Here is a 114,139-nt window from a genome sequence, read left to right on the forward strand (position 1 = left end):
TTATATGCTCGACAACCACACTCCTTGATACGGGGATGTTTGGGCCGGGGCGTGGACAGGTGATAACGAACGCCTGCAGTCGCTCTGCATGCCGCGCATAAAACAAAAAACCGCGCCAGAACGGCGCGGTTTTTTGTTGACAGCACAGGCTTAGCGAACTTCCAGCTTTTTGGCCCCGGTTCCGCTCTTTTTCTTGGGCAGAACCAGTTCCAATACTCCGTTTTCGCATTTAGCGCTGGCTCGCGCCTCGTCAATATCCTGCGCCAGACTGAAGCGACGGGTCTGCACCCCATAGTAGCGCTCACTGCGCAACACCGTATCACCCTCTTTCTCTTCATGGGTGCGCCGGCTCTCTACCTTGATAGAGACAATATTGCCATCAACGCTGACATGCACATCTTCTTTATTGATGCCAGGCACTTCAGCGCTAACCTGATAGGCTTCCTCGTTCTCACTGACATCCAGACGGATGGCGGGTGGCGTATTCCCGGCCAGGGAACCAACGACGGGGACGCGCCGGAACATATCTTCGATATCCCGCCACGAATCCAGACCAGCCAGATCCCCAAACGGATTAAAACGTGTCAAATTGCTTGCCATGCTTGACCTCCATTTTTCCTTTGCTGAGCCCTGTGCAAGGGAAGGCGTGGGCTCGGGCGCCTACATCAACAGAAATGGGGGGCTTGTTCACTTTTTCAAGTATCTGCGTAAAAAAACCGCCCTGCTCGTTAGAGAGACAAGGCGGCCAAAGGTACGACCGTGTAGACGTTGAGCAAATATTGCCAAGAGGGACTGCTCAGCCTTACGTACTGCTCAGGCTTGGCTTGGCGTGTGGCAGGACGGGCTCATGGGCCAGTGGATGATCGTCATCAATGACCGGAATCTCCTTGCCGTCTTTGTCCATCACCTTGCCATTAATCACGTGATCACCTTCATTCAATTTGGCCAGATCCGAGACACGCAGATAGCGGCCTCCCCCAGCTGCAAATACGGAAGGATGCTCGGAATTGCCCAGGGTGAAGTGGTTGAACAGCAGATTCAGTACGATGGCGACCAGAGCGGCCGAGCTGATACCGGAATGGAAAATCGTTGCAAACCAGACCGGGAAGTGCTCGTAGAACTTGGGTGCCACAATGGGAATCATGCCTGCGCCAATTGAGGTGGCCACAATAATCAGGTTCATATTGTTGTCATAGTTCACTTTGGCCAAGGTACGGATGCCGCTGGCTGCGACCGTGCCAAACAGCACCATGCCCGCACCGCCCAGAACGGCCGGCGGCACAGCAGCGACCAGGCGTCCCATTATCGGCAACAAGCCCAGAGCAATCAGGATCAGGCCGCCAAAGGCGACAACATAGCGACTTTTCACGCCGGTTACCGCTACCAGGCCTACATTCTGGGCAAAGGCGCTTTGCGTGAAGGAACCAAAAACGGGAGCAAGCAGGCTGGAGAGCATATCGGCACGCAAACCATCACCGAGACGGCGGGCGTCCACTTTGGTCTCGATGATATCGCCCACTGCCAGAATATCCGCCGAGGTCTCGACCAAGGTCACGATGATCACAATGAACATGGAGATGATCGCGGCCGTCTGAAAGGTGGGCATGCCGAAATGGAACAGGCTGGGCAAGGCAAATACCTCCCCTTCGCTGACCGCTGAGAAATCCGCATGTCCCATGGCAACAGCAATGACAGTGCCAATAATAATAGCCAGCAAGATGGACAGGCGAGAAATAGTGGCACTTCCCAGCTTGCTGAGCAGCAGCACGATCAGCAAGGTCAGGGCAGCCAGGGAAATATTGCCGACACTGCCAAAGTCAGGCGCCTGTGGATTGCCGCCCATCGCCCAGAAGGCCGCCACCGGCATCAGGGTCAGCCCAATCGTGGTGATTACACAACCGGTGACCAGAGGCGGAAAAAAACGGATGACTCGAGAAAAGATGGGGGTAATCAGCAACCCTATGAAGGAGGCCGCAATCACTGCGCCAAACACCGCGGGCAAGCCGCCGCCCGTGCCCAAAATGGCGATCATGGTGGCAACGCCCGAAAAGGACACCCCTTGTACCAGGGGCAGCCGGCAGCCGAAGAAAGGAACGCCCAGGGTCTGCAGCAAGGTGGCCAGCCCGCCCATGAACAGGCAGGCGGTAATCAACAGCCCTGTTTCGTTGGCAGGCAGGCCCGCAGCCTCACCAATAATCAGCGGGACGGCAATAATGCCGCCATACATGGTTAATACGTGCTGAAAGCCATAGGCCAGATTGGCCCCCAGGCCCAGATTCTCGTCTTCAGGACGCGGCGCCGTTGCCGCAGCCCTTGCCTGTGCAGGTCTTGTCATAACTGTCTCCGAGGAATAATGAGGCAGGGCTCTGTCGGCCCTGTCGCTACTGAACTTAAGCCGTCACTGCGCCGGACAGTGCCTTGTCACGCAAACGACGTGCGGCGCCTTGATGACGCTGCATCAAATCGTGTTGATCAATCCCGCAGACCTGGCCGTCAATGACACGCCACTGACCTGCGACCATCACGCGGTCAGCGCGGTCCGCACCGCACAGCAATAAGGCAGCCAGGGGGTTTTCCGCACCCGAAAAACGCAATTCATCAAGAGTGAACAGGGCCAGATCTGCTTGCTGTCCAACGTTCAGACCGCCAATATCGTCCCGGCCCAAACAACGGGCCGAACCCTGGGTGGCCCAACGAATGACGGCTTGATGGGTGACCTGCCCTGGCTGGTAACGCAGCCGGCCTAACAACAGGGCCTGCCGCATTTCCTGAGCCAGATTGGAGTGATCGTTGGAAGCCGAACCATCAACCGCCAGACCAACCGGTGCGCCTGCCGCTTCCAGCTCAATGGTGCGGCACAGGCCACTTCCCAACACCATATTGGAGGAGGGGCAATGGGCGATGCCGGTCCCTGCCCGACCCAGGCGTTGAATTTCTTCGTCATTGAAATGAATGCCATGCGCCAGCCAGGTACGATTGCTCAACCATCCCTGCTGATCCAGGTAATCAAGTGGACGCATGCCAAAGAGGCGTTCACAGTAGGCGGTTTCATCGTCGGTTTCGGCCAGATGGGTATGCAAACGCACGTCTTCGCGCTCGGCCAGTTGGGCACTTTCACGCATGAGCTCACGGCTGACAGAAAAAGGCGAACAGGGAGCCAGCGCCAGGGTAATCATGGCGCCGTCCTCGCGCTGGTGATACTGACGAATCAGGCGCAGACTGTCATCCAGAATGGTTTGCTCGTCCTGCACTACGATTTGCGGCGGTAAGCCGCCCTGCTCGCGGCCCACACTCATGGAGCCTCGCGTCAATGCCGCACGAACGCCCAGACGCTGGGCCGTTTCAGCCTGACAGTCAATTGCATGCTGCAAGGCGCCCGAAAACACATAATGGTGGTCAGCCACCGTAGTGCAGCCCGATTGCAGCAGCTCCACCATCGCCAGCTCACTGGCCACCTGCATCTGCTCATCATCCAAGCCTGCCCATACGTCATACAGGGTGGTCAGCCAGGGAAACAACGGTTTGTTCAAGGCGGGGGTATAGGCCCGGGTCAAGGTCTGATAAAAATGATGATGAGTATTGACCAGACCGGGCAGCAATACATGACGTGAGGCGTCCCAGGTTTGGTCATAGGCCTGTCGCGGTTGCTGACCAGACGCTACTTTTTCGATAATGCGGCTGTCTTGAATCAGCACGCCACCGGCGGCATCCGCGTCAGAACAAGCCAGTGGATGTCGAATCCACAGGATGGGGGAACAGCTAGTCACAAGGGTGTCTCCTGCGTTTTATTTGCTTTTATTGTTGTCAGTTCAACTTGCTGTCTTATTGCGCGTTGGTGATAAGGGTTATTCGGAGCCTTACGAACCAAGCCCCCTTTTCCGTGTCTGACCTTGAATCTGCTTGGGCCATTAAGAAACTCGTATGTCTTCTATACGAATTAGCGTATGTCCATACCCCTTTTTATTAACGGTACGCGCCGACATAAAAAACCTGCGCCAGATCAGGATTTATCCTCTAGACAAAAAGCGCGGTTTATTGTTTTTTAATCGCTTAATGTCTAAATCATTGACTCACTTAAGAATTTATTTACCGGAAAAAAAATGCATATAAAACCGTTGCTTGGCTGATTTTGACCATGCTTGTCCAGTCGTGTTAATGGTGTGGTCAAGCGCCTGAAAAAGCGCCTTGGTGCGAACCTCGCACACATACTTCGGAGAACACATGCAGCATATAAAAATCAAACCCGGCGCACCCCTGGCCGAACAAGCTGAAATAGGGCACAACCGATGGCATCCTGATATTCCCGATCTGACCAGCGTCAAGCCGGGTGAAGAAATGATTCTGGAATGCCTGGATTTTCTGGATGCCCAGATTAAAAACACCGATAGCGCCAACGACGTGCGCGACGTTGACCTGACCCGCGCTCACCCCCTGACCGGCCCGATCCACGTGGAAGGCGCCGAGCCCGGCGACATTCTGGTGGTGGACCTGCTGGATATTCGCTGTATTACCCCGGTGGGTTTCTCGGGCATTTTTGCCAAAGAGAACGGCGGTGGTTTTTTGGCCGAGCATTTCCCCGAAGCCGACAAGGCCATCTGGGACCTGCATGGTGTGTATGCCACCTCGCGGCATATCCCTGGTGTACGCATCGCCGCCATGATGCATCCCGGCCTGATCGGCACCCTGCCCTCGCATGAGTTGCTGCGTGAGTGGAATCGTCGGGAAGCCTTGCTCGTACCCAAGGGCCACGCCAATCCACCCGACGCCAAGACAGCGGTGCTGCGCGGTGTCAAGGGCGCGGAATTTGACCGTATGGCTGCCGAAGCCGCCCGTACCGTGCCCCCGCGTGAGCACGGCGGCAACCTGGACATCAAGAATCTGACCATCGGTTCGCGGATTTACTTCCCCGTGTACGTCAAAGGGGCTGGCCTGTCCATGGGTGACTTGCACTTCTCCCAGGGCGATGGCGAAATCTCCTTTTGTGGCGCCATTGAGATGGACGGCGCTGCCCACCTTGGCTTTGACCTGATCAAAGGGGGCATGGCCAAATATAATCTGACCGCGCCTATCTACGTGCCGGGCCGCCACGATCCCAAGTACGATCAGTGGATGCACTTTACCGGGATCAGTGTGGAAGAAGGCGTGAACTACTATCTGGACTCCACGGTCGCGTACCGTCAGGCTTGCCTGGCGGCGATTGATTACATCAGCCGCACCACGGACTTGTCGCGCGCGCAAGCGTACATGCTCCTGACGGCCGCTCCCGTTGAGGGTCGTTATGGTGGCGTGGTGGACCTGCCCAACAGCTCCGCCTCCCTGGCCTTGCCTACCGGTATTTTTGATACCGATATTCTGCCTAAGGGTGCCTTGAATGATGCCGCTCGTTTTGGCCGTCCAGGCACACGCTGTAAGCTGAGCTAATCGGTCTATGGCCCTGGTCTTTCATTGAGACCAGGGCCCGTTTCACTTGGATTTGCCATGCCTTTGTACGACTATCTTTGCAATCATTGCTTGCAACGCAGCAGCCATTTGCGCAGCATGGCTGCCCGCAACGACCCTCAAGTTTGCCCTGCTTGTGAAAAAGGCAGTCTTTTGCTGCAGCTGAGTGCTCCTCGGCGTCTGTTCAGCAAATCCAGCCCCGCGCGGGGCCTGACCCCTCAACAAGCCCTGGCCGGCAATAATGTGACTGGCCCCGGCACGCGCTCCAGTACGCGCAACTCGGTTATCCATACTTGCATGGGCCCTGGCTGCAGTGTCTGCGCTTGAGCGCATTCACCCTGTCTACCACGCACGCTGCCCATCTTGACAAGGGCTTTGTCTTGACCGGCAGCGGCTGGGTGTCGGGCTGAATGCGCCGATCCCTTTGTATCGGCCATACGAAATTATCACTTTGTAACACCGCTCACCTTGTTTATAATCACGAATCAATCTCATTATTACTAGGTGTTAATCATGTCGGTGTCCTCCTCTTTCGCCGCTACGCGCCGTAGGCCTGGCGGTGTCCCCTTTATGTCCCTAAGCAGTCTGGCTGTAGCGATGAGCTTGGCCTTCCCTGTTCAGACGCGAGCGCAAGAGGTCGAGGAACTGGAGCGCATCGTGGTCAAGGCCGAACAAGAGCTCAAGCAAACCTTGGGGTCGTCTGTCATCACCGCCGACGACATCCAGAAATCCCCACCCGCCAACGACATCTCCGAAGTGCTGCGCACCATGCCGGGGGTCAACCTGACGGGTAATTCAGCCAGCGGGCAGCGTGGCAATAATCGGCAAATTGATATCCGCGGCATGGGCCCGGAAAACACGCTGATTCTGATTGATGGCAAACCGGTCAGTTCACGCTCTGCCGTGCGATTTGGTTGGCGGGGCGAACGCGATTCCCGCGGCGATACCAACTGGGTTCCTGCCGAGCAGATCGAACGAGTAGAAGTGCTGCGCGGCCCAGCCGCAGCTCGTTACGGTAACGGAGCAGCCGGAGGAGTGGTCAATATCATCACCAAGCCCACCACCGACACGTTCCAGGGCTCCTATTCTCTTTATGGGAATGTGCCCGAACACAGCGATGAAGGGGCGACACGCCGCATGAATTTTGGCCTGAGCGGCCCCATCAGCGAATCCCTGTCCTTTCGCCTATACGGAAACCTGAACAAGACCGATGCGGACGACCCGGAGATCAATAAAGGCCACCAGACCGAACGCGGGGGGGCCAACGCCAACAGTCTGCCTGCCGGGCGTGAGGGGGTGCGCAACAAGGACATCAATGGTCTGCTGTCCTGGCGTCCCGACAGCCGCCACACGGTGGACCTGGAGGTTTTCTACGGCCGCCAGGGCAATATTTACACCGGCGATACCCAAAACACCAATACCAATGATGAGGTCAAACGCCAGTTGGGCGACGAAACGAACAAAATATATCGCCAAAGCTATTCCCTGACCCATCGGGGTGATTGGAATGACAAAACCAACACGCTGGCGTATGTGCAGTACGAGAAAACACGCAACTACCGTCTGCTGGAGGGCTTGGCGGGCGGGACCGAGGGGGCATTTAATGACCCGTCCCGTGTGAACGATGGGGGATTTGGTACGGCTGACCTGAGCACCCTGACCGCCCATGCCGAGGCCAGTCATCAATTCAAGGCCGGCAGTATTGAGCAATACGCAACGGTCGGTATGGAATGGGTTGGCCAGGAACTCAACGACACGTCCTCGGACTTGGCGCAACGCAACCCTACCCGCATCCCTGGCGTACCGACGGCCTACAAGCCCAAATCGCGAGCCAGTATTTATTCGGTGTTTGCTGAAAACAATATTTACGCTACCGACCAGACGACCGTTACACCCGGGCTGCGCTTTGACTACCACGACAAGCATGGCAGCAACTGGAGCCCGTCACTCAATCTCACGCATGCGGTAACTGACAACTGGTTGTTCAAAGCCGGTATCGCCCGCGCCTACAAGGCTCCCAACCTGTATCAAAGCAATGATGGCTACACCTTGTACAGTCTCGGTAACGGTTGCTGGGGTAATACGTCATCGAGCACGACAGGTTGCTTCCTGCAGGGTAACTCGGACCTGAAGGCAGAAACCAGCATCAACAAGGAGCTGGGAATTGAGTATGTCGGTGACGGCGGCCTGGGTGCAAGCCTGACCTACTTTCATAACGACTACCGCAATAAAGTGGAAGCAGGACGTTTTGCAGTAGATAGCTTTACCGCCCTGAACAAGCAGCAATTGATTCTGCAGTGGGAAAACATTCCCAAAGCCGTGGTTTCAGGCCTGGAAGGCAACCTGACCTGGCCGGTTGCCCCGAACTGGCTATGGTCAACCAACTTCACCTACATGATTGAGTCCAAAAACAAGACCACTGGCGAAGCGCTGTCCACGATTCCCAAATACACCATCAACACTACCTTGGACTGGACGGTAAACGCCGACTGGTCCTTGCGGGCCAAAGCGACGTTCTACTGCGAACAAAAGCCACCCAAATACGACTACTACGGGCAGACTCTGACAGGCTCTGCAACCGACAAGGTCTCCCCGTACGCCTTATTTGGTCTGAGCACCCAGTACAAAATCAACAAGCGGATGCATATCACCGCGGGTGTCGACAATCTGTTTGACAAACGCCTGTTCCGGCGCGGAAATGCAATCGGCGTGAACCTGGGGACGCCCAACTACATCTATGGCGCTGGCGCTCATACGTTCAACCAGCCTGGCCGTACTTTCTTCCTGAGTCTGGGCGGGACTTTTTAAGTATTTTTCTTTTTAAATCAGTCCTATACAGCCCCTTCTGAACGAAGGGGTTTTTTTTGTGCCCATTATCACTGCATATCAACATTTCAACCTTTAAATGTTCTTTTTGACTTTCATCAAGATTGTAACTTCGTATTCTTAATATGCTTATAACTGTAAATAATTTAAATGGGTTAAACCCAGGCAAAAAAAGGAAAACACATGATTCCAACCGCCGAGCCCAAACCGGGCAAGCGACGTTTTCTTAAGGAATTACTGGGCCTGAGCGCCGGTGCCACCATTATTCCTATCCAGCCTGTCCAAGCGGCCATGAACAGTCAGCCTCCCCGCCGCAGCGGTGGGAAAGAGGGGGCCCGCTACGGCATGGTGGTGGATCTACGAAAATGTATTGGTTGTCAGGCCTGTACGGTCAGTTGCTCGATCGAAAACGCCCCGCCTATCGGGCAGTTCCGAACCACGGTTCTGCAATACGAGGTGCTCGACGAGCAGCAGCAGGCGGCCATGCTGAGCCTGCCGCGCCTTTGCAATCACTGCGATAACCCACCCTGTGTACCTGTCTGTCCGGTACAGGCGACATTTCAGCGTGAAGACGGGGTGGTGTTGGTGGATAACGAGCGCTGTGTCGGCTGCGCATATTGTGTTCAGGCCTGTCCTTACGACGCCCGCTTCATTAACCATGAAACCCAAACTGCCGACAAATGCACGTTCTGTGAACATCGCCTGGAAGTGGGCTTGCTGCCGGCCTGTGTAGAAAGCTGTGTGGGTGGAGCGCGTGTCATTGGTGACATGAACGATGAAAACAGCACGATTTCCCAACTGCTCAACGAGCACAAAGAGGAAATCCGCGTTCTCAAACCCGGCATGAATACCAGCCCCCATGTGTTTTACATCGGCTTGCCAGACGAGTTTGTCGATGGTGTGGATGGTCAGGCCAGCGTGCGTCTGACCAATCAGTTCTAAAGGGCCGATATGTCTATTATTGAAATTCTGACCCCCGCCTATGAAGTCGCCTGGCTACCTTGGGCGGTCCAATACTTTTTTCTGGTAGGCATGGCCGCCACCAGCACGGTCTGGGTATGGCGTTGCGCCTGGTCTCGCGATCCCGCGTTGCGTCGTTTGGAACCCGCGCTGATGATTGTGCTGCTGTGCAGCAGCATCGCCGCGCCCGTGTCCTTGCTGGCCGACTTGCACCAACCTGGCCGTTTCTGGCATTTCTATGCCCACTTCACACCTTGGTCCTGGATGTCATTGGGCGCCATTCTGTTGCCTGTGTTCGTCGGATTGTCGGTGGCGAACGTACTGGCCTGGTGGCTGGACAAACGCGCTTTGTGGCGCGGCCTGAGCCTGGCCCTGCTGGTCTCGGCCGTGTCGATTCTGGTTTACAGCGGCTTTGAAGTGATGGTGCTGCGTTCACGTCCTTTGTGGAACACCGCGTTTTTGCCGGTAAATTTTGCGTTGACAGCAGCCCTGGCCAGTTTGGGCGCACTATTACTGGTTGCCCGCTTTCTGCCCGGTGGCGTGGCCGGTCTGCCGATGAACTATATCCGCCGCTGGTCGTTGGGTGTGGTGCTGTCCCTGATCCTGGTGGCCCTGCTGTGGCTTGGCTCCGGTTTGATGGGTGAGAGTCGCTCTTTTGCTGCCGCTCAGGAGCTGTTCCAGACCTACCCGGTATGGCGTTTGGGCTTTCTGGGCTCTTGCGCTTTGGGTCTGCTGCTGCTTTATATGCTCAGCCGTCCGGCCGAGACGTTGCAAGGCACGTGGTATAGCTTGCTGTGTGCCGCCTTCATGCTTGGCTCTGCCTGGGTGTTTCGCTGGATTATTTTCATGGCGGTGCAGGGTGTACCGAAATATGGTGCTGGTTTGTACCTCTACACCATGCCTTTGGGCAGTGATGGACTGCTGGGCATGCTGGGTGTGCTCGGCCTGTGCATTGCCTTGATTGCCGCCAGCACCACCCTGCTCTCTCTGTTCCCGGCCCGGCATGCGCCGTTGACGGCCCAGGCCGCACAGACCCACTAGATTTCAGGTACTTATCGTCATGAGCAAGAAAAACGAAACCCCCGATCTGTCGCGTCGACAGGTCCTGACCCGCGGCGGCGTTGCTGTGGGTGGTCTGGCTGCTTTTGCGGCCGGTTACAGCGACACCGTGGTCAAGGCGGTACAAGGTCTGGGTCAAGGCACAGCCGGAGCGCCAACCGCCCATGCTACCCGCGGCAACTCTCTGCAAGCTGAATTCCGGATCGATCCGGTTACCGGCTTGCTCGACACGCCGCCTGGCCAGATTGTCAGCCCTTCCAGTTGCCTGGGCTGCTGGACCCAATGTGGGGTGCGTGTGCGCATTGATACGGAGAACAATAAGATTCTGCGTATTGCCGGCAACCCCTACCATCCCTTGGCCACCACCCAGTCTGCCCCCATGGAGCAGCCGGTACGCGAGGTTTACGCCATGCTCGGTGGTGAAAATGGACTGGAAGGCCGTGCCAGCGCCTGCGCGCGTGGTGCATCCATGCTAGAGCAGCACAGCAGTCCTTATCGTGTTCTCTCCCCCCTTAAGCGTGTTGGCCCGCGCGGCTCAGGGCAATGGCAACGCATCAGCTTTGAGCAACTGATCGAAGAGGTTTGCGAAGGCGGCAACTTGTTTAACGAAGGCCACGTCGACGGATTGCGGGCCATTTGGGACCATGAAACCCTGATAGATCCGCAAAACCCCGAGTTTGGCCCACTTGCCAATCAATTGTTGTTCACCGATGCGGCCAACGAAGGTCGTACGCCGCTGGTCAAACGCTTTGCCGAACAAGCGTTTGGCACGATCAACGTCAGCAACCACGGCTCTTATTGCGGTCAGAGCTTCCGCGTAGGCACTGGCGCTGCCATGGGCGATATCAAAGGCATGCCGCATGGCAAGCCAGATTGGAAAAACGCCCGTTTTGGACTGTTTATTGGCGCGGCACCCGCTCAATCCGGCAACCCCTTCCAGCGCCAAGGTCGCGAGCTGGCGGAAGCCCGTTCGCGCCCTGAAAACACCTTTAAATACGTGGTTGTTTCCCCGATCCTGCCAACCTCGTCCAGCCTCGCCTCGGGCAGCGGCAACCGCTGGCAGCCTGTCCTGCCCGGCACCGACTTGTCGTTGGTCATGGGCATGTTGCGCTGGATTCTGGAACAAGAGCGCTTTGATGTGGAGCATTTGTCCCTGCCCCACGCCCCGGCCGAACAGGACGAAAACACGGCTTCCTGGACTAACGCCAGCCATTTACTGATTGCTGATCCTGAGCACCCTGGTTTTGGCCGCTACTTGCGCGGTACCGACCTGGGTTGGGAAGTGACCGAAGGAGCTGAATCACCCTTTATCGTTCAGGACGAACAAGGTGAGCTGCGCGCCCATACCGATCTGGATCGCGCGACGCTGTTTGTCGACCGTCTTGTTGATCTGGACGGCAAGGATGTACGCGTCTGTACCGCCTTGCATATGCTGCGCGAGCGCAGTCAGGAGAAAACCATTGCCCAGTACGCCCAAGGCTGTGGCATGGAAGAAGAAGCCCTGATCGAGCTGGCGCGAGAGTTCACCAGCTATGGCCGGCAGGCAGTGGCCGATGCGCATGGTGGCACCATGAACGGGTCGGGTTTCTACACGGCTTATGCCATTGCCATGTTGAATACCCTGGTGGGCAACCTGAACCTGAAAGGGGGCCTGGTGCTGGATGCGGGCCCATTCGGGCCTTTTGGACCGGGACCACGCTACAACTTTGCACAGTTTCCTGGAAAAGTGACGGCCAAAGGCGTGTCCTTGTCGCGCCATCGTTTCGCCTATGAGAAATCCAGCGAGTACAAACGCCGCCTGGCAAAAGGTGAAGCCTTATACCCGGCTCCTGCTCCCTGGTACCCCGCGGTGGGCGCCTTGAGCAGCGAAATGATTGCCTCCGGGCTGAATGGCTATCCCTACTCGGCCAAGGTCTGGATCAATCACATGAGTAATCCGGTCTACGCGATCGCGGGCTTTAAAAATGCGCTGCTGCACAAGTTGAAAGATCCGGCCGCCCTCCCGCTGTCGATTTCGGTCAATCCATTCATCAACGAGACCAATGCTTATGCAGACTACATCGTGCCGGACACGGTCACCTATGAAAGCTGGGGGGTGTCTGCGCCTTGGGCCGACGTAATCGCCAAGTCCTCGACCTTGCGCTGGCCGGTTGTTCAGCCCCGCGTGGAGCGCACGGCGGATGGTCAGCCGATCAACTTGGAAAGTTTCCTGTTTGCGGTCGCGCTACGTCTGGAACTGCCCGGTTTTGGCAAGGGTGTCCTGAAAGACAAGGCGGGCAATACCCATGATTTGTTGTGCGCCGAGGATTTCTACCTGCGGGGCATGGCCAACATCGCGTTTGGTGCAGGTCGTCCGGTGGGCGATGCCTCCGATGACGATATGCGCATCACGGGTGTCGACCGCCTCTTTCCAGAGCTGCAATCGCGCTTGCATCCCGAAGAGCAGCGTAAAGTGGCCATGTTGCTGACCCGCGGTGGACGCTTCGATCGAATTGAAAACGCCTGGAAAGGCAATCAGCTGAAAAATCGCTACGACAACGCTTTACAGATCTGGAACGAAGATCTGGCCAAGATGCGTCACACCATGACGGGCGAACGACTCAGTGGGTGCCCCACCTGGTACCCTACCCGTCTGGCCGATGGCAGCCCGATGCGCGAACATTTCTCTGAACAGGAGTGGCCGCTGCTGATGAGCTCCTACAAATCCAACTTGATGAGCTCCATGTCGATTGGCATGTCCCGTTTGCGCCAGGTGCATCCGCATAACCCGATCTCATTGAACCTGGAGGATGCGAAGAAGATGGGTATCCGTAACGGAGATCGTATCCGGGTCAGTACGCCAGGCGGAGCCGTCGAAGGCGTGGCGTTGGTACGCGGCGGTATCATGCGCGGGGCCATCGCGATCGAACATGGGTTTGGTCATACCGAGCTGGGCGCCCGCTCTCATCACATCGACGGTGAGGCCACCCCCCATCTGGCGGATCTTGCGGCTGGCGTGAACCTGAACGAGCTGGGTTTTGCGGACCCAACCCGTGGCGACGGTCAGGACAACGTGTGGATTGATTGGGTTTCAGGAGCTGCCGTGCGTCAAGGTTTGCCAGCCCGCGTGGAGAAGTTGTCGGCTTAGAAAAGACGACCCGGGTCTCCTAAGGCCGTGAAAGGCAAAGAACGCCGACTCTACGTTGAAGAGTCTGGCGTTCTTTTTTGCCTCGTCAAACCGGCACGATCTGGCGCTTGCCCGCCCCAGCGCGTAGCGATTGCGTAGTGCGGGCCTGTTCAGGCGACGTAACAGACAGGGTCGGCCGCCCATGCCCAGACAGACCAGTTCTAGGACGCCAACAGGCCGTACTTGCGGATCTTGTCGTGCAGCGTACTTTTGGCTATGCCCAATTCCTGCCCGGCGCGAGTCAAGTTATGGTGATGTCGTTTCAAGGCTTCAGCGATTAAGGCGCGCTCGACCGCTTCAACGGTGTGGACCAATGAGGTCGGCACGGTTCCTGGAGCGGCTTGCTGACCGGGCAAGGCGCTGTTGACCCCCAGCACGCAGCGATCGGCGAAATTGCGTAGCTCGCGCACATTGCCCGGCCAATGCCAGCCCAGCATAGCCTGCAAGCGCTCGGAGTCTGGCTCCAGCGCCGGACGATCATGCCGAGCCGCCGCCAACAAGGCAAAATGCTCAAACAAAAGGCCAATATCCTCACGGCGTTCGCGTAAGGGCGGCAAGGGCAAGGTCGCCATATTCAAGCGGTAATACAAGTCGTGACGAAACAGGCCTTGATCGGCCAGGGCCAGTAAATCAACTTTCGTCGCCGCAATGACGCGGCAATTGATGGCGATGGATTGATTAGAACCCAGACGCTCCAGCGTGCGCTCCTGTAAAACGCGCAATAGCTTGACCTGCATGGCCATCGGCATGCTTTCTATTTCGTCCAGAAACAAGGTGCCCTGGTGCGCATGTTCGATTTTGCCGATCACCCGCTTGCCTGCACCCGTAAAGGCCCCCGCCTCATGACCAAACATCTGACTGTCGAACAGACTGTCGGACAGGGCGCCGCAATTGACTGCCACAAAATTACCGTCCCTGTTGGGCCCTAGATCGTGCAGACAGCGCGCCACCAGCTCTTTGCCGGTGCCGGTTTCGCCAAAAATGAGTACATCGGCGGCACTATTGCCCAGATTGCAGATCAGTTCGCGCACCTTGGACATGGGACAGGAGTTGCCCAACACGCGAGCCTCAATGGACTGCTTGTCTTGTAATCGACCCTGCAGTGCTTTGATCTCAAAGCTCATTTGACGTCTGTCCAAGGCGCGCGATACCACCTGCACAAAATGTTCGGGCGAAAACGGCTTCTCAATAAAATCGTAAGCCCCCATTTTCATCGCCTGAACAGCCATCGACACATCGCCATGACCAGTAATCAGCACCACAGGCAAGTCGCTGTCCAGCTGTTGCAGTTGCTGCAGCAAGCTCATGCCATCGGCACCCGGCAAACGTACATCGGACACGACAATGCCTGGCCAGCCATTGTGCAGGAGGCGCAAGGCCTGTTCTGCGCTCTCGGCCTCCTCCACCCGAATGCCTTCAAGCTGCAAGGTTTGGCTACAACCCAGACGCACATTGACATCGTCTTCAACGATGAGAACGGTTAGCCCTTCGTACATTTTTCTGCTCCAGGAAAGGGAAGCACAATGGTGAACACGGCGCCACCACCTGGCAAGTTATCGGCTGTCAGACTGCCGTCGCAATGTTGAATAATACTCATCGAAATAGCCAAACCCAGCCCCAGCCCTGTACCACTTTCTTTAGTGGTGAAAAATGGCTCGAATAGATGCAGCCGAGCATCCTCGCTTAATCCTGGGCCATTGTCCTGAACCCGTATCGCCACCTGCTGACCTTGCCGCTGGCTGCTGAGCTGAACAACAGGGTGCGTGTTTCGTGAGGCGCCGGCATCAATCGCATTACTCAGTAAATTAACGATGACCTGTTCAAGACGGTTGGGATTGCACTGCACTACCCCTGCATCGTCTGCCAATTGAATCTGGATTGTTGCACGATGCTGGCGAATCGCGGGTTCGAGAATCAACAGCGCCTGATCGATAATCGCGCTCAAATCTGTCAGTTCTGAATGGCCTGGCGACTTGCGGGCAAATTGCTTGAGCTGAGAGGTCAGCGCGCCCATGCTGTCGACCAGATCATTGATGCGCTTCAAGTTGGCACGCACGGTATCCAGATCACCGCGCTCCATGAAGCGGATGGTATTTCCTGACAAGGTACGCAAGGCAGTCAGGGGCTGGTTCAGTTCGTGGGCCAGGCCAGTAGACAATTGCCCGATGACCGCCAGTTTGCCAGCGTGAATCAGGCCCGCCTGGGTTTCTTCCAGCGAACGCGTACGTTCTTCTACTTTGCGTTCAAGCTGAGCATGTGCGCGCTCCAGCTGAACGCGAGCCAAGGCACGGTCACGCTGTTGCTGCCGGCGCAAATACCAGCTGACCAGCATCACAAACAGGCATACAAGCCCCAAAGCGGCCAACACGGCGTACAGACGCGCCATGGAATAGACCAGATCGGTGGGTAAAAACAGGGTCAAGGTCCAGCCGTTCGCACCAAACGGAATCGTCTGGGCCAGCAGGAGTCCGCGGGTGTCATCCTCGGCTCCCGACGCCCTGCCATCAGAAGGCAAGGACACCAGCTGCGCATCCTGGCTCAACACGCTCTGGGTCAGTAAATTCAGGGGAACAATGGGCAAACCATTGTACTGGCGGGTCTGGTGCAGATGCAGTTGTACATCTTCGCTGAGGGGCTGACTGGCAGTAAATTTCCAGGCGGGCACCGAAGACAGAATCGCCACACCATAGTGATCGGACACTATCACCGGCGCTTGAGCGTGGGTCCATGAATCCTGCAGGCGATCCAGATCCACCTTGATGACGGCCACGCCGATCACCTGCCCTGCCTGGGTGATGGGGGAGGAAATGTAATAGCCGGCCTCACCCCGTGTGGTTCCAACTCCAAAAAAGAATCCGGGCCGTCCTTCACGCGCTTCGGTGAAATAATGGCGGTAGGAAAGATCTTCCCCCAGATAGCTATCGGCCTCTTGCCAGTTGCTGGTCGCCAGAACCTGACCCTGACGGCCGAGGATATAAATCACGCGGGTCTGGGCGCGCTCGTTCAAGCGCTCCAGATGACGGCTGACCTCGCGCGAGGACCGGGTGCCCCGCTCCAACAGCCCCACCACTTCTTGATCCAGCTCCAGCATCTTGGGCAGATACTCATACTTCTCGACTTCGTGGCGTAGTGTCAGCGCATACAAATCCAGACGCTGCCGCCCCGACTCCTGCAAGTTGGACAGTCCGAATGATTCACCAGCTCGGTAAGCCATCACGCCCGCCAAGGCTGACAGTGACGCAATCAATATCAGCAACAACAGGACTTTATGAAGACGAATAAATCGGGGCAGATGCATAAAACGTAGCGGCCACTTACGTAGAATATTTAGTAAACAGCCGCTATATCGACACGGAAGACGTCAGGCGACAGCGGGTGCTGAGTCCGGGCCTGCCTGCTCGGGCTGGGGCTGTGGTGAGCCTGCCGCCTTGCTGTCCGCCTGGTCAGGCGCATCGATGGCACCTTCCCATTTAGCGACAACGGCTGTGGCAATGCCGTTACCCAATACATTTGTCGCAGTGCGGCCCATGTCCAGAAAGTGATCAATGCCCATGATCAATAATACACCAGCCTCAGGCAGCCCAAACATAGGCAAAACTGCTGCCACGACGACCAGCGCAGAGCGTGGTACGCCGGCAATACCTTTACTGGAAATCATCAACACCAACAGCATGATAATTTGCTGTTGCATGGTGAGCGGCACGTCATATGCCTGAGAGATGAACAGCGCCGCAAAAGCGGTATAGATCATGGAGCCGTCCAGGTTAAAGGAATAACCCAGCGGGAGGACAAAACCGATAACACGCTTGCGTACACCGAACACTTCCAGCTTTTCCATCAAACGAGGATAGGCGGCTTCGCTGGAGGCCGTCGAAAAGCCCAGCAACATCGGTTGACGGATTTCTTTGAACAGGGTGAATACCCGGCCCTTGAGCACCAGAAATCCCGCGGCAAGCAAAATCGCCCACAGCACCACCAAGGTGGCATAAAAGCTGCCCAGAAACTTGCCATAGACGGCCAAAATACCCAGCCCTTCGGTCGTGATGATATTGGCAACAGCGGCAAACACGCCCAGTGGTGCAAAGTACATGACGTAGTTGGTGACGGTCAGCATCACTGGCACTGCGCCCTCAATCGTTTGCGCCAGGATGTTGGCCTGAGGGTTACCACGCACTTTGCCCAAGGCCAGTCCAAAAAATACCGAGAACACCAGGATCTGCAAAATCTCGTTCTTGGACATGGATTCAAAAAAGTTACGTGGCACAACATGCGTCAGAAACGTTTTCAGATTCAGCGCCGAGGTATCCACCCCCAAATGAGCCGATTCGGCCGGCAAGGGAATGCCAACATTCGCACCAGGCTGGAAGATATTGGCAAAAATCAACCCTACCGTCAGCGATACCAGCGAGGCCAGCAAAAACCAGCCCACAGCACGGCCCCCGATACGACCAACAGTTGCCGCATCATCCATGCTGGCCATACCGGCAACCAGCGTGGCGAAAATCAACGGAGCAATGATCATCTTGATCAAGCGCAGGAACATATCCGTCACCATGCCAAAGTAGCTGGCAATGGCATGCGCCTGTTCAGGGGTGTCGGCCATCTTGTGGCAGATATAACCCACTACCACGCCCAGTACCATGGCAATCAGAATCCATGTGGTTTGCTTATTCAGCTTCATGCGTTCATCTCCCGTATCGGCCCGTGCGCGGGCCTGTCGATTTTTAATTAAAGAGTTTGTTCCGTGGTTTTGGAGGCGCGCGGCGCGATCAGTTGCTCAGGCTGTAAGGCCTGAGCCAGTTCGTCCGCGCTTAACAAACCTTGCTCCAGAATCAGCTCAGCCACCCCTTTACCGGTTTCATGCGCCTGCTTGGCAATAGCGGTGGCCGCGGTATAGCCGATCAACGGATTAAGCGCCGTGACCAAGCCGATGGAGTTGCTGACGCTGTCTGCCAGACGCTGGGGATTGGCGGTAATCGCGTCCACGCAGTAGTCGGCCAAAATCATGCATCCACGCTGCAGATGACGCAGGCTCTTGTAAAGACTGTGGGCGATAATGGGCTCAAACGCGTTAAGTTGAAGCTGACCGGCTTCGGCTGCAAAGGAGACGGTCACATCATTACCAAAGACTTCAAAGGCAATCTGACTGACGGCTTCTGGGATAACGGGATTGACTTTGCCGGGCATGATGGAAGAGCCCGCCTGGCGAGGAGGCAAATTGATCTCACCAATGCCTGCACGTGGACCACTTGAGAGCAAACGCAAGTCGTTGCAAGTCTTGGACAAGGTGACGGCAATGCGTTTTAAGGCACCGGACAGCTGTACGAACGCGCTGCAGTCCTGCGTGGCCAGAATCAGATCCGATGCGCTACGCAGACTGATACCCGTGTTCGAGGACAGCAGGCGCGTAACCAGTTCGGCATAGCGTGGCTCCGTATTGATCCCCGTCCCGATCGCCGTCGCGCCTAGATTGATTTCACACAGCTCTTGCATGGCCTCGGTCAGGCACAGGCGATCTTTGGCAATCATGCCGGCGTAAACCGCAAATTCTTGCCCGAGTGTCATGGGGACTGCTTCCTGCAACTGCGTGCGCCCCATTTTCAACAGATCTTTGAAAGCGTGAGCTTTGCGATCAAAGGCTTGCTGCAAATACTCCAAGGCAGTCAGTAAACGGGCCGCACCCTGATAGGCAGCCAGTTTCAAGGCGGTGGGGTACACATCATTGGTAGATTGCCCCAGGTTTACATCCTCATTAGGGTGAAGGAACCCGTACTGCCCGCGTTGGTGACCCAGAATTTCCAGAGCACGGTTAGCGATCACTTCATTCGCATTCATATTGGTAGAAGTTCCTGCCCCCCCCTGAATCACATCCACCACAAAATGGTCGTGATGCTGGCCAGCCTCAATTTCCCGGCACGCCTGCACAATCGCTTCTTTCTTGGCGGCATCCAATGCCCCCAGTGCATGGTTGGCCTGTGCGGCGGACGCTTTAATCTGTGCCAGGGCTCGGATCAAATCGGGGTAGTTGGCGATAGTTGTCGCCGTAATCCTGAAGTTTTCGACGGCTCGCAAGGTGTGTACGCCAAAATACACCGAGTCAGGTACGGGGCGCGTACCCAGCAGGTCTTTCTCCAGACGAGTGTTAACCGTTGCGGCGCAATCAGTCATGTCATCTCTCCGTTTTTTTTAAGGGCCCCCAATACTGGGGTTCTTGTACGGAGTTAAAAGCAAAAACTGTGCCAAGTCTCTTTGCTGACATTAGCCTATTGAAAAATAAGTCATTTTTTGTGTGCTGATTGTATTAGCACCAACAATACGCCCCCTTTCTGTTCGGATTTCCGAACAGAACAAACGTTAAAAAGACGGAAATCCGAACAGAATGCATCTGACCATACACGTGTGCCCATGCGTTGATCGGTAGCCAGCCGTGTCACTCTGCCGCTTCTTCACCAAGACCGCCCTCTTTTTGTTGTAGACATTCTTTTTCAATGCTTATATTTCTTTTCCGTTAATTGCATTTTATTATTTATGAAAGATGCCTACTTACCAGCGTGTTAGGAAGTTATGTACTCAAGGCCAGGCATTTCACCATTTCCCGTCCCAGCCTTAAAATAAGGCCACTTCCCTCCTTCCCTCCTTCCCTCCTTCCCTCCTTCCCTCCTTCCCTCCTTCCCTCCTTCCCTCCGGTCTTAGTTTCGGGGCGCGGCGCATCGTAGCCAAGGCTTTAGCCTCTGTCGATCTGGATTTCTTTATGTCTACATTTGTCCTCATTTCCGGCTGCTCCGGCGGCGGTAAATCCACTCTGTTATCCGAGCTACAAAATCGTGGCTATACGGTTATCCAGGAGCCTGGACGGCGTATCGTGCAGGAGCAGTGGGTCAATGGTGGCTCTGCCCTCCCCTGGCAGGATATGGAGGCCTTCCTGAAAGAAGCGATACAGGTCGCGCAGACTGACTACTCAACCGCGCCCAAAGATGGCCCTTGGGTATTTTTTGATCGAGGATTGATTGACGCCGCAGCTGCTTTAGAAGAGTTAACAGGTACTCCACTGCTGGACGAACTCAACAAGACTCACCCTTATCATTCACAGGTGTTCTTTACGCCCCCCTGGCCTGAAATATACGAAGTTGATCCAGAGCGCCGTCACGACATGAACGCGGCTTTGCATGAGTATGAACGTCTGGAGCGTGTCTATCCCCTGCTGGGATACCAAGTGCGCCTGCTGCCCAAAACAAGCGTAGAAAACCGCGCTGATTTTGTCTTGGAAACACTGAATCAATAGCGGAGCAAGCTTTGGTGCGCAGCGCATCAGGCCATTGGAAAATGGCTGATCGTCACTAGAGTGGCTATGTTCTCTAGCACCTGTACTGCATTTCATTCCGAGCTTTGTGAGTGCTTAAAAAGCACAGACACACAAAAAGGGCCGCCAGTTTTAGAACTAGCGGCCCTTTGCACTTAACTCATGCGTGACTCAGTCTTTAAAACCAGGCATCACGCGCGCCATCGTGCCTGCCACCGTACGCTCCAGCACGTCAACCAGAACAACCGTCTGTTGATCCACTTCGATATTGAGTCTATCGCCTGCCTTGTAACGAGAAAATGTTGTCTGGCGCAATGTTTCGGGAATCAGATTGATGGTCACAACGCCATCCTCCACGTCCGCCACGGTCAGGCTGCAGCCATTAACACCCAGAAAACCACGCGGGAACACGTATTTCGCCCAATCTTCCGGCATCTGAAAACGCAGACGGTTGCCGGCCTCGGTAATGCTCAGTTCCAGCACTTCAGCAGTCGTTGCGATATGGCCAGCCATCACATGACCACCAATTTCCTCGTTCAGCTTGGCCGATCGTTCGATATTGACCAGATCACCTGTCTTGAGCGTGCCCAGGTTCGTCCGCTCCAGCGTGACGGGAATCGCATCAAAAGTAACTTTGTGGCCAGAAATACTGGTCACGCTCAGGCATGTGCCTTCCACGCTGACACTGGCGCCCAGTTGCAGATCCACCAGCAATTCGTCGGTGAAATCAATTTCAAACTCGGTACGGCCCAGCTCGGCCTTGACCGCGGTAAGAGGACGAACCGCTTTAACAATTCCGGTATACATCAGCACGCTCCTTCGCAAAATTCATGCAAAAGACCAACGGCTAATGCAGGGGAGATTTTCAGATTTTTCATTTGAACGCATCCTTGATTAAACAATGCGTCCTCCGGGCAACAATAAAACACGTCGCTGCCTTGTGATCAAGGCAGCGATGCTTCATCTTCTTTCATCCGGACTCTCACCGTCGGCCCAGGTTTCTCACCTGATCTGCTGACCTTTCTCTGGCGGAAAGCGCTCGCGGGCTGGGGAATGGCTCCCTTACCGCCGGTGGGGAATTTCACCCCGCCCTGAAGACGTTTGCAGTGTAAGACCGGAGCCCAAGTCTAATCAAGCCAGACCAGGGCCGGTCGCCAAGCTTAAGCCTTGCGATGCACGCTCAAGCCTGCAAAGCTTTGCGCCACCGGCATCAACTCGATGTAGTTGACATTCATATGGGCAGGCGCGTTCATGATCCAGGCAATGGTGTTGGCGATGTCCTCGGGCGTCAGCGCATCCACGTTCTGGTACAGCGCAGCAGCTTTATCTTTATCGCCCAGACGAACGGTAGAGAAATCCGTACCGGAACAGAGGCCAGGAGCCACGGTAGACACACGAACTGCCGTACCCGACAGGTCGGCACGCAGGTTCAGGCCCAGTTGATGCACAAAAGCCTTGGTGGCGCCGTACACATTGCCACCTGCGTAGGCATATTCGCCCGCCGTCGAGCCCAGATTGATGATGTGGCCCTTGTTCTGCTTGACCATACCTGGCAGCAAAGCGTGCGTAATGTGCAGCAACGCGCTGATATTGGTGGCCACCATGGTGTCCCATTGCTCCAGCTTGGCATCCTGAGCCTTGTCCACGCCCAGCGCCAGACCCGCATTATTGATCAGCACATCGATATTGGGGAACCGGGCCATTAGGTCGCCGAGCACCGCATCTGCACGCGCACGATCCGTCAGATCCACGCTGACCGGAACAAAACGCTCGCCCAGCTCGGCAGCAAGGGCGTCCAGCTTGTCCTGACGACGCGCCAGGCCCAGCACGGTATGCCCTTCAGCGACCAGTTTACGGGCCAGAGCAGCCCCAAACCCTGAGGAGGCCCCGGTGACAACGGCGGTTTTCATAGTGCGATCCCTATACAGCTCGCTGCTCGTTAAGCAGGCGACAATTAAAGCATTAAGGATAGCAAACTTCAGGAACTTCGTAGCCCCTTCCCCCTAGGGAAAAAGCGGACAAATCCGTCCATGGCAATGCCCGCTTTTTTCTGCTCCGGGCATCAGGCCGCTGGACGCTCCAGCCCCAGATGCCCCCGCAAGCTGGTGTGCTCGTATTCCTGACGGAACAGACCGCGCTTTTGTAAAACGGGGATGACCTGCTCCACAAAGTCACCAATGCCATTGGGCAAGGACGGAGGCATCAAGTTAAAGCCGTCGGCGCCCTCATTACGCCACCAATGTTCAATCTGATCGGCAATGGACTCGGGCGTACCGACCATGGTGCAGTGACCACCACCGGCAGCAATCCGCCCCAACAATTGCCGGACTGTCGGTTTTTCCGTTTCAATGATGCGCAGCATGGTGGCATAACGCCCCTTGGGGCCCTTGAAACTTTCCAGCGCAGGCAATGGCGGAACCGGTGCATCAAGCTCCCAGTTCATGCAGTCCTGCCCGACAAACATGCCCAGTTGCCGCAAGGAGGTCTGGGTAGGCAGCAATGCATCCAGCTCCTCTTGCTTGCGGCGCGCCTCTTGCATGGTGGAGCCCACATAGGTCACCAGCCCCGGCATGACAGGCACATCCACACCACGACCCGCTTCACGCACGCGTCGTTTGATGTCACGGTAATAGGCTTGAGCCGAGGGCAAGTCATACGCCACGGCGTAAATGGCTTCGGCCTTGCGCGCTGCCAGATCCCGTCCCTGTTCAGACGCACCGGCCTGAAACAGCACCGGCTGTCCTTGAGGCGAGCGCGGCAAGGTCAGGGGGCCATCCACCAGGAAATGATCACCTTTATGCAGGATCTGACGCACCTGATCCACCTTGGCGTAATCACCCTGCCTGTCCATCACCAAGGCACTGTCGCTCCAGGAGTCGAACAGCTTCAGTGCGGTATCTACGAATTCTTCGGCTCGGGCGTAGCGCCAGGCATGGTCAGGCATGGCTTCATAGCCATGGTTACGTGCTTCGGCATCAAACATCGAGGTCACCACGTTCCAGCCCATCCGCCCTTGGGACAGATGGTCCAGGGAACACAACATGCGCGCCGCTACAAAGGGGGTGTAAAAGGTGCTCGAGACGGTGCTGATCAGACCAATACGCTCAGTGGCTCGCGCCAGCGCGGCCATCATGGTCAAGGGCTCCAGAAACCAGCGCGGTCCATCTGCCACATTATCGCTGGACTGACCATCGGCAAAGAAAATCGCATCCAGTTTGCCGCGCTCGGCAATCTGCGCCAGCTCTTCATAAAAGCGGATATCGCCCAAGCGCTCAACCTGGGATTCGGGATGGCGCCAGGCGGCCTTGTGATGTCCGCAGCCCATAATGAACAGATTGAAATGCAGTTGTCTCATCCGTTTTTCACCAATCCGCCGTCAACCACCAAATTTTGTCCTGTTACGGCACGAGCCCACGGACCGGCAAAGAACAAGGCCGCATCGGCAAATTCTTCGGGCGTGGTCACGCGACGCAGCGGTGTACTGGCCGCAATCAGATCAAACACCGCCTCGGGGGTAGCCGCGGACGCATCCGTTGTGCGCAACAAACCGCCGGAAATCATGTTCACGGTAATCTGATCCGGTCCCAGATCGTGCGACAAGGTGCGCGTCATGGACAACAAGGCGGCCTTGGCCGCTGTGTAGTCGTGGTAAGGCACCACAGGATTCTGGAACAGGTTTGTCCCGATATTGATAATGCGGCCAAAACCGGCCTGCTTCATGCCGGGCAAGGCAGCCTGCGTGGTGTTCAGGGCCCCACCCACAATCCCTTCCAGTTGCTGGTTCAATTGCGACCAGGTCAAGGTATCCGCATGAGGGCGGGCATCGCCGTTGAAGGAAAACTCGGGCAAGGCGTTATTGACGACGGTGGTGATGGGCTGACCAAAGTGTGCCTGCGCCTGGGCAAACAAGGCTTGTACAGCAGTCGCATCCCTCACATCCGCTTGCACCGCCAGACAGTGCTGCGGAAACTCGTCCGCCAGCGCCTGGGCAGCGGCTGCACTTTTCAGGTAATTGATGACAACTTTGGCGCCCTGACGTGCAAACGCACGCACCAGACAAGCCCCCAGGCCGCGTGCGCCGCCAGTGACCAGAACCAGTTGTTGGGAGAGTTCCGAGACGTGTTCCACAGACATGACATTCCTTGCAAAAATTCGGCGAGGATGTCGGCCCGGTTCGGACGCAGGGCTAGAGCTTCGGACATCCCTTCGCCAGTATGAGCTGGATCAGGTTCGACGGGTTTTATCTCAGCCCTTTTCAAGAAGGACACCCCGTGCCGCAGGGCAGACCATAGCACAAAACACCGCCAACCGTATGATTGACAATTGAAAGAAGCTCTCCTACTCTTTGAGCCTGTTCCTGGGGGAGTCCTTGACGGGCTGAGATTCCGCATTGCAGCGGTAACCCTTAGAACCTGATCCGGATCATGCCGGCGAAGGGAAAGGAAACGCGGCCTGGCAGCCTGCCCGCTCTTGTCTGTGCGGCGCATTGGCAAGCGCACACGCCCCATTTCAATCCCTCCATTTTTCTGCGCCCCGTCCCCGGCATCGTGCCGGCCGGGCCGGTTTGTGCCCGTTCATACGGGTTTTTGGGGAGATCTCATGCTGGACCAAACCGCCACCCTTTTGTGGCTGATTGTTTTTTCTGCCGCCTTTGCTTTGGCCGGGGTGCTGTATGCCCGCCACTACAACAGCTCTTTGGAAGACTTTGTGGTAGCGCGCAACAGTCAAAGCTCGCTGGCCACAATTCTGACCTTATTGGCCTCTTCGCTGGGCGCCTGGATTCTATTCTCACCGGCGCAGGCGGCCAGTTGGGGAGGCTTGAGCGCCGTGATCGGGTATGCCATTGGCTCCATGTCGCCACGACTGGCCATGATTCCGCTTGGCAAACGCATGCGCGAACTGCTGCCACGCGGTCACAGCCTGAGCGAGTTTGTGATTGCCCGCTATGGCCGTCCCATGTATGCCCTGACCCTGCTGATCATGCTGTTTTACATGTTCATCTCCATGACGGCCGAAATTACCGCCATGTCCAAGATGATTACCTTGATTGCCCCCATTCCTTTATGGGTTACCGCCAGTATTGTGCTGCTGGCCACCCTGATCTACACCTCTTACGGCGGGCTGCGAGCCTCCATCTTTACCGACAAAGTACAGATGCTGGTCATCCTGCCCATGCTATTTCTGATTGTGATGTTCGGCTGGCAAGCCGTGGGAGGACCGGTGAATTTGTTTGACAGCGTCAAGCTGCAAGCCCCGCGTCTGATCGAACTGAGCGACCCCGTGGGAATGAAGGCCGGCCTGACCTTCTTTGTCGCCATTTTGCTGACCGGCCTGTTTCACCAGGGCAACTGGCAGCGCATTTATGCTGCCAAAGACACGCAATCCATGCGGCGTGGCTTTTTGCTGGGCGGCTTGTTTGTCGCCCCCTTCATCTTCCTGATGGGTCTGTTTGGCTTGGCCTTTGTCGGCCTGGGTTCACACGGTGACAGCTCCGTGGCACTGTTCAATGTGATTTTGCCGCATGTTCCTGTCTGGTTTCTGGTGCTGCTGATTCCCCTGGGGCTGTCCCTGGTGATGAGCAGCGCCGATACGGCCATCAGCGCAGTGTCCAGCCTGATTGCGGTGGACCTGGGCCGTATCATGCCTCACCGCAATACCGCTCAAATGATGAGTCTGGCTCGTTCCCTGATCTGGGTGTGCTCCATCCCTGTGCTGTACGCTTCCTCGCAAGGTTTCAGCGTGCTGTACCTGTTCCTGCTGGCAGACTTGCTGTGCTCGGCGGCAGCATTTCCCGTGTTCTTTGGACTGTACAGCCGCCGCTACGATGGTTTTACCGCCACGGTCAGTACCCTGGGCGGTCTAGTTGCCGGCCTGGCTGTGTTTCCACGTCCCAATGGCCCTATGGATTACTTGCTGGAATCCTTCTTGCTGGCTGCGATTGTGCCGGTGGTGATCAGCGTCCTGATCATGCCCTTGCGCCGTCATCTGCCCAATTTCGATCTCAGCTCCCTGGCTTCCTCCACGCGCGTACTGGACTAAATCCGAACGCCCTGAGACCAAGGCTCAGGATAAAAAAACCCCGGTTTGCGACATGCAAACCGGGGTTTTGTTTTAACGATTTATTGGGCTGGGCTTTCAGTCTGTGTTTGAGGGATCTGCACAATGATTTCAACCCTTCGATTCGTTGCACGCCCTTGCTGTGTGGCATTGTCACCCAAGGGACGCGTATCCGCGTAGCCGACCGCACTCAGACGCTGACTGCCTATGCCATTGGCCTCCATATAGCGCACCACACTGCCGGCACGCGCACCGGACAGCTCCCAATTGGACGGGTAGCGGTAACTGCGAATGGGCACCGAGTCGGTATGCCCTTCGATCACAATAGGATGCGCCGATTTTTGCAGGACGGTAGCCAGTTGGCGCAGGACGGTCAACCCTTCCAGCCCCAAATCAGCGCCACCCGAGTGAAACAGAATCTCACTGTTGATACGGAAACTAACCGACTGATCATTCATGACCACATCAATGTTATCTCCCAGACCATCCAGGTCCAAACCATGATTGCTTTTGTCCGGTCCGGCACCGAGCGCCGATTCAGGAAACAGCCCTGCTGAAGCCGGCAACAGCCCCGCCCCTTCTTTACCTGCCTGGGCCATCACTGTTGCTGCCCCCTGCCCTTGCCCCTGAGCCGCAGTCTGAGCCCGCTTGCCGGCAAAAGAAAGCATCACGATCATCAAGACCAGCAGCAAGGTCATCATATCCAGGTAAGTGGTCAGCCACGCCTCTTCCTCCTCGGGGACTGCCAGGCCGGGATCGTTCCAGGGGCGACTGCGACGCCGACTGCCCAGATTGCTCGCCAGCTGCTGCTCAATCTTGGCTCCCCGGGCCTGCTCCAACTCCTTTTGCAAGGCTTTCTGGCGATCCGCCAACTCACCTAACGTCAGGTCTTGCTCCATGTTTCCCATGGGATCAACCTCGCTGCGCAGCCGGGTCGGCATCGTCATCGCGGCCGCCCCGGTCATTGATCTCGTCCTGATACTGCGCCATGAACGAGTTCAGCGTCTCACGCATCAGCGCGGGGCCACGGCGCTGGCTCATCATGGACACGCCCTGCATGATCATGTTCATCAAGACCACCCGCTGTTCCGTGCGACGCTCCAGCTTGACGGCCACCGGCTTAAATACCAGATTGGAAAGCAGCACCCCATAAAAGGTGGTCATCAGGGCCAGCGCCATCTGTTGACCAATCGAGGTGATATCGCCATCACCGAGCAGAAACATCAAATTGACCAGACCAATCAACGTGCCGACCATACCAAAAGCGGGCGCGAAGCTGGCCATCAGGCGAAACAGTTGCGCTTCGGCATGTTCGCGAGCGCGCAGACGGCTGATACGCCATTGCAAAAGATCTTCAATGTCTTCTTGTGGGGCACGATCAATCACTAACTGAACGCCGGTTTTCAAAAACGGGTTCGCGACTTTTTCCAGCGCTTCTTCCACGGCCCGGATATCTCCCATCATCCACAGGCGGGAGATATTGATCAGCTCATCCATATCCTGCTGGGTGTACAGCCGCTCGTTACGCAGCACTGTCCCAATCAGTCCAAAGATGCGAACCACTTCACTTAACGGGTAGCTGATAAAGGTCGCTGCCAAGGTGCCCACCAGCACCACGGCCAGACTGGGCAAATCCACAAACAAGGCGGGATTTTCTGCCGTAAAAAACAAGATCACGGCAAACAGCAGCACGCTGGCCACGATGCCGATCAAAGTTGAGGGGTTCATGCACAAGTCCTGGTTATGGGCCCGAGGGGCATCAGGACTACATATCGGCAGCAGAACGAGTTTCTTTAGGCCTGGACCTTGCGTTGCATCAAAGACAGACAACAATTATGCACATCGCGGCCAGTCACACTAAGGCTGGTAATTGACTCGGATCGAAGCCTGGACGCGCACCGGTTCGGTGCTACCCGCCCAACTCCACACCTCGTGCATCAACACAAAACCAAGACGCGCATCCTGGCCCGCAAAGGCTCTGGTGCTGAGTACCGACCCGTTCATATCCACGCACTTTCCTCCTTGCAGGCACAAACGGCTTTTCAAAATGGCGCGCCCATTATGGTGGTAGCTGACCTCCACCTTGCCAATCGATGAGGCCTGCGCCTGTACCGCTTGCGCTGGCATGAAGAACTGCTGGCTGCTGGGCGAAGCGGGCGTGATGGCACTGCTGAGCTGCTCGCCATCCCAACTTAATGAGGCGGCGTGTGCGAGCGGCAGTACCAAAGCCAGCGATATTGATGTCCACAAACGATTCAAAAAACTGTTTATAAAAACAGGTTTTTTATTGTTTTTAAATTTCACCAAAGACATAGACTGTGTTTTTATACAGATAAAAATAAGTTTCTTAATGATACCGCAAAGACATCTTAATTTTTTTTTAACTTTGAGCCGTAAGATACTAATATAAAGAGGATTTTTTCTGGTAGCATAAGCGCATAAATTCTCTCCGCCCTTCTGTTTCTCGCCCTCCGGGAACTGAAAAATGCCTCAGACCAGAACAAATAAATTAATACGCCGTGCGCTATGTGTTTTATTTCTAGCGCCTTTTTCGCTTTCGTCGCTGGCCGAGCCCTCCGTCCAGGAGAAAGCCACCGCCGCCATCAGCTACAACGTGCCTCACCTGGTTTTCGAAAAAAACCTGCAGCCTATCAGCTATAACGAAAACGATAGTCGCCGTGCGCTGAATGCCCTCAAACATGACGCCCTGATTCAGAATGCGGCCTTGCGTTCGGAAATTGCATTTGTGCAGGATCTGGAGTCGTCAACGGTGCTGTACCAGAAAAACAGCGATGCCGTGCGTCCCATTGCATCCATCTCCAAGCTGATGACCGCTCTGGTCGTTGCCGAGTCGGGCTTGCCTATGGATGAAATGCTGGAGATCATCGACGAAGACGTGGATCGCGTCAAACATTCCAGCTCACGTCTGAGCGTCGGCTCGCGTTTGAGCCGTGCCGACATGATGCATCTGGCCCTGATGTCGTCAGAAAACCGGGCCGCCCATGCCTTGGGCCGTAATTATCCCGGCGGACTGCCTGCCTTTGTGCGCGCCATGAATGACAAGGCGCGCGCCTTGGGCATGCGCAATACGCGCTTTGTCGAACCCACCGGCCTGTCCAGCGACAATGTGGCCAGCCCGCGCGATCTGGTCAAACTGCTGACCGCCACCAGCCAGCATGCCCGCATTCAGCAATACACGACCAACGACCAGTACTCCGTCCAGCCCATGCGAGGCCGCCAACTGGTCTTTAATAACACCAATCGTCTGGTCAAAAACGCCAACTGGGATATCCAGGTCTCCAAAACCGGCTTCATCAACGAAGCGGGTGAATGTCTGGTAATGTTGACCAAAATCGAGGATCGGGAGGTGGCTATTGTGCTGCTGAATTCCTCAGGCCGTTATTCTCGTATCGGTGATGCCGTGCGCATCCGTGATCTGGTCGAAAAATCCAACGGTCTGGCCATGCTCTGATCTCCCTGCGTGTCTGAACCGTGACAGACACACGGTCTGCCCGATGCCCCAACATCATGGCCTTTGAGCCGATTTTGGGGCATTTTTACGACCTGCTGCTCGGCTACCTCTTTCGATGGGTCAGCAGCCGGTATCAATAGGCCTGCATTCTTTTAAGGAGCGTGCTTGTCGTGCCTCAGCTCAAACTGCTTGAAGATTTCCTTACCCTGGCACGCGAAGGCAGCTTTGTCCGGGCAGCAGAACAACGCCACGTCACACACCCCGCATTTGGACGCCGTATCCGGGCCTTGGAAGCCTGGGTCGGAACCCCTCTGGTGGAACGTGGTAGCCTGCCCATCACGCTCACGGCCCAGGGACAGGTGTTCTACAACACCGCCCATCAAGTACTGGAGCAACTCAACCGGGTACGTCGGCAATTGCAGGCCTCGGAGCAGACAGGGCAAGGCCATTTGCGCATCGCCACTGGCCGCAGTCTGGCGCGCACCTTGGTCACCGATTGGGTCAGCCGCCTTCAGAAAGGCAGCCAGGCCCCCTTGTCCGCCCACATACCGATCGATATCAGCACCGGCATGATGGCCGATATGGCCAAGCTGCTTGCCCAAGGCAAAACAGACTTTCTGTGCTGCTATGAGCACCCCGCCCTGTCAATTGAGCTTCTGGCCGAACAGGTTACCTACATGACCATCGCTACCGACAAACTGGTGCCGACCTGTCAACGGCGCAAGAATGGCCACCCTTTGTATGAGCTCAACGCCGATAGCGGGCGCAGCATACCCTTGATTTCATATTCGGGCGGTCTGGCCATGGCCCGGATTCTGGGCGACAAGCTGCATCACTTTCCCTACCCTCTGGTCAGTACGGTACGGTGCGATTCGCTGGACACGGCCATGGGCTCAGTATTAAAAGGCATGGGCGTGGCCTGGCTGCCCTTGTCCATGATTGCCAATGAATGTCGTCGCGGAACGCTGGTGCAGCTAGGTGGCAAGGGCGATGAGATTGCCTTTGAGGTCCGTCTGTATCGCTCGCGCGCCCCCCTTTCGGATCTGGCCGAATCTGTCTGGGCCTTTACCCAGCAAGCTCGTTAACAGGTCTGCCAGCTGAAAAAGCACGGCCATGTGCCGTAACAGCACATCAGCATCAGTTGCAGCGGACACAATACCCCTTCATAACTAAGGATAAACAAGCCCGACGCGCCCACCCGGGCTGCGGGCCGGAGCCCTATCCATCGAACGGGGAGCACATCATGTCTTTTTCTTTCTCCAAACGCAGTCTGGTACTGAGCCTGGCAGGCGCCTGTAGCCTCTTGCCCATTTCGATCAGCCATGCCGACACCTATCCCTCACGCAGCCTGACGTTGGTCGTAGGCTATCCGGCCGGAGGCAGCGTCGACCTGACTGCACGCCTGCTGGCGGAAGATCTCAGCAACCGTCTGGGCCAAACGGTGGTGGTCGAAAATGCGGGCGGCGCAGGCGGGACGATTGGAGCTCAACGTGTCCAGCGTGCCGCTGCTGACGGCTATACCCTGCTGCTGGGTTCCACCAACGAGATGATTATCGCAGGCATGATCAACAAGGCCGTGCGCTATGACGGACAGAAAGACTTTACGCCCATTGGCATGATTGCTTCTCAGCCCCTGCTGCTGGCCGCCTCCAAAAAATCGGGCATCCGCTCGGCGGCGGACTATGCGCAAAAACTGCGGGCTGCCCAACCCGAAGCCTTCAGCTTTGGCTCCTCGGGCGTGGGGACCACCCTGCACCTGGCCGGTGAAATGGTCAATGCCTCCACCGGCACCACTGCCATGCATGTGCCCTATCGCGGCGTGCCTCCTCTGGCCTCGGACCTGATGAGTGGGCAATTGGACACCGCTTATCTGGTCCTGTCCTCGGGCCTGTCACAAGCACGGGCAGGTGCCATCGTCCCCTTGGGCATTACCGAAACCCGTGCGTCTGCGGCTGCACCGGAAATTCCGCCGCTGGCCGATACGCCCGGTTTTGAAAAAGTCGACATCAATGTCTGGTTCGGCTTGTATGGCCCCAAGGACTTGCCTGAATCCGTCACCCAGACCTTACGCCAGCCTTTGGATAACAGCCTGGAATCGTCCAGCCTGCAAGAGAAAATGCGGTCGAATGGCGCTACGCTTTACGCCCCCGGCATGAACGCAGCCGAATTTCAGGCCAGAGAAGTCGATAAATACGCCCGCCTGGTTGAGCTGGCCAAACTGCAAGCCGAATAAAAAAACAGGCCCCCGGCCGCAGGTCGGGGTGCTGGAGCCCCTAGCATGTCCTTTTCTCTTTCGTACCCCGACATTCAAACAGAGCGCCAGGGCAATACCGGTGTTCCCGGCCTGTGGTGCCTGGACTCCGGTAAAGCGGGCCGAACCGTGATGATCAGCGCGCTAATACACGGTAATGAGCTTTGCGGAGCCTGGGCCTTGAAAGCCTTGCTCGCTCGTGGCGTGCAACCCCGTCGCGGCAAGCTGATCCTGGCTTTTTGCAATCTGGACGCTTTTGATCGCTTTGACCCGGCGCATCACGATGCCAGCCGTTATGTGGATGAAGACATGAATCGGGTCTGGAGTGCGCAAAAACTGTCTCAAACACAGACTCAGGAACAACGTCGCGCACGCGCCATCTTGCCCTGGCTGGAACAGGCCGACTGGTTGCTGGATCTGCACTCCATGCACGAGCCCTGTGCGCCCTTGCTATTGACCGGAACCTTGGAGCGCAACATCGAGCTGGCCAAGACACTGGGCGCCCCCGAACACGTCATTGTGGATTCCGGCCATCAGGACTGCGTACGCATGCGCGATTACGGCCGATTCTCTGAGCCCGAGGCTGAAGAAACCCGCTCCCTGTTGCTGGAATGCGGCTTTCACGGAGACCCGCAGACACCGGCTGTGGCGCTGGACCTGATTGCCCGCTTTCTCATCGCCTCCGAGATTGTGGACATCCAAGATATCCCGTCAGACTGGCGTCGGGCCTCTCCCAAACAGCAACGAATCGTGCAGGTCACCCATGCGGTGGTGGCGCCCTCCCGGCAAGTGAGTTTCAGCCAGGCCTGGCAAGGCCTGGAAACCCTGAGCCAGGCAGGCACATGCATCGGCCAGGCCGATGGGCAGCCCTTGCTGACGCCTTACGACCACTGCACCTTGATCATGCCTTCTTTACGTCAGCTGCGTCCCGGCGTCACGGTTGTACGCCTGGCCCGGGACTACATGGCGCCTTAAGGGCCCGGCGGCAAATACACGGCCCGCACCTGCGTTCCAATGCCGGGAAAAAATACGGAACTTGGCACTTCTTCGGCTACCAAAGCCTGCATAGCCATCCTACAATCGGCACATGTGCATCGCTTATATCGCCATCGGAGTCAATGCGGATTGGCCGCTGATTATTGCCGCCAATCGCGATGAATATCATGCTCGTCCCAGCCAGCCGGCACAGCCCTGGCAAGACGAGCCCGACATTCTTGCCGGTCGTGACCTGCAGGCCGGAGGCACGTGGCTGGGCCTGACACAAAGCCGGGGACGACTGGCCCTGCTTACCAACTACCGCGAAATTCCCGGCAATAAAAGCGGCGCTCAACGTTCGCGGGGAGAACTGATCCCCCAATTCCTGCGCGATGAGCGCAGCCCTCTGGATTATCTGGCCCAGTTAGCCCGTCAAGGGGCCGAGTACGCCGGTTTTAATCTTTTTGTGCTGCAATGGCCCACCGACACGCAAGCCTTGCAACTGGCTTATTACAGTAATCGTCACCCCAGCGGCCAGCCGCAACGACTCGATCCGGGCGTCCATATTCTGAGCAATGCCTGGCTGAACACCCCGTGGCCCAAAAGCCTGTTCTTGAAGGAAACCCTGCAAGCGCAACATTTTGACGGCTCGGCCCCGGCCGTAGAGAGCTTGTTTCAAGGTTTGCGCAATCAGGACCTGGCCGCCGATGCAGACTTGCCTCAGACCGGCTTGAGCCTGGAGCGCGAACGCCTGTTAAGCAGCCCGTTTATTGTCAGCCCCGACTATGGCACGCGTTGCACCACCGTCATTACGCTGGATCAGCATGGGCAAGGTACGCTGCGTGAACGCAGCTTCACCCCGGCGGCCCAGCCCGAGCGGCAACATGACTGGCCCTTGTCATGGCCCAGCTTTCATCCGCACGGCCTGCCCCCTTCCACTCATAACAGCAACAGGGCCATGCATGGCCCGCTTAGCCACCTCACCTCAAGCAAGGAAATCTCATGAGTCCTCGTCTTTCTTTGATCGGCATTGCCATGTCGCTGGCCTTGTTGAGCAGTCCGATTGCGCACGCTCAGGAACTGCCCCCCAGCCAGTATTACGGCTCCACCGAATACGTCAGCGGCGGCATAGGCAGTGATGAAGCCCAGCTTTTCCGCATGGTGCGCAGCACCTTTCCCTTGTCCGTCAACTTTTCAGCCCAGCAGGGCGAGCGCATCGCCTACATCTCTGATGTCCAGCTGGTGATCCGTAACAGCGCCGATCAGACCGTGCTCAACAGCCTGATTGATGGCCCTTATTGCCTGATCCGCCTCGGTCCGGGCAACTACAAAGTGTTTGCCACGTACGAAGGCCAAACCCAGGAGCGCCAGACCACACTGGTCGAGGGTAAGCCGCAGGAACTGAACTTCATCTGGAAGTAGGATAATTGCGCTCATAGGTATCCAGGCCCATGGCCTGGATCTGCTCCTCGATCAAATGCTCAAATGGCCGTAGCAAGGCGCTGAAATCGCGCTCCGGCTCCATAAGCTGCATCAACCGTACAATCGCCTCCAACGTGGAAACGGCCTGAGGATCTGGCGCTTTGCGCAACCGGTAGCGCGACACATCCCCTTGCGGCAGCACCCAATGCGGCAAACGCTGCAAGATCGGATTGCGATGCAAAATCAAGCGGGCCTTGCGCCAGGTGCCATCGGGCACCACTATCAGATCAGGCCTGTGCTGGGGCGCCAAGGCCCGGGCCACCTGGGCCTGAGGTCCCGGAAACAGCAGTACAGGACGCTGGGCCTGCGCTAAACGCGCCTCCAGATCTTCAAACTGCTCCCCCACCCACAGCTGCGCCCCTTGCACACCCAAATAAGCCAGACGCCCGGTATTGAGCGCATGCCGCGCCTCGGAATGATGCTGCAGAATCAAAAGAGGGCACGTTGCTTGCAGAGAAGGAATCAGCGAACACAAGCATCGGGCCACAGGCCGCTGACACCGTGCGCAACGGCCTGGACGAGAGAAAGAGGAAGCGTTCATGCAAGGGGACCCAACAGAAGGCCACAGTATATAAAAGTTCTGCTTTGAAGCCGATGGCCGGTTTGCCGAGTTGCATTTTTACTGTATATTTATACAGCATTCAGGAGCATTCTATGGCAAGCGCACTTCGTTCCCTTTTAGATATTCACCCCTCCCTGTGGACGGGCAAGCATTATGCGCATGCCGCCGGCACGTGCCTGTCCAGTGGCTTTGACAGCCTGAATGCCCAACTGCCTGGAGGCGGCTGGCCAGTGGGCAACCTGATCGAGCTGCTGGCCCACCCGGACAGCAGTACCATGTCCTTGCTATTGCCCGCCTTAAATGCCATGCCGGCAGAACGCTTGCGTGTGCTGGTCGCCCCTCCCTATCAGCCCATGCAGCAATCGTGGCATGGCACCTGTGCAATGTCCCGGCCAACCCACCCTGCGCCACGCACGCTACCCGCCCGCCTGCTCTGGATACGCAGCCAGCACCTGAACGACACCTTATGGGCCAGCGCCCAAGCCCTGCGGCACGGCCACTGTGCCGCCGTACTGAGCTGGTTGCCCGCCCATGTCCCTTTAGCCGCCTTACGCCAGTTGCAACTGTTGGCCAGCCATAGCGACAGCCTGTTTTTTTGCTTACGTCCCCTGCACAGCCAAGCCAATAGCCCGGCCCTGTTGCGCCTGGCGCTTTACCCCCGACAAGATCAACAAGGCCAGGCCTGGCTGGATGTGCAGATTCTTAAGCGCTGCGGTCCGCCCTGCTCGCAAGCCATTGCCTTAGCCCTTCACCCAACCGGGATGCCGCCAGCGGCCCTGCCAAACCATGTACCTGTGCCTGCGACTGCCCCAGAACCTGCTCACGCCTGAGGCCGGTTCAGAGCAGCAAGACAGGCTGCAGGCGGTCTTGCTACACTACAGCCCGCAACTGGCTCACATTCAGGCGAATCTATGGGTACTGAATATCAGCGCCAGCCTACGGCTGTTTGGTGGCCTGCGTCGTCTATACCAACACGTTCGGGCAGACTTGCAAGCCCTGATTCCCGATCCCTGTCTGGCCCTGGCTCCCAGCGCGCGGGCGGCCTGTTTGCTGGCCCTGTCCACACGCAAGCAACGTCGTTGCATCCGGCGGCTGCACGCTTGTCTGAACCCGCTTCCCATCCAGTTGCTGGGCGCACCTGCCGATCAGTTGCACTGGTTGCACAGCCTGGGCTGTCATACCTTGGGCCAGTTGCGTCAATTGCCACGCGACGGTCTGGCCCAGCGCGGGCTGCGTACCCTGCTCCTGCAACTGGATCAGGCCTACGGCTTGCAGAGCTGGACCCTGGAATGGGTCCAGTCTGCCCCACAATTTATATACCGACTGGAGCTGGACACCCCTTCCAATAACAAAGCCTTGGTATTACGGGCCTTGACCCGTCTGCTAAACCAGCTGGAAGGCGGGCTGAACCAGCACCAACTCGCTTGTACGGGCCTGGAGCTGACCCTGCATACGGAGCGCTATAAAGATTACCCACGCAGCACTCATCTGGAACTGCACATGGCCCGCTCTAGCTGGCGCAGCCAGGACTTTCTGCCTGTCTGGCAAGAACAGTTCCAGCCCCTGCAATTACCTGCCGCCGTCCAAAGCCTGATGCTGCGGGCCCGCCAACTTCATCCACGCCAAACCCACGCCAGCAGTCTGTTTCCGGATGCACACCATTGGCAGGAACAAGACCAGCAACTTCTGGAACGCTTGCAGGCCAGACTCGGGACCGGGCAGATCCTCACCCCCGCCCCCCAGGCCAGCCATTTGCCCGAGCAAGCCAATCAATGGCAGCCCGCATCAACGGTGGCCGCCCGCCCAGCCGCAGGCCCGGTACGGCAGCGTCCCTGCTGGCTGCTGGAGCCGGCCCGGCCCCTGCCACACGACCAACAATCCCCGCTCCTGGACCATCAACGTTTGCGCCTGATTCAAGGCCCAGAGCGAATACAAACCGGCTGGTGGAACGGTGGCGGCCACCAGCAGCGAGACTATTTTGTAGCCTTGTGCCCCCAAGGGCGTTTGTATTGGGTTTACCGGGATTTAAGCCAGGAACACGCTTGGTATTTACACGGAGTCTTTGGATGAGTATCCCTTCAGAACTGCTCTACTCCGAACTAGACTGCCTGTCCAACTACAGTTTTTTGACGGGTGCCTCCCATCCCGAGGAGCTGATCAGTCGAGCCGCCGAGCTGGGTTACAAGGCACTGGCCTTATGCGACTACGCCTCCATGGCCGGGGTAGTCCGCGCCTACGCACAGGCCCGACTGCATCCACAGATCCGTTTGCTGGTTGGCAGCCGATTCCGCTTTAGCGGCCAATGGGACTCTTCCTCCTGCCCTGGCACGCATTGTGAGACCGCTTCACCCAACGACACGCAGGCCCACGAACTCTTGATTCTGCCCCGCAACAAAGAAGGCTATGGAAATCTTTGTCAGTTCATCTCTGAGCTGCACCAGTCTTTGGACTTGAAGCAGGAGGCGCCCATTGACTGGTCCTTTTTGCAGCAAGCCCGCTACGGTGCGCAGCACACGGTATTAGCCGACTGTCTGGTCATTTACAAACCGGCTTATGGCCTGTCTGGCGAACACATCTATCAGCAAGCGCAAGACTTGAAAAGCCTGTTTGCCGACCGTTTGTTTTTAGGCCTCAGCTTACATAGGCGGGATCAGGATCAGCAGCATTTACGCACGGTTCGGCTGGCAGCCCAACAGTGTGGCCTGTCTTGTGCCGCCTTGGGCGGCGTCCACATGCATGTGCGTTCTCGCCAGCCCTTGCACGACACCTTGACCGCCATACGCCTGAAAACACCCATACAGGAATGTGGCTGGTCTCTGGCCAGCAATGCGGAACACCACTTGCGCAGTCGTTTCCAACTGGCCAACCTCTACCCGGCCGACTTGCGCAAGACCAGCGATCACATTCAAGAGCTGTGCCAGTTTTGTTTAAGCGAAATCAAGTACGAGTACCCGGTCGAGATTGTTCCGCCCGGCCTCAGTGGCAGTGAGTATCTGCGACAGGAAACCGAGCGTGGCGCGCACAGGCGCTATCCGAAAGGAATCAGTGACCGTTTGCGCACGCGCCTGGACGAAGAGCTGAGCCTGATTGAAGACCTGGGCTACGAGTCCTACTTTCTGACCTTGTACGACATCGTCAGCTACGCCCGCAGCCGGGGAATTCTGTGCCAGGGTCGCGGCTCGGCCGCCAATTCAGCGGTATGCTATTGCCTGGGTATTACGGAAGTGGACCCCGCCAGCAGTCATACGCTGTTTGCCCGCTTTATCAGTCGGGCACGGGCCGAACCGCCCGATATCGATGTGGACTTCGAGCACCAGCGTCGCGAAGAAGTCATTCAATACATTTATCGCAAATATGGTCGTGAACGGGCTGCATTAACGGCGGTAATCACGAGCTACCGCCGTCGCAGCGCCTTGCGTGATACCGGCAAGGCACTTAGCATTCCTCACGCCTTGATCGAGGCCTTGATCCAATGTGACCGCGCCTGGCTCAAAGATACCCGTATTCAGGATGAGGTCCTGGCACGCTTTCCCGAATGCCCGCCTGAACAAGCCCATCAATGGCTGTCTTTGACCCGTCAGCTCATGGGTTTCCCGCGTCACCTGTCTCAGCATCCCGGTGGTTTTGTGATTTCACAAACGCCTTTGCACAGGCTGGTGCCGATTCAAAACGCCGCCATGCCGGGGCGCAGCGTCGTGCAATGGGACAAGGATGATCTGGATGTGCTGGGGCTGCTGAAAGTCGACATCCTGGCTTTGGGCATGTTGAGCGCCCTGCGTCGATGCCTGGACAGCATCAGTCAGCAAACAGGCAAGCCGTTCCGCTTGCAGGACATTCCTTTGCACAGCGCCAAAACCTTTCGCATGATCCGGCGCGCCGACACCATAGGCGTATTCCAGATCGAATCCCGCGCCCAGATGAGCATGTTGCCGCGGCTACGTCCCAAGTGCTTTTATGACCTGGTGGTGCAAGTGGCGATTGTGAGGCCCGGCCCCATTCAAGGTGGCATGGTGCACCCGTATCTGGAACGCCGTCGCGACCCCAGCAAAGTCGATTACCCCGCTCCCGAAATCCGCCCTGTGCTGGAACGCACCTTGGGCGTGCCTATTTTTCAGGAGCAGGCGATGGAACTGGCCATGGAGGCGGCAGGTTTTTCGGCCGACAAAGCAGATGCCCTGCGACGAGCCATGGCTGCCTGGCGTCGCCGTGGTGGTTTGGGACCTTTTGAACAGGAGTTGCTAGATGGTATGGCCGCTAAACAGTATCCCCCTGAGTTCGCCAAGCGCCTGTTTGATCAGATCAGCGGTTTTGGGGAATACGGTTTTCCCGAAAGCCATTCGGCCAGCTTCGCCAAACTGGCCTGGTTCAGTGCCTATCTGAAAGCGCGTTATCCCGATCATTTTCTGGCCGCTTTGCTGAACTCTCAGCCCATGGGCTTTTATGGCCCCAGCCAATTGGTCCAGGATGCACGCCGCCACGGCGTACAAGTGCTGCCTGTTGATGTGCAATACAGCCTGTTTGACAGCCATGTATGTTCAGCACCGGGCAGCCCGCGCCAGGTCCGTCTGGGCCTGCACATGGTTAAAGGCTTAAGTGAGCAAGGCGCACACGCTATTGTTCACTACCGGCAAAACCACCCCGAACGGACATTGAACCTGGCCTGCTTGCGCCAGGAGCTGGCTCTGTCCGCTCATGATCAACAAGCCCTGGCGCAAGCCCATGCCTTGCGCAGCGCTTATAGCCAGCGTCGACATGGCGTATGGGATGCTCGCCGTCCCAGCCAGGCCGGTTTGCTCAGCCATGCAGAAAACCCGGACACGACGCCAGAGCTACCTCGTGCCAGCGTAGGGATAGAGGTATTGAGCGACTATCAGGCAGTCGGATTAAGTCTGCACCGTCACCCCCTGTCCTTGCTGCGACAGCAGTTAATTCCTTTGCGATTCTCAACGGCAGCACAACTGAGTCTGAACTACCCGGACCGCCGGCTGGCACGGGCCTGTGGCCTGGTCACGACCCGCCAACGTCCCGGCACCGCCAAGGGCACGGTCTTTGTGACGCTGGAAGACGAAACAGGCAGTGTGAATGTCATCGTGCGCGAGGAGCTGGCTCAGGAGCAATCCCAGGCACTGCTCCAGTCACGTCTGCTTGGCGTCTATGGCATCTGGCAGCGCGACGGTGCTGTCTGCCATTTGATTGCCCGACGCCTGGTTTGCCTGAATCACCTGATCGGTGATCTGGTGACGCGCAGTCGGGATTTTCAATAATCGGATTTTCCCCATCCCGCCCTGCGTTAAACTAAGGCTTTGCCCGTTCAATCAGGAACCACCATGAGTCAAACACTCAAAACCCGTTTAGCTGACGATATCAAAACGGCGATGCGCGCTCGCGATAGCGCGCGCCTGGAGACCTTGCGCTTTTTGCAAGCCGCGATCAAACAACGTGAAGTGGATGAGCGTACGGAGCTGGGCGATGCCGAAGTCACAAGCATCATTGAAAAACAGGTCAAGCAGCGCCGCGAATCCATTCAGGCTTTTGAATCGGCCGGTCGCACTGAAAGCGCCGAGAAAGAAGCAGCAGAATTGCAGATTCTGCAAGAATATCTGCCCCAACAGGCCGATAAGGCAGAAATTGATGCTGCAATTGCCGATGCAATTACCCAAGCCCAATCGGAAGGCGCTCAAGGTCCCGCACTGATGGGCAAGGTCATGGGTTTGGTTAAAGCCAAACTGGCCGGTCGTGCCGATATGTCTCAAGTTTCCGCTCAAGTGAAGCAGAAGCTGAATCCATGAAGCATTTGCAGGCCGAACTGGCGCAGCCCAAACAGGATTTCTTCGGCACTCATATCCCTTTGATGCAGCACCTGGGCCTGCAAACCGTCAGCAGCACCGAGCAGGAAGTGATCACTTTTCTGCCCTGGCAAGCCTGGAATGCCAACTCCCGTGCGGATGTACATGGAGGCACCTTGATGGCTATTCTGGACTTCACGCTCAGCGCTGCCGCGCGAGCACAGCGCCCTGGTTCAGGGATGGCCACCATCGACATGAACACCCAGTTCCTGCTCCCAGCCCGTGGCGATGTCTGGTTCAAAGCCCGGTGTCTCTATCTGGAAGGCGACACCGCCTATTGCGAAGGAGGCGGATACGACGAGAAGGAGCGCTTGCTGGTTAAAGCGGCAGCCACTTTTCGGGTTGTGCGCGGTAGCTGAACGCCACGCGCCAAGGGATTGCCTAAACGGGCACCGTCAAACCAGCGTTGACACCAGTAAATCAGCCATCCGCACACAATCATTCAAAAACGGCACCTTGTTTCAATCCACTACCGAATCACCACAAGGTCCATTAAAAAAGCCCGCATCAAACGGGCTTTTTTATTTTCAAGCGACTTAACCAGAGCGCCGAATTAATGCGTCTGCAAATCCTCACCCACCGACTGCTCACAGTCTGCCTGGGTTTTCAGAAATGGATAATCCGTATAGCCTTTGGGGCCCTGGGTGTAAAACGAATCCCGGTCCCAGCTATTGAGGGGAGCGCGTAACTGCAAACGCAATGGCAAATCCGGATTGGATAAAAAAGCCTTACCGAACGACACGGCATCGGCCATGCCTTTGGATAAAGTGGTCTGTGCGGTGGGCAAATCAAAATGCTCATTGGCAATAATGGCGCCACCAAACTGACATTTGATCATGGGCAACAAGCTGTCCGAGGCCGGACTTTCGCGCAAGAACAAAAAGGCAATATCGCGGCGATCCAGCTCACAGGCCACGTAAGAGAACAAGCGGGCCGGATCGGAATCCTTCATGCCATGCAAACCACCCCGTGGAGACAAATGCACACCCACCCGGCCGGCACCCCAAATGGCCACACAGGCATCCACAATTTCCAACAGGAAACGCGCCCGATTTTCAATCGTTCCGCCGTACGCATCGGTACGCGTGTTGGACCCATCGTGCAAGAACTGGTCAATCAGATAGCCATTGGCACCGTGTATCTCTACCCCATCAAAGCCCGCACTGAGTGCGTTTTGGGCCGCTACAGCAAAATCGTCCACGATGTCGGCAATTTCTTCTGTGCGCAAGGCGCGAGGCACCACGAAAGGACGCTCGGGACTTAAATGGCTGACCATGCCGTCACAGGCAATTGCACTAGGCGCTACCGGCATCTGGCCATTGAGAAACTCCGGGTCAGACACCCGCCCCACATGCCACAATTGCAGAACGATCCGCCCCCCCTTGGCATGCACGGCTTCGGTAATCGTGCGCCAGGCATCTACCTGCGCGCTGCTCCAGATGCCCGGCGTGTGGGCATAGCCCACGCCTTGCGGCGATACCGAGGTCGCTTCGGCTACAATCAGCCCCGCACTGGCCCGCTGACAATAGTACATACGCATCAAATCGTTGGGCATACGACCCTCCGAGGCGCGCGCGCGTGTCATGGGCGCCATGATGATGCGGTTCATGAGCTCAATATCACCCAGTTTGATTGGATCAAACAAACTAACCATTGTTTTACACTGTCCACTATTGATGTTTCCGCCAGGGCTTGAACGACACGCGCCCAAGGGAATACCCGATAAGGGTTTTTACCAGATATCTCTTTATACCATCAACGCTTAATTTGGCTTGAAATTGTTTCAAGCATCAAACGGAACAAATAAGCTATGGCACAGTTCGCCGTCATAGGGCTAGGCCGCTTTGGCTCAGCCTGCGCTCTGGAACTCATGAAAATGGGACACTCCGTGCTGGGAGTGGACACCAATCCAAAACTGGTCAACAAATACGCCGACCAATTAAACCGTGCCGTCATCGCCGATGTCACTGACCGTCAGGCTCTGGAGGAGCTGGGGCTGGACAATTATGACGTCGTTTTGGTTGCCATTGGGGCGGATATTGAATCAAGCCTGGTGTGCGTGGTGCATTTGAAAAGTTTTGGCGTCCCCACCATCTGGGCCAAAGCCATTTCCCATACCCAGCATCTGATTCTGGCCAAGATTGGGGTCAACCGGATTATCCACCCCGAAGAAGAAATGGGTATACGCGTTGCCCAAATGTTGAGCTACCCCATGGTCAACGACTACATCACCCTGGGAAATGGGGATTACATTGTGGAGGTGACCGCCAGCGACAATATGAATGGCCAGACCATACGGGATATACTGCGCGAGCAATTGACCGATGTCCAAGTCTTGCTGGTCAAGCGCCGCGGCCAGACCACCATTCAGCCCGGCCCTGATTTCTCCCTGCATGCCAAGGATCTGCTCATTTTGTTTGGGCAATTGCAAGCACTTCGTACTGCCGCCCCCAAACTGGTCTGATGTATGCGCAACTGGCTGCCCAATAGCTTTACCCGCCGTCTTGAGGTCCATCCTCATGCTCGCACCTTGAGCGCCAGCCCGCCGCTGGTGCTGGCCTTGGGCTTTATGGCCTTGATTATCCTGGGCACCCTTTTGCTCAGCCTGCCACAAGCCGCTGAACACCGTCTGGGGGTTTTCCAGGCCCTGTTCATGGCCACCTCGGCGGTCACCGTCACCGGGCTGGCGGTCATTGACCCGGCCACGGACCTGACCCACTTCGGACAAATTGTCCTGGCGCTACTGGTGCAGATTGGTGGCATGGGATTTGTGACCTTCGCCGTGATTGCGGCGATCACCATGCACAAGCGCATCAGTGTCAGCCAACAAGCGCTGGCTTTGGAAGCCTTTAATCAGACCAGCGTGTCCCGTATCCGCAGCACGGCCTTCCAGGTTTTCAAGATTGCTGCCCTGATTGAACTGATCGCAGCCGCCATCCTGTTCTTGCGCTGGTCCATCGATTTTCCCTGGACAACGGCCCTGTATCGCGCCCTGTTCCACTCGGTGACGGCTTTTAACAACGCCGGCTTCTCACTGTTTCATGACTCGCTGATCCCCATTTCCGGCGATATTATTTCAGTCATGACGCTGTCCGGTCTGATTATTCTGGGCGGAATCGGTTTTACAGTCCTTGCCGATGTCGGCCAGAAAAAACGCTGGCAAACCCTCCTGCCCTACACCAAGCTCATCCTGATCGGAACGCTGGTACTGAATCTGATCGGTTTTTTCAGCCTGTGGGCACTGGAATTCAACAACCCGCACACCCTGGGCATGTTGGGCACCGGCGACCAGGCACTGGCCGCCTGGATGCAGAACGCCGCGACCCGCACTGCCGGCTTCACCACCATGGATATTGCCAATCTGCGCGACAGCACCCAGTTAACCTTGATTGTGCTAATGCTGATTGGTGGCGGCTCACTCAGTACGGCCAGTGGCATCAAGATCGGCACCTTGATTGTGCTGCTGGCAGCCGTGCGCTCCTATATCCGTCAACGCGAAGAAGTCGTTCTGATGGAACGCAGCGTACCGCCTGAGACCGTCCAGAAAGCCCTGGCCCTGTTCCTGATCACCGGCGCCCTGTATTTCATCAGTGTTTTGCTGCTGACGCTGTTTGAAGACATGCCCATTACCAGCCTGCTCTTTGAAGCGGCCTCCGCGCTCAGCACCACCGGCATGAGCCACGGCATCACCCACAAACTATCCCTGCCCGGCCAGATCCTGATCATGATCCTGATGTTTGCGGGTCGACTCGGGCCTCTGACCCTGGTGTACACGCTGGCCACCCGCAAACGCAGCCGGGTTCGTTATCCGGAGGGAAACTTTCAGGTGGGCTAAGGCAATTGCCAAGCCACCGATATACAAGAAGTTTTAAGAAAAATGACTATTGTCATCGAATTTTGGTATGGTTAACGGATGTAAACATCGAACAACTACGGATCAGGACGCAGGCTTATGGATCACAGGAAGATGGCAACCTTAACCAAGCGCGCTGGAACCGGTCTTAGCGCGCTTTGTCGGGAACTGACCAGTCGTGGTATCAGTTACCACCCCTTGGTAGAGATGTACCAAAGTCAAATGGCCGTCATTGGTTTACTCAGTGACGAAGTCGTCGCTCTGCGCAAAGAGCTGGATGATCTGAAAAAAGTAGTGAAGAAAAACGGCCCATGAGCCGTTTATTTTTTTCCGGCCTGCCATATGGGTCGCCGTGACCCGCCCTGTAACCGATGAAGCCTCTTGTTCGCCTCGCCCCATGATTGCTCCCCGTTCCCGTTTTTGGCTGTGTGTCACTTTGGCCCTGTGGCCTGCCGTCGCTTACAGTCAAAACGACCGGATTCTATCCACCCGTACGCAGCCTGCTGCGCCCCCTCCCATCGCGCCCATCCCACCTGCGGCTTCCGTGCTGAACTACGGAGCCACCCTGCTCTCCCCTCAGTATCAGGGAGTGCGCCTGCATATCGAGCTGATCGGGTGGAACACCCAAAATGAGCCGAATGAAGGCGAGATGGGCACACCCGCCCGCCAGAATAATCTATTTATCATTTTGCATTACCGCTACACCAACACCTCAGGCCGTCCTCTGAACCCGCAGGTACACCGGCCCCGCCTCTTCCTGGCGGATGCCGCCGGTCAGAAGTTCGCCCCGAACCGACGGGCAAGCCAGGACTACCGTTACGCGCATGATCTGGACACCGTGGGGCCCGACAAGATCAATCCTGGCGTCAGCGTTTCCGATGTGGCGGTATTTGAAGTCAGCCCTGCGCTGTTTCAAGCTGATCGCTGGAGCATTGTGGTTCAAGAAGGGCAGGTGATTCGTATTCCTCTGAGCGTCATCCCAAAAAAACCGCGGTTCCTGCCGAATAAGTGCCTGGTCGACCCCGTCGTCTGACTTAAATGAGTAAACTCTGCGCACAGGCAAACCCATCACGAAAGCAAGCGTGAAATAATACGGGGCCTGAAAAGCACAACCCACAAATCGATGAAACGCTGACTTATACCAAAGCCAGCGACAAGGAACCCAGATTGCGTCATACCCCCGTCCGGATCAGTGCAACTCTCATCGTTGCCAGCGTATTGCTCTTACTGGTGTTGAGATCACTGCCCTCCAGCCCCGAACCCGGTCCCGAACTGATACAAGTAGAAGGCGGCTCCTTCATGGCCGGCAATTTTCAGGTCCCCATGCGAACCCCTGACGGCGCACAAAGCGTGCAATGGGTAGCCCAGCCTGACCAAGGCGCCCTGGAGCCCTACCCCGTCGAAGTCAATGCATTTTCCATCATGAAGAAAGAGGCCAGCAACGCTCTGTATGACCGCTTTTTAAAACAGACCCAGCGCCCTGCCCGCTGGCAAGCGGTCAAAGGCGACGAACAACAAGCCGCCAATATGCCTTATGACGAAGCGGAGGCATTTTGTGCCTGGTTAGGTCAAAACAGTGGTCTGGATATGCGCCTGCCTACCGAGGCTGAATGGGAGTATGCTGCCCGCAGCCGCGGTCAGGCTTTTCCCTGGGCCACCGACAATGGCCAATGGCAAGAAGGGCGCAACCTGCCCGATCAGGAGCAACGAACACAGCACTACGATATAGGCTCTTTCCCGGCTAACCCACTCGGTATCCAGGATATGGCGAACGGTCTGCATGAATGGGTCATCTCAGACCCCACGCGCGACCCGCCTCATGTCAGGGTCGTCAAGGGCGGCGGCGACGATGCCAGCACCTCACGCAATACCATCCCCACACGCGGCATCGTCTTTCCCCTATCCGAAAGCAGCATCCAAGCCAAGCCGGAACTGGCCCGTTTACGCCATTACCCGGCCGGCACCGCCTACTTCCAACACGCTACGGCTCGCTGTGTGGCCCCCTTGAAAAGCAACGGAGCTCCTGCTCCCACCCGCGTTCCCAGCAGCGATGCCCCCGCTGTGTTTGATGAGGCAACTGACAAGCCCTAGCCCTGTCTGACAGCCCTTGGCAAGCAGACCGGCCAGCAGGGGCTTACGCTCATGCGCACACATCCCGCTGACATGTACCTGCCCCCCAAGCTTGTGAAACCAAGCCCATCTTGGGGGCTACTTAGCCCGTAGGGGCTGATCAAGGATTGGCGGCGACCACCGCCTCAGCAGGCTGAGTCGGATCAACCAGCAGGTCGGCTTCCTTCATGGGCCGACCTTCCTTGTTGTTTGTGCGATCAAATGTCAGCACTTTGCCAAACACCAACTCCACCCAATCGGGGTAGTTATAGGCGGTGCCGCGATTATGATCGATGATGGCGCCAATCCCGCCACCAAAAATAATATTGCCAAACATGCCAGCGCCTGCTCGTGAGATCAAGGTGCCCGTGGCTTCGTCTGTTCTGTCAGCAGCCGTACAGCTCACACTCAGGTTCTTGCTGGATTTGCTCACTCTCGCATGCTTGCCAGCCTCTGATACAAACTCACCTTTGTCATTCGTTAAAGTGCAGCGCGCCGCTTCTACCTTCTCTCCTGACTCATCCACCGCATCCACACGCACCAACTGATTGGACTCGGAGGTAATGGACGCGCAACCCGTCAACATGAACGCAGCCAGAAAGACAGTCTTCCTCATTCTTAACCCTTTACTTTTTTTACTATAAGAAACGGCATTGTAACTAACAATTATTAAATAAGCAGAATAATCATATTCAGGTACGTATGCGCGAAATCTTAATAGCAGCCAAAAGCAAACGAGAAAAGAAAATCGGCGGTAAAAAAAGGGCCGGAAAAACTTTAATCCCTTATCCCTCGGCCAGAAACCTCAAGCCATCCCTGGCGGCAAACCGCTGGTACAGACCGCCACCACCTTGGCATCTTCCTGACTGGTCGATAAATAAATATGCCCAATACCGCTGTCAAAATATGCAGATTCGTGTTTATCCAGAAACAAGGTTTCACCGGTTTCAAATTGAATGGCAATAGAGCCAGACAACACGACCACAAACTCCTGCCCCGCATGACGAATATAATCGTCAAACTCACTGGCATCGCGTGAATCGATCACGGCCAAAATGGGGTTCATGTGCTTGCCGCTTAGTTCCCCAAACAACAAACCGTATTCGTAATTACGGGTCGCATAACCGGGGGTCGCAGTGGATTTGTGGCTGGAAATACCCACTGCGCTCACCGGCAAAGCCTGTGCGCTTTCCTGATCGGGCACGGCAAACAAAGAGCCGACTTCGATATTCAGGGCACGGGCCAACACCACGAATTTTTCATAACTTAAGGTGACTTGCCCCAATTCCGCTTTGGAAATGGTGGAAAGCGCCAAGCCGGTTTTTTCAGCCAACTGCTTGAGTGTCTGTTTTTGATTATGTCGGGCCTGGCGCAGGCGAGCTCCTACCTGTTCCTTGCTGAGCAGTTCATTACGTAGCATTCCTGGATTGTAAGCGGCGCAAACGGAACCAGGCAATCAGAATCCAGGCCATCAAAACAAAGCCCAGATAGCCGAAAAATGGATAAACCGTGCCCACCAGATTAATAAAACCAACCTTGGCGCCCACCAATCCCAGCACGCCGGCAATCGCGGTGCCTATATTGAATCTACGCGTATTGGGAGGCAGAATGCGAGCCGAAAAAGCGTAGAGCACTCCCACGGAGGTTGTCAGAATCATGGCGAAAATCACCACAGACATAACCGTCCCCAAGAACTTGGACTGCTCGGTCGCCAGCATCAGCATCGGTAAGGCAGCCGAGCCAATCGAGTCGATGCGACCGAACACACCGGCACTGATCAATACAATGAGCACACCCAATAACAGCCCCCCAAGCAGCCCTCCCAGCAACGCATTGCGCCGCGACGTGGCTTGCGAGCCTGCAATCATCAGAAAAGGCGCCCCCACCACCATGTTGTAGGACACGTACAGCAAGGCGGCGACCAGCCAATGCCCCGCGCCCTGGGGTTTGGTATGGGCGATGACATTGAGCTCATCCAGCGGGAGGTCACGGGTATTCCAGCTATACACCGCCAAAAAAATCACCATCAACACCAGAACGGGCGTGATGCTGCCGATAAACGCCATCACGCGGTCCACGCGCAAAAACACAATCAGCACCGTAATCAGCATGACCGCCACGCTGCCATACTCTGCCGGAACCCCCCACTGCTGCTCCATCAGCGAACCGCCACCGGCAAACATCACCACAGCGATGGCATACATAAAGAAGGTAATCATGACATCGACCACCATCCCCAGTCGTGGCCCGCAAATCAGATACAAGCCTTCCTTGAACGAATGTGAGACGGAGACCTGGCTCAGTTCCCCCACCGCCATGCCCAATATCGTGAAACACAAGCCACTGACCACCCCTCCCAACAGCCCCCAGTAGCCAAAGCTGCTGAAAAACTGCAATATTTCCTGTCCTGAAGCAAAGCCTGCGCCCACCACCACGCCAACAAAGGCCATCGCAATGCCCAGGATATTTTTTATATTTGACATGCCTTCCCCTCCGGGAGATCAAAGTGCTGCTTGTTTTTTTAGGTTCGGAAACGAGCCGGTGACACCACAGCCGGATCAATGTTCAAGGCTTTCAACGATTCAGGCAGTTCCTGCTGTTGCAACAGGCTGGCTGCCAGCAAGGACGCCCCTGCCGCCGTTTGAATTCCATAGCCACCTTGCCCCGCCAGCCAGAAAAAACCAGGACATTGCGCATCCTGACCAATCACCAACTCTCCATCTGGGGCGAAACTGCGCAGCCCAGCCCAGGTATGGCTAGGGCGACGGATACGCAATCGGGTGCGCTCTTCAATGCGATAAATTCCGGTGGCCACATCCAGTTCTTCAGCCACCACATCATGCGCCTGCACATCATCCGCATTGGCGGGCGACCCGAGCAACATGCCTGCGTCCGGTTTAAAATAGAACTCTTCGCCGATATCAATCACGGCTGGCCATTGGCGATGATCGACCCCCTCTGGCGGGGAGAACAAAAAAGCCGAGCGACGCTTGGGCTGAATGCCCAATGCCTGCACGCCACAGCGTTGGGCCAGCGTATCCGCCCAGGCACCTGCCGCGTTAACCAGCACACGGGTGCGCAGGCGGGTCGCTTCACCCTCGAGCTGGACGTCCCAGCATTCGCCATCCCACTGCGCCGATACCACCTCGGCATCCAGACGCAAGCTCACTCCTTTCGCCTGTGCGCCCTTCAAAAAACCTTGATGCAAGGCATGGACGTCCATGTCCTGGCCCTGTCCGTCATACAAGGCGCCGGCCAGCGTTTCCGGGTCCAGACAGGGCACCAAGGCCAAAGCCTGCTCAGCACTCAGGCGGCTGACATCCAGGCCCTGCTCCAGCCAGTCCTGATATTGGCTGTCCAGCAAATCCTGCTGCTCGGCCGTTCCCACGTACAGCACGCCTCGAGGCAACAGGATGGGCTGATCCGTAAAACCCTCAGGGGGATGACTGAAAAAGTCATTGCCAGCCACTGTCAAGGCACGAATCGTCTCGGTGCCGTAGGTTTCCACAAACATGGCAGCCGAACGCCCGGTGGAGTGATAGGCGGCATGAGACTCTCTTTCCAGAATCAGGACTTGGGCATCACGGGGCAAACGGTAAGCCAAAGACACGCCAGCCATGCCGGCGCCCACGATCAGGTAGTCGTACACCATAAAATTCTCATATCCGATAATCGAGGACTAATAGTAGGCCTTTCCTGGGAAAACGGCCAAGAGGGTTTTTACTAGGCGGACACTTTAAGGGCTGACCTTACGCTGACAACCCCGCCAGAGAGCTAAAGACAACACTACCTACGTCCCAAAAATACGGGCCACCCAGAAGGCCAGATCATGAGTTAGTCTGCGTATGGTCATGCCACACTCGATAAAGCCCAGGCCAGGCTATATACAGGCCCATTTAGGCGATCCGCATTCCTCCTGCAGGCAGGAAATAAGTGGGCTCAAACTCAACAGCACGCCCCACCCTATAGCCATGAGTCCAACAACCGGAAAGACAGCTCATTAATGTTTCTGAATGCAATCTTCCGGCAATACCCAGCCCTCATGATGAAAGGTCCTCCAACAACATTTCTTAATGGACTATGAATCCTGCCTTCCTGCCCCCTCTCGAACTCGTGCGGCGCCCCTTATGGCGCACTCTGGGTATTGCCCTGTTGCCTCTGGCTCTGGCAGCCTGCGACAGTGGATCGAGCACCGGCGGCAACGCCCTCGTCGATCCTCCCGTCGTCACTCCCCCTGCCAGCGAAGAGCCAGCGCCGCCACCACGTAATACTGCCTATCTAGACCGCAAAGCAGGTGATGTGATCAAAGTTCGTATCGAAGAACTGCATCCCACTCAGGCCGCCATTGGCTACGATCAGGTTTATTACAAGCTGGGACGCTGGCAGGGCGACCTGGATCGCCCCACGTGGGCACACGATCCCCAACAACAGCTGGACTATCTGAATCGCACCATCGGCAAGAAATTTGATGACTACTGCGAGGACATGGGCGGCACGGAACGTGCCCAGAAATTCCTGTCCCTGGCCGAAGTACAAGCGGCGCGTCTGGATCAACCAACGACATATCTCTGTAAAGACCCGTTGGGCTCGCAGACCGAAAATCTTAAAACTGTGGTGGTCGGCTGGGACGGCAATCTCTACCTGACCGATGGTCACCACACATTTTCCTCTCTGCGTGAGATCCCTGATGGCGGTCCGAAATTGCCCGTCTGGGTCAAAGTCAGCGCCAACTACAGCGATTTGCATGATGCACCTGCTTTCTGGGATCGCATGAGCGAGGAGAAACAAGTTTGGCTGCGAGATGGCCAGAATCAGCCCATCACCGTGGAACAACTGCCTACGCGTCTTGGTTTGGCCAACGACCAAGAGGCAGGAGGCATGCAGGAAGACCGCTATCGTTCTCTGGTGTACTTCACGCGCGATATTGCCTACAAAAACGGGAATTTGCCCGAGTACGCGGAGTTTCTGTGGGGCGACTGGCTGCGCCGTCAGGCAGCAGCAGGCCAACTCCCCGGACTGGACGCCTACCTGATGGCCCCGCCCGCTACACCAGAGCAGATTCTGGCAGCCAGCACCCTGAACAAGGCCCTGCAAACCGGCGGCTCAGATGCCAGCTATGCGGCAGCCGTGCGCGATGCCTCTCTGAAAATGTCGGCCTTGCAAGACACGGATCTGGTCTTTGAAGATCGTGACGCTGCCGCTCTGGGTCGTATCACCCTGGAGGCTGATGCGGCCAGTGGATCGGTCACCAAGGCGGCTCGCGATACCTTGGAAGAGCTGCCACGCAACGACGTCAAATCCGACGGCAGCCCGCGTGGCGCCGGCAAACTCTGGTTTGCGGTGAACTACCGCCATTGCGGCAAGCCAGCATCGGGGACTTGCTGGGGTTGGTAAAGCGGGATCGTGGGAATCAAGCCAACAAAAAGCCTGCATTCGGGATTTTTTGTTGGCCCCACGCTTCTTGTCTTGAGGCATGAGCGCCCTTTACGTTAATAAGGGCGCCATCCCGCTCATGAGCCATGACGCTGCTCGCGAGAATGGGTGGCGTCGATCGATTTCGCCCCCGATAAACCCCAATTCCCGGACGAAGCCAAATAAAATGTGCTGCCCCTGGCGTAGCACTACCAGGAGTCTTGAACGCCCTAGCATGCCAAACTTAAAACATGCCGGCATCCAGACTGTCAACGCACACAAGGCAGCAGCGTGAAACCAAGACGTTCAAATTCAATACAAGAGCGCTTTGCGCGGGAGAGGACACAATGAGAAAAATAGTATGGGCTGCTTGTCTGTTAGTAAGCACGACAACCGCAAACGCCCAGGGAATCGGACACGGTTTGGGAGCCCACCACCCATGCAAGAGCATGGCCGAGGCGCTGGACATGCGGGCACACGACGCAATGTGGAAAGATCCTTCGGATGGCGAGCTTTTTGCCACGATGAGTCTGGCTTATATGTCCTGGGTGCAAGGCTTTATATCCGCAACCAATCTTCACAGACCGCAAAACGGACAAATCCGCCTGACTCCAGCGCAGATTGCACAACGGATGCGTAACTACTGCACTGAGCATCCCAATGAACCCATTTATATGGGCGCAAAGAACATTGTAGAAACGCAGCCCCCTGGATATAACTGATTACTGCAATAGAAAAAGAGCCCGCCATAGAGCGGGCTTTTTTGTACTCAAAAATAACAGAAGCAACGCCCCACAGACTGAAGCGACACAGCCTGAGCGGACAAATGACTATTTTCATCGCTTGAAATGCGCTTGCAACCGCTGAATGCGAGTCTTAATTTCTGCTTTATCAAATGCACTTTTGACAGCTTGGCTATTCAACAAACGCTGCTGTTCGCTGGCAGGCAAATCATCCCACAAACTCAATAGAGACGCCCCTAAAAAACCAAGTATCAACCGATCGTCTTCATCTAACTGATCAACGGCTCTTGCTATTGCCAGGGCTTTTAATTGAGATCCACCATCATCATCCCATTGCCCACCTCCTGATGACACTTCTGTATGCATAACTCCCTCTCCTGCCGACAGTTAAATGAGAGGTCAGTATAGTCCCCCCAGCCTTTCAGGCGTGCTTCCAGCAATGCGCAGAGACCCGGCTTTCCCTTAAAATACAATGATTTACAAATTATCATGGTGGGGACGTACAGGATCAGCCTAGTATGAGAGTAGACCTTCTCGACATCAACTTGAAGGCGCTACTGGCGCGGCTCCTCAGATCCTCTGAAAGGCATCACGTCAGTCCTGGCAGGAGTGTCTATGACACACTATCTCCGCTCCGTTGGAAGACAAGCTGACTTGCTTCGCTTCCCCCTTCGCTCGGCCGCAGACCCGGACGAGCCCACTCTCCCAGATCCACGCGACAAACGTCCTGTCGAAATCGAAAGGATTCGCGAAGACGATCTAACTCCGCCTGCAACCGATGAGCCAATCGGCGACAAAAAACCTCGCCTGCCTCCTCCAGTACAAAACGATCAATCCGTTTTTAACTAGCCACCCGTGCATCACAGTGCAACTTAACGCACTCAACATCCCGAGGCTTGCAACAGGGCTTGATGCTATTGCAAGGTATGTTGCACGATTTTCAACGGTGACGCGCTGCGGAAAACAGCTTATGAAAAAAGGCCTGCAAGAGTGTCATTGCAGGCCTTTTCTCTAACAGGATAGATGGGTGACTCAAGCCTCAAGGGGTTTATCTACCCCGTGCCGCACCTCTTCCCATATGTCTGTGATCATGAGCAGCACTGGCGCGCTTGATCCCATCATTAGGAGCCTGAGTCGGCCATGCTGCGTGCGGCGGCGCAATCTCAGACTTGCGTGTACTGGGCTTCTTAGGCCGTTTGACTCTCTTGTCCATTGTGACCTCCGTTGGTCAATGGCAGCCCCAACAAATGTCAGGGCAGTTGTACAGGATAGGCCATAAACCAATAAATAGCTTGTTTATCTTCCGTCTATCAAACAAACGCACAAAACCAAGGCACCACCCGTATCATGCTTTAACCACTGCGTGGGCAATAGGGAAAACTGCAATCCCACGACTATTCCACCGCAATTAAAAAAGGCCTACAGCAAAAATGCTGTAGGCCTTTTCAAATTTGGTCGGAACGGAAGGATTTGAACCTTCGACCCCTTGCACCCCATGCAAGTGCGCTACCAGGCTGCGCTACGCCCCGAAAGAATTAAACTATAACCCTGTTTTTTCTGTTGTGCAAGCTTTTTTTGAAAAAGGTTTTGCTTAGGCCGAGTGGCTTACTACAAAAAACCAGATGGTTTACATCAAAAGGCCAATTACTGCCAGAGACCCAGACTCCTAGGATACCCCTCAAGACCCTTCTGACCGCTCAATAACGAACAGTGGGCCGAAGTATATACAAATAACAAGGGGAAGAGAAGTGTCCAGGCGTTCACTAAAAAGACGTGCTCTGCAAAACGTCGGCCTCTTTCCAGCCAAAACTTCGTTTTTGCGCCGGTGTGGGCTGGATTCCTTAACCCTGCTCGTCCTGACCGCGTGTAACAATAGCCTGCATGCCGCCTCCTATGAGGACTGGATCAAACAGGCACGCCAAGGCCAATATCAATCTGCCATCGTCGGCTTGCAGCAGTACCAGCAACAACATCCGCAAGAGATGCGTGCCCAGCTTGATCTGATGCGCATTCATGCCTGGGCAGGTCAGCCGCAAGAGGTCATCCGTCTGTACGAAAACTGGCCGACCAAGCAGCTTTTGCCGGCCGATGTCCTGCTGTTGGTCGCGCGCGCCCACAAAGATACGCGCCAATGGGCTCCCGCCCAAACCCTGTATCGGGAAGGAGTGCGGCGCTTTCCACAGCAAACGGCCTTCACCATGGGCCTGTGTATGAGCCTGGCCGATGCCGGCCTGACTGCCCAGGCCTTGAGCTGCACCCAGCAACTGAGGCCGGCCACACGTGAAAATACCAATTACCTGCTGACCCGCAGCTACATCTACCGCGCTGCCGGCCAGAACTACGACGCCCTGCGCGTCAGCCAGGATGCCCTGGCTGTCCAGCCCGACAAAATCGATGTCATCCGGGATTATGACCAGTCCCTGCATGCCGCCGGCCTACATCGTCAGGCGATGGAATGGCAAACACAGCATCCCGGCATCTTCTCGAACGCAGACATGGCTGACAGTCAGGCCGACTATGCTGCTGAATTGACCCGGCTATCGCCCCAGCCCACACGCACACTGACCGAACGCTTTGTGATTGCCAACCGAGCCATCGCGTTGCAAGACAGGCTGGCTGACAGCGGCAGCTTTCTGGGCAATCCCGCTTTCGCACGCCGCATTCGTGGCGACCGCCTGATTGCTGTGGACGCACGCGAAGACGCCCCCTCGACAGTGGACATTGCCCCCGAACGGGCGGCCCAATATCCGAGCTATGCTTACGCCTCGCTAGGAGCTCTGCAACTGCGCGCCCGCCACCCCGAACAAGCTGTGTCCAGCTACGAACGGGCGTTGGCCGAACCCTCGCTTGACGAAAAAACACGCACACGCTATCAAACCGGATTAGCCTTTTCCTTGCTGGAATCTGGCCGCGAAGACCAGGCACTGGCACTGGCCGAGCGCATGGAAAAAGACATGCCCGCCACTCGCTGGTTACGCGGCAATCCCATCGCCCAGCCCAATCCGGGCTATACCGACACCTTGATTTTAAAAAACTCGCTCTATACCTATACGGGTTTGCTCAAGGACGCACGCGAAAATCTGGCCCAGGCCAGTGCGAAGGCACCGAGTAACGTCAACCTGCGCGTGCCGCTAGCCGACGTTCAGCGCATATCGAACATGCCAAGGGCGGCGGAACGCAATCTGAAGATCGCCGAAACCTACGCTCCGCGTCAAGAAGACGTCATCATCAGCCAGGCCCAGACCGCCATGGACCTGCACGAATACCGCCAGGCCGAAGAACTATTAGCGTATGCAAAAGCGCACTACCCCACCAATATGCGGGTCACCGAACTGGACAAAGACTGGCAAACCTACCGCAAGAACGAACTGATTTTGCGCAGCGGTTTTGAAAAGAGCAACGGGGGCGATGTCTCGGGCAATGACGGCATACGCACTGAGGCGCAATGGTACAGCGCCCCCATCGACTACAACTGGCGCGTCACCGCCCTGGCCGGGCATCTGGATACCAACGACGAGCTTGGCCACAACGTGTTCTGGCAGGGAGCCGGTCTGGAGTACCGCGGCCGCGACTGGCAGTCGCAATTAATGATCAACAACCAGAACGCGGGCCAGGGCAACAAAATGGGGGCCAGCCTGCAGGTCGATCACGAGCTGAATGATCACTGGAGCATCGGCGGCACCCTGGATTACCGTACCCTGGATATTCCGAATCGCGCTCTGGACGCAGGCATCACGGCCAACCAGGGACAAGTACGGCTGCGCTGGCAAAACGGCCCCGAACAGTGGGTGCAAGCCGCCTACACCGGGACTAAATTCTCTGACGACAACGTACGTCAGAGCCTGCAGATCACCGGTAACCAACGCATCTACACCCGCCCGCGCCTCAAGGCCGACGCCCAGCTGGAACTATGGGCTTCCGCCAACAAAGACGAAGACAGACCCTACTACAGCCCACGGCGCGAATATATGGCTGTGCCTGCCCTACGTCTGGAGCACCTGATTTACCAACACTACGACGAGCGCCTGACCCAGGCCCTGACACTGGGTGTGGGCCTACATCACCAAAGCGGCTATGGCAGTGGCGCCGTAGGTTCCGTCGCCTACGAACTGAACTACCAGCGCGACCGCGATCTGGAAGTCGGCCTGCGCCTGCAGGCCCTGTCCCGCCCCTATGACGGCCAGCGGGAACAGCAGTACAGCGGCATGGTTGAACTCAAGATCAAATTCTAAGCGGCCACGACAATGAGCACACGAATCCTGCCCCTTCTGATAGTAGCCTTCAGCGCCCTTTTATCCGCCTGCAGCACTAGCCCGCCTGCCCTGTATGTGCCGCCCGAGCAGCGTCGCCTTGAACAACAGGAACAGCCCTGGCGCAACGATGAACTGCTCATCATCGCCTATCACGATGTAGAAGACCGCGACCCCAATCAGGCTTATCTAAGCGTGAGCACCGAGCACCTTCGACAGCAGTTTTCCTGGTTACAGGAGAACGACTATGTGCCGGTCAGCGTGGAGCAAATTATGCGCGCTCGCCTCGGTGTGGAGCCTCTTCCTGAAAAGGCGGTGCTGCTGTCGTTTGACGACGGTTACCAAAGCTTCTATACCCGCGTGTTCCCGCTGCTCAAAGCCTATCACTGGCCTGCGCTGCTGGCCCCGGTCGGCAAATGGTTGGACACCCCCGACAACGAAAAAGTGGACTTCGGCGGACTTTCCACCGAACGCTCGCGCTTTTTGCACTGGGCGCAGGTCAACGAAATGGCCAACTCCGGTTTAGTAGAAATCGGCGCGCACACCCAAAACATGCATTACGGTGCCATCGCCAACCCACAAGGCAATGTTCAGCCGGTGGCTGCCGCGCATCGCTATCTGACCGATCAGAAACGCTACGAGACCGATGCCGAGTACACCGCCCGCTTTCGCGAGGACGTGCGGGCTATCAGCGCCCGGGTCAAACAGCACGCTGGCAAGACGCCGCGCGTCTGGGTCTGGCCCTACGGCCGGATCAGTGGTCTGGGCCTGCAAATTCTGGAGCAAGAAGGCTATCAGATGGCCCTGACGCTGACCGACGGCGTGGCCAACGTCCACGACCTGATGAATATGCCGCGCTATCTAGTGGATAACGACCCGGACATCAGCACCTTTGCAGGCTTTATCACTGCCCGTGAAGACCGTCAGGCCGAACGCGTCGTCCATGTGGATCTGGATTATGTGTATGACCCCGATCCGGCGCAGATGGAACGCAACTTGAGCGCCCTGGTGCAACGTATAGCAGACCTGAAACCACGCAGTGTCTATCTGCAAGCCTTCGCCGACCCCACAGGCGATGGCCTGGTGCGCGCGGTTTACTTCCCCAACCGCCACCTGCCCATGCGCGCCGACCTGTTCAACCGTGCGGCCTGGCAATTAAGTTCGCGCGCCCATGTCAATGTCTTTGCATGGATGCCCGTGCTGGCCATCGAGACGGTCGAGCCGGCGCAACACGTACTGCAATGGCGTGCCGACGGCAGCCCGCCTTCCCTGCCCGCACAAGGCTACCGCCGCCTGTCCCCCTTTGACCCGCGCACTCACCAGATCATGGGCGATCTGTATGAAGACCTGGGACGCAGCGCTATCTTCTTTGGCGTCGTATTCCATGACGATGCCACACTGACCGACTTTGAAGATGCCTCACCCGTCGCCCTGGACGCCTACGAAAAAGCTGGTTTTGGCAGGGACATAGGAGTGATACGCGCCAATCCCGAGCAGTTTGAGCGCTGGACGCGCTTTAAATCCCAAACCCTGATCGACCTGACCCAGGAACTGGCTGATCGGGTGCGCAAACAGCGCGGCCCACAGATCAGTACGGCCCGCAATATGTACGCCCTGCCGGTTCTGCAACCTCACAGCGAACAGTGGTTCGCACAGAACCTGAACGATTTTCTGCAAGCCTACGACTGGACTGCCGTGATGGCCATGCCCCGCATGGAAGGCATCCACGATCAGCATGCCGTGTCCTGGCTAAACGAGCTGGTCGATCAGGTAGCCAGCCACCCAGAGGGCTTGCGCCGCACCGTGTTTGAAGTGCAATCCGTAGATTGGCCCGGCCAAGATCAGCCACCCCGTCCTCTGGACTCCCGCCTGGTGGCCGGCTGGCTCAATGCACTGACAGCAAGAGGGGCGCGACATGTCGGCTATTACCCAGACGACTTTGTCAACAATCAGCCCAAGATGAACGTGATTCGTCCGGAAATCACGATTGACTGGTATCCAACAAAAAATGATTGAACGACTGATCGCCCTATTGGCCCTGTGCCTGATCGTCGGTATCCCTCTGGGAATCACCGTCGCCCTGACGAGCCACCTGCTGCTCTACTTCATCTTCATGTACCCGCTGTTCATGTCGGGCATATGGATAGGCGGTGGCTTGATCTTCTGGTTCCAGCACGAACGCCGCTGGACCTATAAACCACACGCCCCACCCGCACTGGAAGGTATGCCGCTGATTAGCATCCTGATCCCCTGCTTTAACGAACAGGCCAACGCCCGCCATACCATTCTGTCCGCGCTGAACCAGGTCTATCCCAACATCGAAGTCATCGCCATCAACGACGGCTCTAGCGACCAGACCGCCCAAGTGCTCAACGCACTGAGCGAGGAGCACGACAAGCTACGCGTTGTTCACCTGGCCCAGAACCAAGGCAAGGCCCTGGCCCTGCGCATGGGCGCCATGAGCGCCAGCGGCGATTACTTCGTATGTATAGATGGGGATGCCTACCTGGACCCGGAAGGCGTCAATTACCTGGTCGCCCCCATGCTGCGCCACCCGCAGGTCGGTGCCACTACCGGCAATCCGCGCATCCGCACGCGCTCTACCCTGATTGGCCGCATCCAGGTAGGCGAATTCTCCTCGATCATCGGGCTGATCAAACGCACGCAGCGCGTTTACGGAAAGATCTTCACGATTTCTGGGGTGATCGCAGGCTTTCGTCGCCAGGCCCTGGAGGAAGTGGACTACTGGAGTCTGGACATGATCACCGAAGACATCGATGTGACCTGGAAGTTGCAGTTGGCCGGCTGGCAGGTGTTCTATGAGCCACGCGCACTGTGCTGGGTACTGATGCCCGAAACACTGAAGGGCCTGTTCAAGCAACGTTTGCGCTGGGCTCAGGGCGGTGCGGAAACTTTCCTGAAATACACCCCGCAGGTGCTGCGCTGGGAAAATCGCGGCATGTGGCCGCTCAGTCTGGAATACCTGTGCTCGACTTTATGGAGTTTCGCCCTGGGCGTGGCGATGCTGGTCTGGTTGCTTGGGCTCATGCTCCCCTTGCCCGCTGCAACCCAGATCGACGGCCTTTTCCCGCCCTCGTTCACGGGTATGGTACTGGCCGGCATGTGCCTGCTGCAATTTGCCATCAGCATCTGGATCGACCGCCGTTACGAGCCCGATCTGCCCCTGACCATGTTCTGGATCATCTGGTACCCATTTGTGTACTGGCTGATCAATTTCTTAACCACACTGTGGAGTTTTCCCATGGTCATGCTACGCCTGCGTCGCAAACGCGCCCGCTGGAGCAGCCCTGACCGGGGCATCAAGGAGCTGTCATGATCATTACGACCCAACGCCATCCCATCACTCGCTGGATAGACCGTCTGCTGACCATCGCCGGCTGGTTCGCCTTCAGTTACCTGATCGCCAAAGGCTTGCTCCTATTGATCAATCACTCCATGGACAAAGCCGGCTACAAACAGCTGGACCCGATCTTCCCGACCCTGGCCACCTTTCTATTCTACGGGGCGGTTTTACTGACCAACGGTTTGCTGCTGCTGGCCTGGTCACGCTGGCGGCGGCATCAGCGCCAGCAGCGCCGCCTTCGTCAGGCCCTGTACCGTCACCGCAGCCGCTCGCATCGCGCCAAGCAGCCTCCCTTGCCGCACTTTGACCCCGAGCAGATCGATACCGTGCGCCACAGCCGCATCGTCGTCCTCTACAACGCCCAGGACGGCGCGGTACAGCATGTGGAGGCAGCCCATCCGCTGCCCATGCAGCAGGCCACCGGCACCCGCGACGAAAAACCGCTGGCACCGCTGATCTTTCATCCTCGCGCTTACTCCAAACAGCCTACGCCGAATCAGTAGTACCGATGCCAGACAACCCTGCGCAAGGGTAAACAGCCTAGGGAATGCGGCTCATGTAAATGCAGGTGACCATCTCTACCATAGTCAGTAACGCCGATGTATCAAGCCGTAAGGCGAGGGAACAAGAGGTGCTGCAATGACAAAACCATACCAACAAGGGGCCGTGCTGCTGGCAATGCTGTGTGTTATGGGCAGCAGCGAAGCACAACCCGGCAAAGGCACCGGCAAGCCCAAACCGGCCAACTTCATGGAAGCCATCCAGCAGGCTGAAGTGGTACGCAAGAACCTGTTTGACGATCCGCTCTCGGGCATCGTCATCAACCGCACCGTAACGGTGCAAGGGCACGACTTTTACCGCTACTTCAGCAATCGCTGGCGCGAGCTCAGCGGTGCCAGTCCTTTCACCCTGACGGTGGTGGAACGACCGTCGGCCCGCTGGGGTAGCGAAATCTGGGTCGAATACCGCCGCCAGCGCATGTATCACGCTTTTCTCGCACCGGCGCGCTCCGGCACAAAAAAGACCAGTGAGCGAGCCGTAGATCTGGTTCTGGAAAACGTCAATAAAAGCGAAATCGAACGCGTACTGACCAACAACCCGGACCTTGCACCGGACGAACTTTAATAAGAGAGACATAACGTGAAGACTTTCCTGCCCCTTGCCTCCGCTCTGCTGGCCGGTTCGCTATTTGCCCCCGTCCATGCGACCGAACTGATCTATACCCCTGTCAATCCGAATTTCGGCGGCAGCCCGCTCAATGGGCAGTGGCTACTGAACTCGGCCCAGGTCACCAACAAGCACACGGACCCAGCAGCCGAAGACCTGAGTTCGACCTTTGAGCAGCGCACCCCCTTCCAGGACTTCAACGATCAGTTGGAGCGCTCGGTACTCAGCCGTCTGGCCTCGGCCGCATCCTCACAGTTTGTGGACAGCAATGGAAAATTTGTACCGGGCACCTTCGAGACCGGCAGCTTTACGGTCAGCGTCGTTGATGTCGGCGGCGGAGCACTGACGATCACCACCACGGACCGGATCACCGGCGCTTCCACTACTTTCCGGGTGATGCAGCCATGATGAGCCCGTTGACCATCCTGAACGCCCGCCCAGCGCGCCTGCTCGGCGTGCTGGCCATGGCCTCGGCCCTGGCGGCCTGTGCCCTGCCCTCCACCCCCGCCGACGTCAAAAGTTCCGCCTACCTGACGCCCGCCTCGCCAGCCACGCACGATCTGCTGGAGCTGCCAGCGCCCGCGCAGCGCCTGACCGTGGCCGTCTATGGGTTTCGTGACCAGACTGGCCAATACAAGCCCAATCCGGACAGCTCCTTTTCCACCTCAGTCACCCAGGGAGCCGCCGCCCTACTGGTCAAAGCCTTGCGTGATTCGCGTTGGTTCACTCCGGTCGAGCGCGAAAGCTTACAGGAACTGCTGACCGAGCGGCGCATCGTGCGCGCCCTGGACGGATCGCAAGAAAACGGCCAACGCACCGCCATTAATATCCCCCCGCTGGCCCCGGCCGAAATCATGATGGACGGAGGCATCATCTCCTATGAAAGCAATGTGCGCACCGGCGGCGCGGGCGCACGCTTTCTAGGCGTAGGCCTGTCTACCCAGTATCGGGTCGACCAAGTCACAGTCAACCTACGCGCCATTGATGTACGCACCGGCAACATTTTGCAAAGCGTGTCCACCACCAAGACCATCTTTTCCTACGAAATCCGCCCTAGCGTCTACAAGTTCGTGAACTTCAAAGACCTGCTGGAAATCGAGGCAGGGGTGACCAACAACGAACCGGCTCAGCTATCGGTCAAAGAGGCAATTGAATCGGCGGTTGTGCATCTGATCGTGCAAGGCATGAGGGAAGGTCAATGGCGCCTGCAAAACGAGGCTGACCGTAACAACCCCATCGTGCAGAACTACATGAAGCAAAACGAAACTTACCGCAACCTGCGCACCCAGGCCGCTGTGGTCGATCCTCAAGCCGCGCAAGCCAATGCTGCCACAAGTGATGAGGTGCAGACCGCCCCCGTCTCCGGCAGTTGAACACGAGCAGACAGCGCGGTGGTTCCGAGAAGACCGGCCACCGCTCTCTTTCCTGACAACGGTCTTCGACATGCACTGAGGAGAAGTATATGAACGGCAAACTGTCCACATTGGCTATTGCCCTGGGCACCGCGCTGGCCCTGCCCACACTGGCGCTGGCTGACAACGCCACCGTGACGCAGACCGGCAGCTTTAATAAAGGTGTAGTTCTTCAAAACCACAACACCAACGCCAACGCGAGCATCGACGTGAAGGGAGACCGCAACGACGACTACATCAATCAGTGGGACAACGGTACGGTTCGCACTACCGTGAAGGTCATCAACGGCAACGACAACAAGGCCGTGGTGGAACAAAGCCGCAGCGGCGGCAACTCCACGATCACCATCACTCAATCGCGCAATCGCAACGACGCTTTCGCCAGCCAATGGGAGGCCAATGGGTCGCAAATCGGCATCAAGCAATTGCGCTCGGACAATAAGGCGGTTGTGGAACAAGTCCGCAGCGCCGGTGACCAAGCCTGGGTAAACCAAACGGGGCAAATGGGCGATGCCTATGTCAATCAATACCGAACCCGTGACGCACTGGCTGTCATCAACGACAGCGGCGAGCGCAACGACTCGGTCATCGAGCAAAACAACAGCAGCAATGTCAACGCCTTCATTACCCAGTCGGGATACAAAGGGGATGCATACATCAATCAATATAAAAGCACGGGCTCGACGGCCAGCATCACCGATAGCGGCAAGTACGACAACGGCGTGATCGATCAGTGGAATGTCTCCAACTCGAACGCCTCTATCGTCCAGGGTGGCGGCCACAAGAATGATGCCACCATCAGCCAAACCGGGACGTGGAGGGGCAATTCGGATCGCCTGCATGCCAGTATTATCCAGAGCGGCTCGCATAACAAAGCTGTTACTGAACAGACCGGCTACAGCAACGACAGCAACATCATCCAAAGTGGCCTGGGCAATGACGCCTACAACTCCCAAGCGGGTATCGGCAACGACTCCTACATCAGTCAGGGCGGCGGCTACAACACGGCCGTGGTTACCCAGGTCGGTTTCAACCTGGATTCGTCGGTAACGCAGAACGGTTGGGCCAACCGCGCCCAAGTGGTGCAAAGCGGCCTAAACCATAACAGCACCGTCACCCAGACGGGTAATTTCAACAATGCGTATGTCAACCAGCATTAACCGGCTAATGTAAGCCACCTGTCAGCGGCAATATGTTATATAGTAGGCGCCGCTGACAACCCTCAAATCATTGATACGTAAGGGATTTAAGGGTTATGGAGCGTAGGAGTAACCCGAATTTATAAGGCTATTCAAATAGCCAATCCGCGCTTTTCGGCACAAACTGACATTTAAAACATCAAATTTTGACAAATACAAAACATTTTTAACAATTTCAAATAATTCGTCAGCCCTGAGTGCGACTCGCCGCCGGATAATTAGGCCGCACAACGGGTATAGAGAAACGAAAACACACATAACTACCAAAGAAAATGACACACGCAACCCAACAAAAGGCTTATTCAACACAATGACATAGAGCCTATATACGCAGTGAGGGAGATACAAAATGACAACAATTATCGTCGTGGAACCACACACCTTATTCAGGTTAGGTATCATACGACTGCTGGCAGACACTCTGCCCAGCGCGGAACTGCTCAGCATGGACTACGAGTCAATGGAGACAGGTCTGCAAACACGACGTTGTGAGTTGCTGCTATTGTCGGTACCTTCCGCCGAGGCCTGTATGAAGCTGCTAGCTGATGTACGCCGCAGTCTGCAGCCTAGCGCCGTACTCTTGATGGCCGAATCCCACTACGCCTTACCGGCAATTCAGGACATGCCTGCCGGCGTCATGGGGCATTTACTCAAGACCGCCACGCCGGAATTGATGGCGGCTACCATCAATCTGGTATTGGCAGGCGGTTCCTGTTTTCCATCGCCTGCGCCCCAGCGTCAACCGACCTCAATGGCCACGCCTACAAACCAGCCTTCGAGCCCATTGCCTTCTAAAGCGGAGCCCGACAGGCTGATTACGTCCTACGAACCTGAACGCTGGCCACCCGTCAATCGAGAAATCGACCCTCTTGACGAAGCACGGCTACTGGGTCTGACGCCTCGCCAGTACGAGGTGCTTGTGCTATTGGCTCGTGGCATGACCATCAAGGGCGTGGCCCGGCAGTTGAATATTTCGTCGGCCACGGCCAAGGCGCATGCCGAAACCCTTTATATACGAATGAACGTACATAATCGCAACGAGGCTGTCTATCGCGCGGTTTCCAAAGGGGCCAGGCTCGGGATGCCCAGCTCCCACATGGAAAAAGCCTGCTGATCGCAGGCTTTTCAAAATTACAACATACCCAGTTGCAAACGGGCGGATTCGCTCATTCGCTCACGACTCCACGGCGGGTCCCAGACAAGATCAACCACGGCCTTCTCGACACCCTGAATCGTTTCCAGCTTGTAGCGAGCCTCGTCCGCAATCATGGTCCCCATTCCGCAGCCGGGGGCTGTCAACGTCATTTCCATCGTAATGGAAAAGGTTTCGGGCCCCGTCTTAGTCACGTGACAGGCATACACCAGTCCCAGATTGACGATATCAACCGGAATCTCGGGATCGTACACACTGGACAGTACAATCCAGGCGGCATCTTCAATGGTTTTTTCACTCAGCGGCAGTTCAGGGACAAAGACCTCAGGCTTGTCCTGAGACTCAAAACCCAAGGCATCGGCATCGACGCCCTCAATCCGGTAAAGATTGCCTTCCACCATGACGGTATAACTACCACCCAGTTTCTGGGTAATCGTCGCCGTACACCCCGCCTCGATGGTGACGGGAGCGCCGTAAGGAATGCTCACTGCCGGGCAGTCCCGACTGACCAGCACATCATGTCGTTCAAAGTAACTCATGGCTTGCTTGCGCCTTTATTCCGTTTGCGCGGTTTCTTTGGCCTGATTGATGGCGTTGTGCAGGGTATGCCAGGCCAACGTGGCACATTTAACCCGTGCAGGAAATTCACGCACACCCGATAACACTTCCAGCTTGCCCAGGTCCCGATCTGGATGAGCCTCTGTCAGCATGGCATGCATATCTTGAAAGAGCGACTCAAACTCAGCCAGAGTCAGACCTTTAACAGCTTCGGTCATCAAGGACGCCGACGCCTTGGAAATGGCACAGCCATGACCCACAAAGCTGACTTTCTGCACAATGCCGTCTTCGACAACGGCATACACCGCCAGCTGATCCCCACACAAAGGGTTGTGGCCATTGGCGAAATGGCTGGCATTTTCTATTACTTCAAAGTTACGCGGGCTACGGTTGTGGTCGAAAATGACCTCTTGGTAAAGCTCGCGCAGCCCGTTGAAATCCTGGCTCATTTAGCCAACTCCAAATAGTTTTTGCGCTTTGCGCAGGCTGCCCAGCAAAGCATCAATATCAGCGTAATCGTTGTACAGGGCAAAAGAAGCACGCGCCGTACCCGGGATGCCAAACCGCGTCATCAAAGGCATGGCACAGTGGTGACCGGCACGCACTGCTACCCCATCCATATCCAGGATAGTACCCAGGTCGTGCGGATGAATACCGTCAACCAGGAAAGACACAATCCCAGCCTTGTGTTCCGCCGTCCCGATAATGCGAATGCCAGGCATGGCCAGCAAGGCTTCGGTGGCGTAATCCAGCAGCAGTGCTTCGTGGTCGGCAATACGCTGCATGCCAATACGCATCAAATAATCGATGGCGGCAGCCATGGTAATGGCACCAGCGATATTGGGCGTCCCCGCTTCAAAACGCTGCGGCACGGGCGCGTAATTGCTTTTTTCAAAGCTGACAGTGGTGATCATGTCACCGCCACCCATCCAGGGTGACATGCTGTCCAAAATGTCGTAGCGCACATACAAGGCGCCCATGCCGGTTGGCCCGTAAAGCTTGTGAGCCGAAAATGTATAAAAATCGGCATCCAGGGCTTGCACGTCCACCACACCGTGGGGGACGGACTGGGCACCATCCACCAGCACCTTGGCGCCGACCGCATGGGCCTGACGCGTCATTTCAGCAATGGGGTTAATCGTCCCCAGCGCATTGGAGACATGGACCACGGCCAGCAGGCGGGTTTTCTCATTGAGCAGTTGCTGGAATGCTTCCTGATCCAATTCACCGTTGTCCAGCACGGGCACCACGCGGATGATGGCGCCGGTACGCTGGGCAACCAGCTGCCAGGGCACGATGTTGGAGTGATGCTCCAGACCTGTCAGCAAGATCTCGTCGCCTGCCTTCAAGTTATCCATGCCCCAGCTGTAGGCGACCAGATTAATGGATTCCGTGGTGCCACGCGTAAATACAATCTCTTCATCACGGGCGGCATTCAGAAATGCCCGCACTGTACTTCTGGCCTGATCGTACAGCTCAGTAGCATGTTGAGACAGCCAATGCACACCCCGATGGATATTCGCATTGGACTGCTCATAGAATCGCGCCTCGGCCTCAATGACCGAACGCGGCTTTTGCGTCGTCGCACCGTTATCCAGATAGGACAAGCGTTGCCCCCGGATCGGGCGGGCTAGGATGGGAAAATCCTCGCGGTGATTCAGCAAACCAGCAGCAGTTACGGGCATGGGCGCATTCATGCAAGATCTCCAAGGGCGAGCCCGCCCGGCAACAACGCATTAATACCGACAGTGGCACGGCTACGCAGGCTTTCAGACGCAATGCGCTCCAAGGACTGGGCGGCAAATGCATAAATCAGCATATTGCGGGCATCTTCCATGCTCATGCCTCGCGAGCGCAGATAGAACAGGCTATCGGCATCCAGTTGGCCCACCGTGGCCCCGTGAGCACACTTGACGTCGTCAGCGTAGATTTCCAGCTCGGGGCGGGAATCTGCCCGCGCCATCTTGGACAAGAGCAAGCTGTCCGAACGCTGTACCGAATCCGTACCATCGGCACCCTTGCCCACCAGCACACGACCACTGAACACACCGCGGGCGGTGTCTGCCAGAATACCGCGGTAGAACTCACGACTTTGGCAGTTGGGCTGGGCATGGTCAATCAGTGTGTTGTGGTCGACATGACGACGACCATCCACAAAGTACAAGCCGTTAAACAAGGTTTCGCAACGCTCGCCGTTGAAAACGGTAGCAATATCGTTACGGGCAATACGGGCACCGAAGGACAGCGAGTGCGAATTGAATACCGAGCCGCGACCTTGCTGCACATCGATGGCCGCCAGGTGAAAGTCTTGCAGCGCTTCCTGCTGCAACTTCATGTGCGTCAGATTGGCATCTGGAGCCACGTTCAGACGAGTCACGACGCTGCTCAAGGACGCATCCATGCCGTCCTGACCTACGTAGTGCTCAACCACCGTTGCACTGGCACCCGACTCCAGAGAGATCAGGTTACGCGTAAAGCTGGCGCTGCCCCCTTGGGTGCGAACAAAAACCAAATGGACCGGTTGCTCCAGGTGCTTGCCAGCGGCGATATGCAAGGCGGCACCATCCTGAGCCAAGGCCAGGTTCAAGGCTGCGGTCGAAGCGCCCTGGGACTCATCACCGTAAGCCTGCTGCAACCAGTCTGCATCGCGCTCCAGACAGGCGCTGAGCGACGCCAAACGCACACCAGCGGGCAATTCATCCAGGTGCGACAGCGCCGCATCGTAGTGACCATCCACAAAGACCAGGAAGTACCCGTCCTCTTGTTGGCGCACCGACGCCACCAGCTCCGCTGCCGACGCTGATTTGCGTGGTGCGAAGCTTTGTTGTTCCAGCAAAGCCAAGGAGGTGTGATGCCAGGCTTCAATGCGTGTGGTTGGCCAGCCTTCTTGTTCGAAACGCTCCAGCGCACGCTGACGCACAGCGCTTAGCCATGGCAGACCGGCTCCAGGTGCTTGTGCAGCCTGAGCGGCAAAGCTGTTGACCCAATCCGGCAGACTCATACCGCAGCTCCCTTGGCTTTCTGTTCGGCCTCTGCTTGTTCCAGCACCCAGCCGTAGCCACGCTCTTCCAGTTCTAGGGCCAACTCACGGCCACCGGAACGAATGATCTTGCCACCGGCCAAAACGTGCACAAAGTCAGGCACGATGTAATCCAGCAGACGTTGGTAGTGAGTGATCACCAGCAAGGAACGCTCGGGGGAACGCAGACGGTTCACGCCGTCAGCCACCACGCGCAAAGCGTCAATATCCAGACCGGAGTCGGTTTCGTCCAGAATGGCCAGCTTGGGCTCCAGCAGACTCATTTGCAGAACTTCATTGCGTTTCTTTTCGCCGCCGGAAAAGCCTTCGTTCACCGAGCGGTACAGAAACTCTTCACGCATACCTACAATCTTCATTTCCTCTTTCACGCGCTTGAGGAAGTCCATGGCGTCCAGCTCAGGCAGACCCTGATGACGACGCACGGCGTTCACCGAAGCACGCAGGAAATAGGCGTTGGACACACCGGGAATTTCGATGGGGTACTGGAATGCCAGGAACAGACCGGAACGGGCGCGGTCTTCAATCTTCATTTCCAGCAGGTCTTGACCCAGCCAATCAACCGAACCACCTTCCACGGTGTAGTCTTCACGACCCGCCAGAACCTGGGACAAGGTGCTCTTGCCCGAGCCGTTCGGACCCATGATGGCGTGAACTTCACCGGGTTTGATTTCCAGGTTCAGGCCTTTAAGGATAGGTTTATCTTCAACCGAAGCGCGCAAATCTTTAATCGTCAGCATTTCATTATTCTCCTTAACCTACACTGCCTTCCAAGCTGACGCCGAGCAAATTCTGTGCTTCGACCGCAAACTCCATGGGCAATTCTTTAATCACTTCTTTACAAAAGCCGTTCACGATCATGGAGACGGCGTCTTCGGCTGTCAGGCCGCGCTGCATGGCATAAAAGAGCTGATCCTCTCCAATACGCGAAGCCGTCGCCTCGTGTTCCACACTGGCACTGGGATTCTGCACTTCCATTGTCGGGAAGGTATGCGCAGCGCAGCGCTTGCCAATCAGCAGCGAATCACACTGAGTGTAATTGCGGGCGTTCTCTGCCTTGGGAGTAATCCGCACCAAACCACGATAGGTATTGATGCCCTGGCCGGCCGAAATCCCCTTGGAGATAATCGTGCTGCGGGTATTGCGCCCCATATGGATCATCTTGGTGCCGGTGTCCGCTTGCTGACGGTGATTGCTCAGGGCGACCGAGTAGAACTCCCCTTGGGAGTCATCGCCACGCAGCACCACGCTGGGGTATTTCCAGGTAATGGCCGAGCCGGTTTCAACCTGCGTCCAGGAGATGTGCGAACGTGCGCCACGGCATTCGCCACGCTTGGTGACGAAGTTGTAAATACCGCCTACGCCGTCCTTGTCACCGGGGTACCAGTTTTGCACGGTCGAGTACTTGATCTTGGCGTCGTCCAACGCGACCAGCTCCACGACCGCAGCGTGCAATTGGTTTTCATCGCGCATCGGCGCCGTACAGCCTTCCAGGTAACTGACCGACGCGCCCTCTTCCGCAATGATCAAGGTGCGCTCGAACTGGCCGGTGTCGCGGGCATTGATACGGAAATAAGTGGAAAGCTCCATGGGGCAGCGCACCCCTTTGGGGATGTACACAAAGGAACCATCAGAGAACACAGCCGAGTTCAGTGCGGCATAGAAGTTGTCGCTGGGAGGGACCACCGTGCCCAGGTACTTTTTGACCAGTTCCGGATATTCACGTACCGCTTCGGAAAAGGAACAGAAGATCACGCCCACTTCTTCCAGTTCCTTGCGGAAGGTGGTGGCCACCGAGACCGAGTCAAACACGGCGTCAACGGCCACACCGGCCAGACGTGCGCGTTCGTGCAGGGGCACACCCAGTTTTTCATAGGTGCGCAACAGTTCCGGATCGACCTCATCCAGGCTCTTGGGACCATCGGCCTTGCTTTTGGGCGCGGAGTAGTAACTGATGTCCTGAAAGTCGATTGGCGGGTACTCCACAATCGACCACTTGGGGTACTTCATGGTCAGCCACTGGCGGTAAGCAGCCAGGCGCCATTCCAGCATGAACTCCGGTTCGCGTTTTTTCGCGGACAGGAAACGGATGACGTCTTCGTTCAAACCTTTCGGTATGGTTTCAGACTCGATGTCGGTGACAAAGCCTGCCTCGTAATCACGATCGAGGAAGGTGTCCAGATGTTCGTTGACGGTACTCATTCGGTTAACTCCACGTTGGAGGTGTTCGCCTTGTTTCTGTTTTTCAATTCGGGACCCGGCTTGTGTGTCAGGGGAAACTCGTTAACGGGCACGCGTATCATGTCTGCAACACTGACCTCTTCCAAGGTACGCCGGACAATATCGTTGATACGCTGCCAGTTACTGCGTATGTGGCAGTCTGACTCCACGGAACAGGCTCCAGGAGTGGCAACACATTCAGTCAAGCCAAAGGGCTGATCTTCCAGTGCATCAATAATCTGCGCTACACTTATCTGTTTGGCGGGGCGGCCCAACACATACCCTCCGCGTGCGCCTCGACTACTGATTACCAGTTCATGCTGGCCCAGCAGTTTAAGCACCTTGCTGACAGTTGGTTGGCCCAAACCCAGGATGGCGGCCAAGTCAGACGCACTGAACACACGGTCTGGATCGCCAGCCATGTGTGTCAGCACCAAAGTGCCGTAATCAATGATTTTACTGATTCGCAGCATTCCTTCTCTCTGAACAGGTCGTAGAACCATATAGTACCGCTTTGGTACTATATGGTCAAATTATCCCTGCAGACTTTGCTGGATATTCCACATACGGGCATAGGCGCCATCCAGGGCTAAAAGTTCGTTGTGCGTGCCCTGCTCCACGATCTGGCCACGCTCCAGAACCAGGATCAGATCTGCGTCCGTAATCGTGGACAGGCGGTGGGCAATGATCAAGGTGGTACGGTCACGGGCGATCTCATTGAGTTCGGCCTGAATGGCCCGCTCCGTACGCGTATCCAGCGCACTGGTCGCTTCATCCAGGATCAGCACCGGCGGGTTTTTCAGCAAGGTACGAGCAATCGCCACGCGCTGTTTCTCACCCCCGGACAACTTCAGTCCACGCTCGCCCACCACGGTCTCGTAGCCATCCGGCAGGCTTTGAATAAAGTCATGAATACTGGCAGCACGGGCAGCGGCAACAATCTGCTCCTTGCTGGCATCGGGACGACCATACGCAATATTGTGCAAAATCGTATCGTTAAACAGCACCGTGTCTTGCGGAACGATACCAATATGGCGACGCAGACTCTCCTGTGTCCACTCGTTTAGCGCGCGGTCATTAAACAGAATCCGCCCGGCTGTCACATCGTAAAAACGAAACAACAGACGCGACAAGGTGGACTTGCCCGCCCCTGAAGCCCCCACCACGGCCACCGTCTTGCCTGCCGGAATCTCGAAACTCAGGTTCTGGATAACCGTGCGACGCTTATCGTAGGCAAAACTGACGTTCTCAAAACGCACACTGGCCTGTGTACAGGACAACTCTTGGGCATTGGGTGCGTCCGTCACCTCCTGCTTGCGGCGCAGCAGGGAGAACAAACGCTCCATGTCCGCCAGGGAGTTCTTGATCTCGCGATATACAAATCCCAGAAAATTCAGCGGTGCGTACAGCTGAGTCAGAAAGGCCGAGACCAACACCACATCCCCTACCGTCATGGATCCGGCCAACACCCCTTGCGCAGACATGAACAACAAAGCGGTAACGCCAATACTGATGATAGAGGCTTGCCCGATATTGAGCAGGTTCAGCGATACCTGATTACGGACGGCAGCCTGCACCCACTGACCCATATTCTGGTCATAACGATTGATTTCATACTCCTCGTTGCCAAAATACTTCACGGTTTCATAGTTGAGCAAAGCATCAATGGCACGGGAGTTGGCACGGCTGTCCAGATCATTCATGGTGCGCCGATAACGCATGCGCCGCTCCGTGACCAGCAGGGTAAAGACAATATAAGTCGCAATGGTTCCCAAGGTGACGGCCGCAAAGGTCCAGTCATAGCGCCAGAGCAAAATGCCGCACACCAGGGCGATTTCCAGCAGGGTGGGCAAAATATTGAAAACCAGAAAATTGAGCAAAAAGCTGACGCCCTTGGTGCCCCGCTCAATATCCCGGCTTAACCCACCCGTCTGGCGCTCGGTATGAAAACGCAGTGACAGATCCAGCAGATGCCGAAAGACATTATTGGCAATCAGGCGAACTGCGCCTTGCGTTACCCGTGCAAACAGGGCATCGCGGATTTCCCCCAAGGCACTGGAGGCCAGCCGCACCGCCCCATATCCGAGCAGCGCCGCCACAGGCAGCATCAGCGCCGTAGCCGGCAGACTCAAAGCATCGATGACCTGCTTTAAGTAGATGGGCATCAGGACGGTGGCCACTTTCGCCAGAATCAGGCAGGCCAAGGCCACAACCACGCGGGTTTTGAAACGCCAAACGTAAGGAAATAGAGATTTCAGGGTGCTCAAACCACCGGAGACACCATCAAGCACTTCAGGACGAGGAGGCACACGCAATAGAGTCGCGTTCAATAGCAAAAGGCCAAAGAACAGCGGACAGGTTCAAAAGAGGTTGCAGCACAAAGCTGAAATCAAGGTCAAACTGGCAGCATGCCCAGTCCACACACAGCCAGACTCCTGAGCTGTCCTTGATACGAATACAACAAAACGATTAGCCGCCTACTTTTCCTGCCAGATGAGCAGGCGTCAGGCAATCATCAAGTATAGCTCCCGGCACCTGACTCCTACACCAAGACCCTAACGCCGGCGTGCTTGTTTCAAGCCACATTGCTCCAAAAAGTGCTGTGCATCCAGCAGCCCGGTGGAACGAATGCACAGGATTGGCTCCCCATTCCCGACATCTCTGCCATTGCAATGAAAATGCTGGCAATCCAGCACTTTGTTACCTTCCGGCCTTCTGCGAAAGGCATACAATACCTGCTTGTCCGAAACGGGTACCCATCCGATCAGAATGGCGCCTGAGACACGGGCAACTGGCTTATAAATTCCTTTACCGTGCAAAAGTCATCCATGCCGTCTTCTTCTTTCTCGTATTCTTCTTCCCTGGATCAGTTAGCCGCACAGGACAGCCAGGCGCTGGATGTGCTGTACGACCAGGAAGCACCCTTGATGCTGGCTTTGGGCCAGGCCGTTTTGGGTCGCCGCATTGATGCTGAAGAGGTTCTGCGCGACAGCTTTGTCCTGTTGTGGAAAAATGCCGCAGGCTACGACCCCGATCTGGGTGAGGGCCGTGCCTGGATTTATAGCATTCTGCGTTTCAGATTGCTGGCCCGTTTACGCCAGCGTACGCAAAGTGGGGATAGCAGTTACGCTTTGCCCGCCATTAAGCCTCAGTCAGGACAACGATTCATTCCCGCCCTGGGGAAACTGGACGGTACCAGTCAACGCGCCATGATTCATGCCTATTTGCATGGCAACAGCTATGAGCAATTAGGCCCTCAACTGAATCGATCCCCCGCTCAGTTGCGCGCCGTGGTACAGCATGGTCTGCAACAGCTTACCCCTTTAATCAATGAAGGCAATGCCAACGACCCGCGCCATGCCGTCATGATTGGCGAATACACATTGGGCTTGCTTAGTCAGCATGAATTGGCGCAGGCGCACACGCTGATGCAGCAAAATGATCAGGCCGCTCGTCTGGCATTGGCCTGGGAGCAGGCCTGGCTGGAGCTGGTGGATTGTCTGACCCCTACCGTCCCAGCCCCCACCAGTCTGGCGCACATCCACCATACCTTAGGGTTGCCGCCGCCTGCCGCACGCCGTCAGGCAGGCAGCCCGATTAGCCCCGAGAAGGAAGTTCCTGCGTCGCCAGGTGGCGGCGCAGGGGCGATCGCGGCAGCTAAAACAGAATGTCAGGAACCCAGCATCAAGACCAGCGATGCGATTGACGGCACCGCCAAGCCAGCCATTCGTAATGAACCACGCTGGTCCGCAGACAGCACAAGCGCCACTGACAAGGCCGAGGAGCATGCTCCTCCCTTTCCCACTTTGTTGCGCGCCGACGCTGACCCTGCAGCCAAATCGATGATTCCCACGCCCGACTTGCCCCCTGTCGCGCCGCCCAGAAAAGGGGACAAGAAAAAACCTGCCAACAGCGAAGTGCCCCCCAGCCTGACCAGCGAGAAAAAACCGGCACCCGAGGCCGCAGAGGAAGGAAAAAAAGCGCGTGGCTTTGCAATGCCCTTGCCCCTGCTGCTCGGTGGTTTGGCCGTTGTCGTAATACTAGGTTTGGCCATTGCCCTGTTCATGAACATGAATTCGGAACCACCGGTCAATGTCATTGAAATGAAGCCACGTCAGGCAGCGATCCTACAAGCTCCCGGCCAATCCTCGACGCCTGCCTGGATTGCGACAGTGGACCCGCAAGGAAATGTCCTGCTGGTGCCCAAGGTCAATACCGAAGTTAAAGCCACCCAATCCGTGCAGTTATGGACTCACACGCCCCGTGGGACACAAATCCGCTCCCTGGGTTTGATCGACCCCAATCGTCCCATCACCGTCCCCGCTGCCTTGATCGGCACGGTCGAAGACGAACAGATTTTTGAAATGACGCTGGAAGCCGAGGGAGGCTCCAATAGCGGCGCGCCGGAAGGCCCCATCCTTTATATAGGCCGCATTGTCAGTTTTGGACAATTGGACAATCTGCCTATCAGCAACAAGGAGGCTAGCTCGTCGGCAACGCGCTCCTGAACGCCGTATCCAGGCGTTCCAGCTCATCAATCTCCGCTGCCGTAAAGCCCGCCTCCAGGCGGGCTTTACGATTGAACGGCCCCCGCAGGCGCGGGGCGCGGTAATGCTGCGCCAGTACACCATAGGTATCGAAATCAGATAAACCCTGCTCCTGGCAGACTTTGCGATACCAGTAGTTCCCCAAGGCCACATGCCCCACCTCATCACGCAAGATGATGGCAATAATGGACGCGGCCTTCTGGTCGCCGGCCTCCAGCAGCTTGCTGTGGACCACCGGACACGCGTCCAGACCGCGCGCCTCCAGAGTTCGAGGCACCAAGGCCAGCCGTGCCAGCAAATCGAAGCGGGTTCGCTCTGCCATCTCCCACAGGCCATCATGGACAGGCAAATCGCCGTAGCGGACCCCCAAGGTTTGCAAATGATCGTTTAACAACTCAAAGTGCAAAGCCTCTTCCACCGCAACTTGCAACCAGCCCGCGTAAAACGAATCTGGCAAGCCGGGGTAACGCCATAACACGTCCAAAGCCAGGTTAATGGCATTGAATTCAATATGCGCCAGGGAGTGCAATAAGGCCGCACGCCCCTGAAGGGTGTGTACTGAGCGCCTGGGCACCTGTTGAGGACTGACAAAACGTAAGCCGGGCGGCCTTCCGGGCACACCAGGTGGCTCATCCAGATGCTCATGCGCCCCAACAGGCAAACCAGGGGGAATGGCTCGAACGGCAGCCAGCTTGGCAGCCGGTTCTTGCACCACCAGGGCTTGTAGAGCTCGACGACGTAGATTCACTGTTCATCCTTCCATGAAAAAAGGCCGGCACCCAGGCCGACCTTCCTTCCCACCGACAATCCGGAATTACTGGGCAGAGCCCGGGTCTGTCATGGCCAGGGCCTGATCCAGCATCGCCTGGATCTGTCCCAGATTGGTGCGCAGGGCTTGCATCTCCTGACCGGTCAGACGTACCGCCGCTTCCTGGTCAAACGGCATATCCGGACCATCGCCCAGACGATTGCGTGCGCCGCTGATGGTAAAGCCCTCGTCGTACAGCAAGCCGCGAATCCGGCGAATCAACAGCACTTCATGGTGCTGGTAATAACGTCGGTTACCACGTCGCTTGACAGGCTTTAGCTGTGTAAATTCCTGCTCCCAGTAACGCAAGACATGGGGCTTGACCAGACAAAGCTCGCTGACTTCACCGATGGTGAAATAACGCTTGGCAGGGATAGGAGGCAAGGTCGCCGTTTTTTCGTTTGTGCTCATGGCCACTGATGCTCATCGACAATAGGAATGATTTTACACGTTCAGTCAGGCAAAACTGTACGCAAACGTACCAGGATTTAGTCCCGCTCATCCTCGGGCGCCACCGGTGCGCCTTCAACGACACTCTTGAGCTTTTGACTGGCATGAAAAGTCACCACCCGGCGCGCCGAAATAGGAATGACCTCACCCGTCTTGGGGTTGCGACCAGGACGCGGGGGTTTATCCCGCACCTGAAAATTACCGAAACCGGACAACTTGACCTCTACACCGTCGGCCAGGGAATCGCGGATCTCAGCAAAGAAGGTATCCACGATATCTTTGGCTTCCCGCTTATTCAAACCAACACGTTCAAACAAGAGTTCTGCCAGGTCCGCTTTGGTCAAAGTACGCTCTACGTTCATTGTGTCTCCTTATGCCCGTGCCCGTGCACCATGCGCGGATACCAGTGCCGCCAGCAATGCTTCCAGGCATTGCTCGACACGCTCATCATCCAGCGTGCTTGCGCTGTCCTGCAGCCAGAAACGAATGGCCAGACTCTTTTCCGACGCATCGTTCTTGTCACGCCAGACGTCAAACAACTGAATGTCTTTGACAATTGCCGCGGATGCTACGCTGCGGCGCACTTGATTGAGCGTATCCAGCACCGCTTGATAGGATACGTCTTTATTGACCCAAACTGCCAGATCACGCTGCACCACGGGCTGCTTGGAGATCTCCTGGGCATGCACCACGTCGTCACGCGAAATCGCCTCGACATCCACCTCAAAAACCACCGGGGCCTGGTTCAGACCAAACTCACCCAACCACTGGGGATGGACTTCACCAATCCAGCCTATGGTTTTACCCTCCAGCTTCACACTGGCGCTACGACCAGGATGCAAGGCCGGATGAACTTCAGGTTCAAACCGTACGTGAGCAGCCCGTTGACCCAGCAAGGTCTCCAGGTCCCGTTTGACATCAAAGAAATCCACAGGGCGGTCGGCTTGGCCCCATTGCTCACTCACGACAGAACCCCAGGCCGCCGCCGCAATGCGGTTCGGCTGATGGATGCCGGCCACTGTCAATGCGCCATTTTCTTGCGAAGCATCCCGCAGGAAAACACGACCAAATTCAAAAACCCGCACACGAGACTGCCGGCGGTTGGCATTGTGTTCGATATTGGCCAACAAACCAGGGATCAAACTGGTGCGCATGACAGCCAACTGACTGGCAATCGGATTGAGCAAGCGAATCGGGTCAGCCTGCCCGTTGATCCCTTTTTCCCAGGACTCTTGCACAAAGGAAAAATTGATGACTTCCTGGTAGTCCTGCCCCGCCATGACAGCACGCAAGGCATGCGGACCGCGCAGGGCTTCCTCAGGAACGCGCATGTGGGCTGCGGCGACTGGAGGAAGATCAGGGATATTTTCAAAGCCATAAATACGAGCGACTTCCTCGATCAGATCCTCTTCGATCGTCAAGTCGAAACGGTAGCTGGGCGGCGTGACGGTAAACACACCGTCGACGACCGAAAAGCTCAGGCCCAGGCGGGTAAAGATGCTCTCGACCTGATCCTGCTCCAAAGCGATGCCCAGCACACGACGACAGCGCTCCAGACGCATGGCGACAGGCTTGCGCTCCGGCAGGGCCACAATCTGGTCATCCAGGGGGCCAGCCTGACCACCACAAATTTCCAGTATCAAGGCGGTGGTGCGCTCCAGATGCTGGGTAATGGAATCAAAGTCCACGCCCCGCTCAAAACGATGGCTGGCGTCCGATGAAAATTTATAGCGACGGGCACGGCCCATGATGGCTTCCGGCCACCAGAAAGCCCCTTCCAGATACACATCTGTCGTGTCCAGCGTGACGGCACTTTGTTCGCCGCCCATGATACCGGCCATGCTTTGCACTACATCGTTAACCGCGATCACGCCAACATCGGTATCCAGCTCGACGTTCAAACCGCTCAGCAGCCCCAGTTGTTCGCCTTTACGTGCCCAACGCACTTCCAGGCCAGACTGTACGTGCTGCAAATCGAACACGTGCGTAGGACGGCCCAGCTCCAGCATGACGTAATTGGAGATGTCCACCAAAGCAGAGATCGAACGCTGGCCACTACGCTCCAGACGGGTTTTCATCCAGTCCGGGGTTTTCGCACGCGCATTGACGCCACGAATCACACGACCGGCAAAACGGCCACACAGATCAGCGTCTTTCACGGTAACGGAAACGCGATCTTCAATCGTGACAGGAACAGGAGTGAAGTCGGGCAGTGTCAATGGTTCGCCCGTCAGAGCGGCCACTTCACGCGCCACGCCCAGTACGGACAGGCAGTCCGCACGGTTAGGCGTCAATTTCAATTCGATAATCTGGTCGTCCAGATCCAGCAGCTCACGCAGGCTTTGCCCCACGGGTGCGTCCGTATCCAGTACCAGCAAACCATCGTGATCTTGCGACAGACCCAGCTCGCGACCCGAGCACAACATGCCGGCGGATTCCACACCACGCATTTTGACCGGGCCAATTTTCATGCCACCAGGCAGCGTTGCGCCAACACGAGCGACCGGGATCTTGATGCCTTGAGCCGCATTGGGGGCACCGCACACAATCTGCAGCAGCTTGCCCGAGCCGTCATCGACCTGGCACACGCGCAGGCGGTCAGCGTCGGGATGAGGGGCAATCTCGGCAATAAAGCCAACGACAACATTCTCGAACGCTGGCGCGGCGGCTTGAATTTCTTCAACCTCCAGGCCAGCCATCGTCAGTTGATGACCCAGTTCTTCAGTTCCCAGTTTGGGATTCACAAAGCGGCGCAGCCACGATTCGGAAAATAACATGATGCAAAGATGGAGACGTAAAACGGCGTATACCGGAACCGACCGGGCCTGTCAGGCCCAGCGGCGCGAAACAGGAATCAACGATTGAATTGCTTCAGAAAGCGCAGATCGCCTTCAAAGAACTGGCGTAAATCGTTAACACCATAGCGCAACATAGTCAGGCGCTCCAGCCCGGAACCAAAAGCGAAACCAATGTAACGCTCTGGGTCCAAACCGAAATTGCGCACCACTTGCGGGTGAACCTGCCCGGAGCCCGAGATTTCCAGCCAACGGCCCTTATTGGGACCGGAGGAGAACATCATGTCAATCTCGGCGGATGGCTCGGTAAAGGGGAAAAAAGAAGGTCGAAAACGCACGACCAGATCGTCGCTTTCAAAAAAAGCGCGCAGAAAATTCGTGTAGACGCCTTTCAGATCCGCAAAGGAAATATCCTCGGCAATCCACAAGCCTTCGACCTGATGGAACATGGGCGAGTGAGTGGCATCACTGTCAACGCGATAAGTGCGCCCAGGGGCAATAACCTTGATCGGGGCCTGGTTCATACGCGCGTATCGCACCTGCATGGGGCTGGTGTGTGTGCGCAGCAAATAAGGCAGACCCTGCTCGTCGTTCATATCGATATAGAACGTATCCTGCATTGAGCGGGCCGGGTGATTCTCTGGATTGTTCAGAGCGGTAAAATTGGTCCAGTCATTTTCGATTTCAGGGCCGTCCGCCACATCAAAACCGATAGAGCGGAAAATGGCCTCGACTCGCTGCCAGGTCTGGATGACCGGATGGATGCCGCCGGTGCCCCGTCCACGGCCAGGCAGAGTCACATCAATCTGTTCTTGAGCCAGACGTTGGTTCAATTGTTCTGCCGCCAAGGCAGCACGACGATCATTGAGCAAATCCTCAATTTCGCGCTTGAGCACGTTAATGCTGGCGCCTGCTGCTTTTTTCTGCTCCGGCTCCATCTGGGCAAGACCTTTCATCAAGGCGGTGATGGCACCTTGTTTGCCCAAAAAGCGGGCTTTGGCGTTTTCCAGCGAGGCGGCGTCCTGAGACTGCTCAAACAAGGCCCGAGCCTGGGCGATCAGATCGTCGTGGGAGGAAGTCATGGCGTGTTACTTTCCAAAAACAAACGGAGCCCCAAAGGCCCCGTTTGTGAACTATACAGTCAGATACCGCTTAAGCAGCCAGAGCGTTCTTAGCCTGTGCAACAATAGCAGCAAAACCTGCCTTGTCTTTAACAGCCAAGTCAGCCAGAACCTTACGGTCCAAAGCGATGGAGGCTTTGTTCAGGCCGGCGATAAACTGGCTGTAGCTCATGTCCAGTTCGCGGCAAGCTGCGTTGATACGGGTAATCCACAGCGAGCGGAATACACGTTTCTTGTTACGGCGGTCACGGTAGGCATACTGACCTGCCTTCATGACAGCCTGTTTGGCTATACGGAATACATTACCGCGACGACCGCGAAAACCTTTGGCCTGGGCAATGACTTTCTTGTGGCGTGCGCGTGCGTTAACACCGCGTTTTACTCGTGACATGTTCGATTCTCCCTAATCAAGCGAAAGGCATCATTGCTTTTACGGAAGCGACGTCGGCTTTATGAACCTCGACGGCACCGCGCAACTGACGTTTGTTCTTGGTCGTCTTCTTGGTCAGAATGTGACGCTTGAACGCTTGGCCCCGCTTGATGGAACCGCTACCACGAACCACAAAGCGCTTGGAAGCGCTTTTTTTGGTTTTCATTTTAGGCATGAAATTACTCGACTAATTTGTGTCTGCGGGTGGCCGCCAAAGAAACTGGCACGCACTTGTATGACCCAAAACAGGCACTTATTTTTTTCTTTGCCCGCTGCAAGAACAAATCCAAACAGGGGAAAAGCTCTTGATTATAGGATGATTCCTGGAAAATTGTCCAGACAGACCCCGGTTTTTTATAGCCAGGTCGTTGCTGACAGGCCCTCAATAAAACCAGTCCCTGCCACACCCACTGTCTACCCAGCAACACCGTATCACGGCCCGACACGGTGCTCATGTGTCTGTAGAGCTGGCCTGTAAACAAACAGGGTTATTCGTTCTCCCCCTATCCGCCCAGTGCGAACGTCAGCGAACCGCCCCCTTCGGGAATTTTCCACATCGTCCTTGAAGCGGCGGCACCCGTCCATGTTCAACCGCCATCACGGTCTTCTTGTAGCCCAGCAGGCTTAAGGTAAATCCGGGCGGAACTGTAGCGCCTCCGCAATATGGGAGCGGGTCAGCTGGTCCACGCCCGCCAGATCCGCAATCGTACGCGCCACTCGCAGCACCCTGCCCTGCACTCTTTCCGACCAATGCCAGCGCTTGCGCGCGCTGCTCAGCAAAGCCATGGCATCTGCAGACAGGCCGACATGCGCTTTCAAGCCCGACACCGGCAAGCGGGCATTGCGCACCGCCTGACGCCTCACTTGCCTTTCGATCGCCTCCTGCACGCGTAACCTGACCTGAGCGGATGGCGTCGCTTCATGATCGCTCTGCGCCCCGGACTCGCTCAAGGTGACCAAGAGATCAATCCTGTCCAACATGGGGCCGGACAAACGTTGCCGATATTGTTCTCGTTGAGCGGGCGAGCAACGGCATGCCCGATGCCGACTGGCCGCCCAGCCACATGGACAAGGGTTCATCGCGGCCACTAATTGAAATTGGGCCGGAAAGACCGCCTGCTTCTGTGCACGGGAGATATGTACGCAGCCTTGCTCCAGGGGCTCGCGCAGCGCCTCCAGTGAACGTCGGCTGAACTCGGGCAGCTCATCTAGAAACAGCACGCCCTGGTGCGCCAGAGAAACCTCCCCCGGCCGGGGGCGGCTGCCCCCGCCAATCAGGGCTGGCGTAGACACACTGTGATGCGGGGCACGAAACGGAGGGCGTCGGCTGTAAAAATCCCGCTCCTGAACAAAAGAGTACAAGGCCGCCACTTCCAGTTGGGCATAGCGATCCAGATCGGGCAACAGGCCGGGCAGACGTTGAGCCAACATGGTTTTTCCTACACCCGGCGAGCCGTTCAACAAAAGGCTGTGACCACCGGCCGCTACTACTTCCAAAGCACGACAGGCCAAAGGCTGTCCACGTACATCAGACAGGCAAAGCGACGGATCGTAAGTGTGCTCCTCTGGCCAGGGCTGAGCCAAAGCTGGCTCAAGCTCTTTATCACCCCGCAGATAAGCGGCTGCCTCGGCCAGGCTCGCCACACCTCGAACCTGCAGTTCCGGCACATGGGCCGCCACCTCCGCGCTGTGTCTTGGCAAAAGCAAACAAGGCGCTGGATGCCGCCGCGCCATTCCCAACGCAATCGTCAGCGCGCCTTGAACAGGAACCACTGCGCCCGTCAAGGACAGCTCACCGGCCATGACATAGCGCTCCAAACCCGTAATCGCCTGCTCACGCTGTCCATCATCACAGCGGCTAAGCTGGCCGCTGGCCAGCAAAATTGCCAACGCCACCGGTAGATCAAAGCGCCCCGAATCTTTGGGCAGATCGGCCGGAGCCAGATTGATTGTCAGTCGGGCAGCGGGAAAATCAAAACCGCTGGCTTGCAAAGCGGCACGTATTCGCTCCCGACTTTCCCGGATACCAGCATCCGGCAAACCAACAATATGAAAAGCGGGCAAGCCCGGAGCGACATGCGCCTCAACCCGCACATCGATTACATCCAGGCCCGACAAGGCACAACTGTTCAACACGGCCAAGGACATAGACCTTTCCCCTATCCTGAGGCAAACAGATAGCTTGCCCAGCCAAGGAAGAAAGTGCCAGATGGCGGCTCTGACTTGATCACTGCGTACTTGTACGCAACGCTGCCCCTACTGCACCCGCACCCCCATGGAACTGACTAGCCCGACCGCCTGTTCCACCGACAGACACGCACCTTGAAAAGAGTGGTTCAAGTCATAAAAGCTAATACTGCCCAACTCCACACTGCGCAAATCTGCCCCCTTAAAGCAGGTCCCACGCAGGCTGGCCCCGCGCAAACTGCCGCCCTCAAAGACGGCATCCTGGAAATCGCAGCCACCGAGGTCCGCATCGGAGAAATCCAGTTGCACCAGATTTTGCTTGCGGAAACTAATCGCGCGCAACGTAGCACCCACTAGCTTGCACTCACGCAGCCTCAGGTCCAAACCACGGGTTTCGTTGAAAACCGCAGCGCTCAACTTGGAGTCCTCGATTTGCAAGGAGGCAATCCGAGTGCCTAGCCACTTGCTCACGTGCAGATCACAAGCCCTAAAACGGGCCGAACTAAGGTCCGCCAAGCTGAAATCTGACTGACTCAGCTTGCAACGCTGCCAGACCGTGTCTTGCAAATGGGCTCGTGTAAAGCAGGTTCTCAAAAAACTGCAACCCGAAAACAGCAAACCTTCCAGCTCCAGCCCCGACAGGTCCTCATCATCAAAAATACAGTTCTCAAAACTCAAAGACGCATGGGCGCCGGCCACCAGATCGGCCAACTCATCTCTTGTGATCTGGACGTTACTGACGAGCATGCTGCCTTCCCCTCAAAAAAAAACAGAGCCCGCCTGACGGCACGGGCCCCTTGACTATCTGCATCATGCAATCTGACCTTGATCAGAGCAAAACTTAACGGCTGCCAGGCAAACCCAATCGGGACAGACGCCAGGCAATGATCAAACCCAAAATTGCAAAGCTGACTGTCGCGACCCACGCCCACTGCCACCCGCCCAACATATGCACGACTGAAGCCACGACAGGCGGCCCTACAAATTGACCCAGTGAAGAGCATTGCTGCACCCAGCCCACCGACGTGGACGTCGTCTCCGGGGAAGGCGCGGCCGTGACGGCCAGAAAAAACAAAGTCGCGGGAATCAAGCCGCCCACAATCGAGAACACCAGGATGGCGACAAACTGAACCACCAAATTTTGTGTCAGTCCAAACGCAAGGACCGCACACGCAATCATGCCCAGGTAGCCTGCTTGCAGCAATCTATGAGGCGGGATACCCGCATGCAAACAGCGCCCTGCCCCCAGATTGCCGATAACATTCCCCGCAGCAATCGAGGCCGTCAGCAAACCGGCGGTACCGACTGCTATCTCTGCCTGGTTATAAATAGTGGGCATAAAACCCACGACTGCAGCCCATTGCGCCGCGTACACCCCAAAGGCCAAAGCCAGCAACCAAACCTGGCCCGAGCTTAAGGTCGTGCGCAACAGACTGGACCAGCGAAGCGCCACAGTGTGCTGCACTGCACGCTTGGCTTGAGTCTGAGAATCGGGGGGCACAAGAAGAAAGGTCAAAACCATAAAGATGGCTGTCAGTATGCCTAGAACCACCCACAAGGTGCGCCAGGAGCCCACTGCCAGCCAGGCAGCGCCCGCCCACAGCATCAAGACCGCGCCGGCAGGCATATAACACCCCCACCAACCCATGACTCGGCTCAAGCGTGCCGCAACCGTAATACGTTTAATCAGGGCCGGGATGGGCAACACCACCATCAGAAAGCCACAGCCTTCGATCATGCGACCGAGCAATACCGGCGTGCTATGGTCGGACAGAGAGCCCAGCAGCGAAGCCAGAGACAAAATACCCAGCCCCGTCACAATGCAGCGGCGCAGACCAATCTTCTCGGAAATCAGACCAATGCACAGCCCGAGCAACATGCCGGCCATTTGCACACTGGCCAGCAAGAAGCCGGACTGCACCAAGTCCATCCCCAATTCCCGCTGCATAAAAGGCAAAGCCGGGGGTACCTTCCACACATGCAATGCGGCGCACACCCCGGTCACGACCAGAAAAACAGCAGTAAAAAAGGGGCTGGCCAATGGTGTGCCCCCAGGCCTGACGGTAGGATTCAAATGCCGTAATCAGCCTTGGCTGTCCGCTTGCTCAGGGACCTCGCCCTTGTCCTGGACTACCGGTGCCTGACGTCCTTCAAGGGCTTGCAAGCGGGTTTCCAAAGCGGCCACACGAGCCAGAGCGCGTTCGAGCATCAACTTGTAGGTATCGAACTCTTCACGAGTCACCAGGTCCATGCGATTGAAAGCCTGTCCCATAAAGGCTTTAACATTGCGCTCAATATCGGCAGCCGGGCTTTTGGCGATCAGCTCCGAGACATTTTTTTGCAGATCTTCCAGCCACTCGCTACGATTAATCATGGTCCTCTCCTGAAATTAGTGACACTAACAGCAGTATAGAAAAAGCGGGTACCGAAGGCACCCGCTTTTTGCATCTGGCCGCAAAAGCGACCGATTAATTCAAACCTTAAGGCTTGGACTGTTCAGAAGGCACAGTAGAAGGCGAGGAATCTACGCCATTGCCCAGCTTGCTCTGAATAGCGCTGTCCGCTTTGGCAGCACCTTCTTTAATGGCATCGCCTGTACGGCTGGCAGCGTCGGCCATGGCATCTTTAGCCTCAACGGCTTTCTCAGCAACTGCATCACCCGCTGCCTTGGCGTCTTCCTTCAGGTTATGGAGATTTTCCTTGGCGTTTTCTTCCTGCTTCTCTGCGTCTTTTTTGACGTCTTCAGCAACTTTATCAGCATCCTTCTTCAGCTCTTCCGTTCTCTGCTCCAAGGTCTTGTCAGCCTCTGGTGCAGGTGGAGTGGTGGCAGGCGCTGTCGATTGTGGAGCAGCAACAGGAGCAGGTGGTGCACTCGTAGCGGCTTTATCGTCCTCTTTGGAACACGCAGCCAGCAGAGTCATCGAAGCAGCAGCGGCCATGACAGCAAAATGAGCACGAGTCAGTTTCATAAGATTTCCTTCCTACTATTCCAAGGTCGCTAGATAGAATGGGCCGAGATCTGTTGCGACTGCCAGCTCGGCCTTGGGTCTGTTACAACTCCCCTAAGAGCCATTCTATCGGTGCTGGGCACACAGACCAATCTATTAGTGTAAATCCTGATTTCAATGAATCTGACGATATCGTGCAAGCGGGATGACAAACCCTTTAACAACAAGCACCTAGCGACTAGCTCGGCTTTGATGCGCTGTTACAAATAGAATCCCTCATAGGATCACAGCCGGGGTTTGTTACATATTTACCAAATTAAATAGACCTATTTTCAACTACTTAGGCAGCTAAGGTGGCCAAATCGATGCGCTCGGCGCGGTTCAAGGCACTGGCCACTTTCACACGCAATGCGTTGGAATGCGATAGACGCACTTCCTTTTTGACATCCAGCAATTGCTGCGGATGCATGGAGAATTCTTTCAGACCCAGCCCGAGCAGCATCCGGGTCACGGAAGCATCGCCGGCCATCTCGCCGCAGATAGCCACTGGCTTGCCGGCGCGGTCAGCGGCGTTGATCGTATGCGCAATCAAACGCAAAACAGCGGGGTGCATGGGGTCGTACAAATTGGCCACTTCAGCATCGCCCCGATCGACGGCCAACACATACTGAATCAGGTCGTTGGTACCGATCGACAGGAAATCGAGCTCCTGCACGAAAGGTTCGATGGCAATGGCAATGGCGGGCACTTCCACCATGGCCCCCAGCAAATAATTACGTGCAAACGGCGTGCCGGATTTCTCCAGTTCGCGGGCAGCCGCTTCAATGGCCTGCCGACTGGCGTACACCTCGTTCATGGACGAGATCATGGGAATCAGGATACGAATCTGCCCATGCTGGCTGGCACGTAACAAGGCCCGCAACTGCGTGGCAAACATTTCTGGTCGATCCAGGCAGTAGCGAATGGCGCGCAAGCCCAAGGCAGGATTGGTCGCCACCGTCGCGTCCCCATCCAAGGTCTTGTCGGCGCCAATATCCAGTGTGCGGATCGTGACAACTTTGCCCTGCATGGCTTTGACCACGCGGGAATACGCCTCATACTGCTCCTGCTCAGAAGGCAAATCCGTGCGCCCCATGAACAAAAACTCACTACGGAACAAACCAATGCCATCGGCGCCCGCTTTCAAGGCAAGCTCGGCCTCCTCGGGAAGTTCGATATTGGCTTCGAGCCGTACATTAATACCATCCAGAGTCATCGCAGGGGCGTCCAGCAGCGCCTGGAGCTCGGCACGTTCACGGAGATAGGCTTCCTGCCGCTCCCGGTATTCGCTCAGAACCTGCTCGGAGGGATTCACTATGACGGCGCCTGAAAAGCCGTCCACAATCAGATAGTCCCCATCGCGGATCAAACTACGAAAACTGCCCAGACCCACAACGGCCGGAACGCCCAGACTACGAGCCACAATGGCTGTGTGAGAGGTCGGCCCGCCAAGATCAGTCAGGAAGGCGGCAAAATGGCCTCCCCGCAAACGCAACATATCCGCAGGCGAAATATCACGCGCCACGACAATCAGCGGCTCTTCGTGAGCGGCGGCAAAGCCGGGCAGCATGGCGGGTTTGCCAGCCAGGACACGCAGCACCCGTTCAATCACCTGACGCACATCGGCACCACGCTCACGCAGATATTCATCTTCCATCTGCGAAAACTGTTCGACCAGCATCTGGCCCTGCGAGGTCAAGGCCCATTCGGCGTTGTAGTGACGCTCGGCAATGATGGCACAGGTTTGCTGCGTCAACATGGGGTCGTCCAGCAAGAGGCTGTGCACCGTCAAAATAGGCGCCAGCTCGCGCGGCGCATCCACCGGCAACTGGTCCACCATGGTGCGCAGTTCATCACGCGTACCGGCCATGGCGCTCAGCAAACGCTGACATTCGGAATCCACGTCCTCGGCGGCAATCCGGTAATGAGGAACTTCCAAGGCAGCTGCGCTCATCACCACCGCCTTGGCAATGGCGTACCCCTTGCCGACTGCTTGACCTTGAGCGGTAAACATCGCGGACAAATCAGACGCGGGGGTTCGAGCAGCAGCACTATTCATGACCGGTGTGGTTCCTTATTCGTTTTCACCAAACTTGGCGTCAAACAACGCCTGGATATCATTCAGGGCCTGATCGGCGTCATCGCCCTGGGCATCAACCACCACCGTGACGCCCATTCCGGCGGCCAGCATCATGACACCCATAATACTTTTTGCATTCACACGCTGAGAGCCACGTGCGATAAAAATCTCACTGCTGTAACGGCCGGCCAATTGCGTAAGCTTGGCCGCTGCCCGTGCATGAAGACCTAATTTATTACTGATCGTGATGGATACGCTGGGCATAGAGGCAACTGGAAAAATGAAAGTGAAAATTCAAAATCAGCAATGGCAGTCGGCGTGAACAATGCCACGCAATGCGCCTGCCATGACATCCTGAGCGAATTGCTCCGGATTGTCGCGTCGCTCGGTCAAAGCTTTCAATACCATGCACATATTGGTGCCGGTCAATAAATAGGCGCCCTGTCCCTGATCCTGTAAAGCCTGCTGGACCCGGCGCGCCACATTAAACGGAGTGGCGCCATACAGATCGCACAGAATCAAGGTCGCCACGGCATCTGGCGCCTGCGTGTGCAATTGCCCCAGCAAGCGCTCTACCGCCGTGTCCGTGCATTCGTCCGCCTGAATATCAAAGACAAACAGATCGGGCTTCTCGCCCAGAACGTGCTCGGCGCAACTGGCAAACGCACTGGCCAGGGGCTCATGCATAATCAAGGCTAGGCGGATCACGCGCGTCCCGTCGCTTTCTCGACAGCCTGGACAAAGCGCTGTGCCACATCAAAGCCTGTCTGCTCGGTAATTTCGACAAAACAGGTTGGGCTGGTCACATTGATTTCCGTGACGTAGTCACCAATCACATCCAGGCCGATCAGCAGCAAACCACGGGCCGCCAGCACCGGTCCCAAGGTGCGGGCAATGTGCCAGTCATGCTCGGACAAGGGCTGAGCAACCCCGCGACCACCGGCCGCCAGATTGCCACGCGTTTCGCCAGCCAGAGGGATACGGGCCAGGGCGTAAGGCACAGGCTCGCCGTCAATAATGAGGATGCGCTTGTCCCCCTTGACGATCTCCGGAATGTAACGCTGCGCCATAATGGTTTGCGTACCATTGGCAGTCAGCGTCTCCAGGATGGCACCCAGATTGGGTTCGGGATCCTGCAAACGGAAAATACCCATGCCGCCCATACCGTCCAGCGGTTTGACGATCACATCTTGATGCTCTTGGTGAAAGGCGCGCAAGCGACCCATATCACGGGTGACCAGGGTAGGCGGTGTGAACTGTGGAAATTCGGTAATGGCGAGTTTTTCAGGGTGATTGCGAATAGCTGCCCCTGAATTGAAGACCTTGGCCCCTTGCTCCTGCGCAAAACTGAGCAGGTGCGTGGAATAGGCGTACTCCATATCGAAAGGCGGGTCCTTGCGCATGATCACTGCGTCAAAGGCATTGAGCTCCTGCTCGATGGCCTGTTCGGGATGACTCCACCACGCAGGTGCACGCAAATCGGCATCCGCAGCAATGCTGACAGCCTGGCTGCGCGTACGAACCCGGCTTTGGGCGATATACAGATCAGACTGCAAGGTCACGCTGACGCGATGACCACGCGCCAGGAATGCACGCATCATGGCAACGGAGGAATCCTTGTAAGCCGACAGGCTGGGCAAGGGATCAATGATGAATAGAACGTGCATGTCACACCTAGAGAAAAACGCCTTTGCAAACCAGCTGCAAAGGCGATTGTGCCCGACTCGCTACTTGGGAGCGAATCGGGCAACGCATAATGCTCCTGGGCAGGCCCAGGCAGTATCGCGCAAAACGATCAGGACGCTTTCTTGCGAGGCGCCAGAACCATGACCATTTGACGGCCTTCCAGCTTGGGCATCGCTTCAACCTGACAGATTTCGCTGACTTCGTCGCGAATCCGCTCCAGCACGCGCATCCCCAATTCCTGGTGAGCCATCTCACGACCACGGAAACGCAAAGTCACCTTAACCTTGTCGCCATCGTCAATAAAACGTTTCACGTTGCGCAGCTTGACCTGGTAGTCGCCTTCATCCGTTCCGGGACGGAATTTGACTTCCTTGATCTGAATGATTTTTTGCTTGGCCTTGGCTTCCTGTTGGCGTTTTTGCTCCTGATAGCGGAACTTGCCGTAATCCATCAAGCGGCACACCGGTGGCACAGCCGCAGGGGCGATTTCCACCAGATCCACATCGTGCTGTTCTGCCATAGCCAAGGCGTCAGGTACCTTGACGATACCTAGCTGCTCACCCTCGACTCCAATGAGTCGCACCTCTGGAATACGAATTTCACCATTGATGCGATGTTTTTTCTCGGTTGCGATGTCGAAAACTCCTAAAAATGTCGATAAAAACGATAGCGTTCCTGTTTTACTGACGGCTATCGATCTCTTGTTTCAATCGTGCTGAAAAATCGGCTACCGGCATGACGCCCAAGTCCACGCCACCGCGTGCACGTACGGCAACGGCACCGTTCTCACGCTCTTTTTCACCCACGACCAGAATATAGGGCACTTTTTGCATACTGTGCTCACGGATTTTACGAGTGATTTTTTCACCGCGCAAATCAGAGGAGGCACGAAATCCCATTTTCTTCAGATTTTGGGCGACGGACTGGGCATAATCAGCCGAACTTTCTGAAATGCAGCATACCACCACGTGCTCTGGCGCCAGCCAGGCAGGCAAGGCGCCGGCATGGTTTTCAATCAACATGCCAATAAAGCGCTCAAACGACCCCAAAATAGCACGGTGCAACATAACAGGCACGCGTCGCTGGTCCTGAGCATCCACATACTCGGCCCCGAGACGGGCCGGCATGGAGAAGTCCACCTGAATGGTACCGCACTGCCAGTGACGGCCAATCGCGTCTTTCAGGGTGTACTCGATCTTCGGACCGTAAAACGCCCCCTCGCCTTCCGAAATCTCGAACTCGCAACCGGTACGACGCAAGCTCTCGATCAGGGCTTGCTCAGCCTTGTCCCAGACGGCATCATCACCAATGCGCTTTTCAGGGCGAGTAGCGACCTTGTACAAAATCTCGGTAAAGCCAAAGTCCGCATACACCGCTTGCAACTGGGCTGTAAACGCCGCGCATTCGTCCTGCAACTGGTCTTCCGTACAGAAAATGTGGCCGTCGTCTTGTGTAAATCCGCGCACCCGCATCATGCCGTGCAAGGCGCCCGACGGTTCATTACGGTGGCACTGACCGAACTCGCCATAACGAATAGGCAGCTCACGGTAGGAATGCAGACCTGAATTGAAAATCTGCACGTGGCCGGGGCAGTTCATGGGCTTTAGGCCATAAACGCGATTCTCCGACTCGGTCGTGAACATATTTTCAGCATAGTTATCCCAGTGACCTGTTTTCTTCCACAGCGACAGATCCAGAATCTGCGGCGCTTTCACTTCCTGATAACCATTGTCCTGATACACGCGACGAATGTATTGCTCGACCTGTTGCCAGATGACCCAGCCTTTGGGGTGCCAGAAAATCAGACCGGGGGCTTCTTCCTGGAAGTGGAACAGGTCCAGTTCGCGCCCCAGTTTGCGGTGGTCGCGGCGCTCGGCCTCCTCCAGCATGGTCAGGTAGGCCTGCTGGTCTTCCTTGCTCGCCCAGGCTGTACCGTAAATGCGCTGCAGCATTTCATTGTTGCTGTCACCGCGCCAGTAAGCCCCTGCGACTTTCATCAGCTTGAAGACTTTCAGCTTGCCCGTCGATGGGACGTGCGGCCCACGGCACAAGTCGATGAACTCGCCCTCGCGATACAGACTGATGGGCTCGTTGGACGGGATGGAGGCAATGATTTCTGCCTTGTAGTCCTCACCAATGCTTTTGAAGAACTCGACCGCATCGTCACGCAGCCACTCCTCACGGGTGACCACTTCGTCCTTCTTGGCCAGTTCAGCCATTTTCTTTTCAATGGCTTCCAGGTCCTCGGGCGTGAAAGCACGCTTGTAGGAAAAGTCGTAGTAAAAGCCATTGTCGATCACCGGGCCAATGGTGACCTGCGCGTCTGGAAACAAGCTCTTGACCGCGTAAGCCAACAAGTGGGCGGTGGAGTGACGAATCACCTCCAGGCCGTCTGCGTCCTTGGCGGTAATGATGGCCAGATTGCTGTCCTGGTCAATCACATACGAGGTATCCACCAGCCGCGACTCGGTGCCTGGCGTGCTGACACGACCCGCCAGGGCCGCGCGGCCCAGGCCAGTACCAATCGAGTTCGCCACTTCGCTGACGGAAACCGGGCCCTCAAACTCTCGCTGGGAGCCATCGGGCAGTGTGATTCGGACCATAACACTTCCTGAAATAAAAAACGCGGCCTTGAAAAAGCCGCGCTTTTGAATTGAACGTTCTTGAAAAGCAAACGAAACGCTACGCGGCCACGGCTAGACTTGCCGACGGGTAGTTCGCGTTGAGTTCATAAGATTCTGCTTCCCAAATAACACATTTGATTGGATAAGTTTATCACCTTCCCCGCCGTCGCGATGCGGTATCGCTACAAAAACCACATTCGGAAAAGAATTCAATCCATACGGGGATACCAGCTACGGTAAAACGCCCACTCCTCCGACTCCGACCCATCTTTCATCAAACAGGTTCCATAAGCGCCACTCTCGCTTTCATGAACAATGGTTTGCCCACCCATGCGCTGACAAAAAGAGGATGCCAGATTCGTCTGGGCAACAGGCTTGGCCACGGTTTGGGGAGAGTTGGCACATGCCGACAGCATCAAAGACCCTGCACAGGCAGAAACTAAGCGGAAAAACATGATTTCCTTCTCCTTGATCTGAAGGTTGCCGATGTCTGAGATGTCCTCCGAGATGGGGACTGTCCAGGCAATCGCTACGACGCGCGGGATCGAAAATCGGAGTGCGCCAGTCGCGAAACAGATCGTGGAAATAGCTTACTACACTTGTCCAGCACGAAAAGCGGGCACAGCCAAGCGTGCAGCAAAAGCAACACCTTCAGTCAAAAAAGGCGCTGAAATCATGCCTGAAAAGAGACAGGTTATGACGAGACGCAACAGCGTCAGGCCTGGCTTACGAACGATGCAGCCAGAAAGACAGGAGAATGAAACCTAAAATACCGCAGCCGGCCAGCATTAATACCATAGGTACATAATCGATCAGATTCGAGGCATTAATCATGGCGTACATCCCAAAGTCCACCTGACAACAAGCTTAGGACTATGGTAGCGGGCCAGGCTCCGAACATGAAGACAACGATTGTCAAGTTCCAGCACAGGAACGACACAACGACTTGTATTAAGCAACATCAACTTACTTCTGCGGCATAAACGGCGTATACCTGCTTAAAGGACGCCAACAGGCTTTCAAACCAGAGGGATATCAGGGCCCCCATCCAGTCAGCAGAGAGTAGACAGCATAGGCTAGCGGCACCGCCAAAGGCGTGACCATCAACAAACCCGTATCCCGCTTCCAGCTGTTCGGGCGGGTATAACGCAGTGTCACACCCAACAATAGCGTTACCAGCAGATACAGGCTAACAATAATGACGATGGCTGCCATATCCCCTCCCCGCGATCAAATGAACTGTTATCCCATTTAGGGCACAGGACTTTCATTGTCATCCTCTCCCAGCAGAGGAGGAAACGCATTGGCGGCCCATTGTTCCAAGCGCATTGCCGCGGCCTGACTGGCCACTGTCAGGGCGCGAGTCGGCCCTACGCCACGTTTCCATGCCAAGGCAAAGCTGGACAGAAACGCATCGCCCGCTCCGACGGTAGAACACACTGTCACCTTGCAAGCAGGCTGTACGTAATGCTGCCCCTGGAACAGCAAGACAGCTCCCTGTGCCCCCAAGGTAATCAACAAGGCTTGTTGCGCATGATGTTGCAGGCGGCTGGCCAGCGCACAGGCGTGCTGAACCGACAGGTCCAGTTGAATATCGGCGCCTTGAACACCGGCCAGCATTTGAGCCTCCACGGCATTCAGGCCCAACACATCGGCCTGCGCATAAACCTGCCTGAACCCCTGACCCTGATGCTGTAAGCAGGCCACACTGGGGTTGACTACCAAACAACTTGAATTGGCACTTTTTCCAGACAAAGCCTGTGCCAGGCTTTCCATCGGTTGCAGCGCCAAGGGGGCTACATAAACCAGATCGGCCAGCAGATCTTGCGCCTGCACACGCAAACAGGCATTCGCCCCACGACGGGCCAATACTGACGCACTACCAGACGGCTCGACCAGAACGATCGCTTTACCGGTTGGCTGATCGGGACAGAACTGGATACTGCCGACTGCCACCCCTAATTGTTCAAGATGCTCATGCAAACGAGCACCCAGGCCGTCCCGGCCCAACGCTCCCACGAGTCTGACCGTCTCGCCTTGGCCCATAAAACTCGCTGTCGCATTGAGTGCGCCTCCGCCAGGATACAGATCAATTGATCCCACCTCCTGCTTGTCACCACGCGCCAGCTCGGCCGGCATACCTGAAACCACAATATCAAGGGTAATACTGCCAATTGCTACAAGCTGCACCGTATACCTCGGCCATGAATAAGAAAGCGCCAATCTGCCTGGAGCAGTATACCCAGCCGCGGCCTCTCTTGGTCCAGGATAGAAAATCAGATCTGCGCTTTCAGTCCGCTGCTGGCGCCACCCCAACCGGCCATGCCCAGAGCCATAAAACCAGCTTGCTTTCCTGGCCTAGACTGACGCATAAAAATCTAGCCCAAGATAAAAAGTCGTGCTAAATTACTGTTCATCCATACAGCACAAAAAGAAGCATCATGTCCTATACCATCACTTTGCACGACGCTCCTTCCGATATCACTGAACGCGGCCGCCGCGAGGCTGAGGAGCGATTTCGCCGCAGCTTAGAAAAAGTCATGCAAAGCCCAGAGGCCGTGGTCCAGGCCTACCGTGCCTGGCAACTGGCGGAAGAAACCGCAGAGACCGAATTGTCTGGAGAAGATATTGCCTTGGCCAAGAAATGGATCGCTGCCGCCACGCGCGCCATGAGCGATGGTTTTCGTGATTTGGGTGAATCAGAAGCGTATTTTGAAGTTCGTATTGAGCGCTGACCCACGGCCATTTACGACACCCGGGCAATTCAAGCGATGAAGCACGGCTGGAACGCGGCGCATCACTACAAACAGGCTTGCCCCCAAGTCAGGCCACACATTGGATATCAAAAACATAAAAGCCAGCAATTTGCTGGCTTTTTAATATCAAACATTACGATTGCGGCGATGGATGGTCCCGGCGCATCAATTCCCATTCTTCAATCACGCTGCCATCAGGCAAGGTACACATACCCACTTGCCCTGCCGCCGTCTGCACTATATCGAGGCGCCCTCCTTTTTCCACACAATAGGCCGAAGCGGGATTGGCCATACCGAGGGCAGGCGGGTTGGCTGGCTGATTTGCACAGGCGGACAAGACGCTGACCAGTCCCAGGATTCCCCATTTTTTCATCATGTTCTCCGGATAAGTTCTGCCGTGCAGTGTACTGCGCAACGTCTAATGGTCGGGCGCAAAGGTTGAGCCTGACACGGGGTGGACAATGCTGTCCCAATGCTGGCAGTACACCGAACGATGCTCTCCGTCCGACACCCGGTGACAATCCATACCAACCTGAGCCTTGCCATTCACAAAAGGAAAGGCAAAATCATAGCGGGCGGGGACCCAGATCCTTAGGGCCTCGTCGTGAAAGCCCATCTTCCCGTCATGCACAAAACGCGCCAAACCTTCTTCGAAATAATCCGGGCCATTATCGTAAATAAAGGGTCGCAACAGCGCTTCACCGCGATGATTCACATAAACCCAGCCGTGCTCATCTTGAATCAGGCGCTGACTGTATGCAGACGTACCAAACGTGAAGGTCAAAAGCAGAAACAAGGCTTGAATCCAGAATAGCCCTTCTGCCCGCAGGCCTGCCTGCACGCGACGGACGATAGTACAAATCGCCCCCGCCATGCACAGCGGCATTTCAGTCCTGGCGCTTGTATGCTTCAAACGAGATGATTCCGTCAGTGTCCTGCGGCGTTTTTCCATACTGGTAGCCACCTGATACGCTTATCTCGGTAAAGCCGACCTGCTCCAGCGCCATCCGCATCTCCTGTACCCCCCACCAGCGCAGCGAAAACTGCTCCAGCTGGGTTTCCAGCAAAACACCATGTTCCCAGAGCTCATAGCGATGCATTTCCCGCGTAAGCTGCGCGCAATAATCCTTTTCCAAGGGGGTCGCATTGAGGGTAATCAAGCCGTGTGGCGGGGCCGACCAAGTCCGCAAACCGGGCTGCACATTGACAATAGCGGCCACCGGGTCCAGATCCAGCAATAAACGTCCACCCACCTTCAAACTGGCATGAAAACGGCGCAAGGCCAGCAAACCCTGCTCAAAGGAGTCCAGCAGTTGAAAAGAGCCGGCCGGCACCACAATCGCCTCCACAGGACGATCGACGCGGTAATCCGTAAACCCCGCCAACTCCAGTCGCGCCGTCAAGGAGCGAAGCTCCAGCTCTCGCTGGCAGTAATCCAGCATTTCCTGAGAGATATCAAAGCCACTGACATCGAGCCCGGCCTGTAACAAGGGGATGAGCATGCGACCTGTACCGACTGCCGGCTCCAGAACAGGTCCGCTTACACCGCGCAAGCGCTCCAGATAATACTCAACATCTCCAAAAGAACGTCCTACCGGCTTGTCCAGGTGATACACCAAGGAAGCCAACTTTCCATAGCGATTATTCATCATGGTTCTACATGTACCTATTTATGCTGCTCAACAGCCTGAACACGCATTTCAGCGCCTTCCACCGCCAAGACCACTACGACAGCGCCCTGCTCCAGACTCTGGCTCGCGGTAGCACTGTAATAACTATCGTTAAGCCGAATACGACCTCGGCCATTCACAAAACCTTCGCTCACCTGCGCACGCGCCCCGACATAGGCACTCAAGCCAGTGTTGAGCATGTCGGGTTGATTCGCCCGGCTGCGCCGTTGCCACCGTACGCCCACGACCACCCAGCCAATCATCGCAAGCGCCAAAATCACCCATTGCAACCACACGGGAGCATGGGGCCAGGCGGCTGAAAACAAGCCCACGGTCAGAGCCCCCAACCCCAGCCAAAGCAGATAGACGCCGGAGATGACAACCTCGGCGGCAATCAGGACAAGGCCTGATACCAACCATATCCAAAAGGAATCGAAAATAAACGCCACGATCACCTCCTTCCGCCCTGCGCTTAACCCTGGCCCGAGTGACCAGCGGTGGACTTTAACAGCTCTGCGACGCCGGCGACGGCACCGGTGATGCCGCTGGCCTCCAACGGCATCAATACCAGCTTGCTATTGGGGCCATTGCCTACGTCCCGCAACGCTTCCACATACTTCAGGCCCACAAAGTACTGCAAAGCCTGTACGTCCCCACTTTTGATTGCCTCCGATACCTCGCGGGTGGCACGCGCTTCCGCCTCGGCCTCACGCTCACGCGCCTCGGCCCGTAGAATTGCCGACTGCTTTTCACCCTCGGCACGCAGCACAGCAGCCTGCTTTTCCCCTTCAGCCTGCAGGACCTCGGCTTCTTTCTGCCCGCTGGCCTTGGTCACTACCGCACGGCGATGACGTTCCGCCGTCATTTGCAAATTCATGGCTTCCTGCAATTCCGGCGCCATGTTCAAGTCACGAATCTCAACACGTGTCACTTTCACGCCCCAAGGTGTCGTCGCTGCATCCACCGCTGCCAGCAGGCGATCGTTGATCACTTCGCGATTGGACAGCATGTGATCCAGTTCCATCGAACCCAGAACCGAACGCAGGTTGGTGGTGGTCAGATTCACAATCGCCATTTCCAGGTGATCAATTTCATAGGCTGCCTGAGCCGCATTGTCGATGCGATAAAACACCACACCATCGGCGGTAACGGCCACGTTATCGCGAGAAATCACGTTTTGCGACGGCACATCCAGCACGGATTCCATCATTTTGAGTTTTCTGCCGACACGGTCCATAAACGGAACCAATAAAGACAGGCCCGGCGTCAGCGTACGGGTATAGCGACCAAAGCGTTCCACCGTCCATTGCTGCCCCTGAGGCACTACTTTGACTCCGGCCATCACCACGACCACCGCCAAAAACGCCAACATCACTACAAAGGTAAAGGAGCCACTCATGTCGTCACCCTCTCCAAGAACAAAGCTGAAAAAGCAATTCTAGCCCAGCCTCAATGACAGCTCAGCGAAAGAACGTCATTGCGCGGCCCTTTCCGTTGACGGCATCCAGCCACGTTATCAAACCCGACAAACAGGCCAGCACGCGTAAAACAGGTGGACGCGGAAAAAAATTCTGCCTTGGACACACAGGAAGCGGGTCGACGCCACTGAGCGGCATTAATTCAAAATGTCGTACAAGCGGAAAATCCACAGCCCTTTATAAAGCAGCGTCAACACAACTAAAGCGGCCTGGTAACGTTGGCTGGGCACGACCATCGCGATCAACCCCATGACGATAAATACCGTTTGCTGCAAGGGATACTCCAGTCCCAGACTGAGAAAATAGGCTTCTCCCTTGATGGCGGTGTCGATCAAATCCATGATCTGGATGAGTACAAAAATACCGTAGAACGAACGCCGCCGAGTCTGGAAGTAATCCTCAAAGCCCCGATACTCCTGCAGGCTGGAAGGAAAAAGCAAGGAGGCCATGATGGCAAACACGCAGGTATACAGAATCAGGAAAAAATACAGCGGAAAGGACCAGACTTGCACTTTGACCAGACTGAACTCATACCACCAAAAATGGATAATCGTCAGAAACAGGTACAGCACCCACCCCATATGAATGGGGTAGATGCGTTTGGCTTTGGGATGCTGAATGAACTCGGAGACGCCCACAATCAGACGGGAAATGCTGATCCCCAGCACCATACCGATAATGATGCGAACGTGAACAAAATGCTCGGGGTGGATCAACTCTGGCGGCATGGCTTGTCCTTGCAAAGTGACAAATCCTGGCCCACATTAACAGAGTCGTTTCGGGGCTCCAAGCGCGTACTTTCCCGCTATGAGCTCTGACATTTACGCGATTGTCCTGCGTCCCCTCATCGAACACTGACGGCTCTGTTGACGAAGGGACGGAAGGCGCACGATCCGCAAGACGGTCCCAGCCTGCTAGAGATCAGCCTTAGAGCTGCGGCTGCCCGGCTTGCCCGACAAAACATCCAGACCATCTACCCTGGTGATGATTTCATAAGGCGTGGCGCTGCGATTGGTATAAACCAAGACGCAACGCTCGTCTGCTTTGCCCGCCAGCTGATAGTTTTTCTGCCCCAGGCTGCTGAAAATCGTCAAAAGCGTGTCGTGCCCTTGTTAAGCGCGAGTATTCCTCGCCTCCCTGCACTTGTGACATCAGCAAATTTCTAAATTGAAATCGTCCGTATCAGGCAAAATTCGTAAGGGAGCAAACCAAATCTTTCGAACAGGCCTAGTATGAACCTCATTCCTCTTTAAGGAGCCACACACATGGATATTCAGAACTTACCTTTTTGCACCGTCAACTGGTCCGACATTAACCCTACAGAGCACAAAGGCGAAACCGGCATGGCCCTGTGGCGTACCCAGCAGTTTGGCCCCATTCGTGTACGCATGGTGGAATACAGCCCCGGTTACCTGGCCGATCACTGGTGTGTCAAAGGCCATATGCTGCTGTGTCTGGAGGGCGAATTGGACACCGAGCTGCAAGACGGGCGCCGCTTCACGTTAAGGGCGGGGCAGTCCTACCATGTGGCTGATAATGCCGAGCCACATCGTTCCTCCACCCAGACAGGCGCCAAACTCTACATTGTGGATTAAGGCCTGTTACTCGCGACGGTGGAGGACTGCGAGATGACCGCCAGTGTGCCGATCGTATTGGCCGCTGTTCTGCCGGACATCTTGATGCAGGGCATCAGCGACATGGGGGTACGCTGATCGTAGGCCCGTTCTAGCCCCACTTCAATCCCGGTAAAAAAGTTTTTGTCACCACGAGTCTGATGACAGATATCAGGGAAACCGCAACGGGTATTGGCAGCCTGCCTTGGGCGCTGGTTTACCAACGCGCCCATCGCGAACGTAGGCTAGACCGGGGCCGATGTTTGCCTTCCTCGCCGACCTGACCGCCAGGCTGAATTGATGACTGCCTTGTGGGAACATGCGGGCGAGCAACCCAAGGCTGGGACGGCCTGACTTAAGCCAACGCCCATTGCCCCAGCAACACGATGCCTCGCAGAACCAGTGCCGCCGCAAATATCCAGATGTGTCCGAACACGAATCCAAACGTTGCCCAGCCCGCGGCTCCACTCACTTGTCTGGCTGAAAACTCCATTCTTATGGCGATGACCAACAAGACCACTTCCAGACCAATCGCGGCCGGTACGACCCAATCCCAGGGAAAGGACAGCAAGTAAACAAACCCCACAAAAGCCGCTCCCAGGCCGGTCATCCAGGAAGCGACACTAAGCAGATCGCTCATATAGGCCCGATTTGAATTATTCATTACACCCTTTGCCCACATCCACGCTTAACAAACCAGGGCCAAACGCCTTGGTCCATTCCCTCAGGCGCTATCTTACAAGTTAATGGCCGCACAGAGATGCCTGAGCTGTTTAATGCCTTTGCTACTGGCCCAGGTGACAGGCACCGGTTCGTCGATGACCGAGGGGATGAGCTGAGGCCGCTGTTTCCACTCAGACACTGCAACGGTGATTACTGATAAATACGGAGACCCAACCATTGCTTGAAATAAAACGCATTAAAGCGCGATCCATAGAAGCCCAGAAAACAACTCGAAAATAGCCACAGCAGATAAAATGATCTTTATGCAAAATAACAGCATGCATAAAAAAAGCCGCCCAAAGGCGGCCTGGCGGGCAAAAGACTCCGTTTTTAATGAGTGTTTATAGTGAATCGTGTTTATTCGGAAAATCACCGGGCCAGTTCATCGGTATATCGTTCATCCTCACCTCCTGCTGCTTGGTTAATAGTGAAAGCGTAGAACGAGTTTTCATCCTATCAAAAAGAAACCAAATCGCAAGCGTCTTTCATACTACCTAGTGTTTTCCCTGCATCAATGCACATCCAGGAAAAAACAGGGGCCGCGCGTTGCCCTGTCAGTCTGTTTGTTTGCATATTTTCTCTGCAAACCAAAAACAGTCAAAAAAAACAGGAGCGTAGGGATAAGGATGTAAAAAGGAAAAAAGCGCTCGTGCGAGCGCTTTCTTGGCCAAGCTCAACGCAGATGTTATGAACGTCTGGCCATGGCAAGGATCAAACCAAAGCCAATCATCATGCTGCCACTGATACGATTCACCCAACGCAGCCCCTGCGCATGCTGCAGCACCCCGGACAGCCGCGTACCCACATACGCGTAGGCGGCGATCGCAATCACCTCCAGCAACAAGAAAATCACGCCCTGAATCATAAAACTGGTCCAGTAATTATTCATGTCCACAAACTGTGGAAAAAAGGCCGTAAAGATCAGGATTGCCTTAGGGTTGCCAATCGCCACCAAAAACTCCTGACGTGCCAGCCCCCGGATATCCGTTTTGCCCAGCTCTAGCTGCTCTGTGGATGCCCTGCCATTGGCACGCAAAAGCTTGATGCCCAGCCAGATGAGGTAGGCCGCGCCGACAAACTTGACGACGGTAAACGCCGTTTCAGAGACCATCAGCAAGCTTCCCATCCCCAGCGCTGCCACCACAATCATGATCGCGAAAGCAAGCAGGCGTCCCATAGCCGCGACCAGGGCCGTAGACACCCCCTGCTTGGCACCCACGGTCATGGACAAGAGATTATTGGGCCCAAAAGCCATGTTCAAGGCAAAGCAGGCGGGCAGAAACAGCAAGACACTACTGGCATTCATGATGGGACGGACTCCATAGACAATGCCAGCACTTCCTTCGGAAGTGCTGGCATTGGTGGACTGACAAAGACGGGTTCAAACCTGATACCGGCGCCCCCTTGAAAGAGGACCTGTTAGCACAAGTAAGTATAACGAAGCTCCCCCAATCCAACAGGCTGCCAGCCGATAGCGACCAGGAAGGCCGTTTTAGGAACGGCCTGGCAAACCCTCAGAACTAACCTGCTACGGCATTCATGGCTAGCCGCGAACTACTGCGCAACGAGGCCAAAAACACGAGAAAGGCCAGCATGGCAAGAACGCCCGGTACCGCAAAAGCCATAAAATTCATTTGCAAGGGCAAGTTGGCTGCCATCAGAGTCCCCCCCAGAAAAGGTCCTGCAATCGCACCCAGACGCCCCACTCCCGACGCCCAGCCCAGACCCGTGGAACGCATGGACAGCGGGTAGAATTGCGCCGCATTCGCATACAGCAGAATTTGCGTGCCTATCGTCGTCGCCCCGGCGATCACGATCAGCAAATACAGGAGCAAAGTCGGGCTTTTGAAACCCAGCAGCGTAATTGAGACCGCTGACACCAGAAAGAACCATGCCACCACCTTGGGCAAGCTGAACCGATCTCCCAGCCAGCCGCCCAAAATGGCACCGAACATCCCCCCCAGATTCAGCGCCACCAAGAAAGACAGGCTGGAGCCCAGGCTGTAACCGGCATTGGCCATCAGTTTAGGCAACCAGGAACCCAGTGCATAAACCATCAGCAAACAGCAGAAAAACGCTAGCCAGATCATCAAGGTGCCCAGCAAACGCCCATCTTTGAGCAGATCCAGCATAGGCACGCCCGCTTTTTTCGGCTCATTCAAGGTCAACACTGTCTGCTTTGACACCTCCATTTCCGGCGCCAGTTTCTGCACAATCGCCCGTGCCTTGTCTTCTTGTCCCTGGCGCATCAGAAACGCCAGAGACTCGGGCAGTTTCCAGACAATCAAAGGCAGCAGCAACAACGGTATGGCCGCACAGAAAAACATGGACTGCCAGCCAAAGCGCGGCAGCATATAGATGCCGATCGCCGCCGACAAAAGGCCACCCAATGAATAGCCACTGAACATGATCGCCACCAAAGTGCTGCGCGACCGCTTGGGCGAATACTCATTCATCAAGGCCACGGCATTGGGCATCAAGCCCCCGCAGCCCAAGCCAGCCAGAAAGCGATACACACCAAACTCGGTCGGTGAGGATGCAAAACCATTGAAAAATGTGGCCAGACTGAACAAGGTAAAGCAAAGGGTGACCCCCTTTTTGCGGCCAATCCGATCAGCCAGGGGCCCGAACACAAACGCGCCGAACATCATGCCAAACAAGGCGTAGCTGCCCAAGGCACCAGCCTGTACCGGAGTCAGATTCCACTCGTCCATCAGCACCGGCAAGACCACGCCATAAATGAACAGGTCATAGCCATCAAACACCAGCAGCAACGCACACAGGCTCATCACCAGCCAGTGATAAGATCCAAAACGGGCCTGCTCAATGACTTCATTCACTTCTATTGTTTTCATGATTTGTCTCCCCCAATATGGAGTTTCTGTCTTGATGCCATTCGCTCTACAAGCCGCACGCATCGCTTGATCAGCCCTGGTCGCCACCTCCTACTGGCAAGACAGTGCCGGTAATGTACGAAGCCTCGTCCGAGGCCAAAAACAAAATGCTGGCAGCCTGCTCATCCAGGCTGCCGTAACGCTTCATCAAACTGCTCGCTACGGTCTGATCCACAATCTGCTGATACCAGATCGCTTCTTGAGGATCTTCGTGATTCTGGGTATTGCGGGGAATGCGCCGTGGCGGTGCCTCGGTCCCACCGGGCGAGACGGCATTGACCCGAATGCCGCGCTGGGCATTCTCAAAAGCCAATGAGGCGGTCAAGGCATTGACCCCGCCTTTGGCTGCGGCATAAGGCACGCGGTTGATGCTGCGGGTGGCAATCGAGGACACATTCACAATGGCCCCGCTACCCTGCGCTTGCATGCTGGGTAAAACGGCATGACAGGACCACAGCGTTGGAAACAGGGAGCGACGGATCTCGGCTTCAATCTGCCCGGGTGTGTAATGCTCATAAGGACGCGTCCAGATCGTTCCTCCGACGTTATTGATCAAAATATCAATACGCCCCCACTTATCCAGCGCCGCCCGGGCCGCGGCCTGAGCACCTTCAACGCTTTCCAGATCCGCTTCCAGCGTCAAGACCGACTCGCAGGCCAGTTCCCGCACCAGCTCCGAACGATCGACTGCCAGCACCCAGGCCCCTTCGGCCTGCAGGCGCTCGGCAACGCGACGGCCAATACCTTGGGCCGCACCCGTCACAATGGCCACTTTTTGATAAAAACGCGCAGGCGCAGTCATGATTTTTCCTTGTAAGGGTCAAGCAGCACAGGACGCCCCGCAAAGGAGGCGCTGCCTGCCTACATTGCTTGGCTGGTAATGAATTTTTCGTAGTAAAAATTCGCGGGAGCATGGGCTTGCGCATCAATGAACTGGCTGACTGCGTCCACCATGGGCGGCGGCCCGCACAGGTAAACATCCACCTGCCCCTCATGCCAATGCGCCAAATCCAAATGCTGGGTAACGTAGCCTTTGCGCTCGTGGCGGGATTTCGGGTCCACCACGCAGGTGGTGTAACTGAATCCCGGCAATCGCTGGGTATAGGACTCCAGCTCTGCCAGCATCACCAGATCCTGATCACGGGTGACGCCATAGACCAGATGCACAGGCTGCGTACAGCCTTGCCGGACCAATGCTTCAAGCATGGATAAAAACGGCGCCAGGCCCGTTCCGCCGGCCAGAAACAGCAAGGGACGAGTTACCTGCCGCAGATAAAAACTGCCTAAAGGACCAGTCATTTCTACCTGCTGTCCTAGCGGCTGTGCAGCCAGCCAGGAACTCATCAGGCCACCCGGAACCTGCTTGATCAAGAAGCTCAAACGCGACTCGCCCGGCGCAGAGCTGAAGGAATAGGAGCGATGCGCCTGCCCGCCGGGCACCGTGATATTCACGTACTGCCCAGGCAGGAAAGGCAAGGCTTTGTCGGCCGCATCAATCTTCAGCTCGTAAGCCGCGTCCTCATACTGACGGCATTCCGATACCTGCCCCTGCCACTTGGCCACGGCGGTCTTGCACACACCCGATGAAATCGGCACGGTAATCACGCAGTCTGATTTGGGAATCATCTGGCAAGTCAGCACCAAACCTTTGTCCGCTTCTTCCTGCGTCAGGGCATCTTCGATATAGTCGTCGCCCTGATCATACTGACCACTTTCGGCCTGACATTTACAAGTGCCACACACTCCGTCCGAACAATCCATAGGCAGATTGATCTGATGGCGATACGCGGCATCCAGTACTTTTTCGTGTTCACCACAGTCCACAAAACGGGTGACGCCGTCCTCAAAATTCAGCGCAATACGATAGCTATTCACGACGTTCCCCGCTTTAAATGTGATACACATCAATCACTTGACGGATGTAGTCATTCTTGAGCACTACCTTCTTTTGCTCGATCACCCAGCCCTGCTCCTGAGGCGACAAGGTCAGGTAAATCGTGCCAAAGAACTGATCTGTCACGCGATAGCGATGGTTCAGCGTTAAAAAGTTATAGCGAACGTCCACCTGCCCGTCGCGCTCGGCCAGAATCTCAATATTGCTCAGCATGTGAGCAGTACGTGGCTCGGGCGTGGAGGCGCCAGAACGCTCGGTCTTGATGCGGAACACCCGATCTTCCAGACCGTTGCGGTTGGGATAAAAGATCAAGGAAATCTCGCTATGCGGGTCTTCGATCAATTGATCATCATCATCCCAGCAAGGCATCCAGTACTGGGCGTTGGGGCTATAGCATTCCAGCCATTCATCCCACTGGCGATCATCCAGCAAGCGGGCTTCGCGATACAGGAAAGTGCAAATAGAGTGATAGCTTGCGTTCATGGCTTAGACCTCCCCGTTTTCTGCTTGCAACGCCTGGCTCATGGTCTTGGCCCAGTACTCGTGCTGGCAGACAAATAAGCCTTCATCCTCACTACGCCCACCGCTGATCAAGGGCTTCATGCCCATGGCGGTGGCATTATCATCCGGCCCTTCCACCCACAAGGGAGCGCCTCGGCTCAAATCATTCCAGGGGGCTGCCAAACCGGCATAGCCCTCCTGACAGGCGCGGAACTCTTCCAGATCGTCCGCCGTTCCCATGCCCGACACGTTAAAAAAGTCCTCGTATTGACGGATACGGATCGCACGCTGCTCGGCACTCTCGCCTTTGGGAGCAAAGCAATAGATCGTGACCTCTGTCTTGTCCACGCTGATCGGGCGCGTTACCCGAATCTGAGTGGAGAACTGGTCCATCAGGTATACGTTCGGGTATACACACAGATTACGTGTCTGGTTGACGATGAGTTCGGCTCGTTTCTCGCCCAAACGCTGTTTCAGTTCCTCGCGATGCTCATAGACCGGACGCACGGTTGGATTCATGGTCTTGGTCCACAGCAGAATATGGCCGTAATCAAAGCCATACACACCGCCCAGGCTTTTGCTCCAGCCATTCGCATCCACCGCTTGCGTCCCACCCTCTTTGCGACGACCCATCGTGGCTGCGTAGTTCCAGTGCACGCTGCTCACGTGATAGCCGTCAGCGCCGTTTTCCATCTGCAGCTTCCAGTTGCCGTCGTACATGTAGGAAGAGTTGCCGCGCAGCACTTCCAGCCCCTCCGGGGCCTGGTCCACGATCTGGTCGATAATGACTTTGGTTTCACCCAGATAGTCATCCAGAGACACCACATCGGGATTCAGGCTGCCGAACAGAAAACCGCGATAGTTCTCAAAACGCGCCACCCGCGTCAGGTCATGGGAGCCATTGCTATTGAACTGCTCGGGATACTGGGTGCTTTTCTCATCTTTCACCTTGAGCAGCTTGCCGCTGTTATTGAAAGTCCAGCCATGAAAAGGACAGGTAAAACTGCCCTTGTTGCCGTGCTTGCGACGGCACAGCATGGCCCCACGATGCGCGCAGGCATTGATGAACGCATTCAGTCCGCCATCTTTGCCGCGTGTCAGAAACACAGGTTGGCGTCCGATATAAGTCGTGAAGTAGTCATTGACCTCGGGCAACTGACTTTCATGGGCCAGATAGACCCAATTACCTTCAAAAATATGTTTCATCTCCAGCTCGAACAAATCAGGGTTCGTGAAGATGTCACGACGACAGCGGTACACGCCGGATTCTTTGTTTTCTTCCAGGGCAGTATCCAGCAAGTGTCTGATATCTTTGGTTTTATCCATAAGGACTGACATGATGTGGCCTTTATGAGAGTTGCAGCCGTCCCTGCCCATGCCCCGAGGGACATAGCAAGCACGCGTGATAAAAAGAGAAATCGCGCCGGATCGAAATCCGGCAGGCTCATGACAGCGTGCAAGTGAGTCTGCACCGAGCCTGTTTCACACCCGACTGGAACGCTGTCGGGCGGCTGATGCTCAGCCCGCTAAATTGACACCAAGGGCTGTTCTGCATGACTTTCATTACAGTCCGGGTGGACTCAGGCTTCCAATACCATATCGTTTCCGCTCTATATCAAAATTCGATAGTTTGTTTTTTTATTATTAAAATCAATAGCCTATATATCACCAACACCAAAACCTATCGTTAACCCTAGACGTATAGGAGCATAAGCTTGAAGCTTGGATGGTCGAGATAGGTGATATATTGAATCGGGTTTTTTGGATCTGGGCCACAGGCAAAGCATATGGACTTGAAACAAATCCGCTACTTTGTTGCGGTCGCCAAAGCACGCAATTTCACACGCGCTGCCGAACAACTGCACATCGCTCAGCCCGCACTGAGCCGGCAGATCCAGTTACTGGAACAGGAGCTTAATGTCCTGCTGCTCTCACGAGAAAGCCGACCCTTACAACTGACCGAGGCCGGCCGAATCTTCTACGAGCAGTCGCTCCAACTGCTCAATCGGGTGGAAGCCATGAAGACCGCAACCACCGAAGTCGGGCTGAACCAACGCCCGCAACTGTCGATTGGCTTTGTGGCCTCCACCTTGTACGGCGGCTTGCCTATCCTGATCCAGAAGTTCCGTCACGCCTACCCCGACATTCGTTTTCACTTTCTGGAGCTCACCTCCAGCCAGCAGATAGCCGCCTTGCGTGCCGGGCGCATTGATGTGGCTTTTGGCCGCGTGCGCATTCACGACAGCGCCGTATGTCGTACCGTTTTGCGTGAAGAACGTCTGGTTCTGGCCATCCCGCCCACCATTGAACTGGCCAGGGATCGGGGCCCCGTGTCTTTACAGGTCATTGCCGATCACGCCTTCATCGTTTATCCCAAATCGCCGCGCCCCAGCTTTGCCGATCATGTGCTCAATATCCTGCATGACAATGCTATTTTCCCCACTGAAGTACATGAGGTGAAGGAGCTGCAAACCGCAATGGGACTGGTTGCCGGGGGCGTGGGTTTGTGTCTGATTCCCTCGGCCGCTCAGATACGCAGCGATCTGGTTTACCGGCTGATTGACGACGAGAAAGTGACCTCGCCCATTATTTTCAGCCACAGAAAAAACGACAACTCCTGGTATATAGCCCAGATGCATGCGTTTATCGAAGAGATGTATGCAGAAAAACCGCCCTGGCTCATTCCAGGGCACAGTGCTTTAAGCAACGGTCCTGCCTGAATAGCGCGACGATTTCCAATAGATGCCATATTATCGCCCTATATTATTTAGTTTAAATAATATAGGGCGTCGTTCAAAATGAAAGATAAATGAATTTTGAAAAATTGGCATAAAACCGTAATACAGTTTCAAGAAAAAAAATTACGGTTTTCGACTGAATATCCCGGTTTATCATCTTGCTAACATAATAAATAAAAACTTCTCTCAAAAACACTGCGAAAAACCTAACGCCGTGTTTTCGGCAAAGGTGCTTATCAATGGACGATATAAAAGCATTTGCGTTAAAAATATTTCAATCACAACCCTTTAGCCAATTCATCGGCGCGGAGCTGGTGACATGCTCTCACGACAGCGCCGAACTGGCACTCGCTGTTCAGGATCATCACAAACAGCAACATGGATTTGTTCATGGTGGCGCGATCAGTTACCTGGCGGACAATGCCATCACTTTTGCTGGGGGGCTTGCACTGGGCGGAAACGCGTTAACCGTAGAATTTAAAATCAATTACATCCGGCCAGCGATTGGCACTCGTTTGGTCGCCCAGGCGCAAGCACGTAGCACAGGAAAGCGCTTGGCCGTTTGCCAATGCGAGGTTTACGCCATTGATGGCGAGTCCCAAAAACTATGCGCGCTGGCACAGGGAACCGTGGTTCCGGCCACTTAAACCCCTTGAACTGACTCCCCCAAAAAGCTTGGCTTCATACTAGGACTCGGCGAACAGCGATAGCCCGGTATAAAGGGACAGATAATACGGCGCGAAGCAACTTTCAGAAAACAGTGCCTGTGCAGGCGGACCAGCGACGTATTCTGGATTTTGCATCGCTTTACTACTCTCTTTTCTCGCACGCTTTTTTATTATGCGCCCAGATTACGTGGCCATTAATCTGTTCTGTCCTGAGGCACCGAATCGAACAATCTGGACACATGAAATGCTGTATCGACCAACCCAATTTCATGGAGAAGCAGGTATCAAGGCATTGGAAAAACGCTTCAGTTATACGAGTGATGTCGTATTCGATGGCGAGGATTTCGCCAGAGCCGAAGGCGTGGAAGGCCTGCAGCGGGGTTGGGTACAGGGAGGCAATCCCATGCACACACTAGAGCTCGAAGAGGGGCTGCTCGCCATATTTCAACAAACTATTGAAAATGCGATCATGGCGCACCAGTCGGGTCCTTTCATTGCCAAAGGGCCCGACTGATGGAAATCCCCCGCCCTTAAATACGCTTGAACAAGGCCGAGCGCACCTTGCCGCTCGCCCCATCTGCCGCTGTCAGAAACTGCTCCATGTGAATGTCACGCTCAAAAAGGCGGCTTTGCATCAAGGTGGAGATCGCCGCTTCGATCATGGGTGGCGGGCCACACAAATAGGCTTTGTTGCCTGAACAGCGTTGCTCAAAGAACTGCCCCACTGCCTCGTGTACAAAGCCTACAAACCCTTCCCAGGCATCTTCCGGCAAGGGGGCATTCAAGGCCGGAATGTAGTGAAAATTGTCATGCTTTTCAGCTAGCTGATAGAAGTAATCGGCGTGATACAGCTCGGCTTTATTGCGCGCTCCCTGGAACAGGTAAATCGGGCGGGTATCGCCCTGCTCCAGCAAGTCCATAATCATGGACTCGGGACTGGACAGCCCCGAGCCTCCGGCAATGAAGATCGCGCCTTGCGGATCGGACTTGCGCACAAAGAACTGCCCGTAGGGGCCAGACACATCCAGGCTCTGTCCCACTTGCAGCTCCTCGTGCAGCCAGGTGGTGCCGGCTCCCCCTTCCACCTTGCGCACATGCAAATCAACGATGCCGCTCATGGACGGCGGATTCGCAATCGAGAAAGCACGGGTGCTGTCGATGGACGGCACATGCAGGTTGATGTACTGCCCGGCCTGGAACGCCATCGGGCGATCCAATTCCAGACGGATATGCTTGATGGTGGGCGACAAGTCTTCAATCAGGACGACCTTGCCCTGATAGTCCTCCACGGGCAGCCCCTGAAAATCCGGGTCTACATCAATATCGGCCTCGATGACCATATCGGATTCGGGCAGACAGCAACAGGCCAGCAACTTGCCTTCATCGCGCTCCGAATCCATCAGGGCAAAACTGGACGCATCCCCTGCGTCCGCATAGCCTTCCAGAACCTGCACCTTGCAGGTGCCACATGTGCCATGTCCACAGGCAAAAGGCAACCAAACCCCTTGTCGCAACGCAGCGTCCAACAAGGTTTGTCCGTCTTCCACCTCGACCACATCACCTGTGGGTTCTACGGTTACCTGATACGTCATTGCTGCCTCCGCCTCTTATACGCCCGTGCCCTTGTAGCCATTCAGGCCCGGGGTTTTGAAACGCAACAAGGATTTGTGATCGAAGCCTTGTTCACCCAGAGTGCCATCAGGCTTGAGGTCCACCGCCTGACCATTCAGATTCCATTGCACCTTGCTCCATTCGATCTGCTCGAAGTCAGGGTGCTGGGCAAAGCCAGCGGGCATCAGTTGCTGGGTCAGTTGCGACACGGTCATGTCAGCTTGAACCAGAAAGGCCTTGGCCGAGCAGAACAACAGATGCTCATCCCAGCCGATGTACAGCAACATGCTGTCGCCATAGTGGGAGCGCTGGTCGCGCGCGTAGCCTTGATAATCCGGGGTAATCGCAGTAACTGCCATATTGATCTCCAATTTTTATAGGTAGTGGCAGCACCCACCGGGAGCGCTGCCTTTTTTCTCGCGTGACTAGGCCGTCACTCCTTTCCATTCATTCCAGCGCGTTTCATCCACCGAGCCCTTGAAGTCCATATTGTCGACACCCACGTTCAGCCGGTAGTAATCGCTCAGGATCTTCTCGAGCTCGGGGCCACCGCAGCCGCCTTGCAGGATCTGGTTCACCGGCAGCCAGGCCTGGATGTACTTTTCAGGCTCGTGCTCGAAAATATCGCGGCAACCGTCCGAGCAAGTGTGGTAACGCTCACCCTGATAAAGGCTTTGTCGATAGGTAATCTCGTCCGGTTTTTCCATGTCGGTAAAGGTCATGGGCACCTGACACACCTGGCACAGCTGTGGCAGACCGCTGGAGTAAAAACGCTTGCCTTCTGCTTCCATCTTCTTGGCCATCTCCCAACGCGGGCGGTAATACTTGTCGAAGGTGTCGGGATACTTGGCACTTAACCAATCCAGCTCCTCGTCGCTGGGAATCCAGGTGTGAAAACCGGCCGCGTGACCGAAGTTGTAAAAAATCCACCAGGCCTGATGCGAAATGTGCTCTTTTTCTTTCTCGATCACGTCGCTGTACTTGGGCATGCGAATGCCGTAACGGGCCAGGTCCTTGAACAGAGCACCGCCGGCCTGTTCAAAATACACTTCCCACGCTTCTTTCCAGGACATGACCTTGTTGGGCAACATGTAGTCCATCATCATGGCCACCACGGAGAGCAGGCGGGTGCCACGCCAGAACCATTTATCAATCCACTGCTGAACGATAGGCACGTTGTCCTCGTGCTGTTCCAGCAAGAACTTGATCACTTCCAGCCCCAGCGTCATGTGTCGAGCTTCGTCAGACTGCGAGCTGAAACCGAAGGTCACCGTCGCCATATCGCCGTTATAGGCTGCGCCCGACATAAAAGGCACAAACAGCAGGTTGGTCAGCACGTACTCAAAGGAGAAGCTGATCGCCAGCAAAAACTCGAAGGGTCCGGCCGAGCGGGCATCTTCAAAGAAGGACTTGGGCACGGACAGGTACCAGACCCGGTCATGCATATGGCTCCAGTCCTGAAAGCCATTGAAAAACTTGTTGTAATGGCTCATGGCGTGGACCTGCGTCTGGACGTGACGCAGTTCATCAATCGACTGCATCTGGCACGCAATACGGGCGCCGATGCCGCTGAACTGACGGCCCACATGGGAATAGCCCTGGTAAGCCTGGTATTCCAGCGGGGTCACTGCCGTCAGGAACACCTTGATCGCGTTCAGGTAACGCGGATCGGAAATATTCATCTGGCCATTGTTCTGCGCAAAAGCATCAAAAATGGCATACAGCTTCTTTTCTTTTTCGGCCTGGTACTTCCAATACGCGTCCATGGTCAGACGGAACGGATCTTCCCATTTGGACCAATCCGTAATCTTGATACCTTCGAACTCCTCATAGGGGAAGGCGTCCTTGCGATCCTGGTAGCTGAATTCCCAGTCCAGATCACGAGTCAGATAACGATATTTGTCTTTGATATTTAGTTTTTTCGTGGCCATATTGCCCCCTTTTCCGATTTAGCTGTTCCAGTGCAAAAACAAGCGGTCTTCATCTTCATCCACGTTGCCACCCAA

At 56.0% G+C, this 114,139-nt stretch carries 110 protein-coding genes, 1 tRNA gene and 3 riboswitches (2 of these 114 only partly in view); of the genes, 42 read left to right on the top strand and 69 right to left on the bottom strand.

Annotated elements, in window-relative coordinates:
- Positions 1-28: the 3' portion of a M20 metallopeptidase family protein gene (locus V6936_RS05295; RefSeq protein ID WP_131071778.1), read on the top strand. Its footprint begins 1,289 nt before the window's first position; only the last 28 of its 1,317 coding nucleotides appear in the window; its start codon lies off the left edge, out of view; the stop codon is at positions 26-28.
- 122 nt (positions 29-150) lie between these two features.
- Here V6936_RS05295 and V6936_RS05300 read toward each other — a convergent pair whose 3' ends face one another.
- The 3 genes from V6936_RS05300 to V6936_RS05310 all read right to left on the bottom strand — a co-directional run bounded on the left by V6936_RS05300 (position 151) and on the right by V6936_RS05310 (position 3,767).
- Positions 151-600: an Hsp20/alpha crystallin family protein gene (locus V6936_RS05300; protein WP_003800089.1), complete on the bottom strand. Its 450-nt coding sequence runs from the start codon at positions 598-600 to the stop codon at positions 151-153.
- 202 nt (positions 601-802) lie between these two features.
- Positions 803-2,335, bottom strand: coding sequence for a nucleobase:cation symporter-2 family protein (locus tag V6936_RS05305; protein ID WP_131071777.1), 1,533 nt, complete (start codon positions 2,333-2,335; stop codon positions 803-805).
- Positions 2,336-2,390: 55 nt separating this feature from the next.
- Positions 2,391-3,767, bottom strand: a complete 1,377-nt coding sequence (locus V6936_RS05310; protein ID WP_240208705.1) for an 8-oxoguanine deaminase — start codon at positions 3,765-3,767, stop codon at positions 2,391-2,393.
- Positions 3,768-4,221: 454 nt separating this feature from the next.
- Here V6936_RS05310 and fmdA point away from each other — a divergent pair, with 454 nt between their 5' ends.
- The 6 genes from fmdA (at position 4,222) to V6936_RS05340 (ending at position 13,411) form a co-directional block, all read left to right on the top strand.
- The gene (fmdA, locus tag V6936_RS05315) at positions 4,222-5,421 is read left to right on the top strand and encodes a formamidase (protein WP_003800092.1); all 1,200 of its coding nucleotides are present in this window, start codon (positions 4,222-4,224) and stop codon (positions 5,419-5,421) included.
- Positions 5,422-5,478: 57 nt separating this feature from the next.
- Positions 5,479-5,766 (top strand): FmdB family zinc ribbon protein, encoded by a 288-nt coding sequence (locus tag V6936_RS05320; RefSeq protein ID WP_131071774.1) that lies wholly within the window; start codon positions 5,479-5,481, stop codon positions 5,764-5,766.
- Between the two features lie 243 nt (positions 5,767-6,009).
- On the top strand, positions 6,010-8,247 hold the full coding sequence (locus V6936_RS05325) for a TonB-dependent siderophore receptor (protein WP_336579536.1): 2,238 nt from the start codon (positions 6,010-6,012) through the stop codon (positions 8,245-8,247).
- A gap of 201 nt (positions 8,248-8,448) precedes the next feature.
- The gene (dsrO, locus tag V6936_RS05330; protein ID WP_059317642.1) at positions 8,449-9,207 is read left to right on the top strand and encodes a sulfate reduction electron transfer complex DsrMKJOP subunit DsrO; all 759 of its coding nucleotides are present in this window, start codon (positions 8,449-8,451) and stop codon (positions 9,205-9,207) included.
- A gap of 9 nt (positions 9,208-9,216) precedes the next feature.
- Positions 9,217-10,266 (top strand): NrfD/PsrC family molybdoenzyme membrane anchor subunit, encoded by a 1,050-nt coding sequence (gene nrfD / locus V6936_RS05335; RefSeq protein WP_131071771.1) that lies wholly within the window; start codon positions 9,217-9,219, stop codon positions 10,264-10,266.
- Between the two features lie 19 nt (positions 10,267-10,285).
- Positions 10,286-13,411, top strand: a complete 3,126-nt coding sequence (locus tag V6936_RS05340; protein ID WP_336579537.1) for a tetrathionate reductase subunit A — start codon at positions 10,286-10,288, stop codon at positions 13,409-13,411.
- Between the two features lie 200 nt (positions 13,412-13,611).
- Here V6936_RS05340 and V6936_RS05345 read toward each other — a convergent pair whose 3' ends face one another.
- The 4 genes from V6936_RS05345 to V6936_RS05360 form a co-directional block, all read right to left on the bottom strand.
- Positions 13,612-14,946: a sigma-54-dependent transcriptional regulator gene (locus V6936_RS05345; RefSeq protein ID WP_301605604.1), complete on the bottom strand. Its 1,335-nt coding sequence runs from the start codon at positions 14,944-14,946 to the stop codon at positions 13,612-13,614.
- Positions 14,931-16,664 carry an ATP-binding protein gene (locus V6936_RS05350; protein WP_336579538.1) on the bottom strand — a complete coding sequence of 578 codons (1,734 nt, stop codon included), beginning with the start codon at positions 16,662-16,664 and terminating at the stop codon, positions 14,931-14,933. Before V6936_RS05350 ends, V6936_RS05345 begins: the two co-directional genes overlap by 16 nt.
- A gap of 147 nt (positions 16,665-16,811) precedes the next feature.
- The gene (locus tag V6936_RS05355; RefSeq protein ID WP_336579539.1) at positions 16,812-18,131 is read right to left on the bottom strand and encodes a dicarboxylate/amino acid:cation symporter; all 1,320 of its coding nucleotides are present in this window, start codon (positions 18,129-18,131) and stop codon (positions 16,812-16,814) included.
- 47 nt (positions 18,132-18,178) lie between these two features.
- Positions 18,179-19,618: an aspartate ammonia-lyase gene (locus V6936_RS05360; protein ID WP_336579540.1), complete on the bottom strand. Its 1,440-nt coding sequence runs from the start codon at positions 19,616-19,618 to the stop codon at positions 18,179-18,181.
- A gap of 583 nt (positions 19,619-20,201) precedes the next feature.
- On the opposite strand from V6936_RS05360, the gene V6936_RS05365 reads away from it, so the two are divergent.
- Positions 20,202-20,732 carry an AAA family ATPase gene (locus V6936_RS05365; RefSeq protein WP_240208710.1) on the top strand — a complete coding sequence of 177 codons (531 nt, stop codon included), beginning with the start codon at positions 20,202-20,204 and terminating at the stop codon, positions 20,730-20,732.
- 189 nt (positions 20,733-20,921) lie between these two features.
- On the opposite strand, the gene V6936_RS05370 is transcribed toward V6936_RS05365, so the two are convergent.
- The 4 genes from V6936_RS05370 to V6936_RS05385 all read right to left on the bottom strand — a co-directional run bounded on the left by V6936_RS05370 (position 20,922) and on the right by V6936_RS05385 (position 24,884).
- Positions 20,922-21,557 (bottom strand): riboflavin synthase, encoded by a 636-nt coding sequence (locus V6936_RS05370; protein ID WP_003800116.1) that lies wholly within the window; start codon positions 21,555-21,557, stop codon positions 20,922-20,924.
- Positions 21,558-21,708: 151 nt separating this feature from the next.
- A riboswitch (FMN riboswitch) is annotated at positions 21,709-21,853 on the bottom strand.
- Between the two features lie 57 nt (positions 21,854-21,910).
- Positions 21,911-22,660: an SDR family NAD(P)-dependent oxidoreductase gene (locus V6936_RS05375; RefSeq protein ID WP_240208711.1), complete on the bottom strand. Its 750-nt coding sequence runs from the start codon at positions 22,658-22,660 to the stop codon at positions 21,911-21,913.
- A 152-nt stretch (positions 22,661-22,812) separates the two neighbouring features.
- Positions 22,813-24,105 (bottom strand): LLM class flavin-dependent oxidoreductase, encoded by a 1,293-nt coding sequence (locus V6936_RS05380; RefSeq protein WP_003800121.1) that lies wholly within the window; start codon positions 24,103-24,105, stop codon positions 22,813-22,815.
- The gene (locus V6936_RS05385) at positions 24,102-24,884 is read right to left on the bottom strand and encodes a 3-oxoacyl-ACP reductase (RefSeq protein ID WP_059317650.1); all 783 of its coding nucleotides are present in this window, start codon (positions 24,882-24,884) and stop codon (positions 24,102-24,104) included. Before V6936_RS05385 ends, V6936_RS05380 begins: the two co-directional genes overlap by 4 nt.
- Before the next feature lie 50 nt (positions 24,885-24,934).
- Positions 24,935-25,032: riboswitch (TPP riboswitch) on the bottom strand.
- Positions 25,033-25,099: 67 nt separating this feature from the next.
- Positions 25,100-25,207, top strand: a riboswitch (TPP riboswitch).
- A 142-nt stretch (positions 25,208-25,349) separates the two neighbouring features.
- Here V6936_RS05385 and V6936_RS05390 point away from each other — a divergent pair.
- A complete protein-coding gene (locus tag V6936_RS05390) occupies positions 25,350-26,789 on the top strand; it encodes a sodium:solute symporter family protein (protein ID WP_219236079.1) in 1,440 nt (479 codons plus the stop codon).
- An 80-nt stretch (positions 26,790-26,869) separates the two neighbouring features.
- Here the strand turns inward: V6936_RS05390 and V6936_RS05395 are convergent, their stop codons facing one another.
- From V6936_RS05395 to V6936_RS05405, 3 genes are all read right to left on the bottom strand, one after another.
- Positions 26,870-27,754, bottom strand: coding sequence for an OmpA/MotB family protein (locus V6936_RS05395; protein ID WP_003800125.1), 885 nt, complete (start codon positions 27,752-27,754; stop codon positions 26,870-26,872).
- On the bottom strand, positions 27,720-28,535 hold the full coding sequence (locus tag V6936_RS05400) for a motility protein A (RefSeq protein WP_003800126.1): 816 nt from the start codon (positions 28,533-28,535) through the stop codon (positions 27,720-27,722). The genes V6936_RS05395 and V6936_RS05400 overlap by 35 nt, the downstream gene beginning before the upstream one ends.
- 129 nt (positions 28,536-28,664) lie before the next feature.
- Complete coding sequence (locus V6936_RS05405; protein ID WP_230406305.1) at positions 28,665-29,057, bottom strand: flagellar protein FlhE; 393 nt, start codon at positions 29,055-29,057, stop codon at positions 28,665-28,667.
- A gap of 235 nt (positions 29,058-29,292) precedes the next feature.
- On the opposite strand from V6936_RS05405, the gene pbpG reads away from it, so the two are divergent.
- From pbpG to V6936_RS05435, 6 genes are all read left to right on the top strand, one after another.
- Positions 29,293-30,279, top strand: a complete 987-nt coding sequence (gene pbpG, locus V6936_RS05410) for a D-alanyl-D-alanine endopeptidase (protein WP_336579543.1) — start codon at positions 29,293-29,295, stop codon at positions 30,277-30,279.
- A gap of 170 nt (positions 30,280-30,449) precedes the next feature.
- On the top strand, positions 30,450-31,364 hold the full coding sequence (locus V6936_RS05415; protein ID WP_003800130.1) for a LysR family transcriptional regulator: 915 nt from the start codon (positions 30,450-30,452) through the stop codon (positions 31,362-31,364).
- A gap of 158 nt (positions 31,365-31,522) precedes the next feature.
- Positions 31,523-32,512 carry a Bug family tripartite tricarboxylate transporter substrate binding protein gene (locus tag V6936_RS05420; RefSeq protein WP_336579544.1) on the top strand — a complete coding sequence of 330 codons (990 nt, stop codon included), beginning with the start codon at positions 31,523-31,525 and terminating at the stop codon, positions 32,510-32,512.
- 45 nt (positions 32,513-32,557) lie between these two features.
- A complete protein-coding gene (locus tag V6936_RS05425; protein WP_336579545.1) occupies positions 32,558-33,505 on the top strand; it encodes a succinylglutamate desuccinylase/aspartoacylase domain-containing protein in 948 nt (315 codons plus the stop codon).
- 112 nt (positions 33,506-33,617) lie between these two features.
- Positions 33,618-34,511 carry an NRDE family protein gene (locus V6936_RS05430; RefSeq protein ID WP_131071760.1) on the top strand — a complete coding sequence of 298 codons (894 nt, stop codon included), beginning with the start codon at positions 33,618-33,620 and terminating at the stop codon, positions 34,509-34,511.
- Positions 34,508-34,927, top strand: coding sequence for a carboxypeptidase-like regulatory domain-containing protein (locus tag V6936_RS05435; protein WP_003800134.1), 420 nt, complete (start codon positions 34,508-34,510; stop codon positions 34,925-34,927). Before V6936_RS05430 ends, V6936_RS05435 begins: the two co-directional genes overlap by 4 nt.
- Here the strand turns inward: V6936_RS05435 and V6936_RS05440 are convergent.
- Entirely contained in the window at positions 34,914-35,528 is a 615-nt protein-coding gene (locus V6936_RS05440; RefSeq protein WP_240208714.1) for a tRNA-uridine aminocarboxypropyltransferase, read from the bottom strand. The two genes, V6936_RS05435 and V6936_RS05440, sit on opposite strands and share 14 nt — an antisense overlap.
- A 113-nt stretch (positions 35,529-35,641) precedes the next feature.
- Between V6936_RS05440 and V6936_RS05445 the strand changes: the two genes are divergently transcribed.
- From V6936_RS05445 to V6936_RS05465, 5 genes are all read left to right on the top strand, one after another.
- Positions 35,642-36,379 carry a hypothetical protein gene (locus V6936_RS05445; RefSeq protein WP_131071759.1) on the top strand — a complete coding sequence of 246 codons (738 nt, stop codon included), beginning with the start codon at positions 35,642-35,644 and terminating at the stop codon, positions 36,377-36,379.
- Positions 36,336-37,619: a Y-family DNA polymerase gene (locus V6936_RS05450; protein ID WP_131071758.1), complete on the top strand. Its 1,284-nt coding sequence runs from the start codon at positions 36,336-36,338 to the stop codon at positions 37,617-37,619. The genes V6936_RS05445 and V6936_RS05450 overlap by 44 nt, the downstream gene beginning before the upstream one ends.
- Positions 37,616-40,813, top strand: coding sequence for an error-prone DNA polymerase (locus V6936_RS05455; RefSeq protein ID WP_003800139.1), 3,198 nt, complete (start codon positions 37,616-37,618; stop codon positions 40,811-40,813). Before V6936_RS05450 ends, V6936_RS05455 begins: the two co-directional genes overlap by 4 nt.
- A 63-nt stretch (positions 40,814-40,876) precedes the next feature.
- A complete protein-coding gene (locus V6936_RS05460; RefSeq protein WP_003800141.1) occupies positions 40,877-41,338 on the top strand; it encodes a GatB/YqeY domain-containing protein in 462 nt (153 codons plus the stop codon).
- Positions 41,335-41,754: a PaaI family thioesterase gene (locus tag V6936_RS05465; RefSeq protein ID WP_003800142.1), complete on the top strand. Its 420-nt coding sequence runs from the start codon at positions 41,335-41,337 to the stop codon at positions 41,752-41,754. The genes V6936_RS05460 and V6936_RS05465 overlap by 4 nt, the downstream gene beginning before the upstream one ends.
- Before the next feature lie 194 nt (positions 41,755-41,948).
- On the opposite strand, the gene V6936_RS05470 is transcribed toward V6936_RS05465, so the two are convergent.
- Positions 41,949-43,049 carry an alkene reductase gene (locus V6936_RS05470; protein WP_131071756.1) on the bottom strand — a complete coding sequence of 367 codons (1,101 nt, stop codon included), beginning with the start codon at positions 43,047-43,049 and terminating at the stop codon, positions 41,949-41,951.
- Between the two features lie 156 nt (positions 43,050-43,205).
- Here V6936_RS05470 and V6936_RS05475 point away from each other — a divergent pair, with 156 nt between their 5' ends.
- From V6936_RS05475 to V6936_RS05495, 5 genes are all read left to right on the top strand, one after another.
- Positions 43,206-43,859: a potassium channel family protein gene (locus V6936_RS05475; RefSeq protein ID WP_039943008.1), complete on the top strand. Its 654-nt coding sequence runs from the start codon at positions 43,206-43,208 to the stop codon at positions 43,857-43,859.
- Between the two features lie 3 nt (positions 43,860-43,862).
- Positions 43,863-45,230, top strand: coding sequence for a TrkH family potassium uptake protein (locus tag V6936_RS05480; protein WP_336579546.1), 1,368 nt, complete (start codon positions 43,863-43,865; stop codon positions 45,228-45,230).
- Between the two features lie 132 nt (positions 45,231-45,362).
- A complete protein-coding gene (locus V6936_RS05485; RefSeq protein ID WP_230406303.1) occupies positions 45,363-45,563 on the top strand; it encodes a hypothetical protein in 201 nt (66 codons plus the stop codon).
- A gap of 37 nt (positions 45,564-45,600) precedes the next feature.
- Positions 45,601-46,281, top strand: coding sequence for a hypothetical protein (locus V6936_RS05490; RefSeq protein WP_336579547.1), 681 nt, complete (start codon positions 45,601-45,603; stop codon positions 46,279-46,281).
- A 134-nt stretch (positions 46,282-46,415) separates the two neighbouring features.
- Positions 46,416-47,339 (top strand): formylglycine-generating enzyme family protein, encoded by a 924-nt coding sequence (locus tag V6936_RS05495; protein ID WP_219236073.1) that lies wholly within the window; start codon positions 46,416-46,418, stop codon positions 47,337-47,339.
- 139 nt (positions 47,340-47,478) lie between these two features.
- On the opposite strand, the gene V6936_RS05500 is transcribed toward V6936_RS05495, so the two are convergent.
- From V6936_RS05500 to V6936_RS05515, 4 genes are all read right to left on the bottom strand, one after another.
- Positions 47,479-47,973 (bottom strand): hypothetical protein, encoded by a 495-nt coding sequence (locus V6936_RS05500; protein WP_230406302.1) that lies wholly within the window; start codon positions 47,971-47,973, stop codon positions 47,479-47,481.
- A gap of 189 nt (positions 47,974-48,162) precedes the next feature.
- The gene (locus tag V6936_RS05505) at positions 48,163-48,777 is read right to left on the bottom strand and encodes a helix-turn-helix domain-containing protein (protein ID WP_003800158.1); all 615 of its coding nucleotides are present in this window, start codon (positions 48,775-48,777) and stop codon (positions 48,163-48,165) included.
- Positions 48,767-49,840 (bottom strand): YkvI family membrane protein, encoded by a 1,074-nt coding sequence (locus tag V6936_RS05510; protein ID WP_003800160.1) that lies wholly within the window; start codon positions 49,838-49,840, stop codon positions 48,767-48,769. Before V6936_RS05510 ends, V6936_RS05505 begins: the two co-directional genes overlap by 11 nt.
- A gap of 38 nt (positions 49,841-49,878) precedes the next feature.
- Positions 49,879-51,009 carry an NAD(P)/FAD-dependent oxidoreductase gene (locus tag V6936_RS05515; protein ID WP_059317662.1) on the bottom strand — a complete coding sequence of 377 codons (1,131 nt, stop codon included), beginning with the start codon at positions 51,007-51,009 and terminating at the stop codon, positions 49,879-49,881.
- Between the two features lie 428 nt (positions 51,010-51,437).
- Here V6936_RS05515 and V6936_RS05520 point away from each other — a divergent pair, with 428 nt between their 5' ends.
- On the top strand, positions 51,438-52,751 hold the full coding sequence (locus tag V6936_RS05520; protein WP_336579548.1) for a ParB/Srx family N-terminal domain-containing protein: 1,314 nt from the start codon (positions 51,438-51,440) through the stop codon (positions 52,749-52,751).
- Positions 52,752-53,116: 365 nt separating this feature from the next.
- Positions 53,117-53,491, top strand: a complete 375-nt coding sequence (locus V6936_RS05525; RefSeq protein WP_131071751.1) for a hypothetical protein — start codon at positions 53,117-53,119, stop codon at positions 53,489-53,491.
- A 114-nt stretch (positions 53,492-53,605) separates the two neighbouring features.
- Here the strand turns inward: V6936_RS05525 and V6936_RS05530 are convergent, their stop codons facing one another.
- A complete protein-coding gene (locus V6936_RS05530; protein ID WP_336579549.1) occupies positions 53,606-53,878 on the bottom strand; it encodes a hypothetical protein in 273 nt (90 codons plus the stop codon).
- A gap of 1,086 nt (positions 53,879-54,964) precedes the next feature.
- Positions 54,965-55,041: transfer RNA gene (locus V6936_RS05535), tRNA-Pro, on the bottom strand.
- A gap of 288 nt (positions 55,042-55,329) precedes the next feature.
- Between V6936_RS05535 and pgaA the strand changes: the two genes are divergently transcribed.
- From pgaA to V6936_RS05580, 9 genes are all read left to right on the top strand, one after another.
- Entirely contained in the window at positions 55,330-57,744 is a 2,415-nt protein-coding gene (gene pgaA, locus V6936_RS05540) for a poly-beta-1,6 N-acetyl-D-glucosamine export porin PgaA (RefSeq protein WP_336579550.1), read from the top strand.
- Between the two features lie 12 nt (positions 57,745-57,756).
- Positions 57,757-59,778, top strand: coding sequence for a poly-beta-1,6-N-acetyl-D-glucosamine N-deacetylase PgaB (gene pgaB / locus V6936_RS05545; RefSeq protein WP_336579551.1), 2,022 nt, complete (start codon positions 57,757-57,759; stop codon positions 59,776-59,778).
- On the top strand, positions 59,771-61,099 hold the full coding sequence (gene pgaC, locus V6936_RS05550; RefSeq protein ID WP_336579552.1) for a poly-beta-1,6-N-acetyl-D-glucosamine synthase: 1,329 nt from the start codon (positions 59,771-59,773) through the stop codon (positions 61,097-61,099). Before pgaB ends, pgaC begins: the two co-directional genes overlap by 8 nt.
- The gene (gene pgaD / locus V6936_RS05555; RefSeq protein WP_059317665.1) at positions 61,096-61,629 is read left to right on the top strand and encodes a poly-beta-1,6-N-acetyl-D-glucosamine biosynthesis protein PgaD; all 534 of its coding nucleotides are present in this window, start codon (positions 61,096-61,098) and stop codon (positions 61,627-61,629) included. Before pgaC ends, pgaD begins: the two co-directional genes overlap by 4 nt.
- Before the next feature lie 136 nt (positions 61,630-61,765).
- A complete protein-coding gene (locus V6936_RS05560; RefSeq protein ID WP_059317666.1) occupies positions 61,766-62,251 on the top strand; it encodes a curli production assembly/transport protein CsgE in 486 nt (161 codons plus the stop codon).
- 15 nt (positions 62,252-62,266) lie between these two features.
- On the top strand, positions 62,267-62,701 hold the full coding sequence (locus tag V6936_RS05565) for a curli assembly protein CsgF (protein ID WP_003800325.1): 435 nt from the start codon (positions 62,267-62,269) through the stop codon (positions 62,699-62,701).
- A complete protein-coding gene (locus V6936_RS05570) occupies positions 62,698-63,666 on the top strand; it encodes a CsgG/HfaB family protein (protein WP_059317667.1) in 969 nt (322 codons plus the stop codon). The genes V6936_RS05565 and V6936_RS05570 overlap by 4 nt, the downstream gene beginning before the upstream one ends.
- 89 nt (positions 63,667-63,755) lie before the next feature.
- Positions 63,756-64,865, top strand: coding sequence for a curlin-associated protein (locus tag V6936_RS05575; RefSeq protein ID WP_131071688.1), 1,110 nt, complete (start codon positions 63,756-63,758; stop codon positions 64,863-64,865).
- A 388-nt stretch (positions 64,866-65,253) separates the two neighbouring features.
- Positions 65,254-66,018, top strand: a complete 765-nt coding sequence (locus V6936_RS05580; protein ID WP_059317669.1) for a response regulator transcription factor — start codon at positions 65,254-65,256, stop codon at positions 66,016-66,018.
- A gap of 17 nt (positions 66,019-66,035) precedes the next feature.
- Here the strand turns inward: V6936_RS05580 and sufT are convergent, their stop codons facing one another.
- Genes sufT through V6936_RS05620 form a run of 8 tightly spaced genes read right to left on the bottom strand, consistent with a single transcriptional unit; the run spans position 66,036 to position 74,187 of the window.
- Positions 66,036-66,596, bottom strand: coding sequence for a putative Fe-S cluster assembly protein SufT (sufT, locus tag V6936_RS05585; protein ID WP_059317670.1), 561 nt, complete (start codon positions 66,594-66,596; stop codon positions 66,036-66,038).
- 15 nt (positions 66,597-66,611) lie between these two features.
- Positions 66,612-67,064 carry a Fe-S cluster assembly sulfur transfer protein SufU gene (sufU, locus tag V6936_RS05590; protein WP_003800334.1) on the bottom strand — a complete coding sequence of 151 codons (453 nt, stop codon included), beginning with the start codon at positions 67,062-67,064 and terminating at the stop codon, positions 66,612-66,614.
- On the bottom strand, positions 67,065-68,312 hold the full coding sequence (locus V6936_RS05595; RefSeq protein ID WP_003800337.1) for a cysteine desulfurase: 1,248 nt from the start codon (positions 68,310-68,312) through the stop codon (positions 67,065-67,067).
- Positions 68,309-69,616: a Fe-S cluster assembly protein SufD gene (gene sufD, locus V6936_RS05600; protein ID WP_059317671.1), complete on the bottom strand. Its 1,308-nt coding sequence runs from the start codon at positions 69,614-69,616 to the stop codon at positions 68,309-68,311. Before sufD ends, V6936_RS05595 begins: the two co-directional genes overlap by 4 nt.
- Positions 69,613-70,392: a Fe-S cluster assembly ATPase SufC gene (gene sufC / locus V6936_RS05605; RefSeq protein ID WP_003800343.1), complete on the bottom strand. Its 780-nt coding sequence runs from the start codon at positions 70,390-70,392 to the stop codon at positions 69,613-69,615. Before sufC ends, sufD begins: the two co-directional genes overlap by 4 nt.
- Before the next feature lie 13 nt (positions 70,393-70,405).
- Positions 70,406-71,854 (bottom strand): Fe-S cluster assembly protein SufB, encoded by a 1,449-nt coding sequence (gene sufB, locus V6936_RS05610; RefSeq protein ID WP_003800345.1) that lies wholly within the window; start codon positions 71,852-71,854, stop codon positions 70,406-70,408.
- Positions 71,851-72,345: an SUF system Fe-S cluster assembly regulator gene (locus V6936_RS05615; RefSeq protein WP_003800349.1), complete on the bottom strand. Its 495-nt coding sequence runs from the start codon at positions 72,343-72,345 to the stop codon at positions 71,851-71,853. The genes sufB and V6936_RS05615 overlap by 4 nt, the downstream gene beginning before the upstream one ends.
- Positions 72,346-72,405: 60 nt before the next feature.
- Positions 72,406-74,187 carry an ABCB family ABC transporter ATP-binding protein/permease gene (locus tag V6936_RS05620; RefSeq protein ID WP_059317672.1) on the bottom strand — a complete coding sequence of 594 codons (1,782 nt, stop codon included), beginning with the start codon at positions 74,185-74,187 and terminating at the stop codon, positions 72,406-72,408.
- 513 nt (positions 74,188-74,700) lie between these two features.
- Here V6936_RS05620 and V6936_RS05625 point away from each other — a divergent pair.
- Entirely contained in the window at positions 74,701-76,380 is a 1,680-nt protein-coding gene (locus V6936_RS05625; protein ID WP_336579556.1) for an anti-sigma factor domain-containing protein, read from the top strand.
- Here the strand turns inward: V6936_RS05625 and V6936_RS05630 are convergent.
- The 21 genes from V6936_RS05630 to V6936_RS05730 form a co-directional block, all read right to left on the bottom strand.
- Entirely contained in the window at positions 76,355-77,167 is an 813-nt protein-coding gene (locus tag V6936_RS05630; protein ID WP_003800356.1) for a ferritin-like domain-containing protein, read from the bottom strand. The two genes, V6936_RS05625 and V6936_RS05630, sit on opposite strands and share 26 nt — an antisense overlap.
- 66 nt (positions 77,168-77,233) lie before the next feature.
- The gene (locus tag V6936_RS05635; protein ID WP_003800357.1) at positions 77,234-77,638 is read right to left on the bottom strand and encodes a MerR family transcriptional regulator; all 405 of its coding nucleotides are present in this window, start codon (positions 77,636-77,638) and stop codon (positions 77,234-77,236) included.
- 77 nt (positions 77,639-77,715) lie between these two features.
- Positions 77,716-78,039 carry an integration host factor subunit alpha gene (locus V6936_RS05640; RefSeq protein ID WP_003800359.1) on the bottom strand — a complete coding sequence of 108 codons (324 nt, stop codon included), beginning with the start codon at positions 78,037-78,039 and terminating at the stop codon, positions 77,716-77,718.
- A 9-nt stretch (positions 78,040-78,048) separates the two neighbouring features.
- Positions 78,049-80,454, bottom strand: coding sequence for a phenylalanine--tRNA ligase subunit beta (pheT, locus tag V6936_RS05645; protein ID WP_003800361.1), 2,406 nt, complete (start codon positions 80,452-80,454; stop codon positions 78,049-78,051).
- A gap of 77 nt (positions 80,455-80,531) precedes the next feature.
- Positions 80,532-81,554, bottom strand: a complete 1,023-nt coding sequence (gene pheS / locus V6936_RS05650) for a phenylalanine--tRNA ligase subunit alpha (RefSeq protein ID WP_003800363.1) — start codon at positions 81,552-81,554, stop codon at positions 80,532-80,534.
- Positions 81,555-81,624: 70 nt separating this feature from the next.
- Positions 81,625-81,984 (bottom strand): 50S ribosomal protein L20, encoded by a 360-nt coding sequence (gene rplT, locus V6936_RS05655; protein WP_003800365.1) that lies wholly within the window; start codon positions 81,982-81,984, stop codon positions 81,625-81,627.
- Between the two features lie 16 nt (positions 81,985-82,000).
- A complete protein-coding gene (gene rpmI, locus V6936_RS05660; protein ID WP_003800367.1) occupies positions 82,001-82,198 on the bottom strand; it encodes a 50S ribosomal protein L35 in 198 nt (65 codons plus the stop codon).
- 449 nt (positions 82,199-82,647) lie between these two features.
- Positions 82,648-84,171, bottom strand: coding sequence for a YifB family Mg chelatase-like AAA ATPase (locus V6936_RS05665; protein ID WP_003800368.1), 1,524 nt, complete (start codon positions 84,169-84,171; stop codon positions 82,648-82,650).
- Between the two features lie 108 nt (positions 84,172-84,279).
- Positions 84,280-84,957 carry a pentapeptide repeat-containing protein gene (locus V6936_RS05670; protein ID WP_003800370.1) on the bottom strand — a complete coding sequence of 226 codons (678 nt, stop codon included), beginning with the start codon at positions 84,955-84,957 and terminating at the stop codon, positions 84,280-84,282.
- A 94-nt stretch (positions 84,958-85,051) separates the two neighbouring features.
- On the bottom strand, positions 85,052-86,215 hold the full coding sequence (locus V6936_RS05675) for an MFS transporter (RefSeq protein WP_268753270.1): 1,164 nt from the start codon (positions 86,213-86,215) through the stop codon (positions 85,052-85,054).
- Between the two features lie 78 nt (positions 86,216-86,293).
- Positions 86,294-86,584: an accessory factor UbiK family protein gene (locus tag V6936_RS05680; protein ID WP_003800374.1), complete on the bottom strand. Its 291-nt coding sequence runs from the start codon at positions 86,582-86,584 to the stop codon at positions 86,294-86,296.
- Between the two features lie 106 nt (positions 86,585-86,690).
- On the bottom strand, positions 86,691-87,179 hold the full coding sequence (locus V6936_RS05685) for a hypothetical protein (RefSeq protein ID WP_003800375.1): 489 nt from the start codon (positions 87,177-87,179) through the stop codon (positions 86,691-86,693).
- Between the two features lie 319 nt (positions 87,180-87,498).
- Positions 87,499-89,211 (bottom strand): phosphoenolpyruvate--protein phosphotransferase, encoded by a 1,713-nt coding sequence (ptsP, locus tag V6936_RS05690; protein ID WP_193353485.1) that lies wholly within the window; start codon positions 89,209-89,211, stop codon positions 87,499-87,501.
- A 60-nt stretch (positions 89,212-89,271) separates the two neighbouring features.
- The gene (locus tag V6936_RS05695; protein ID WP_003800381.1) at positions 89,272-89,541 is read right to left on the bottom strand and encodes an HPr family phosphocarrier protein; all 270 of its coding nucleotides are present in this window, start codon (positions 89,539-89,541) and stop codon (positions 89,272-89,274) included.
- A gap of 36 nt (positions 89,542-89,577) precedes the next feature.
- Positions 89,578-89,964 carry a PTS sugar transporter subunit IIA gene (locus V6936_RS05700; protein ID WP_235587627.1) on the bottom strand — a complete coding sequence of 129 codons (387 nt, stop codon included), beginning with the start codon at positions 89,962-89,964 and terminating at the stop codon, positions 89,578-89,580.
- Positions 89,965-89,981: 17 nt separating this feature from the next.
- Complete coding sequence (gshB, locus tag V6936_RS05705) at positions 89,982-90,944, bottom strand: glutathione synthase (protein ID WP_059317679.1); 963 nt, start codon at positions 90,942-90,944, stop codon at positions 89,982-89,984.
- Between the two features lie 128 nt (positions 90,945-91,072).
- Positions 91,073-91,597 (bottom strand): translation initiation factor IF-3, encoded by a 525-nt coding sequence (gene infC / locus V6936_RS05710; RefSeq protein WP_080584954.1) that lies wholly within the window; start codon positions 91,595-91,597, stop codon positions 91,073-91,075.
- Between the two features lie 46 nt (positions 91,598-91,643).
- Positions 91,644-93,566 carry a threonine--tRNA ligase gene (gene thrS, locus V6936_RS05715; RefSeq protein ID WP_059317680.1) on the bottom strand — a complete coding sequence of 641 codons (1,923 nt, stop codon included), beginning with the start codon at positions 93,564-93,566 and terminating at the stop codon, positions 91,644-91,646.
- A 230-nt stretch (positions 93,567-93,796) separates the two neighbouring features.
- Positions 93,797-94,042: a putative hemolysin gene (locus tag V6936_RS05720; protein ID WP_003800390.1), complete on the bottom strand. Its 246-nt coding sequence runs from the start codon at positions 94,040-94,042 to the stop codon at positions 93,797-93,799.
- Positions 94,043-94,622: 580 nt separating this feature from the next.
- Positions 94,623-94,802 (bottom strand): hypothetical protein, encoded by a 180-nt coding sequence (locus V6936_RS05725; protein ID WP_039943019.1) that lies wholly within the window; start codon positions 94,800-94,802, stop codon positions 94,623-94,625.
- Between the two features lie 36 nt (positions 94,803-94,838).
- A complete protein-coding gene (locus V6936_RS05730) occupies positions 94,839-95,777 on the bottom strand; it encodes a carbohydrate kinase family protein (protein ID WP_157784334.1) in 939 nt (312 codons plus the stop codon).
- A gap of 251 nt (positions 95,778-96,028) precedes the next feature.
- Between V6936_RS05730 and V6936_RS05735 the strand changes: the two genes are divergently transcribed.
- Positions 96,029-96,322: a hypothetical protein gene (locus V6936_RS05735; protein ID WP_301607376.1), complete on the top strand. Its 294-nt coding sequence runs from the start codon at positions 96,029-96,031 to the stop codon at positions 96,320-96,322.
- 154 nt (positions 96,323-96,476) lie between these two features.
- Here the strand turns inward: V6936_RS05735 and V6936_RS05740 are convergent, their stop codons facing one another.
- The 7 genes from V6936_RS05740 to V6936_RS05770 all read right to left on the bottom strand — a co-directional run bounded on the left by V6936_RS05740 (position 96,477) and on the right by V6936_RS05770 (position 100,585).
- Positions 96,477-96,716, bottom strand: a complete 240-nt coding sequence (locus tag V6936_RS05740) for a putative hemolysin (protein WP_003800396.1) — start codon at positions 96,714-96,716, stop codon at positions 96,477-96,479.
- Positions 96,717-96,761: 45 nt separating this feature from the next.
- The gene (locus V6936_RS05745; protein WP_336579560.1) at positions 96,762-97,256 is read right to left on the bottom strand and encodes a WG repeat-containing protein; all 495 of its coding nucleotides are present in this window, start codon (positions 97,254-97,256) and stop codon (positions 96,762-96,764) included.
- Positions 97,231-97,995 (bottom strand): class I SAM-dependent methyltransferase, encoded by a 765-nt coding sequence (locus tag V6936_RS05750; protein ID WP_100214776.1) that lies wholly within the window; start codon positions 97,993-97,995, stop codon positions 97,231-97,233. Before V6936_RS05750 ends, V6936_RS05745 begins: the two co-directional genes overlap by 26 nt.
- Before the next feature lie 14 nt (positions 97,996-98,009).
- The gene (locus V6936_RS05755) at positions 98,010-98,462 is read right to left on the bottom strand and encodes an NfeD family protein (protein ID WP_003800402.1); all 453 of its coding nucleotides are present in this window, start codon (positions 98,460-98,462) and stop codon (positions 98,010-98,012) included.
- Between the two features lie 23 nt (positions 98,463-98,485).
- The gene (locus V6936_RS05760) at positions 98,486-99,412 is read right to left on the bottom strand and encodes an SPFH domain-containing protein (RefSeq protein WP_003800403.1); all 927 of its coding nucleotides are present in this window, start codon (positions 99,410-99,412) and stop codon (positions 98,486-98,488) included.
- Between the two features lie 216 nt (positions 99,413-99,628).
- Positions 99,629-100,219, bottom strand: a complete 591-nt coding sequence (locus V6936_RS05765; protein WP_235587628.1) for a hypothetical protein — start codon at positions 100,217-100,219, stop codon at positions 99,629-99,631.
- 186 nt (positions 100,220-100,405) lie between these two features.
- The gene (locus tag V6936_RS05770) at positions 100,406-100,585 is read right to left on the bottom strand and encodes a hypothetical protein (protein WP_336579561.1); all 180 of its coding nucleotides are present in this window, start codon (positions 100,583-100,585) and stop codon (positions 100,406-100,408) included.
- 171 nt (positions 100,586-100,756) lie between these two features.
- Between V6936_RS05770 and V6936_RS05775 the strand changes: the two genes are divergently transcribed.
- A complete protein-coding gene (locus V6936_RS05775; RefSeq protein ID WP_003800408.1) occupies positions 100,757-101,086 on the top strand; it encodes a DHCW motif cupin fold protein in 330 nt (109 codons plus the stop codon).
- Between the two features lie 373 nt (positions 101,087-101,459).
- Here the strand turns inward: V6936_RS05775 and V6936_RS05780 are convergent, their stop codons facing one another.
- From V6936_RS05780 to V6936_RS05810, 7 genes are all read right to left on the bottom strand, one after another.
- Entirely contained in the window at positions 101,460-101,768 is a 309-nt protein-coding gene (locus V6936_RS05780; RefSeq protein ID WP_131071681.1) for a hypothetical protein, read from the bottom strand.
- 744 nt (positions 101,769-102,512) lie between these two features.
- Entirely contained in the window at positions 102,513-103,133 is a 621-nt protein-coding gene (locus V6936_RS05785; protein WP_003800412.1) for a LysE family translocator, read from the bottom strand.
- Positions 103,134-103,347: 214 nt separating this feature from the next.
- Positions 103,348-104,682 (bottom strand): MFS transporter, encoded by a 1,335-nt coding sequence (locus tag V6936_RS05790; RefSeq protein WP_003800414.1) that lies wholly within the window; start codon positions 104,680-104,682, stop codon positions 103,348-103,350.
- Positions 104,683-104,752: 70 nt separating this feature from the next.
- Positions 104,753-105,523, bottom strand: coding sequence for a 1,6-dihydroxycyclohexa-2,4-diene-1-carboxylate dehydrogenase (locus tag V6936_RS05795; RefSeq protein WP_003800416.1), 771 nt, complete (start codon positions 105,521-105,523; stop codon positions 104,753-104,755).
- Positions 105,524-105,582: 59 nt separating this feature from the next.
- Entirely contained in the window at positions 105,583-106,596 is a 1,014-nt protein-coding gene (gene benC / locus V6936_RS05800; RefSeq protein WP_059317688.1) for a benzoate 1,2-dioxygenase electron transfer component BenC, read from the bottom strand.
- A gap of 13 nt (positions 106,597-106,609) precedes the next feature.
- Complete coding sequence (gene benB, locus V6936_RS05805) at positions 106,610-107,098, bottom strand: benzoate 1,2-dioxygenase small subunit (protein ID WP_131071677.1); 489 nt, start codon at positions 107,096-107,098, stop codon at positions 106,610-106,612.
- A 3-nt stretch (positions 107,099-107,101) separates the two neighbouring features.
- The gene (locus tag V6936_RS05810) at positions 107,102-108,454 is read right to left on the bottom strand and encodes a Rieske 2Fe-2S domain-containing protein (protein ID WP_336579562.1); all 1,353 of its coding nucleotides are present in this window, start codon (positions 108,452-108,454) and stop codon (positions 107,102-107,104) included.
- Positions 108,455-108,903: 449 nt separating this feature from the next.
- Here V6936_RS05810 and V6936_RS05815 point away from each other — a divergent pair, with 449 nt between their 5' ends.
- From V6936_RS05815 to V6936_RS05825, 3 genes are all read left to right on the top strand, one after another.
- Positions 108,904-109,836, top strand: a complete 933-nt coding sequence (locus V6936_RS05815; RefSeq protein WP_003800426.1) for a LysR family transcriptional regulator — start codon at positions 108,904-108,906, stop codon at positions 109,834-109,836.
- 257 nt (positions 109,837-110,093) lie between these two features.
- Positions 110,094-110,501, top strand: coding sequence for a PaaI family thioesterase (locus V6936_RS05820; RefSeq protein WP_003800427.1), 408 nt, complete (start codon positions 110,094-110,096; stop codon positions 110,499-110,501).
- A gap of 193 nt (positions 110,502-110,694) precedes the next feature.
- A complete protein-coding gene (locus tag V6936_RS05825; RefSeq protein WP_219235975.1) occupies positions 110,695-111,036 on the top strand; it encodes an SRPBCC family protein in 342 nt (113 codons plus the stop codon).
- Positions 111,037-111,052: 16 nt separating this feature from the next.
- Here V6936_RS05825 and V6936_RS05830 read toward each other — a convergent pair whose 3' ends face one another.
- The 4 genes from V6936_RS05830 to V6936_RS05845 form a co-directional block, all read right to left on the bottom strand.
- On the bottom strand, positions 111,053-112,114 hold the full coding sequence (locus V6936_RS05830) for an NADH:ubiquinone reductase (Na(+)-transporting) subunit F (protein ID WP_003800431.1): 1,062 nt from the start codon (positions 112,112-112,114) through the stop codon (positions 111,053-111,055).
- 15 nt (positions 112,115-112,129) lie between these two features.
- Positions 112,130-112,492 (bottom strand): phenol hydroxylase subunit P4, encoded by a 363-nt coding sequence (locus V6936_RS05835; protein WP_336579563.1) that lies wholly within the window; start codon positions 112,490-112,492, stop codon positions 112,130-112,132.
- A 66-nt stretch (positions 112,493-112,558) separates the two neighbouring features.
- Positions 112,559-114,064 (bottom strand): aromatic/alkene/methane monooxygenase hydroxylase/oxygenase subunit alpha, encoded by a 1,506-nt coding sequence (locus tag V6936_RS05840; RefSeq protein WP_003800435.1) that lies wholly within the window; start codon positions 114,062-114,064, stop codon positions 112,559-112,561.
- An 18-nt stretch (positions 114,065-114,082) separates the two neighbouring features.
- Positions 114,083-114,139: the 3' portion of an MmoB/DmpM family protein gene (locus V6936_RS05845; RefSeq protein WP_003800437.1), read on the bottom strand. The gene runs 216 nt beyond the window's last position; 57 of the gene's 273 nt are visible here — the last part of the coding sequence; its start codon lies beyond the right edge, outside the window — the gene reads right to left on this strand; it ends in the stop codon at positions 114,083-114,085.

Source organism: Alcaligenes sp. CHO6 (assembly GCF_037120595.1).
GTDB lineage: Bacteria > Pseudomonadota > Gammaproteobacteria > Burkholderiales > Burkholderiaceae_B > Alcaligenes > Alcaligenes ammonioxydans.

What these genes read in the sequence shown, in the direction of transcription:
- V6936_RS05300 (WP_003800089.1), bottom strand. Translation starts at nt 600, where the DNA reads ATGGCAAGCAATTTGACACGTTTTAATCCGTTTGGGGATCTGGCTGGT.
- V6936_RS05305 (WP_131071777.1), bottom strand. Translation starts at nt 2,335, where the DNA reads ATGACAAGACCTGCACAGGCAAGGGCTGCGGCAACGGCGCCGCGTCCT.
- fmdA (WP_003800092.1), top strand. Translation starts at nt 4,222, where the DNA reads ATGCAGCATATAAAAATCAAACCCGGCGCACCCCTGGCCGAACAAGCT.
- V6936_RS05320 (WP_131071774.1), top strand. Translation starts at nt 5,479, where the DNA reads ATGCCTTTGTACGACTATCTTTGCAATCATTGCTTGCAACGCAGCAGC.
- V6936_RS05325 (WP_336579536.1), top strand. Translation starts at nt 6,010, where the DNA reads ATGTCCCTAAGCAGTCTGGCTGTAGCGATGAGCTTGGCCTTCCCTGTT.
- dsrO (WP_059317642.1), top strand. Translation starts at nt 8,449, where the DNA reads ATGATTCCAACCGCCGAGCCCAAACCGGGCAAGCGACGTTTTCTTAAG.
- nrfD (WP_131071771.1), top strand. Translation starts at nt 9,217, where the DNA reads ATGTCTATTATTGAAATTCTGACCCCCGCCTATGAAGTCGCCTGGCTA.
- V6936_RS05340 (WP_336579537.1), top strand. Translation starts at nt 10,286, where the DNA reads ATGAGCAAGAAAAACGAAACCCCCGATCTGTCGCGTCGACAGGTCCTG.
- V6936_RS05345 (WP_301605604.1), bottom strand. Translation starts at nt 14,946, where the DNA reads ATGTACGAAGGGCTAACCGTTCTCATCGTTGAAGACGATGTCAATGTG.
- V6936_RS05350 (WP_336579538.1), bottom strand. Translation starts at nt 16,664, where the DNA reads ATGGCTTACCGAGCTGGTGAATCATTCGGACTGTCCAACTTGCAGGAG.
- V6936_RS05355 (WP_336579539.1), bottom strand. Translation starts at nt 18,131, where the DNA reads ATGAAGCTGAATAAGCAAACCACATGGATTCTGATTGCCATGGTACTG.
- V6936_RS05360 (WP_336579540.1), bottom strand. Translation starts at nt 19,618, where the DNA reads ATGACTGATTGCGCCGCAACGGTTAACACTCGTCTGGAGAAAGACCTG.
- V6936_RS05365 (WP_240208710.1), top strand. Translation starts at nt 20,202, where the DNA reads ATGTCTACATTTGTCCTCATTTCCGGCTGCTCCGGCGGCGGTAAATCC.
- V6936_RS05370 (WP_003800116.1), bottom strand. Translation starts at nt 21,557, where the DNA reads ATGTATACCGGAATTGTTAAAGCGGTTCGTCCTCTTACCGCGGTCAAG.
- V6936_RS05375 (WP_240208711.1), bottom strand. Translation starts at nt 22,660, where the DNA reads ATGAAAACCGCCGTTGTCACCGGGGCCTCCTCAGGGTTTGGGGCTGCT.
- V6936_RS05380 (WP_003800121.1), bottom strand. Translation starts at nt 24,105, where the DNA reads ATGAGACAACTGCATTTCAATCTGTTCATTATGGGCTGCGGACATCAC.
- V6936_RS05385 (WP_059317650.1), bottom strand. Translation starts at nt 24,884, where the DNA reads ATGTCTGTGGAACACGTCTCGGAACTCTCCCAACAACTGGTTCTGGTC.
- V6936_RS05390 (WP_219236079.1), top strand. Translation starts at nt 25,350, where the DNA reads ATGCTGGACCAAACCGCCACCCTTTTGTGGCTGATTGTTTTTTCTGCC.
- V6936_RS05395 (WP_003800125.1), bottom strand. Translation starts at nt 27,754, where the DNA reads ATGACGATGCCGACCCGGCTGCGCAGCGAGGTTGATCCCATGGGAAAC.
- V6936_RS05400 (WP_003800126.1), bottom strand. Translation starts at nt 28,535, where the DNA reads ATGAACCCCTCAACTTTGATCGGCATCGTGGCCAGCGTGCTGCTGTTT.
- pbpG (WP_336579543.1), top strand. Translation starts at nt 29,293, where the DNA reads ATGCCTCAGACCAGAACAAATAAATTAATACGCCGTGCGCTATGTGTT.
- V6936_RS05420 (WP_336579544.1), top strand. Translation starts at nt 31,523, where the DNA reads ATGTCTTTTTCTTTCTCCAAACGCAGTCTGGTACTGAGCCTGGCAGGC.
- V6936_RS05425 (WP_336579545.1), top strand. Translation starts at nt 32,558, where the DNA reads ATGTCCTTTTCTCTTTCGTACCCCGACATTCAAACAGAGCGCCAGGGC.
- V6936_RS05430 (WP_131071760.1), top strand. Translation starts at nt 33,618, where the DNA reads ATGTGCATCGCTTATATCGCCATCGGAGTCAATGCGGATTGGCCGCTG.
- V6936_RS05435 (WP_003800134.1), top strand. Translation starts at nt 34,508, where the DNA reads ATGAGTCCTCGTCTTTCTTTGATCGGCATTGCCATGTCGCTGGCCTTG.
- V6936_RS05440 (WP_240208714.1), bottom strand. Translation starts at nt 35,528, where the DNA reads ATGAACGCTTCCTCTTTCTCTCGTCCAGGCCGTTGCGCACGGTGTCAG.
- V6936_RS05445 (WP_131071759.1), top strand. Translation starts at nt 35,642, where the DNA reads ATGGCAAGCGCACTTCGTTCCCTTTTAGATATTCACCCCTCCCTGTGG.
- V6936_RS05450 (WP_131071758.1), top strand. Translation starts at nt 36,336, where the DNA reads ATGTACCTGTGCCTGCGACTGCCCCAGAACCTGCTCACGCCTGAGGCC.
- V6936_RS05455 (WP_003800139.1), top strand. Translation starts at nt 37,616, where the DNA reads ATGAGTATCCCTTCAGAACTGCTCTACTCCGAACTAGACTGCCTGTCC.
- V6936_RS05460 (WP_003800141.1), top strand. Translation starts at nt 40,877, where the DNA reads ATGAGTCAAACACTCAAAACCCGTTTAGCTGACGATATCAAAACGGCG.
- V6936_RS05465 (WP_003800142.1), top strand. Translation starts at nt 41,335, where the DNA reads ATGAAGCATTTGCAGGCCGAACTGGCGCAGCCCAAACAGGATTTCTTC.
- V6936_RS05470 (WP_131071756.1), bottom strand. Translation starts at nt 43,049, where the DNA reads ATGGTTAGTTTGTTTGATCCAATCAAACTGGGTGATATTGAGCTCATG.
- V6936_RS05475 (WP_039943008.1), top strand. Translation starts at nt 43,206, where the DNA reads ATGGCACAGTTCGCCGTCATAGGGCTAGGCCGCTTTGGCTCAGCCTGC.
- V6936_RS05480 (WP_336579546.1), top strand. Translation starts at nt 43,863, where the DNA reads ATGCGCAACTGGCTGCCCAATAGCTTTACCCGCCGTCTTGAGGTCCAT.
- V6936_RS05485 (WP_230406303.1), top strand. Translation starts at nt 45,363, where the DNA reads ATGGCAACCTTAACCAAGCGCGCTGGAACCGGTCTTAGCGCGCTTTGT.
- V6936_RS05500 (WP_230406302.1), bottom strand. Translation starts at nt 47,973, where the DNA reads ATGAGGAAGACTGTCTTTCTGGCTGCGTTCATGTTGACGGGTTGCGCG.
- V6936_RS05505 (WP_003800158.1), bottom strand. Translation starts at nt 48,777, where the DNA reads ATGCTACGTAATGAACTGCTCAGCAAGGAACAGGTAGGAGCTCGCCTG.
- V6936_RS05510 (WP_003800160.1), bottom strand. Translation starts at nt 49,840, where the DNA reads ATGTCAAATATAAAAAATATCCTGGGCATTGCGATGGCCTTTGTTGGC.
- V6936_RS05515 (WP_059317662.1), bottom strand. Translation starts at nt 51,009, where the DNA reads ATGGTGTACGACTACCTGATCGTGGGCGCCGGCATGGCTGGCGTGTCT.
- V6936_RS05520 (WP_336579548.1), top strand. Translation starts at nt 51,438, where the DNA reads ATGAATCCTGCCTTCCTGCCCCCTCTCGAACTCGTGCGGCGCCCCTTA.
- V6936_RS05525 (WP_131071751.1), top strand. Translation starts at nt 53,117, where the DNA reads ATGAGAAAAATAGTATGGGCTGCTTGTCTGTTAGTAAGCACGACAACC.
- V6936_RS05530 (WP_336579549.1), bottom strand. Translation starts at nt 53,878, where the DNA reads ATGCATACAGAAGTGTCATCAGGAGGTGGGCAATGGGATGATGATGGT.
- pgaB (WP_336579551.1), top strand. Translation starts at nt 57,757, where the DNA reads ATGAGCACACGAATCCTGCCCCTTCTGATAGTAGCCTTCAGCGCCCTT.
- pgaC (WP_336579552.1), top strand. Translation starts at nt 59,771, where the DNA reads ATGATTGAACGACTGATCGCCCTATTGGCCCTGTGCCTGATCGTCGGT.
- pgaD (WP_059317665.1), top strand. Translation starts at nt 61,096, where the DNA reads ATGATCATTACGACCCAACGCCATCCCATCACTCGCTGGATAGACCGT.
- V6936_RS05560 (WP_059317666.1), top strand. Translation starts at nt 61,766, where the DNA reads ATGACAAAACCATACCAACAAGGGGCCGTGCTGCTGGCAATGCTGTGT.
- V6936_RS05570 (WP_059317667.1), top strand. Translation starts at nt 62,698, where the DNA reads ATGATGAGCCCGTTGACCATCCTGAACGCCCGCCCAGCGCGCCTGCTC.
- V6936_RS05575 (WP_131071688.1), top strand. Translation starts at nt 63,756, where the DNA reads ATGAACGGCAAACTGTCCACATTGGCTATTGCCCTGGGCACCGCGCTG.
- V6936_RS05580 (WP_059317669.1), top strand. Translation starts at nt 65,254, where the DNA reads ATGACAACAATTATCGTCGTGGAACCACACACCTTATTCAGGTTAGGT.
- sufT (WP_059317670.1), bottom strand. Translation starts at nt 66,596, where the DNA reads ATGAGTTACTTTGAACGACATGATGTGCTGGTCAGTCGGGACTGCCCG.
- sufU (WP_003800334.1), bottom strand. Translation starts at nt 67,064, where the DNA reads ATGAGCCAGGATTTCAACGGGCTGCGCGAGCTTTACCAAGAGGTCATT.
- V6936_RS05595 (WP_003800337.1), bottom strand. Translation starts at nt 68,312, where the DNA reads ATGAATGCGCCCATGCCCGTAACTGCTGCTGGTTTGCTGAATCACCGC.
- sufD (WP_059317671.1), bottom strand. Translation starts at nt 69,616, where the DNA reads ATGAGTCTGCCGGATTGGGTCAACAGCTTTGCCGCTCAGGCTGCACAA.
- sufC (WP_003800343.1), bottom strand. Translation starts at nt 70,392, where the DNA reads ATGCTGACGATTAAAGATTTGCGCGCTTCGGTTGAAGATAAACCTATC.
- sufB (WP_003800345.1), bottom strand. Translation starts at nt 71,854, where the DNA reads ATGAGTACCGTCAACGAACATCTGGACACCTTCCTCGATCGTGATTAC.
- V6936_RS05615 (WP_003800349.1), bottom strand. Translation starts at nt 72,345, where the DNA reads ATGCTGCGAATCAGTAAAATCATTGATTACGGCACTTTGGTGCTGACA.
- V6936_RS05625 (WP_336579556.1), top strand. Translation starts at nt 74,701, where the DNA reads ATGCCGTCTTCTTCTTTCTCGTATTCTTCTTCCCTGGATCAGTTAGCC.
- V6936_RS05635 (WP_003800357.1), bottom strand. Translation starts at nt 77,638, where the DNA reads ATGAGCACAAACGAAAAAACGGCGACCTTGCCTCCTATCCCTGCCAAG.
- V6936_RS05640 (WP_003800359.1), bottom strand. Translation starts at nt 78,039, where the DNA reads ATGAACGTAGAGCGTACTTTGACCAAAGCGGACCTGGCAGAACTCTTG.
- pheT (WP_003800361.1), bottom strand. Translation starts at nt 80,454, where the DNA reads ATGTTATTTTCCGAATCGTGGCTGCGCCGCTTTGTGAATCCCAAACTG.
- pheS (WP_003800363.1), bottom strand. Translation starts at nt 81,554, where the DNA reads ATGACTTCCTCCCACGACGATCTGATCGCCCAGGCTCGGGCCTTGTTT.
- rplT (WP_003800365.1), bottom strand. Translation starts at nt 81,984, where the DNA reads ATGTCACGAGTAAAACGCGGTGTTAACGCACGCGCACGCCACAAGAAA.
- rpmI (WP_003800367.1), bottom strand. Translation starts at nt 82,198, where the DNA reads ATGCCTAAAATGAAAACCAAAAAAAGCGCTTCCAAGCGCTTTGTGGTT.
- V6936_RS05665 (WP_003800368.1), bottom strand. Translation starts at nt 84,171, where the DNA reads ATGTCCTTGGCCGTGTTGAACAGTTGTGCCTTGTCGGGCCTGGATGTA.
- V6936_RS05670 (WP_003800370.1), bottom strand. Translation starts at nt 84,957, where the DNA reads ATGCTCGTCAGTAACGTCCAGATCACAAGAGATGAGTTGGCCGATCTG.
- V6936_RS05680 (WP_003800374.1), bottom strand. Translation starts at nt 86,584, where the DNA reads ATGATTAATCGTAGCGAGTGGCTGGAAGATCTGCAAAAAAATGTCTCG.
- V6936_RS05685 (WP_003800375.1), bottom strand. Translation starts at nt 87,179, where the DNA reads ATGAAACTGACTCGTGCTCATTTTGCTGTCATGGCCGCTGCTGCTTCG.
- ptsP (WP_193353485.1), bottom strand. Translation starts at nt 89,211, where the DNA reads ATGTTTACCGCTCAAGGTCAAGCAGTCGGCAAGGGGTACGCCATTGCC.
- V6936_RS05695 (WP_003800381.1), bottom strand. Translation starts at nt 89,541, where the DNA reads ATGCCCAGCGTATCCATCACGATCAGTAATAAATTAGGTCTTCATGCA.
- V6936_RS05700 (WP_235587627.1), bottom strand. Translation starts at nt 89,964, where the DNA reads ATGCATGAGCCCCTGGCCAGTGCGTTTGCCAGTTGCGCCGAGCACGTT.
- gshB (WP_059317679.1), bottom strand. Translation starts at nt 90,944, where the DNA reads ATGCACGTTCTATTCATCATTGATCCCTTGCCCAGCCTGTCGGCTTAC.
- thrS (WP_059317680.1), bottom strand. Translation starts at nt 93,566, where the DNA reads ATGGTCCGAATCACACTGCCCGATGGCTCCCAGCGAGAGTTTGAGGGC.
- V6936_RS05720 (WP_003800390.1), bottom strand. Translation starts at nt 94,042, where the DNA reads ATGTTTTTCCGCTTAGTTTCTGCCTGTGCAGGGTCTTTGATGCTGTCG.
- V6936_RS05725 (WP_039943019.1), bottom strand. Translation starts at nt 94,802, where the DNA reads ATGGCAGCCATCGTCATTATTGTTAGCCTGTATCTGCTGGTAACGCTA.
- V6936_RS05735 (WP_301607376.1), top strand. Translation starts at nt 96,029, where the DNA reads ATGTCCTATACCATCACTTTGCACGACGCTCCTTCCGATATCACTGAA.
- V6936_RS05740 (WP_003800396.1), bottom strand. Translation starts at nt 96,716, where the DNA reads ATGAAAAAATGGGGAATCCTGGGACTGGTCAGCGTCTTGTCCGCCTGT.
- V6936_RS05750 (WP_100214776.1), bottom strand. Translation starts at nt 97,995, where the DNA reads ATGATGAATAATCGCTATGGAAAGTTGGCTTCCTTGGTGTATCACCTG.
- V6936_RS05760 (WP_003800403.1), bottom strand. Translation starts at nt 99,412, where the DNA reads ATGAGTGGCTCCTTTACCTTTGTAGTGATGTTGGCGTTTTTGGCGGTG.
- V6936_RS05765 (WP_235587628.1), bottom strand. Translation starts at nt 100,219, where the DNA reads ATGCCGCCAGAGTTGATCCACCCCGAGCATTTTGTTCACGTTCGCATC.
- V6936_RS05775 (WP_003800408.1), top strand. Translation starts at nt 100,757, where the DNA reads ATGGATATTCAGAACTTACCTTTTTGCACCGTCAACTGGTCCGACATT.
- V6936_RS05780 (WP_131071681.1), bottom strand. Translation starts at nt 101,768, where the DNA reads ATGAATAATTCAAATCGGGCCTATATGAGCGATCTGCTTAGTGTCGCT.
- V6936_RS05785 (WP_003800412.1), bottom strand. Translation starts at nt 103,133, where the DNA reads ATGAATGCCAGTAGTGTCTTGCTGTTTCTGCCCGCCTGCTTTGCCTTG.
- V6936_RS05790 (WP_003800414.1), bottom strand. Translation starts at nt 104,682, where the DNA reads ATGAAAACAATAGAAGTGAATGAAGTCATTGAGCAGGCCCGTTTTGGA.
- V6936_RS05795 (WP_003800416.1), bottom strand. Translation starts at nt 105,523, where the DNA reads ATGACTGCGCCTGCGCGTTTTTATCAAAAAGTGGCCATTGTGACGGGT.
- benB (WP_131071677.1), bottom strand. Translation starts at nt 107,098, where the DNA reads ATGAACGCAAGCTATCACTCTATTTGCACTTTCCTGTATCGCGAAGCC.
- V6936_RS05810 (WP_336579562.1), bottom strand. Translation starts at nt 108,454, where the DNA reads ATGTCAGTCCTTATGGATAAAACCAAAGATATCAGACACTTGCTGGAT.
- V6936_RS05815 (WP_003800426.1), top strand. Translation starts at nt 108,904, where the DNA reads ATGGACTTGAAACAAATCCGCTACTTTGTTGCGGTCGCCAAAGCACGC.
- V6936_RS05820 (WP_003800427.1), top strand. Translation starts at nt 110,094, where the DNA reads ATGGACGATATAAAAGCATTTGCGTTAAAAATATTTCAATCACAACCC.
- V6936_RS05825 (WP_219235975.1), top strand. Translation starts at nt 110,695, where the DNA reads ATGCGCCCAGATTACGTGGCCATTAATCTGTTCTGTCCTGAGGCACCG.
- V6936_RS05830 (WP_003800431.1), bottom strand. Translation starts at nt 112,114, where the DNA reads ATGACGTATCAGGTAACCGTAGAACCCACAGGTGATGTGGTCGAGGTG.
- V6936_RS05835 (WP_336579563.1), bottom strand. Translation starts at nt 112,492, where the DNA reads ATGGCAGTTACTGCGATTACCCCGGATTATCAAGGCTACGCGCGCGAC.
- V6936_RS05840 (WP_003800435.1), bottom strand. Translation starts at nt 114,064, where the DNA reads ATGGCCACGAAAAAACTAAATATCAAAGACAAATATCGTTATCTGACT.